General features: G+C 70.8%; 113 protein-coding genes, 1 tRNA gene, 2 pseudogenes and 1 riboswitch. Of the genes and pseudogenes, 57 read left to right on the forward strand and 59 right to left on the reverse strand.

Annotated elements, in window-relative coordinates:
* Positions 1–150: 150 nt before the first annotated feature.
* The 6 genes from ABZ848_RS21760 to ABZ848_RS21785 all read right to left on the reverse strand — a co-directional run bounded on the left by ABZ848_RS21760 (position 151) and on the right by ABZ848_RS21785 (position 6,923).
* On the reverse strand, positions 151–1,092 hold the full coding sequence (locus tag ABZ848_RS21760; RefSeq protein WP_360834159.1) for a hypothetical protein: 942 nt from the start codon (positions 1,090–1,092) through the stop codon (positions 151–153).
* A 299-nt stretch (positions 1,093–1,391) separates the two neighbouring features.
* Positions 1,392–1,904: an NUDIX domain-containing protein gene (locus tag ABZ848_RS21765; protein ID WP_335935298.1), complete on the reverse strand. Its 513-nt coding sequence runs from the start codon at positions 1,902–1,904 to the stop codon at positions 1,392–1,394.
* A gap of 268 nt (positions 1,905–2,172) precedes the next feature.
* Complete coding sequence (locus tag ABZ848_RS21770; RefSeq protein WP_360834162.1) at positions 2,173–3,045, reverse strand: TniQ family protein; 873 nt, start codon at positions 3,043–3,045, stop codon at positions 2,173–2,175.
* Entirely contained in the window at positions 3,042–4,097 is a 1,056-nt protein-coding gene (locus ABZ848_RS21775; RefSeq protein WP_360834164.1) for an ATP-binding protein, read from the reverse strand. Before ABZ848_RS21775 ends, ABZ848_RS21770 begins: the two co-directional genes overlap by 4 nt.
* The gene (locus ABZ848_RS21780) at positions 4,088–6,175 is read right to left on the reverse strand and encodes a transposase (RefSeq protein ID WP_360834166.1); all 2,088 of its coding nucleotides are present in this window, start codon (positions 6,173–6,175) and stop codon (positions 4,088–4,090) included. Before ABZ848_RS21780 ends, ABZ848_RS21775 begins: the two co-directional genes overlap by 10 nt.
* Positions 6,141–6,923 (reverse strand): TnsA-like heteromeric transposase endonuclease subunit, encoded by a 783-nt coding sequence (locus tag ABZ848_RS21785; RefSeq protein ID WP_360834168.1) that lies wholly within the window; start codon positions 6,921–6,923, stop codon positions 6,141–6,143. Before ABZ848_RS21785 ends, ABZ848_RS21780 begins: the two co-directional genes overlap by 35 nt.
* A gap of 258 nt (positions 6,924–7,181) precedes the next feature.
* Here ABZ848_RS21785 and ABZ848_RS21790 point away from each other — a divergent pair, with 258 nt between their 5' ends.
* The 3 genes from ABZ848_RS21790 to ABZ848_RS21800 all read left to right on the forward strand — a co-directional run bounded on the left by ABZ848_RS21790 (position 7,182) and on the right by ABZ848_RS21800 (position 9,003).
* A complete protein-coding gene (locus ABZ848_RS21790) occupies positions 7,182–7,817 on the forward strand; it encodes a helix-turn-helix transcriptional regulator (protein ID WP_360834170.1) in 636 nt (211 codons plus the stop codon).
* 68 nt (positions 7,818–7,885) lie between these two features.
* Positions 7,886–8,536, forward strand: a complete 651-nt coding sequence (locus ABZ848_RS21795) for a hypothetical protein (RefSeq protein WP_360834172.1) — start codon at positions 7,886–7,888, stop codon at positions 8,534–8,536.
* Between the two features lie 131 nt (positions 8,537–8,667).
* Positions 8,668–9,003, forward strand: a complete 336-nt coding sequence (locus ABZ848_RS21800; protein ID WP_360834174.1) for a DUF2516 family protein — start codon at positions 8,668–8,670, stop codon at positions 9,001–9,003.
* A 136-nt stretch (positions 9,004–9,139) separates the two neighbouring features.
* On the opposite strand, the gene ABZ848_RS21805 is transcribed toward ABZ848_RS21800, so the two are convergent.
* From ABZ848_RS21805 to ABZ848_RS21815, 3 genes are all read right to left on the reverse strand, one after another.
* Positions 9,140–10,447: a SpoIIE family protein phosphatase gene (locus ABZ848_RS21805; RefSeq protein ID WP_360834176.1), complete on the reverse strand. Its 1,308-nt coding sequence runs from the start codon at positions 10,445–10,447 to the stop codon at positions 9,140–9,142.
* Between the two features lie 311 nt (positions 10,448–10,758).
* On the reverse strand, positions 10,759–11,832 hold the full coding sequence (locus ABZ848_RS21810) for an NlpC/P60 family protein (protein ID WP_360834178.1): 1,074 nt from the start codon (positions 11,830–11,832) through the stop codon (positions 10,759–10,761).
* A 204-nt stretch (positions 11,833–12,036) separates the two neighbouring features.
* Positions 12,037–12,831, reverse strand: a complete 795-nt coding sequence (locus tag ABZ848_RS21815) for a class I SAM-dependent methyltransferase (RefSeq protein ID WP_360834180.1) — start codon at positions 12,829–12,831, stop codon at positions 12,037–12,039.
* A gap of 242 nt (positions 12,832–13,073) precedes the next feature.
* Between ABZ848_RS21815 and mshA the strand changes: the two genes are divergently transcribed.
* The 3 genes from mshA to ABZ848_RS21830 all read left to right on the forward strand — a co-directional run bounded on the left by mshA (position 13,074) and on the right by ABZ848_RS21830 (position 16,666).
* A complete protein-coding gene (gene mshA, locus ABZ848_RS21820) occupies positions 13,074–14,414 on the forward strand; it encodes a D-inositol-3-phosphate glycosyltransferase (RefSeq protein ID WP_360834182.1) in 1,341 nt (446 codons plus the stop codon).
* A complete protein-coding gene (locus ABZ848_RS21825) occupies positions 14,407–14,898 on the forward strand; it encodes a YbjN domain-containing protein (protein ID WP_360834183.1) in 492 nt (163 codons plus the stop codon). The genes mshA and ABZ848_RS21825 overlap by 8 nt, the downstream gene beginning before the upstream one ends.
* A gap of 118 nt (positions 14,899–15,016) precedes the next feature.
* Entirely contained in the window at positions 15,017–16,666 is a 1,650-nt protein-coding gene (locus ABZ848_RS21830; protein ID WP_360834185.1) for a glycosyl hydrolase family 28-related protein, read from the forward strand.
* Between the two features lies 1 nt (position 16,667).
* Here ABZ848_RS21830 and ABZ848_RS21835 read toward each other — a convergent pair whose 3' ends face one another.
* Both ABZ848_RS21835 and ABZ848_RS21840 read right to left on the reverse strand, forming a co-directional pair.
* Positions 16,668–17,312, reverse strand: coding sequence for a class I SAM-dependent methyltransferase (locus ABZ848_RS21835; RefSeq protein ID WP_360834187.1), 645 nt, complete (start codon positions 17,310–17,312; stop codon positions 16,668–16,670).
* A gap of 9 nt (positions 17,313–17,321) precedes the next feature.
* Entirely contained in the window at positions 17,322–18,152 is an 831-nt protein-coding gene (locus ABZ848_RS21840; RefSeq protein ID WP_360834189.1) for an AraC family transcriptional regulator, read from the reverse strand.
* A gap of 49 nt (positions 18,153–18,201) precedes the next feature.
* On the opposite strand from ABZ848_RS21840, the gene ABZ848_RS21845 reads away from it, so the two are divergent.
* Together ABZ848_RS21845 and ABZ848_RS21850 are read left to right on the forward strand one after the other, a co-directional pair.
* Positions 18,202–18,636 carry a DUF2000 domain-containing protein gene (locus ABZ848_RS21845; protein ID WP_360834191.1) on the forward strand — a complete coding sequence of 145 codons (435 nt, stop codon included), beginning with the start codon at positions 18,202–18,204 and terminating at the stop codon, positions 18,634–18,636.
* A gap of 351 nt (positions 18,637–18,987) precedes the next feature.
* Entirely contained in the window at positions 18,988–19,200 is a 213-nt protein-coding gene (locus tag ABZ848_RS21850; RefSeq protein ID WP_360834193.1) for a hypothetical protein, read from the forward strand.
* Between the two features lie 105 nt (positions 19,201–19,305).
* On the opposite strand, the gene ABZ848_RS21855 is transcribed toward ABZ848_RS21850, so the two are convergent.
* Positions 19,306–20,562 (reverse strand): MFS transporter, encoded by a 1,257-nt coding sequence (locus ABZ848_RS21855; RefSeq protein ID WP_360834195.1) that lies wholly within the window; start codon positions 20,560–20,562, stop codon positions 19,306–19,308.
* Between the two features lie 152 nt (positions 20,563–20,714).
* Here ABZ848_RS21855 and ABZ848_RS21860 point away from each other — a divergent pair, with 152 nt between their 5' ends.
* Positions 20,715–21,476: a phosphoglyceromutase gene (locus ABZ848_RS21860; RefSeq protein ID WP_360834197.1), complete on the forward strand. Its 762-nt coding sequence runs from the start codon at positions 20,715–20,717 to the stop codon at positions 21,474–21,476.
* A 110-nt stretch (positions 21,477–21,586) separates the two neighbouring features.
* Here the strand turns inward: ABZ848_RS21860 and ABZ848_RS21865 are convergent, their stop codons facing one another.
* Together ABZ848_RS21865 and ABZ848_RS21870 are read right to left on the reverse strand one after the other, a co-directional pair.
* The gene (locus ABZ848_RS21865; protein ID WP_360834199.1) at positions 21,587–22,147 is read right to left on the reverse strand and encodes a GNAT family N-acetyltransferase; all 561 of its coding nucleotides are present in this window, start codon (positions 22,145–22,147) and stop codon (positions 21,587–21,589) included.
* 56 nt (positions 22,148–22,203) lie between these two features.
* Positions 22,204–22,464: a hypothetical protein gene (locus tag ABZ848_RS21870; RefSeq protein ID WP_360834201.1), complete on the reverse strand. Its 261-nt coding sequence runs from the start codon at positions 22,462–22,464 to the stop codon at positions 22,204–22,206.
* Positions 22,465–22,680: 216 nt separating this feature from the next.
* Between ABZ848_RS21870 and ABZ848_RS21875 the strand changes: the two genes are divergently transcribed.
* A complete protein-coding gene (locus ABZ848_RS21875) occupies positions 22,681–23,727 on the forward strand; it encodes a M4 family metallopeptidase (RefSeq protein ID WP_360834203.1) in 1,047 nt (348 codons plus the stop codon).
* A 92-nt stretch (positions 23,728–23,819) separates the two neighbouring features.
* Here ABZ848_RS21875 and ABZ848_RS21880 read toward each other — a convergent pair whose 3' ends face one another.
* On the reverse strand, positions 23,820–24,068 hold the full coding sequence (locus ABZ848_RS21880) for an SCO4226 family nickel-binding protein (RefSeq protein ID WP_360834205.1): 249 nt from the start codon (positions 24,066–24,068) through the stop codon (positions 23,820–23,822).
* A 105-nt stretch (positions 24,069–24,173) separates the two neighbouring features.
* On the opposite strand from ABZ848_RS21880, the gene ABZ848_RS21885 reads away from it, so the two are divergent.
* The gene (locus tag ABZ848_RS21885) at positions 24,174–24,728 is read left to right on the forward strand and encodes a hypothetical protein (RefSeq protein WP_360834207.1); all 555 of its coding nucleotides are present in this window, start codon (positions 24,174–24,176) and stop codon (positions 24,726–24,728) included.
* A gap of 83 nt (positions 24,729–24,811) precedes the next feature.
* Here the strand turns inward: ABZ848_RS21885 and ABZ848_RS21890 are convergent, their stop codons facing one another.
* Together ABZ848_RS21890 and phoU are read right to left on the reverse strand one after the other, a co-directional pair.
* A complete protein-coding gene (locus ABZ848_RS21890; protein ID WP_360834209.1) occupies positions 24,812–24,964 on the reverse strand; it encodes a hypothetical protein in 153 nt (50 codons plus the stop codon).
* Between the two features lie 113 nt (positions 24,965–25,077).
* The gene (gene phoU, locus ABZ848_RS21895; RefSeq protein WP_360834719.1) at positions 25,078–25,791 is read right to left on the reverse strand and encodes a phosphate signaling complex protein PhoU; all 714 of its coding nucleotides are present in this window, start codon (positions 25,789–25,791) and stop codon (positions 25,078–25,080) included.
* A 225-nt stretch (positions 25,792–26,016) separates the two neighbouring features.
* Between phoU and ABZ848_RS21900 the strand changes: the two genes are divergently transcribed.
* Positions 26,017–27,282: an ATP-binding protein gene (locus tag ABZ848_RS21900; protein ID WP_360834211.1), complete on the forward strand. Its 1,266-nt coding sequence runs from the start codon at positions 26,017–26,019 to the stop codon at positions 27,280–27,282.
* Positions 27,279–27,959, forward strand: a complete 681-nt coding sequence (locus tag ABZ848_RS21905; protein WP_015659563.1) for a response regulator transcription factor — start codon at positions 27,279–27,281, stop codon at positions 27,957–27,959. Before ABZ848_RS21900 ends, ABZ848_RS21905 begins: the two co-directional genes overlap by 4 nt.
* 66 nt (positions 27,960–28,025) lie before the next feature.
* Here ABZ848_RS21905 and ABZ848_RS21910 read toward each other — a convergent pair whose 3' ends face one another.
* Positions 28,026–28,676, reverse strand: a complete 651-nt coding sequence (locus ABZ848_RS21910) for a DUF461 domain-containing protein (protein ID WP_360834213.1) — start codon at positions 28,674–28,676, stop codon at positions 28,026–28,028.
* Positions 28,677–29,255: 579 nt separating this feature from the next.
* Here ABZ848_RS21910 and ABZ848_RS21915 point away from each other — a divergent pair.
* The 7 genes and pseudogenes from ABZ848_RS21915 (at position 29,256) to ABZ848_RS21945 (ending at position 35,884) form a co-directional block, all read left to right on the forward strand.
* The gene (locus ABZ848_RS21915; RefSeq protein ID WP_003953493.1) at positions 29,256–29,738 is read left to right on the forward strand and encodes a CarD family transcriptional regulator; all 483 of its coding nucleotides are present in this window, start codon (positions 29,256–29,258) and stop codon (positions 29,736–29,738) included.
* Positions 29,739–30,024: 286 nt separating this feature from the next.
* A complete protein-coding gene (ispD, locus tag ABZ848_RS21920; RefSeq protein ID WP_360834215.1) occupies positions 30,025–30,777 on the forward strand; it encodes a 2-C-methyl-D-erythritol 4-phosphate cytidylyltransferase in 753 nt (250 codons plus the stop codon).
* On the forward strand, positions 30,767–31,261 hold the full coding sequence (gene ispF / locus ABZ848_RS21925) for a 2-C-methyl-D-erythritol 2,4-cyclodiphosphate synthase (RefSeq protein WP_360834217.1): 495 nt from the start codon (positions 30,767–30,769) through the stop codon (positions 31,259–31,261). The genes ispD and ispF overlap by 11 nt, the downstream gene beginning before the upstream one ends.
* A gap of 50 nt (positions 31,262–31,311) precedes the next feature.
* A pseudogene (locus ABZ848_RS21930) lies at positions 31,312–31,556 on the forward strand (pyridoxamine 5'-phosphate oxidase family protein); the annotation flags it as partial.
* Positions 31,557–31,681: 125 nt separating this feature from the next.
* The gene (gene cysS / locus ABZ848_RS21935) at positions 31,682–33,079 is read left to right on the forward strand and encodes a cysteine--tRNA ligase (protein WP_360834219.1); all 1,398 of its coding nucleotides are present in this window, start codon (positions 31,682–31,684) and stop codon (positions 33,077–33,079) included.
* Positions 33,080–33,178: 99 nt separating this feature from the next.
* Positions 33,179–34,120, forward strand: coding sequence for a 23S rRNA (guanosine(2251)-2'-O)-methyltransferase RlmB (rlmB, locus tag ABZ848_RS21940; protein WP_360834221.1), 942 nt, complete (start codon positions 33,179–33,181; stop codon positions 34,118–34,120).
* A gap of 117 nt (positions 34,121–34,237) precedes the next feature.
* Positions 34,238–35,884 (forward strand): DoxX family membrane protein, encoded by a 1,647-nt coding sequence (locus ABZ848_RS21945; protein ID WP_360834223.1) that lies wholly within the window; start codon positions 34,238–34,240, stop codon positions 35,882–35,884.
* 146 nt (positions 35,885–36,030) lie between these two features.
* Here the strand turns inward: ABZ848_RS21945 and ABZ848_RS21950 are convergent, their stop codons facing one another.
* The 3 genes from ABZ848_RS21950 to ugpC form a co-directional block, all read right to left on the reverse strand.
* Positions 36,031–36,762, reverse strand: a complete 732-nt coding sequence (locus ABZ848_RS21950) for a nucleotidyltransferase family protein (protein ID WP_360834225.1) — start codon at positions 36,760–36,762, stop codon at positions 36,031–36,033.
* A 145-nt stretch (positions 36,763–36,907) separates the two neighbouring features.
* The gene (locus ABZ848_RS21955) at positions 36,908–37,363 is read right to left on the reverse strand and encodes a hypothetical protein (protein ID WP_360834227.1); all 456 of its coding nucleotides are present in this window, start codon (positions 37,361–37,363) and stop codon (positions 36,908–36,910) included.
* A 223-nt stretch (positions 37,364–37,586) separates the two neighbouring features.
* A complete protein-coding gene (gene ugpC, locus ABZ848_RS21960) occupies positions 37,587–38,723 on the reverse strand; it encodes a sn-glycerol-3-phosphate ABC transporter ATP-binding protein UgpC (RefSeq protein WP_360834229.1) in 1,137 nt (378 codons plus the stop codon).
* A 215-nt stretch (positions 38,724–38,938) separates the two neighbouring features.
* Between ugpC and ABZ848_RS21965 the strand changes: the two genes are divergently transcribed.
* Positions 38,939–39,012 (forward strand) — tRNA-Thr (locus ABZ848_RS21965).
* Positions 39,013–39,084: 72 nt separating this feature from the next.
* Here ABZ848_RS21965 and ABZ848_RS21970 read toward each other — a convergent pair.
* The 4 genes from ABZ848_RS21970 to ABZ848_RS21985 all read right to left on the reverse strand — a co-directional run bounded on the left by ABZ848_RS21970 (position 39,085) and on the right by ABZ848_RS21985 (position 42,022).
* On the reverse strand, positions 39,085–39,387 hold the full coding sequence (locus ABZ848_RS21970; RefSeq protein WP_360834231.1) for a hypothetical protein: 303 nt from the start codon (positions 39,385–39,387) through the stop codon (positions 39,085–39,087).
* Between the two features lie 165 nt (positions 39,388–39,552).
* Positions 39,553–40,602 (reverse strand): DUF4037 domain-containing protein, encoded by a 1,050-nt coding sequence (locus tag ABZ848_RS21975; protein WP_360834233.1) that lies wholly within the window; start codon positions 40,600–40,602, stop codon positions 39,553–39,555.
* Positions 40,603–40,654: 52 nt separating this feature from the next.
* Complete coding sequence (locus ABZ848_RS21980; RefSeq protein ID WP_360834235.1) at positions 40,655–41,134, reverse strand: GNAT family N-acetyltransferase; 480 nt, start codon at positions 41,132–41,134, stop codon at positions 40,655–40,657.
* 9 nt (positions 41,135–41,143) lie between these two features.
* Positions 41,144–42,022: an aminoglycoside phosphotransferase family protein gene (locus ABZ848_RS21985; RefSeq protein WP_360834237.1), complete on the reverse strand. Its 879-nt coding sequence runs from the start codon at positions 42,020–42,022 to the stop codon at positions 41,144–41,146.
* A 34-nt stretch (positions 42,023–42,056) separates the two neighbouring features.
* On the opposite strand from ABZ848_RS21985, the gene ABZ848_RS21990 reads away from it, so the two are divergent.
* From ABZ848_RS21990 to ABZ848_RS22000, 3 genes are all read left to right on the forward strand, one after another.
* The gene (locus ABZ848_RS21990) at positions 42,057–42,713 is read left to right on the forward strand and encodes a rhomboid-like protein (RefSeq protein WP_360834239.1); all 657 of its coding nucleotides are present in this window, start codon (positions 42,057–42,059) and stop codon (positions 42,711–42,713) included.
* A 10-nt stretch (positions 42,714–42,723) separates the two neighbouring features.
* A complete protein-coding gene (locus tag ABZ848_RS21995) occupies positions 42,724–44,130 on the forward strand; it encodes an FAD-dependent oxidoreductase (protein WP_360834241.1) in 1,407 nt (468 codons plus the stop codon).
* A 103-nt stretch (positions 44,131–44,233) separates the two neighbouring features.
* Positions 44,234–46,867 (forward strand): glycosyl hydrolase, encoded by a 2,634-nt coding sequence (locus ABZ848_RS22000; RefSeq protein WP_360834243.1) that lies wholly within the window; start codon positions 44,234–44,236, stop codon positions 46,865–46,867.
* A 404-nt stretch (positions 46,868–47,271) separates the two neighbouring features.
* Here ABZ848_RS22000 and ABZ848_RS22005 read toward each other — a convergent pair whose 3' ends face one another.
* The 3 genes from ABZ848_RS22005 to ABZ848_RS22015 form a co-directional block, all read right to left on the reverse strand.
* Positions 47,272–48,702, reverse strand: a complete 1,431-nt coding sequence (locus ABZ848_RS22005) for an MFS transporter (protein WP_360834721.1) — start codon at positions 48,700–48,702, stop codon at positions 47,272–47,274.
* A gap of 113 nt (positions 48,703–48,815) precedes the next feature.
* Positions 48,816–49,796 carry a zinc-binding dehydrogenase gene (locus tag ABZ848_RS22010; RefSeq protein ID WP_360834245.1) on the reverse strand — a complete coding sequence of 327 codons (981 nt, stop codon included), beginning with the start codon at positions 49,794–49,796 and terminating at the stop codon, positions 48,816–48,818.
* 108 nt (positions 49,797–49,904) lie between these two features.
* Positions 49,905–51,065: an NAD(P)-binding protein gene (locus tag ABZ848_RS22015; RefSeq protein WP_360834247.1), complete on the reverse strand. Its 1,161-nt coding sequence runs from the start codon at positions 51,063–51,065 to the stop codon at positions 49,905–49,907.
* 331 nt (positions 51,066–51,396) lie between these two features.
* Between ABZ848_RS22015 and ABZ848_RS22020 the strand changes: the two genes are divergently transcribed.
* From ABZ848_RS22020 to ABZ848_RS22030, 3 genes are all read left to right on the forward strand, one after another.
* Entirely contained in the window at positions 51,397–52,047 is a 651-nt protein-coding gene (locus ABZ848_RS22020; protein ID WP_360834723.1) for a pentapeptide repeat-containing protein, read from the forward strand.
* Between the two features lie 30 nt (positions 52,048–52,077).
* Positions 52,078–52,848, forward strand: coding sequence for a hypothetical protein (locus ABZ848_RS22025; RefSeq protein WP_360834249.1), 771 nt, complete (start codon positions 52,078–52,080; stop codon positions 52,846–52,848).
* Between the two features lie 326 nt (positions 52,849–53,174).
* On the forward strand, positions 53,175–53,633 hold the full coding sequence (locus ABZ848_RS22030) for a DUF5707 domain-containing protein (protein WP_360834251.1): 459 nt from the start codon (positions 53,175–53,177) through the stop codon (positions 53,631–53,633).
* A gap of 48 nt (positions 53,634–53,681) precedes the next feature.
* Here ABZ848_RS22030 and ABZ848_RS22035 read toward each other — a convergent pair whose 3' ends face one another.
* The gene (locus ABZ848_RS22035; protein WP_360834253.1) at positions 53,682–54,182 is read right to left on the reverse strand and encodes a hypothetical protein; all 501 of its coding nucleotides are present in this window, start codon (positions 54,180–54,182) and stop codon (positions 53,682–53,684) included.
* 37 nt (positions 54,183–54,219) lie between these two features.
* On the opposite strand from ABZ848_RS22035, the gene ABZ848_RS22040 reads away from it, so the two are divergent.
* Positions 54,220–55,635 carry a M1 family metallopeptidase gene (locus ABZ848_RS22040; protein WP_360834255.1) on the forward strand — a complete coding sequence of 472 codons (1,416 nt, stop codon included), beginning with the start codon at positions 54,220–54,222 and terminating at the stop codon, positions 55,633–55,635.
* A gap of 28 nt (positions 55,636–55,663) precedes the next feature.
* On the opposite strand, the gene ABZ848_RS22045 is transcribed toward ABZ848_RS22040, so the two are convergent.
* A complete protein-coding gene (locus ABZ848_RS22045) occupies positions 55,664–56,125 on the reverse strand; it encodes a hypothetical protein (RefSeq protein WP_360834257.1) in 462 nt (153 codons plus the stop codon).
* A 29-nt stretch (positions 56,126–56,154) separates the two neighbouring features.
* Positions 56,155–56,679: a GNAT family N-acetyltransferase gene (locus tag ABZ848_RS22050; protein ID WP_360834259.1), complete on the reverse strand. Its 525-nt coding sequence runs from the start codon at positions 56,677–56,679 to the stop codon at positions 56,155–56,157.
* Between the two features lie 87 nt (positions 56,680–56,766).
* Here ABZ848_RS22050 and ABZ848_RS22055 point away from each other — a divergent pair, with 87 nt between their 5' ends.
* Positions 56,767–57,243, forward strand: coding sequence for a hypothetical protein (locus ABZ848_RS22055; protein ID WP_360834261.1), 477 nt, complete (start codon positions 56,767–56,769; stop codon positions 57,241–57,243).
* 73 nt (positions 57,244–57,316) lie between these two features.
* On the opposite strand, the pseudogene ABZ848_RS22060 reads toward ABZ848_RS22055, so the two are convergent.
* A pseudogene (locus ABZ848_RS22060) lies at positions 57,317–57,664 on the reverse strand (helix-turn-helix domain-containing protein); the annotation flags it as partial.
* 227 nt (positions 57,665–57,891) lie between these two features.
* Complete coding sequence (locus tag ABZ848_RS22065; RefSeq protein ID WP_360834725.1) at positions 57,892–58,380, reverse strand: ATP-binding protein; 489 nt, start codon at positions 58,378–58,380, stop codon at positions 57,892–57,894.
* Positions 58,381–58,525: 145 nt separating this feature from the next.
* Between ABZ848_RS22065 and ABZ848_RS22070 the strand changes: the two genes are divergently transcribed.
* Positions 58,526–59,401, forward strand: a complete 876-nt coding sequence (locus ABZ848_RS22070) for a helix-turn-helix transcriptional regulator (protein WP_360834263.1) — start codon at positions 58,526–58,528, stop codon at positions 59,399–59,401.
* The gene (locus tag ABZ848_RS22075; protein WP_360834265.1) at positions 59,398–59,610 is read left to right on the forward strand and encodes a DUF397 domain-containing protein; all 213 of its coding nucleotides are present in this window, start codon (positions 59,398–59,400) and stop codon (positions 59,608–59,610) included. Before ABZ848_RS22070 ends, ABZ848_RS22075 begins: the two co-directional genes overlap by 4 nt.
* Positions 59,611–59,673: 63 nt before the next feature.
* On the opposite strand, the gene ABZ848_RS22080 is transcribed toward ABZ848_RS22075, so the two are convergent.
* The gene (locus ABZ848_RS22080) at positions 59,674–60,249 is read right to left on the reverse strand and encodes a TerD family protein (protein ID WP_046730960.1); all 576 of its coding nucleotides are present in this window, start codon (positions 60,247–60,249) and stop codon (positions 59,674–59,676) included.
* A 172-nt stretch (positions 60,250–60,421) separates the two neighbouring features.
* Between ABZ848_RS22080 and arfB the strand changes: the two genes are divergently transcribed.
* Together arfB and ABZ848_RS22090 are read left to right on the forward strand one after the other, a co-directional pair.
* On the forward strand, positions 60,422–60,859 hold the full coding sequence (gene arfB / locus ABZ848_RS22085) for an alternative ribosome rescue aminoacyl-tRNA hydrolase ArfB (RefSeq protein WP_360834267.1): 438 nt from the start codon (positions 60,422–60,424) through the stop codon (positions 60,857–60,859).
* Positions 60,860–60,964: 105 nt separating this feature from the next.
* Positions 60,965–61,879: a sigma-70 family RNA polymerase sigma factor gene (locus ABZ848_RS22090; protein ID WP_360834269.1), complete on the forward strand. Its 915-nt coding sequence runs from the start codon at positions 60,965–60,967 to the stop codon at positions 61,877–61,879.
* A 49-nt stretch (positions 61,880–61,928) separates the two neighbouring features.
* Here the strand turns inward: ABZ848_RS22090 and ABZ848_RS22095 are convergent, their stop codons facing one another.
* Complete coding sequence (locus tag ABZ848_RS22095; protein WP_360834271.1) at positions 61,929–62,513, reverse strand: flavin reductase family protein; 585 nt, start codon at positions 62,511–62,513, stop codon at positions 61,929–61,931.
* Positions 62,514–62,860: 347 nt separating this feature from the next.
* Here ABZ848_RS22095 and cdgB point away from each other — a divergent pair, with 347 nt between their 5' ends.
* On the forward strand, positions 62,861–64,516 hold the full coding sequence (gene cdgB, locus ABZ848_RS22100) for a diguanylate cyclase CdgB (protein WP_360834273.1): 1,656 nt from the start codon (positions 62,861–62,863) through the stop codon (positions 64,514–64,516).
* Positions 64,517–64,647: 131 nt separating this feature from the next.
* Complete coding sequence (locus tag ABZ848_RS22105) at positions 64,648–65,586, forward strand: CBM35 domain-containing protein (protein WP_360834275.1); 939 nt, start codon at positions 64,648–64,650, stop codon at positions 65,584–65,586.
* Between the two features lie 107 nt (positions 65,587–65,693).
* Here ABZ848_RS22105 and ABZ848_RS22110 read toward each other — a convergent pair whose 3' ends face one another.
* From ABZ848_RS22110 to ABZ848_RS22125, 4 genes are all read right to left on the reverse strand, one after another.
* A complete protein-coding gene (locus ABZ848_RS22110; RefSeq protein WP_360834277.1) occupies positions 65,694–66,041 on the reverse strand; it encodes a peptidase inhibitor family I36 protein in 348 nt (115 codons plus the stop codon).
* A gap of 154 nt (positions 66,042–66,195) precedes the next feature.
* Positions 66,196–67,125 (reverse strand): 1-phosphofructokinase family hexose kinase, encoded by a 930-nt coding sequence (locus tag ABZ848_RS22115; RefSeq protein ID WP_360834279.1) that lies wholly within the window; start codon positions 67,123–67,125, stop codon positions 66,196–66,198.
* 99 nt (positions 67,126–67,224) lie between these two features.
* Positions 67,225–68,436: an N-acetylglucosamine-6-phosphate deacetylase gene (nagA, locus tag ABZ848_RS22120; RefSeq protein WP_360834281.1), complete on the reverse strand. Its 1,212-nt coding sequence runs from the start codon at positions 68,434–68,436 to the stop codon at positions 67,225–67,227.
* Positions 68,436–69,377, reverse strand: coding sequence for an ROK family protein (locus ABZ848_RS22125; protein ID WP_360834283.1), 942 nt, complete (start codon positions 69,375–69,377; stop codon positions 68,436–68,438). Before ABZ848_RS22125 ends, nagA begins: the two co-directional genes overlap by 1 nt.
* A gap of 138 nt (positions 69,378–69,515) precedes the next feature.
* On the opposite strand from ABZ848_RS22125, the gene ABZ848_RS22130 reads away from it, so the two are divergent.
* Genes ABZ848_RS22130 through otsB form a run of 3 tightly spaced genes read left to right on the forward strand, consistent with a single transcriptional unit; the run spans position 69,516 to position 71,903 of the window.
* Positions 69,516–70,748, forward strand: a complete 1,233-nt coding sequence (locus ABZ848_RS22130) for an extracellular solute-binding protein (protein WP_360834285.1) — start codon at positions 69,516–69,518, stop codon at positions 70,746–70,748.
* Positions 70,749–70,802: 54 nt separating this feature from the next.
* The gene (locus ABZ848_RS22135; protein WP_360834287.1) at positions 70,803–71,039 is read left to right on the forward strand and encodes a DUF3263 domain-containing protein; all 237 of its coding nucleotides are present in this window, start codon (positions 70,803–70,805) and stop codon (positions 71,037–71,039) included.
* Between the two features lie 9 nt (positions 71,040–71,048).
* Positions 71,049–71,903 (forward strand): trehalose-phosphatase, encoded by an 855-nt coding sequence (gene otsB, locus ABZ848_RS22140; protein WP_360834289.1) that lies wholly within the window; start codon positions 71,049–71,051, stop codon positions 71,901–71,903.
* Here the strand turns inward: otsB and ABZ848_RS22145 are convergent.
* Positions 71,891–73,354, reverse strand: coding sequence for a trehalose-6-phosphate synthase (locus ABZ848_RS22145; RefSeq protein ID WP_360834291.1), 1,464 nt, complete (start codon positions 73,352–73,354; stop codon positions 71,891–71,893). The two genes, otsB and ABZ848_RS22145, sit on opposite strands and share 13 nt — an antisense overlap.
* A gap of 80 nt (positions 73,355–73,434) precedes the next feature.
* The gene (locus ABZ848_RS22150) at positions 73,435–74,379 is read right to left on the reverse strand and encodes a glucosyl-3-phosphoglycerate synthase (RefSeq protein ID WP_360834293.1); all 945 of its coding nucleotides are present in this window, start codon (positions 74,377–74,379) and stop codon (positions 73,435–73,437) included.
* 128 nt (positions 74,380–74,507) lie between these two features.
* A riboswitch (SAM riboswitch) is annotated at positions 74,508–74,654 on the forward strand.
* 18 nt (positions 74,655–74,672) lie between these two features.
* Between ABZ848_RS22150 and thrC the strand changes: the two genes are divergently transcribed.
* The 8 genes from thrC to ABZ848_RS22190 all read left to right on the forward strand — a co-directional run bounded on the left by thrC (position 74,673) and on the right by ABZ848_RS22190 (position 83,396).
* Positions 74,673–75,959: a threonine synthase gene (gene thrC, locus ABZ848_RS22155; RefSeq protein ID WP_360834295.1), complete on the forward strand. Its 1,287-nt coding sequence runs from the start codon at positions 74,673–74,675 to the stop codon at positions 75,957–75,959.
* A complete protein-coding gene (locus ABZ848_RS22160) occupies positions 75,956–76,231 on the forward strand; it encodes a MoaD/ThiS family protein (RefSeq protein ID WP_360834297.1) in 276 nt (91 codons plus the stop codon). Before thrC ends, ABZ848_RS22160 begins: the two co-directional genes overlap by 4 nt.
* 430 nt (positions 76,232–76,661) lie before the next feature.
* The gene (locus tag ABZ848_RS22165; RefSeq protein ID WP_019057200.1) at positions 76,662–76,868 is read left to right on the forward strand and encodes a cold-shock protein; all 207 of its coding nucleotides are present in this window, start codon (positions 76,662–76,664) and stop codon (positions 76,866–76,868) included.
* A gap of 345 nt (positions 76,869–77,213) precedes the next feature.
* Positions 77,214–78,836, forward strand: a complete 1,623-nt coding sequence (gene groL, locus ABZ848_RS22170; RefSeq protein WP_360834299.1) for a chaperonin GroEL — start codon at positions 77,214–77,216, stop codon at positions 78,834–78,836.
* A 167-nt stretch (positions 78,837–79,003) separates the two neighbouring features.
* Positions 79,004–80,122: an NADH:flavin oxidoreductase gene (locus ABZ848_RS22175; protein ID WP_360834301.1), complete on the forward strand. Its 1,119-nt coding sequence runs from the start codon at positions 79,004–79,006 to the stop codon at positions 80,120–80,122.
* Positions 80,123–80,276: 154 nt separating this feature from the next.
* The gene (locus tag ABZ848_RS22180) at positions 80,277–80,873 is read left to right on the forward strand and encodes a GNAT family N-acetyltransferase (protein ID WP_360834303.1); all 597 of its coding nucleotides are present in this window, start codon (positions 80,277–80,279) and stop codon (positions 80,871–80,873) included.
* Between the two features lie 17 nt (positions 80,874–80,890).
* Entirely contained in the window at positions 80,891–81,793 is a 903-nt protein-coding gene (locus tag ABZ848_RS22185) for a metallophosphoesterase (protein WP_360834305.1), read from the forward strand.
* 70 nt (positions 81,794–81,863) lie between these two features.
* Entirely contained in the window at positions 81,864–83,396 is a 1,533-nt protein-coding gene (locus tag ABZ848_RS22190) for a carboxylesterase family protein (RefSeq protein WP_360834307.1), read from the forward strand.
* Between the two features lie 4 nt (positions 83,397–83,400).
* On the opposite strand, the gene ABZ848_RS22195 is transcribed toward ABZ848_RS22190, so the two are convergent.
* The 4 genes from ABZ848_RS22195 to ABZ848_RS22210 all read right to left on the reverse strand — a co-directional run bounded on the left by ABZ848_RS22195 (position 83,401) and on the right by ABZ848_RS22210 (position 86,410).
* Positions 83,401–83,970, reverse strand: a complete 570-nt coding sequence (locus tag ABZ848_RS22195; protein ID WP_360834309.1) for a hypothetical protein — start codon at positions 83,968–83,970, stop codon at positions 83,401–83,403.
* 41 nt (positions 83,971–84,011) lie between these two features.
* The gene (locus ABZ848_RS22200; RefSeq protein WP_360834311.1) at positions 84,012–85,034 is read right to left on the reverse strand and encodes an ankyrin repeat domain-containing protein; all 1,023 of its coding nucleotides are present in this window, start codon (positions 85,032–85,034) and stop codon (positions 84,012–84,014) included.
* A 329-nt stretch (positions 85,035–85,363) separates the two neighbouring features.
* Positions 85,364–85,933: a hypothetical protein gene (locus tag ABZ848_RS22205; protein WP_360834313.1), complete on the reverse strand. Its 570-nt coding sequence runs from the start codon at positions 85,931–85,933 to the stop codon at positions 85,364–85,366.
* A gap of 39 nt (positions 85,934–85,972) precedes the next feature.
* A complete protein-coding gene (locus ABZ848_RS22210; protein ID WP_360834315.1) occupies positions 85,973–86,410 on the reverse strand; it encodes a RidA family protein in 438 nt (145 codons plus the stop codon).
* A gap of 72 nt (positions 86,411–86,482) precedes the next feature.
* Here ABZ848_RS22210 and ABZ848_RS22215 point away from each other — a divergent pair, with 72 nt between their 5' ends.
* Positions 86,483–87,391: a LysR family transcriptional regulator gene (locus ABZ848_RS22215; protein WP_360834317.1), complete on the forward strand. Its 909-nt coding sequence runs from the start codon at positions 86,483–86,485 to the stop codon at positions 87,389–87,391.
* Positions 87,392–87,520: 129 nt separating this feature from the next.
* On the opposite strand, the gene murQ is transcribed toward ABZ848_RS22215, so the two are convergent.
* Both murQ and ABZ848_RS22225 read right to left on the reverse strand, forming a co-directional pair.
* Positions 87,521–88,453 (reverse strand): N-acetylmuramic acid 6-phosphate etherase, encoded by a 933-nt coding sequence (gene murQ / locus ABZ848_RS22220; RefSeq protein WP_360834319.1) that lies wholly within the window; start codon positions 88,451–88,453, stop codon positions 87,521–87,523.
* A 157-nt stretch (positions 88,454–88,610) separates the two neighbouring features.
* Positions 88,611–89,546: a MurR/RpiR family transcriptional regulator gene (locus ABZ848_RS22225; protein WP_242765377.1), complete on the reverse strand. Its 936-nt coding sequence runs from the start codon at positions 89,544–89,546 to the stop codon at positions 88,611–88,613.
* Between the two features lie 55 nt (positions 89,547–89,601).
* On the opposite strand from ABZ848_RS22225, the gene ABZ848_RS22230 reads away from it, so the two are divergent.
* Complete coding sequence (locus ABZ848_RS22230) at positions 89,602–89,985, forward strand: hypothetical protein (protein WP_360834321.1); 384 nt, start codon at positions 89,602–89,604, stop codon at positions 89,983–89,985.
* Positions 89,982–90,251, forward strand: coding sequence for a DUF4031 domain-containing protein (locus ABZ848_RS22235; RefSeq protein WP_360834323.1), 270 nt, complete (start codon positions 89,982–89,984; stop codon positions 90,249–90,251). The genes ABZ848_RS22230 and ABZ848_RS22235 overlap by 4 nt, the downstream gene beginning before the upstream one ends.
* 12 nt (positions 90,252–90,263) lie before the next feature.
* Here the strand turns inward: ABZ848_RS22235 and ABZ848_RS22240 are convergent, their stop codons facing one another.
* The 3 genes from ABZ848_RS22240 to ABZ848_RS22250 form a co-directional block, all read right to left on the reverse strand.
* Complete coding sequence (locus tag ABZ848_RS22240; RefSeq protein ID WP_360834325.1) at positions 90,264–91,007, reverse strand: hypothetical protein; 744 nt, start codon at positions 91,005–91,007, stop codon at positions 90,264–90,266.
* Between the two features lie 104 nt (positions 91,008–91,111).
* Complete coding sequence (locus ABZ848_RS22245) at positions 91,112–92,179, reverse strand: GNAT family N-acetyltransferase (RefSeq protein ID WP_360834327.1); 1,068 nt, start codon at positions 92,177–92,179, stop codon at positions 91,112–91,114.
* A 28-nt stretch (positions 92,180–92,207) separates the two neighbouring features.
* On the reverse strand, positions 92,208–92,852 hold the full coding sequence (locus ABZ848_RS22250) for a hypothetical protein (RefSeq protein ID WP_360834329.1): 645 nt from the start codon (positions 92,850–92,852) through the stop codon (positions 92,208–92,210).
* A 46-nt stretch (positions 92,853–92,898) separates the two neighbouring features.
* Between ABZ848_RS22250 and ABZ848_RS22255 the strand changes: the two genes are divergently transcribed.
* On the forward strand, positions 92,899–93,564 hold the full coding sequence (locus ABZ848_RS22255) for a maleylpyruvate isomerase family mycothiol-dependent enzyme (RefSeq protein WP_360834331.1): 666 nt from the start codon (positions 92,899–92,901) through the stop codon (positions 93,562–93,564).
* 116 nt (positions 93,565–93,680) lie between these two features.
* The gene (locus ABZ848_RS22260; protein ID WP_360834333.1) at positions 93,681–94,373 is read left to right on the forward strand and encodes a copper homeostasis protein CutC; all 693 of its coding nucleotides are present in this window, start codon (positions 93,681–93,683) and stop codon (positions 94,371–94,373) included.
* A gap of 83 nt (positions 94,374–94,456) precedes the next feature.
* Here the strand turns inward: ABZ848_RS22260 and ABZ848_RS22265 are convergent, their stop codons facing one another.
* Complete coding sequence (locus ABZ848_RS22265; RefSeq protein ID WP_360834335.1) at positions 94,457–96,517, reverse strand: UvrD-helicase domain-containing protein; 2,061 nt, start codon at positions 96,515–96,517, stop codon at positions 94,457–94,459.
* Between the two features lie 279 nt (positions 96,518–96,796).
* On the opposite strand from ABZ848_RS22265, the gene ABZ848_RS22270 reads away from it, so the two are divergent.
* Complete coding sequence (locus ABZ848_RS22270) at positions 96,797–96,979, forward strand: hypothetical protein (RefSeq protein WP_360834337.1); 183 nt, start codon at positions 96,797–96,799, stop codon at positions 96,977–96,979.
* Between the two features lie 50 nt (positions 96,980–97,029).
* Here ABZ848_RS22270 and ABZ848_RS22275 read toward each other — a convergent pair whose 3' ends face one another.
* The 3 genes from ABZ848_RS22275 to ABZ848_RS22285 form a co-directional block, all read right to left on the reverse strand.
* Positions 97,030–98,673 carry a DNA repair helicase XPB gene (locus ABZ848_RS22275; protein WP_360834339.1) on the reverse strand — a complete coding sequence of 548 codons (1,644 nt, stop codon included), beginning with the start codon at positions 98,671–98,673 and terminating at the stop codon, positions 97,030–97,032.
* A gap of 79 nt (positions 98,674–98,752) precedes the next feature.
* Positions 98,753–99,652, reverse strand: coding sequence for a UTP--glucose-1-phosphate uridylyltransferase (locus ABZ848_RS22280; protein ID WP_360834341.1), 900 nt, complete (start codon positions 99,650–99,652; stop codon positions 98,753–98,755).
* A 142-nt stretch (positions 99,653–99,794) separates the two neighbouring features.
* Complete coding sequence (locus ABZ848_RS22285; RefSeq protein ID WP_360834343.1) at positions 99,795–102,569, reverse strand: helicase C-terminal domain-containing protein; 2,775 nt, start codon at positions 102,567–102,569, stop codon at positions 99,795–99,797.
* Between the two features lie 182 nt (positions 102,570–102,751).
* Between ABZ848_RS22285 and ABZ848_RS22290 the strand changes: the two genes are divergently transcribed.
* The 3 genes from ABZ848_RS22290 (at position 102,752) to ABZ848_RS22300 (ending at position 106,143) form a co-directional block, all read left to right on the forward strand.
* Positions 102,752–104,377 (forward strand): substrate-binding domain-containing protein, encoded by a 1,626-nt coding sequence (locus tag ABZ848_RS22290; RefSeq protein WP_360834345.1) that lies wholly within the window; start codon positions 102,752–102,754, stop codon positions 104,375–104,377.
* 64 nt (positions 104,378–104,441) lie between these two features.
* Entirely contained in the window at positions 104,442–105,431 is a 990-nt protein-coding gene (locus ABZ848_RS22295) for a hypothetical protein (protein ID WP_360834347.1), read from the forward strand.
* Between the two features lie 67 nt (positions 105,432–105,498).
* Complete coding sequence (locus tag ABZ848_RS22300; RefSeq protein ID WP_360834349.1) at positions 105,499–106,143, forward strand: HAD family hydrolase; 645 nt, start codon at positions 105,499–105,501, stop codon at positions 106,141–106,143.
* Here ABZ848_RS22300 and ABZ848_RS22305 read toward each other — a convergent pair.
* On the reverse strand, positions 106,122–106,370 hold the full coding sequence (locus ABZ848_RS22305; RefSeq protein WP_360834351.1) for a hypothetical protein: 249 nt from the start codon (positions 106,368–106,370) through the stop codon (positions 106,122–106,124). The genes ABZ848_RS22300 and ABZ848_RS22305 overlap by 22 nt on opposite strands.
* 164 nt (positions 106,371–106,534) lie before the next feature.
* Between ABZ848_RS22305 and ABZ848_RS22310 the strand changes: the two genes are divergently transcribed.
* The gene (locus ABZ848_RS22310; protein ID WP_360834353.1) at positions 106,535–106,918 is read left to right on the forward strand and encodes a cold-shock protein; all 384 of its coding nucleotides are present in this window, start codon (positions 106,535–106,537) and stop codon (positions 106,916–106,918) included.
* Between the two features lie 18 nt (positions 106,919–106,936).
* Positions 106,937–107,434, forward strand: a complete 498-nt coding sequence (locus ABZ848_RS22315; protein ID WP_360834355.1) for a hypothetical protein — start codon at positions 106,937–106,939, stop codon at positions 107,432–107,434.
* Between the two features lie 10 nt (positions 107,435–107,444).
* Here the strand turns inward: ABZ848_RS22315 and ABZ848_RS22320 are convergent, their stop codons facing one another.
* From ABZ848_RS22320 to ABZ848_RS22335, 4 genes are all read right to left on the reverse strand, one after another.
* Complete coding sequence (locus ABZ848_RS22320; RefSeq protein WP_360834357.1) at positions 107,445–108,296, reverse strand: 1,4-dihydroxy-6-naphthoate synthase; 852 nt, start codon at positions 108,294–108,296, stop codon at positions 107,445–107,447.
* Positions 108,286–109,059: a futalosine hydrolase gene (locus ABZ848_RS22325; RefSeq protein ID WP_360834359.1), complete on the reverse strand. Its 774-nt coding sequence runs from the start codon at positions 109,057–109,059 to the stop codon at positions 108,286–108,288. The genes ABZ848_RS22320 and ABZ848_RS22325 overlap by 11 nt, the downstream gene beginning before the upstream one ends.
* Positions 109,029–109,541, reverse strand: coding sequence for a DUF2771 domain-containing protein (locus ABZ848_RS22330; RefSeq protein WP_360834361.1), 513 nt, complete (start codon positions 109,539–109,541; stop codon positions 109,029–109,031). Before ABZ848_RS22330 ends, ABZ848_RS22325 begins: the two co-directional genes overlap by 31 nt.
* A gap of 61 nt (positions 109,542–109,602) precedes the next feature.
* Complete coding sequence (locus tag ABZ848_RS22335; protein ID WP_360834363.1) at positions 109,603–111,027, reverse strand: MFS transporter; 1,425 nt, start codon at positions 111,025–111,027, stop codon at positions 109,603–109,605.
* Between the last annotated feature and the right edge of the window lie 118 nt (positions 111,028–111,145).

The following is a 111,145-nucleotide window of genomic DNA, read 5'->3' on the forward strand; positions in this document are numbered from 1 at the left end:
GACAAACAAGCCCTCGATCAAGTAGACATGAACAAGGTCAGGACCTGGGGAATTACGTGACGCCGGGCCCGGGGAATTACGTGATCGTTCACACAGGCCTTCCGCACCGTGCATCTCACCAGTTCAGGCGGTTGATGGAAGGCCTTAGCGTCAGGAGTTGCCGACCTCGGGCGCGCTCAGGGTCAGGATCTCGCCGAGGGCGATGTAGGTCTGCAGGAAGATGAAGCGGGCCTCGTCGATGGTGACCTCAGCGTGAGTGCCTGCAGAGCACCGGCCATAGAGATCGAACAGGGTCCGACGCAGTCGGTCCCTGCGGCTCTTGGATGCCCCGCAGGCGTGGGTGTGTGCTTGGAGCCGGTTCAGCACCTGCTGCGGTCCGACCTTCAGGTCGACTTCGTCCCCGATCTTGTACGGCTCGTCCCGGGCCGGGAACACATAGTCCGCAGAGGAATCGATCAACCGGCGGCAGGTGGTGAGGGCCTGGCTGACAGACTCAGGGTCACCGTCCCGGAGACGGTCAGAGATGCGCTCGATCTTTTCGAGCGCAGTCCCGCTCGCCACCGCCAACGACCCGTCGACCCTCTCTTGGGCGTCCGCGAACAGACTTGCCTGAAGCTCGCTGAACAGAAGCTCGTGGTAGATCTCGGTAACCATGTCATAGACAGTCGCGACGACTTGCCCGAAGATCCCAGTCCACGTGCTGAGGGAGGCTGAGGAATGAAGGATCCGCTCATCATGGGCTCGCGACGCAACTAGGGCCATGTCGCCCGAATAGTTGCCCCCGCCGCGCATGGCGTCGATGGCCTGCTGCGCGGACTCGACCTGGGCCTCCACCTTCGCGATCGACTGGGTGTAAAATGTCTCCTTCTCCCGGTCGGCCCAGCGGCCCGCCCGTTCGATCCACGCCAGCGCCGAACCGTCGGTTGGGTACCCGTTGCGCTCGAACCCGAGGAACTCCGTCAACTCGGTGTGCCCGACCAGTCGGGCGAGCCTGCTCGCCTTCAGGACGACCTCGGACGCCTTCAACCGCTTGAGCTCAATGTCGGCCAAGAGCTCGTCCGCAACACGGATCGCTTCTTCCTGTCGCCCCACTGCTGACCACCCGTCTGCTCGAACTCTGCTGGTAGCAGTCGTACCACGCGGGTCCGACACTTCTGTGCCGATTATTCAGTGGCCACGAGAGCTCCGATCGGTCCGTGCTCTCCCAGAACGAGGTCCTTCGTCACCGCCGGCCTGCTGACGCGGACGCTCCCCTCTGGCGAGGTCCAGAGTCATCGAGTTGCGCAACGAGCGGGAGTCGACCAAGCATCCGTACTCCCTGTCGCGAACAGCCGTCCTCACAAGGCTCGTTGGCCGCACTCAGGCATCCAAGCCCGCGAGGCGGGCAAGGGTCAGGACTGCGCGGTCCGGAACGCGAGATACCGACTGAAGGCTTCGTGGCTGTCGGGAGTGAAGCGCCACTCCAGCAGAGCCGACCGCACCTCTGGCTCCGTCAGCCAGCCATGCCAGGCGACCTCATCGGGATCGGCGGCCACGGTGTCCGGCACCACGGTTTCGTGAACGCCGAGCCAGTGAGGGCTCAAACCGCTGCGGTTGAGGAACGTGAACAGCAAGCGCGGCAGCACATGAAGGCCCAGCTCTTCCGCCAGCTCCCGCCCGGCAGCCCGTTCATAGGACTCGCCCACGTCCACGGCGCCACCGATCACGACCTCATAGAGTCCGGGGAAGCGCGAGAGCTGCTCCGACCGCCGGTGGACGAGGATCCGTCCATGCTCATCACGACACACCGTCACGGCGACCCGATGCAGCCAGCCCTCCCGGATGGCCTGCCGGCGGCTGACCACCACCCCCAGCACACGATCTTGATCGTCGACACGCTCCACCAGTTCATCCACGACGGACACCCTGGCAGAGCCCACCGACAACGCCGCTTCCCGGCGACTCGCAGAACCGGACCAAGAGCACCTGCGTAAGGAGGCCGGACCCGGATGACGACAGTTGTCATGCAAATGCGACACCTATCGTGCTGTCCGGTCCCAGATAACTGTGGGCAGGGCGAGGTTCTGACGTGCGGTGCCTACGGTTGGGTGGGACGAGCTTCCCTCCTCCGTCCCACCCAACCGTAGGCAGCCGCCCACCTGACCAGACTCGTCCCTGCGCTCAGCCCACGGCCTACGGATGGTCAATCTGCTCTGCCAAGGCCTTGAGTTGGCGATTCAGCCGGGATGCGTCGAGAGGGGTGCGACTGTCTTCTTGTGGAAGGCGGCGCTGGAACTCGCAACGAAACCGGTCGAGATCACGGCTGTCATTGGAGAGCGCGAGTCGCCGTAGATGGGGGCAGCAGAAGATCGAGATGATCTCGACGACTTCGGGGTAGTCGGCCGCCAGCAGCGCCAGAAGCCGCTCGTGATAGTCGTCGGCCCGCTGGAGGTGCTCCAAGCGCCGGTTCCGGTCGCTGATGTGGTAGTGGCGCCCTGCCAGATAGCGCCAGAGCTTTCCTCCGTAGGTGTAGCACCGTGCGACGGGGACCGGGCCATGCCGCTGCATGAGCCAGTAGTGGCGTCGCTGTGCTCGGGCGATCTCCGGCAGCCCGGAGACGTCGAATTGGTAGCGGGCAGACTCCGTCGCGATGGTGAGCCAGAGCTGGTGGCGAAGGCAGACGTGGTCATGGGCCGCGGACATCCATGCCATGACGGGTGTGTTCCGGTTCCCGGTTCTCGCGGCGGCGCAACGTCGGCAAGCCTGCCGGGGCTTGAAGCCCATGCCACGTGCAGGCGCGGGGCCGCCGACAGCGTCGTCGGCCCGACTCCGGGCTTCGGGCATGGCGGCGATCAGGCGGTCGCGGGGCTGGCCACTGATCAGACTGAGCCGGTCCAGCTCGTCCAAGCCGGATCCAAGCCAGAGGGACGGGTCGAGGAGCCGTGGGACGGGCACCTGGTTGATCTGGGAGAGCCGGTAGAGATAGGACTTTTCGGTCTCGCCTGGGAACGGGGCGATCGGCCGGGGCAGGGGCCTGACGATGCGGAAGACGGTGGCTGTGCTCATCCCGCTGCCCGTCGCGAGTGGGCCGATGGGCGGGCTGCGGACTCGCTGTTGTGGTCGATGCGGACGCTGTCGACGGTGGTGCGGGTGATGCGTTCGTTGCCGTCAAGGATCGCGGAGATGGCTGCGGCCCGGACGAGGTGGGAGAGGCTGCCGATCATGCCTCCGGTGCGCTGGTGGAGATACTTCGAGTGTCTGACCAGCGTGCCCGCCTCGTGCCGGTGCAGGCGGAGGGTGCCTTCCATGGTGGCGATCAGAGACCGCCACTCGGCGTTGAGCCGGAACGGGCCGGTGCGGATGAGGATGCAGCGGCCGGCGAGCTGGCTGCCGCGGATACCGGTGAACAGGCCGGACTGCTCCACGTTGATTCCGGCATAGACGAACGTGGCCGGCAGGTGCTCGGTGAAGTACTTCAGGTGGTCGGAGAGGTCCTCCCCGGCGCTGGTGGCGTGGTTCATCAGGTGGATCTCGTCGACCAGGACCAGGTCCGTGCGGGCCTCGATGAGCACCTGGCAGACCGCGCTGGTGATGTCGATCGTGTTGTGCCGGGGACCGATGACGGGCAGCCCGAGGAAACGGGCGAACTCCATGGCCAGCTTGCGCGGGGAGCCCTTGGGAGGAGCCGTGAGGTAGATGACCGGGATGCGGTCACTGCCGGGATAGCGCTGCCGGACGCGCAGTTCGTGGAGGCGGCCGAGCTGTTTGAGCGCGGTCGTCTTCCCGGTCGTCCACTCTCCCGAGACGATCATGCCGCGACGTGCGCCGTGCTCGCGCTGGTTGAGCAGGGTCAGGAGCCTGCCCTGGTGGGCGATCTCCTTGACCACGGAGGTGCGTACGACCTGAAGCTCGGAGTGGTAGGCGATGCGGGTCTCGTCATAGCTGTCCCGCATTGCCGGGGACAGGGCCCGCCATTGCTGCTCGGGTAGCAGGTTGAAGACGGCCGGGTCTGCCTCGACGAACCGGCGCCAGCCCTCCAGCCGGGTGGAGGGATCGGTCCGCTCCTCCGGAAGGTCCCCGGGATCGTCCTCGCCTGGCTCGGCGGCGTTCACCACCACTTCTCGGCCTCCTTGCGTGCGTCGAAGATCTCCAAGGGGACGACCTCGGCGAGCTCGTCCTCCTCGTCCGCCGGGACGGTGGCGGGCGGTTCCTGGGCGGGCTCGGGAGCTGGCCTCGGCCAGGCCGGAGCAGACGTCGCTCGTGTGCGGGCGGCGACCTTTCGGTCCCGGCGGTCCTGACGCGACGCATGGGGCGGCGTTGTGGGAGCTTCTCCCGGGCCGTCGGCGGCGCGGTCCAGCAGCGCGACGGCGGCCCGGGCGATCTCGTCCTCGGTCACCGGATCGGTGCCCCGCTGGGCCAGGACGCGACGGGCATGGTCCCAGGCCAGCTCACCCATCGGCATCGGGGCAGTGCGAAGGTGCCGCCAGATCGCAGTAATCCAGCCACCCTCGCGGTGGTTGCGCACCCAGACGCGGGAGATGTCGTAGGGGTCGTAGTGGACCTCCCAGCTCCGCCCGTCCGGGCCGGCGCCGGACGGCTGACGGCGCAACGGGTTCAACTCCACGCTGTCGTAGGTGCGATGGTTGATGCGAAGGCCGTAGGAGTTGATCGTCCGCCAGTGCCGCGGCAGCAGCTCGATGTACTCCTCCGGGCCCAGCGCGACCGGGACGTGCCCGGCCGCCGCGACCAGCGCCGCGTACTTCTCGTTCGGACTCAACGCCTTGCCGGGCATCAGCGGGTCTCGCAGCCCCTCGTGCGGCCGGTTCTGCCAGTGGACGATCCACTCCTGCAACAACTCCTGGAGCTGGTGGATCGTCCAGACCGCCTCCGCCGCTGGATCGGTGCCGCGGTGTTCGGTGCTGCGTCCCTTGTGACCAGGAACGTGTTGAACGAACATCGTGGCGACCGAGCCCAGCGTCTTCTCGATATGCGGCTTGTCCGTCGGGGTGTCGGGGTGAGCGGGCTGGAAGGAGATGCCCAGCGACTGGCAGGCCGAGCGGAACGTGTCGGAGATATAGGCCTTGCCCCGGTCACAGACGATCATCTCCGGCGTGATCACAGGGACGGCCGCCGCCTGAGCCAGCCGCTCGTCCAGCGCCATGAGCGAGGCGTGGGGCAGCACCGAACGGGACATCCGCAGCGCGTCCGCCCAGCCCGGACGCATCGGCTCCGGCGTCATCGCCCGCGCCAGCAAGAGCGCAGCATCCACCGCCTTCGTCGACGGCCGCAGCACCGCCGCGGCCAGCGTGCGCGTCGCGATGTCCACGATTCCGGTGAGCTCGACGGTGTCCACCGTGCCGTCGTCGTGAACGACCAGCACATCCACCGGAGTCGAATCGATCTCCATCACCTCGCCCGGCCGGGCCGCGGTCAGCTGCCCGAACATGCCCTCCGGCTGCTTGGCCAGCGAACGCCGAGTGCGGGCCGAACCCAGCGTGTGACGGCCGGAACTGACCGCCTTCAGCAGCCGATAGAACGCCGTGCGCGACGGCAGCGGCACCACTCCCGTCCCGTGCTCAGCGTCCAACAAGCGCTCCATCCGGCGCCGCAGCACCTGCGCGGAGACCGTGGAACGGCCCGTCTGCTCCTCCACGACCTTGCGCAGGGCCTCAACCACCCGCCGGTCGGCGCGGCCCGTCCCGTCCGAGACGGCGCGCAGCCGCGGGTCGACCAGCCCCAGCAGCCCCTCGTCCTCGAAACGGCGCCGCATCCGCTGGATCAGCGCCAGAGACGTGGCATGCCCGGTCGCGGCCAGTTCGGCAGCTTTGGCCAGCTCCCGCTGACGCAGCGACCTCACCGCCGGGTCGTACTCGGACCGCACCGGCCCCTGCGGATCATCCAGAGGACGGCCCGTGAGCATCTCCACCAGGTGCCGCTGCCACCACTCGGCCCGCTCCACCACCTTCGCCGGAAGCCCCTCCAGCACCCCGGCCGCCGGCACCACCGTCCGCACCGAGGCGGGCGTGACCACCTCGAAGCCGTTCGAGGACAGCAGATGGGCCAGCATCACCACGCTCGCCGACCGGCCCTCGTCGACCAGCCGGACCGCCGTTCCCTCCAGCGCAGCCACCGTGTGCAGACGCCCGTCGAAGCGGACCACATCACCCGCTCGCAACAACCGCGGACGCATCGGCATCCCCGCCTCCTTCCTGCACCGTCCCGAGCCGGACCCGCGAGTGAGCCGACAACAGACCGGCCTCCAGATCCACCGCCAGCACCCGGCGCCAGAGCAGGTGGAACAACACCGGCAGCACCGCGATCTGATCACCCACCCGCAGAGCCCCGGCCAGCAATCCGCAGCCGTCGGCGAACACCTCCGCCAGGCGCGCGGCGACCTCCGGGCGGTGCACCCGCGGATGCCGATAGCCGGACAGCCACCGCACGTTCGCCATCAGCACACCGTCCGGCGTCCCCACCCGCGCAAAGTCCCAGCCCACCGACCGGCAGGCCGCCGCCGTCACGGCGAACTTCACCGCGTCATCCGGCCCGATCCGCTTGTCCGGACGCACGTCCACCACCAGGGCCGTGCCGTCGGCGCGGCGGACGAAGAAGTCCGGTGTGTGCCGCATCCGCTTCCCATCGGATCCGGCCCAGGACAGCCGGAAGGGCTGCGAGGCCATGCCCGTCACCAGCGGGTCGAAGTCGAGCAGCATCAGGTGGTCACGCTCCAGCCACGACTCATAGCCCACGTGCCCGCCGCAGGTCGCTGACCAGTACCAGCCGCACCAGTTGTCCTGACCCCGGAAAGCCGGGAACCGACGCTCGGGTCGTACCAACTCGAACGGGACCGACCACAGGCGCCCCAAAGACCCCCGCTCACGAACCCCGGCCGCGCTGACGTACTCCAGCTCGACGTCTTCCGCCGACACCTCGCGCACATCCATCTGGGCCTCCGGTACGACGCCGACCAGCCACTTCGACCGTAGAAGTGCCGTGACCGCCGTGCCTACACAAGACCGGAACTCCCCAGAACTTGCCTACACATGACCGGGACCCAGCCGTACATGCCTACAGAAGGGCGGGACTGCCCACACATCGCAGAGACAGGACACGTGCTCAGGCTCAGCTCCCTCCGAGTGGTGTGGCGCACTATTGCAAGCGGGTGCTTGCAATAGTTAGCGCGGGTGGGGCACAGTGGAGGCATGGCATCGCTCAACGTCGGCAATCTCGGTGAGTATCTGCGTGAACAGCGGCGCACCGCGCAGCTGTCGCTCAGGCAGCTCGCCGATGCCGCCGGGGTGTCCAATCCGTATCTGAGCCAGATCGAGCGCGGGCTGCGCAAGCCGAGCGCGGAGGTGTTGCAGCAGGTCGCCAAGGCCCTGCGGATCTCCGCCGAGACGCTGTACGTCCGCGCCGGCATCCTCGACGCCGAGCGGGACCGGGACGAGGTCGAGACGCGCGCCGTCATCCTCGCCGATCCCACGCTGAACGAGCGGCAGAAGCAGGTGCTGCTCCAGATCTACGAGTCGTTCCGCAAGGAGAACGGCTTCGGGATCGACACGGCGACCGATACCGCGGGGGACCTGGCCGACGCCGTCCGCGTCCCCGGTGTGGTCGACGCGGTGGCCGTCGCCGACGCCGGCCCGTCCGGCGACGGTGCGACCGAGGCTCAGCCGCATGAAGCTCAGCCGCGCGGCACAGGCGACACGGTCGACACCCCTGAGCGCCGTACCCGCAAGACCCGCACGGCCGGCGGGCGCAAGTCCGCCGCGCGCCGTACCCGCACGTCCGACGGCAGCGACGCCGAACCGCACGACCCGCAGCAGCCCACCGGTTGAGCAGGCCGCACCGGCTGCCCGCGGGAACCAAAACCCTCAGCTGAAAGCTATCCGGGAGGACCATCACCATGGCCATCACCGACGACCTCCGCAAGACCCTCAGCGACCCGACGCCGCTCTACTTCGCCGCCGGCACCGCCGACCTGGCCTTCCAGCAGGCCAAGAAGGTGCCCGGCCTCGTGGAGCAGCTGCGCGCCGAGGCCCCGGCCCGTATCGAGGCCGTCCGCAACACCGACCCGAAGGCCTACCAGGAGAAGGCCCAGGCCCGTGCCAAGGAGGCCGGCGCCAAGGTCAAGGAGACGCAGGAGACCCTGCAGACCAAGGTCACCGAGTTCATCACGAACATCGACGGCGACCTCAAGAAGCTCGGCGCCACCATCGACGCCGACCTGAAGAAGTTCGGCGAGTCCGCCCAGGACTTCGCGCTGCGCGGCGTCGGCGTCGCCGCCGAGTACGCCGTCAAGGCCCGGGAGACCTACGAGAAGGTCGCCGAGCACGGCGAGCAGGCCGTGAAGACCTGGCGCGGCGAGGCCGCCGAAGAGATCGAGGAGCTGGCCGTCGCCGTCGAGCCGAAGGCCGAGCCGGTCGAGGTCAAGGACGAGCCCGCGAAGCCCGCCGAGGCCAAGGCCGCCCCCGCCCCGGCGAAGAAGCCGGCCCCCGCCAAGAAGGCGCCGGCCCGCAAGACCACCGCGAAGAAGACCACGCCGCCCGCCAAGTGACACGAACGGGTGATGGGGGACGGGCCGGGCACTCTCACGGTGCCCGGCCCGTTCTCGGTGTAGCGGGTCTGCTCGAACGGGTACGGTGACCGCGTAAGGACAAGCCGAGTCTGGTGGTGGACGTTGTGCTGATGCAGGGATTCGCAGGGTTCATGTGGCTGCTGAGCATCGCCCTGATCCTTTTCAGCAGCTTCGCACTGATCGACGCCGCGACGCGCCGTGAGGACGGCTACCGCGCGACCGGCAAGCAGACCAAGCCGTTCTGGCTGATCATCCTCGGCCTGGCCTTCATCGTGAACCTGATCTTCAACATCCTGTCGTTCCTGCCGATCATCGGCCTGGTCGCGACCATCGTGTACATGGTGGACGTCAGGCCGGCCCTCAGAGGCCTCCCGGGCGGCGGCCGCAACAACAGGCGGGGTTCAAGCAGCGACGGCCCGTACGGCCCGTACAACGGCGGACGGTGAGGCAAGAACCCCCTGGCGGGAGCGCCCCGATAGGGGCGCGGGGCTGTGTCTATATGCGGCTCAGCCGCGTGGGCGCGACCAGCCACAACCAGCCCGCAGCCGGCCTACGACCGAACAGCCCACGGCGAGTCCCCGCTCAGGGCTCCCGGTCCAACAGCAACACGGCCACGTCGTCCGTCAGCTCACCGCCATTCATCTCCCGCACCTCATTGACGGCCGCCCGCAACAACGCCTCCCCCCGCAGCCCCTCACCCAGCTGCCGCCGGACCATCTCCACCATCCCGTCCTGCCCCAGCCGCTCCATCCCCACCCCGACCCGCCCCTCGATCAGCCCGTCGGTATAGAGCATCAGGCTCCACTCCCGCCCCAGCTCCACCTGCATCCGAGGCCACCGAGCCCCGGGCAGCAGCCCAAGCGCGGGCCCGTTGTTGTCGTAAGGCAGCAGCTTCGCCGGCCGCCCCGGCCGGGCGATCAACGGCGAGGGATGCCCGGCGAGGCACAGCCCCGCCCGGCGCCCGTCCGGCGCGATATCCACCGTGCACAGCGTCGCGAAGATCTCGTCGTCGGCCCGCTCATGCTCCAGCACCTGCTGCAAGGTGCCCAGCAACTCATCGCCGCACAGCCCCGCAAGCGTCAGCGCCCGCCACGCGATCCGCAGCTCGACACCCAGCGCGGCCTCGTCCGGCCCGTGCCCGCACACGTCGCCGATCATGGCGTGCACGGTCCCGTCCGGCGTCCGTACGACGTCGTAGAAGTCCCCGCCGAGCAGCGCCCGCGAGCGCCCCGGCCGGTAGCGCGCGGCGAACCGCAGCGGCGACCCGTCCAGCAGCGGCGTGGGCAGCAGCCCGCGCTCCAGGCGCCGGTTCTCCTGCGCCCGCACCCGGCCCTCCGCGAGCCGCCGCTCCGCCGTGTCGGAACGTTTCCGCTCCACCGCGTAACGGATCGCCCGGCTCAGTAGCCGCCCGTCCAGTTCGTCCCGGAAGAGATAGTCCTGCGCGCCCACGCGCACCGCCTCCGCGCCGCGCTCGGCGTCGCCGGAGGGGGCGAGGGCGAGTACGGCGTGCCGGGGCGCGAGCTCCAGCACGTGCTTGAGCACGGCGAGCTCGTCCCCGTCGGCGCCCGCCCGCCCCGGCGCCGGCAGCGCGAGGTCGAGCAGGATGCAGTGGACGTCGTCGGTCAGCAGCCGCTCCGCCTCCGTGAGGTTGCGGGCGGTGCGCACGCGGATCGGCCGGCCGGCCGAGTCGTGCAGTTCGGGCACGACCGTGGAGCCGCCGGGATCGTCCTCGATCAGCAGCAGCGTCAGCTGGGTGGGGGCGGCGTTGGTTTCGACCGTGGCTTCCTTGCTCGGGGCCGCTTCCTTGGAGGTGCCGCCTCGGTGGGCGGCCGGCGCCTGACCGCTCTCCGCGGCCGGGACTGCTCTCTGCCGCGGTATGGGTGCGGGCATCGTCTTGAGTTCCTTCCCTCCCCCCGAGGGCGCGGCGGAGCGAGGGTCTCGATCCACCGACGGGGACCATAGCGGTTGTCGGCGGGCCAGCGGAATGGTGTGAGCCACGTCGCCCGCACACCGGCCACTGTCATATGCCGCGTTCCGTAACGCAGTTGGACAGGGTGCCCCACCAGCGGGGATGACGAAGGTCACGTCCACGGGGGGTTTGGGAGCCGTCGGACGTGCGCTGGGTCACGTGGCCGCGGTCACGAACCCGGCGTGTCCGAGAGGCAATGCCTACGAACCCCGGATACCCGGAGCCCGAACGCTCACGCGTCCGGTCGTACCACCCCGAGGATCGGCATCGAGCCCGCGCCCGCGATCGACACCGTGCGTCCCGGCCGCGGGGCGTTCACCATCGCGCCGTCGCCGATGTACATGCCGACATGGCTGGCGTCGTCGAAGTAGATGATGAGGTCGCCGGGGCGCATGTCCTTGATGTCGATGTGCTTGAGCTGCTTCCACTGCTCCTGCGAGGTGCGCGGAATGGGCCGGCCGGCGCTCGCCCAGGCCTGCGAGGTCAGCCCCGAGCAGTCGTACGAGTCGGGGCCCTCGGCGCCCCAGACGTACGGCTTTCCTATCTGCTTGGTCGCGAACTCGACCGCCTTCTTGCCCTGCTCGGAGGCCTTGCCCTTGATCTCGTCGAGGATCCCGGAGTCGAGCCAGGCCGTCTGCGCCTTGAGGGCCTCCTCCTGCTCCAGCTCGGCGAGGCGCTCCTTCTCCTTCGCCTCCAGCTGGGACTCCAGCTTCTCGGCCGCCGCGATCTGCTTCTTGATCTTCTTGCGGGCGGCGTCCTTGGCCTTGCGGCCCGCCTCCAGCTGCTTCCACTGCTCCGCGGCGTCCGCGGCGTACTGCTTCAAGTCCTGCTGGGTCTGCGTCATTTCGGCGATCAGGCCCTTGGTCGCCCGCTCGCCCTGCATGACCCGTCCCGCCCCGTCGAGGAACTCCTGCGGGTCGTCGCTGAGCAGCAGCTGCGCCTCGTCGGGCAGTCCGCCGGTGCGGTACTGGGCGGCGGCCGCGGCGCCCGCGCGCTTCTTCAGCTCGTCCAGCTTCTGCTGGCCCTTGACGATCTCCTTGGCCAGCCCGACGATCGCGGCGGACTGCTGCTTGGAGCGCTCCTCGGCCGCGTTGTACGAGTCGGTGGCGACGGCCGCGTCGTGGTACAGCTTGTCCAGTTTGTCGCGTACGGCCTCAAGGTCCTTGTTGGGCGCGGGAGTCGACGACGCCGAAGCCGAGGGCGTGGGGTCCGGGCTCGCGAACGCCGTGCCCGGTGCGGCCAGCACCGTGATCGCGCAGACCACCGTCACGGCCGTCGCGACCAGTCCGCGCTTGCCCGTGCCCATACGGCTCCCCCAACCTGATTTACCGTCAGTAACTTACGGACGCCTGGGGGATCGTGCCACGCCGACGCGCAAAACGACAGAGCCAGTCGGAATTCGGACTTCCCCTCTCGCCACCGCCGCAAGCCACCGAAAGACGATCTCCCCGCCTTTGTGACGAACGACTCACGGAGATCGTTCCCCGCAGGTCAGGGCGCGTGGGCGCGGTCAGCCGCGGGGCGCCAACGCCTCCCAGGCCACGGTGACTTCACCCTGTCGCCAGCGCACCGGGCCGTCCGTCACCGGCCAGTTCGCCGTCAGGTCGCGCACCGCCCGCTGCCAGCGCTGGCGGGCGCCGTACGAGGCGTAGGGCGCGGCGGCGGCCCACGCGCGGTCGAAGTCGCGGAGGAAGGCGTGCACAGGTTCGCCGGGGACGTTGCGGTGGATGAGGGCCTTCGGGAGGCGCTCGGCGAGGTCGGAGGGGCGGTCCAGGGAGCCGAGCCGGGTCGCGAAGGTGACCGTGCGCGGGCCCTCGGGGCCGAGCGCCACCCATACGTGCCGGCGCCCGATCTCGTCGCAGGTGCCCTCGACGAGCAGCCCGCCCGGCGCGAGCCGCGCGCACAGCCGCGCCCAGACCTCGGCGACCTCGCCCTCGTCGTACTGCCGCAGCACATTGGCGGCCCGGATCAGCAACGGCCGCCGCGGGACGGGGATCTCGAAGCCGCCGTGCCGGAACTCCAGCCCCTCCCGCTCGTACGGCTTCGCCGCCGCGACCCGCGCGGGCTCGATCTCCACGCCGACGACACGCGCGCGTGGAGCGACGGTACGCAGGCGTTGCAGCAGCTCCACCGCCGTCCAGGGGGCGGCGCCGTACCCGAGGTCGACGGCCACGGGGTCGGCGGCGCGGCGCAGTTCGGCGCCGTGCGCGGCCGCGATCCAGCGGTCCATGCGGCGCAGCCGGTTCGGGTTGGTGGTCCCGCGCGTGACCGTGCCCACGGGGCGTGGGGCGGCGCGCGATGTCATACGTACGAGGGTAAGCGGGCGGCCGTGGGGGACCCGCACCTCGTCCGGGGCGGCCGTGAGAGCCCCGCACCTCACCCGCAGGCCGCTACGCACACCACCCTCGAACGGTTGAGCGACCCTCGGTAATGTCTCGGCAAAAATCATCCCGCCCGGAATGGGAACCCGTCCCTCCGCTGTTGCACTCCCTTGGAGGGCGCCCCACACCCTCCCTCAGGCATGCCCGCAGCAAGGAGGACCGCCACGTGAGCCAGTACGTCAGCAGGCTCGGTCGGCGCTCCCAGGCCACGCCCCACCGGCTGCGCCTGCCGCACCGCCGCCCGCGCCGCGTCGCCATGCTCTCCGTGCACACCTCACCGCTCCACCAGCCGGGCACCGGCGACGCGGGCGGCATGAACGTCTACATCGTCGAGCTCGCCCAGCGCCTCGCCGCGATCAACATCGAGGTCGAGATCTTCACCCGCGCGACCACGGCCGCCCTCCCGCCGAAGGTCGAGATGGCCCCCGGCGTCCTGGTCCGCCACGTCGACGCCGGCCCCTACGAGGGCCTCGCCAAGGAGGACCTCCCCGCCCAGCTCTGCGCCTTCACGCACGGCGTGATGCAGGCCTGGGCCGGCCACCGCCCCGGCTACTACGACCTGGTCCACTCGCACTACTGGCTCTCCGGCCACGTCGGCTGGCTCGCCGCCCAGCGCTGGGGCGTCCCCCTCGTGCACGCCATGCACACCATGGCCAAGGTCAAGAACGCCAACCTCGCCGACGGAGACACCCCCGAGCCCGCCGCCCGCGTCATCGGCGAGACCCAGATCGTCGCCGCCGCCGACCGCCTCATCGCGAACACCTCCGAGGAGGCCGACGAGCTCGTACGGCACTACTGCGCCGATCCCGGCAAGGTCGCCGTCGTCCACCCGGGCGTCAACCTCGACCGTTTCCGCCCGGCAGACGGCCGCGCCGCCGCCCGCGCCCGCCTCGACCTCCCGCAGGACGCGCTGATCCCCCTCTTCGCGGGCCGCATCCAGCCCCTGAAGGCCCCGGACGTGCTCCTCCGAGCGGTCGCCGTCCTCCTCGACGAGCGCCCCGAGCTGCGCTCCCGCATGGTCGTCCCGATCGTCGGCGGCCCCAGCGGCAGCGGCCTCGCCAAGCCCGAGGGCCTGCAGAAGCTCGCCGCCCGCCTCGGCATCGCGGACGTCGTCCGCTTCCGCCCGCCGGTCGGCCAGGACCAGCTCGCCGACTGGTTCCGGGCCGCCTCCGTGCTGGTCATGCCGTCCTACAGCGAGTCCTTCGGCCTGGTCGCCATAGAGGCCCAGGCGGCCGGTACGCCGGTGCTCGCGGCCTCGGTGGGCGGGCTGCCGGTCGCCGTCCGCGACGGACGGACCGGTTATCTCGTACGAGGTCACGATCCCGCCGAGTACGCGCGCGTGCTGGGCGCCTTCGCCGACGAGCCACACCTCACGGACCGCCTCGGCGCGGCCGCCGCCCGGCACGCGCAGTGCTTCGGCTGGGACACCGCGGCCGCCGCGACGGCGGACGTCTACACGGCCGCGATGCAGTCGTACCGGCGTCGCGTACGCTCCCACCATGGCTGATGTGCAGAAGGTCATCGAGGGGGTTCTGAAGGACGCCGAGCTGGAGTGGGAGAGCCCCGCGCCCGGCAACTACGTCGTCCAGCTCCCCGGCACCCGCAAGCTGAAGACGACCCTCTCGCTCCTCGTCGGCCGCCACTCCCTCTCGCTCAACGCCTTCGTCATCCGCCACCCCGACGAGAACGAGCCGGGCGTCCACCGCTGGCTCCTGGAGCGCAACCTCAAGCTGTACGGCGTGAGTTACGCGGTCGACCGGCTCGGCGACGTCTACGTCACCGGCAAGCTCCCGCTGACCGCCGTCACCGCCGACGAGATCGACCGCCTCCTCGGCCAGGTCCTGGAGGCGGCGGACGGCGCCTTCAACACCCTTCTGGAGCTGGGCTTCGCCTCCGCGATCCGCAAGGAGTACGAGTGGCGGATCGCGCGCGGGGAGTCGACGCGGAACCTCGAAGCGTTCACGCACCTGACCCAGCGCTCCGCTGACTGATCCCTGCACGACCCCTTCCTGGTCCGGTCCTTCCATGGCATGCTCACGGCCGACGCAGATCTGAACGTCGTTCACATCCATGAAAAGCCTGCGAAGCCGCATGGAAGGACGCACGGACATGACCAACGGGCATCTCACCAGACGGGCCCTGCTCGGCGGCGCCACGGCCGTGGCCCTCGGCGCGACGACCGGCACGGCACGGGCGACCACGGTCGAAGTCCCCTCCCTCTGGCGGGAGTTCACCCGCACCCCGTACACCCACCCGCAGATCCCGTACGTCGGCCGGGCCGGCTACCGCGGCGGAGCCCGCCGCTTCCCGCGCCACCGCGTCGTGGCCGACATCCGTGACCACGGAGCCGTGGCCGACGGCGTCACGGACTGCGCCCCCGCGATCAACCGTGCCGTCGCCGCTGCCGGAAGGGCCGGCGGCGGCACGGTCTCCATCCCGCCCGGCACCTTCCGCATCGACGGCCTGATCCAGGTCGGGTACGACAACGTGGTGCTGCGCGGCGCGGGCAGCGGCCGTACGACCCTGTACGCGACGAAGAACCTCACCGAGCTCATCGGCGTGTACGGCTCCCGTTACGGCGGCACCAAGTCGGCGTGGTCCTGGGCGGGCGGCCTGATCTGGCTGGCGCCGAGGGCGCGTTGGGACTCCCTGGTCGCGGCGATCAAGGCGCAGGCGTGGCCGTTCGAGGGGTGGACGGGCAACAAGCGGGACGAGTGGGAGCCGCTGACCGCGGTCGAGCCGGCACGCCAGGGCGACTGGACGGTGAAGGTCGCCGACCCCTCGCGCCTCCGCCCCGGCTCCCTGGTCCTGCTCCGCGTCTCGGACGACCCGACGCACACCCTCCTCCAGCACATGTCGGGCGGCGGCCCGGGCCCGGCCGCCTACTACTGGACCGACAAGACCAAGCTGCTGTCGTACGTCCCCTACGAATGGCCGGTGCGCATAGCGCGGATGCACGGCCGCACGATCGTCCTCGAACGCCCGCTGCCACTGGACCTACGCCCCGAGTGGAACCCCCAACTGACCACGCACGTACGTGAATTGACAGGTGCCGGCGTCGAAGGCCTGACCCTGGACGTGATGGAGACCCCTCAGTCGCCCCACCTCCTCGACAAGGGCTACAACGGGGTCGCGCTCCAATGCACGTACGACTGCTGGGTGGACGACGTCACGGTCCGCAACGTCGACAACGGCTTCGGCCTGGTCGCGGCCTCGTCCTGCACCCTGCGCGGCACGCGCGTGGGCGGCCGGGGCGAGCACCACCCGTACTTCTGCCGCGAGGGCTCGCACGACAACCTGATCGAGGACTTCACGATCGAGGAACGCACGGTCCCGGCCCCGTCCGACACCCAGCTCCACGGCATCAACGTCGAGGGCCTGTCCTCCTACAACGTCTGGTCGCGCGGCTCGATGGCGATGGGCACCTTCGACTCCCACCGCGGCCTGCCCTTCGCCAACGTCCGTACCGACATCACGGTGAACAACAACGGCCGCCACGGCGGCGACGCGAACGCCGGGCCCCTCTTCGGCGCCCGCTTCACCCACTGGAACATCCGCGTCACCAACGCCCGCGCGGGCCTGATGAAGATCGACGGCCTGGCCCCGTACTCCGCGACGGTGGGGGTGAACGCGGTCACGGACTTCGACCAGATCGACGTCCCGGACTTCACGGGCGACCTGCACTCCCGCCTGGAGCTGTACCCGACTACGGGTGTAGTACGGCCGCGGAACCTGTACGAGGCTCAGCGGGAGTTGTGACTCAGGGCCGGCGGAGGACGTCGTAACCGACGAAGTCGAACATGCGCTGCCCGGGCGGCAGCGGCCGGGGCTCCCCGCCGAACCGGTGGGCCCCGACGGCCTGTTTGACGGCGGGCTCGGACAACCACAGCCGCACGAAACCGCGTTCCTCCAGCCAGGAGCACACCCGCGGCACCAGGTCGGGGTCCTTCCTATTGCGCGTCCAGACGACCGTGCCGCCCGCGCGGCACAGCCGGGTGCAGTGGTCGAGGAGGCGTTCGACGTCGGCATCCGTGATGTTGCCGAGCACACCGCAGATCAGGACCAGGTCGGCCGGGGCGAGACCGGTGTAGTGGTCGGTCTCCGCCGCGTCCCCGGCGACGACCTCGACGCCCGGCAGACCGGCGGCCCGCGCGGTGCGTCTCGCCTCCGCCACGTTCCGCTCGTCCAACTCGACCAGCCGGGCGCGCACATCGTGCCGTCGCGGGTGCTCGGTGAGCGCTCCGATCAGGTCGTGGCCCTGGCCCGCGCAGACGCTGATGGCCGTGAGCGGCCCTGGTGGCGCGGTGTCGAGGGCCGCGCGGATGCGGTTCTGGACGGTCGCGAGGCGGTGTAGGAGAGGGGAGTCCGCTCGGGTGTACGTGTCGTGCCAGGCGTGCCAGTCCATGGCCGGACCCTATGGGGTGGGGCCGTCGCGGCGCCGCCGGTTTTCGCCCGCGTACCGGCCCGGCGTCACCCCCACCAACTTCCGGAAATGGCGCGTGAGATGGGACTGGTCGAAGAAGCCCGTCGCCGAGGCGACCGTGGTCGGGGGGAGGCCGTCCAGGAGGAGACGGCGGGCGCGGTCGACGCGGCGGGAGTTGAGGTACTGGTGCGGGGCTATGCCGTACGCCGTGCTGAACGCCCGTACCAGATGGGCCGGATGGGCGTGGACGAGGGCCGCGGCCTGGTCGAGGGTGAGGCCGTCCGTGATGTGCTCGTCGAGGAGTTCGCGGAGGCTGCGGGCGAGGACGGGGTCCGGGCGGGTGGGGACCGGGGTCGGGCGGGGGCGGAGGAGGGTGGTCAGGCGGTCGGAGATCAACGTCAGCCTGCTCTCCGCCTCCAGCTCGTCGCCCGCGTGCGCGAGCGCCGTGTGCAGCTGGGCGACCCTGCGGCGGAGGACCGGGTCGCGCAGGTCGGGGCCGTCGACCGCGGGGCCGATCAGGTCCTCGGCGAGGCGGGTGTCGTCGAGGTAGACGACCCGCTTGCGGAAGCCGTGCGGGGTGGCCGGCGCGCCGTTGTGCGGGATGTGCGGCGGGAGGAGGGTGACCGTGTCGTGCGGGGTGCCGTGCTCGTGCCGGTCGAGGTCGTACCGTACGGCCCCGTCGTCCACGATCAGCAGCGTCCAAGCCTCGTGCACGTGCATCGGATACGCGTACTCCGTGAAGTGCGCGTGGAAGACCTCCACGACACCGGGGATCCGGGGGCGCCAGGCGGAGACCTCCTGCTGGGGACGCTGACCGGCCATGCAAAGAACGTACAAGACGAGGTCGTACGACGCCCGGCAGTCTCGCGGTATGAGTGACGCACCCGAAGCCCCCGTCCGTTTCGACACCAAGATCGCCGTCCTGCTGCGCGAGGACCTGGAGCCCTGGCAGCGCCTGAACGTCACCGCGTTCCTGGTCAGCGGCCTGGGCAGCCAGGTCCCCGAGGTGATCGGGGAGCCCTACGAGGACGCGGACGGCGTCCGGTACCTGCCGATGTTCCGGCAGCCGGTGCTGGTCTTCGAGGGTACGAAGGAGACGCTGACCGCGGCCCACGCGCGCGTGCTCTCCCGTTCCCTCCCGCGCGCGGTGTTCACCTCCGACCTGTTCGCGACGGGCAACGACCGCGACAACCGGGCGGCCGTGCGGGCCGTCGGGACGGACGAGCTGGACCTGGTGGGGATCGCCGTGTACGGGCCGAAGAACGCCGTGGACAAGGTGATCAAGGGGGCGCGGATGCATCCGTGACGGCGGCCGTGAGGTGTCGGTGACCATGACCGCGACCGAATCTGCACAGTGAATGCGCAACCGGCCGACGGGCGGGGTCCGTTGGTGCGGAGTTGTCCTGTTCGCGTCCGCCTTGGCAACAGCTGTAGGCCTGCTGTGCGGCGCCGCGTGTAGAGAAGCCGGCACCAACTCGTGTGCACACCACCACGGTTCGGTCGCCGCTCCGACCAACCGCCCCCTCCGGCACGGCTCCGGACTGGCTGCCCGGCACGCCGCGTGGTTTGATCCGTCGCACCGCGGCCCGCCGTCTGTCCCCCCACTCAGCGCGGCCGCTCCCCCCATCTGGAACACCGCGCGAAGGGCAGTTTCGTCATGAACTCCGCTCCCCAGCTCCACACCGTCGAGATCTCCGACGCCGAGCTCGACACCGTCGCCGGCGGCGTGAGCCCCTCGATCTCCGTCACCGCCGGCTCGACGACGCTCAGCAGCGACGCCCTCCTGGCCCAGGTCGACTCCGTCAAGGCCACGGCCCTGGGCACCCTCGGCGCCCTGCCGCACGAGGTCGGCGTGCACGTCAGCATCTGATTCCGGCGTCAGCATCTGATTCCGGCGCAGCCACGGCAGCGGGCCCTCCACCGAAGGAGAAGTTCGGTGGAGGGCCCGTCGCCGTAGTGCCGTAACCGGCTGTGATCAGGTGGCCATCTCGGTCCTGGCGGCCGGTACGGCCTGTTCCGCGACCGGCGCCGCGTCCGGCAGCCGCCGCATCAGGACCCCGTACCCCACCGCCGCCACCGTCCCGACCACCGCGCACGTCCCCCACAGCCACTCCGCGCCGAACCGGTCGATGACGAAGCCGGACATCAGCGGGGCGACCAGCGCGGCGACGGACCAGGAGAGCGTGTACATGCCCTGGTAGCGGCCGCGCCCGTGCACGGGGGAGAGGCGGACGACGAGCCCGGTCTGCGTCGGCGCGTTGATCATCTCGCCGAGGGTCCAGACGCAGACGGTCAGGGCGAAGACGCCGACCGACCCGGCGAAGGCGGTGAGCCCGAAGCCGTATCCCGCGAGGAGCGCCGAGACGACCAGCAGCCGCCGCGGGTCCCGGTGCTCGATGAAGCGCGTGACGGGGATCTGCAGCGCGACGATCAGTACGCCGTTGACGGCGATCGCCGTGCCGTAGTCGGCCGGCGTGAACCCGGCGTCGCCCATCGCGACCGGCAGCCCGACCGAGCCCTGCTGGAAGACGAGCGCGATGAGGAAGGACAGGCCGACGACGCTCATGTAGCGCCCGTCGCGCAGCACGGTCCCGAGCCCGACCCGCTGCTCCGCCGCCTTCTCGACGGCCGTGCGCTGCGGCCGCGACTCGGGCAGCTTCAGGAACACGACCAGGGCGCATACGGCGGTCATGCCGGCCTCGATCAGGAAGCCGGCGAGGTAGCTGTACTCGGCGATGAAGCCGGCGCCCGCCGAGGAGACGGCGAAGCCGAGGTTGATGGCCCAGTAGTTGAGCGAGAAGGCGCGTACGCGGTCCTCGGGCCGCACGATGTCGGCCATCATCGCCTGCACGGCGGGCCGGGAGGCGTTCGAGGCCATGCCGACCAGGAACGCGACGCCGGCGATGGCGACGGGGTCCTGCACGAAGCCGAGCAGCGCGACGCAGACGGCGGTGGAGGACTGGGCGATGACGAGGGTGGGCCGCCGCCCGAGCCGGTCGGTCATGACCCCGGCGCCGATGGACGAGACGACGCCCCCGAGCCCGTACAGCGAGGCGACGAGACCGGCGTAGGAGGCGGAGTACCCGCGATCCAGCGTCAGATACAGGGCCATGAAGGTGGCGACGAAGGCACCGAGGCGGTTGACGAGGGTGCTGGTCCACAGCCACCAGAAGGCCCGGGGCAGCCCGGAGACGGTCTCGCGGGCGGCGCGTCTGAGACTGGCTGTGGACATGGAGGACCCCCGGAGTGGTAAGCGGCAGACGCGGCAGGCACAACTTACGAACGGGCGGTCGTCCCTGACCACCGAATTAGCAGATGCCGTCAATCGTCCGGGTGCTGGGCGGGCCCGCCGCGGGGGTGAATGCGTGGATTACGCTCTGACCCATGGCCGACGCACCGTACAAGCTGATCCTCCTCCGCCACGGCGAGAGCGAGTGGAACGCGAAGAACCTGTTCACCGGTTGGGTGGACGTGAACCTGAACGAGAAGGGCGAGAAGGAGGCAGTCCGCGGTGGCGAGCTCCTGAAGGACGCCGACCTTCTCCCCGACGTGGTCCACACGTCCCTCCAGAAGCGCGCGATCCGCACGGCGCAGCTGTCGCTGGAGGCCGCGGACCGCCACTGGATCCCGGTCCACCGCTCGTGGCGCCTGAACGAGCGCCACTACGGCGCCCTGCAGGGCAAGGACAAGGCGCAGACCCTCGCGGAGTTCGGCGAGGAGCAGTTCATGCTGTGGCGCCGCTCGTACGACACCCCGCCCCCGCCGCTGCCGGACGACTCGGAGTTCTCCCAGGCGACCGACCCCCGCTACGCGTCGATCCCCCCGGAGCTGCGCCCCCGCACGGAGTGCCTGAAGGACGTCGTCGCCCGCATGCTCCCGTACTGGTACGACGGCATCGTCCCGGACCTCCTGTCCGGCCGCACGGTCCTGGTCGCGGCCCACGGCAACAGCCTCCGCGCCCTGGTCAAGCACCTGGACGGCATCTCGGACGCGGACATCGCGGGCCTGAACATCCCGACGGGCATCCCGCTGTACTACGAACTGGACGCCGACTTCAAGCCGGTGACGGCGGGGGGCCGGTATCTGGACCCGGAGGCGGCTGCGGCGGCTATTGAGGCGGTCAAGAACCAGGGCAAGAAGAAGTAGAGCTTGTGATCATGCCTCCCACCTGCGCATACGGCGCGGGCGGGAGGCATTTTCGCGCCTTGGAGCCTCTCTCGAACCTCAACCACCGTGATGTCGCGGAAGCATCCCTCTCACGGCCGGGTTCCGGCATACGAGGTGACCGGGGCCCGTACCCCGAACCACTGCTCGGCGGCGAACTCCTCGAAGCGTTCCAGCTCGATGAACCCCAGCTTCTCCGCGAGGCGGATTGAGCGGGTGTTGGCGGACTGGGTGCAGAGGACCACCGGCTCGGTGGGGGACGTGTCGGCGAACCAGTCGAGTACGGCCGCGCATGCCTCGGCGGCGTATCCGTGTCCCCACGCCTGAGGCAGCAGCATGTAGCCGAGCTCAGCCTCCCCGCCGTCCGGTCGGACATGCCCCGGACGCTCCGCGTCGCGCCGGTCGAGGCTCACCGTGCCGATCATCTCCCCGTCGAGGTCGATCACGAACACACCGGGGCGCCGCCCGGGCACCTCGGGCACGGCGCGCTCGAGATCGTCACGCGGCCGTGGCCCGCCGAGGTAGGCACCCACCTCCGGCGAGGCGAACAGCTCGATGTACGCCGCCCGGTCCCGTGCCTCGGACTCCCGGAGCACGAGCCTTTCCGTCTTGATCGGGGCGGGCGGCCAGGCGACCGGGCCGAGTTCACTCATGGCGGGCAACCTACCGGGCGGTGGTGAGGGTGATCAGAGATGATGGGGGATCTCGGCTACGGCAGGAAGACCCACGTGTAGACGGAGCCTGCTAGGGCCACCGCGACGCTCAGATACATCACCCACTTGGTGAAGTCCTGGCCGAGGTACACCGGTGAGGCCGCCCTGCTCTCGAGCTCCCGCTGGTGCAGCCGGAGTTTCTCCGTTCCCAGCGCATCGGCGAGACGGTCCTGGAGTTCGGCCACGGCATCGGCCGCGAGCGCTGCCGATCGGTGGCACAGGGCGATGGCCAGCGTCTCGCGCTCCCCCTCGGTCATCGGCACACGATCCCACCACCGGGAGCCCATCCACAACGCCGTCCATGAGTCCTCATTTCCGGGGCGGGGAATTCCGAGTTCCGGAAAGTCGGTCAATTTTGTGGTGGGGGGCGGCGTCGACAGGGGGTGGTGCGGGGTGTAAGCCAGGAGGCAGCCCATTTCCTTGGGGGAGGATTCTTCATGCGGTATGTGTGTTCGTTCGTTCCCGCTCATGTGTTGGATCACATCGCGCAGGTCCACGCGCGCGAAGGACTCGACCCGACCGATGCCCAGCGGTCCGCCGTCGTGTCCGAGCAATTCCGCAGGGCCCGGCTCCAGGCCCCCGTGCTCGCGCCCAACTCGCCCGCCCCGCCCGAGATTCACGAGCTGCGGGAAGGTCTGGTCGCGGGGATACAGATCCCCAAGCCCGGTACCGCAGGCGTCATCGTCTACGACGATCTCAACCAGTGGAAGTACAACGTCAAGGCCGTCCGCGGCGAGGGCGACCCCGCCGTCCCGGGGCAGAACGCGAACGACGCCTACGACCACATGCACAAGGTCCTGGCGTACTACCGGGAAAAGCTCGGACGTAATTCCCTCGACAATTCCGGGCTGAACGTCATCGCCAACGTCAATTACGGCGTCGGATTCGACAACGCCTTCTTCGACCCGGCCGCCCTCCTCATGGTTTTCGGCAACGGCAGCAATGTCGTCTTCCGCGACCTCACCGCCGACATCGACGTCGCCGCCCACGAACTCACCCACGGCGTCACCCAGTTCACCAGCGCCCTGAACTACACGAACGACCAGAGCGGCGCCCTCAACGAGTCCTTCAGCGACATGCTCGGCTCGGCGATCGACGCCTGGGTCAACGGCAAGGACGCCGACACCCACGACTGGCTCATCGGCGACGACATCATGGCCCCGAAGCTGACCGGCGAGGCCCTGCGCAACATGGCGGAACCGGGGACGGCGTACGACAACCCGGTCATGGGGCGCGACCCCCAACCGCGCGACATGAGCGGCTACTTCCAGCCCGCCGACCCGCACCTGATGTCGGGCATCACCAACCGCTGGTTCTATCTCGTCTGCCGCGAGATCGGCATCGACGAGGGCACCCTGATCATGTACCAGACGCTGCAGAACCTCTGGCCCACGGCCAAGTTCAAGGACGCGGCGTCGGTCGCGGCGGCCCAGGCCTCCATCCTCGCCACCAACAAGAAGGTCTCCCGCGAGGCCCCCCAGGTGGTACGCGCCGCGGCCCGCCAGCAGGGCATTTGGTGACAGCCAAGAGCCCAGAGCCGACAGCCCCCTGACCCGCCATGGGTGGGGGGCTGCTCGGCGTCAGAGCATCAGGCCGTCAGAGCATCAGGCCGTCAGACCGTCAGCGGTACCGGCACGACCTCGTCCGCCCGATGCCCCGCCCGCTCGTGAATCCGCTGCACGGCCTCGGCCGACGGCGCCTCGGAGAGGCAGTAGACCGTGCCGGACTCCGGGTCCGCCCAGGCCTGCTGGAAGTGCACGCCCTCGTCCTTCTCTATGGCCAGGTCGGCATTGTGGGCCTCCCGCAGCTGGTCGGCCGTGATGCCCTTCATCCCGTGGTGTACGTCCATGAACTGAGCCATGACCCGCACCTCCTTTCCACCTTGCCCTTTCCCCCTCCATGCTGCGCCCCTCCGCCGACGGCGGCGAGCGCTACCGTGACCGGACGATCACGGGAGGGGACGTACATGCGGCGGGCGCGATGGTCGGTCGGCGGCGCGGCCGTCGTCGGGGTGCTGCTCGTGGGCGGTTGGTGGATCGCGTACGGCGACCAGGGGCATCCCTTCGGCGACGAGCGGGCCTGCGCGGGGAGCGACGTACCGCTGGAGCAGGCGCTCGACGGCGTGCGGCTCGGGCTTCCCGCGGGTGCCGAGGACGTGCACTACGTCACGCACGCGACGGCGCCCGAGGGCGGTGTCCGGGTGGCTGTGGCCTTCCGCAGTACCCGGCGGGCGATGCGGACGTATCTGAGCGAGAACCGGATCGTGACGAAGGAACTCGACTCCCTCGATGACGGACGCTTCGAGAACGGCGACGTCGGCGCCGACCCGAAGACGCTCGGGCTGTGCGGGGGAGTGCCGGTGATCCTGGGACCCGCGGCCGGCATCGAGAAGAAGGTGGACCTGGGCGGCGCCGAGCAGTACGTCGACATCGCCCTGCAGCTGTCCGACGGCTTTCCCGGCAGCATCCGGACCCCGACCGACGTCCTGATCACCGTGCGCAACGCACCCCTCTGGGGCTGAGCCGGACGACAAAGGGTCCCGACGCAGTGCGGCGAAGGGCCCCGGTGCGCTGTGTCACCGGGGCCCTTCACTCACGTATGCGGTCAGCCGCACTGGCACGGATTGCCCGACTGGCAGCCGCAGCCGCAGCCCGAGCCGCAGCCGCACGCGCCGAAGAGCGGGAGGCTCTTGATCTCGGCGGGCTGTTCCGTCTCGCGCTCCTGCGTCGGGTCGGGCGTGGTGGGGGCTTCGGCCATGGGTCCTCCTGGAGGCTGGTGCCTTTCGAGGTGGTGCCTTCGCCCATTGCATGCCCGCCCGGCTGGGCGCATCAACGGCGCACAGAGGCGATTGAGCGCCCCCGCCGAAGGGCTTACGCCCCCTCGCCGCCCGCCGTCGCCGTCGGCGCCGGCGCGATCTCCGGCTGGATGTCCGGCTGCAGCTCGTCCGCGTGCTCACCCGTCACCAGGAACACCACGCGCTTGGCGACCGCCACCGCGTGGTCGGCGAACCGCTCGTAGTAACGGCCGAGCAGCGTCACGTCGACGGCCGTCTCGATGCCGTGCTTCCAGCGGTCGTCGATCAGGTGCTGGAACAGGGTGCGGTGCAGCAGGTCCATCTCGTCGTCGTCCTGCTCCAGCTGGAGCGCGAGGTCGACGTCCTTGGTGATGATGCACTCCGCGGCCTTCGCCATCAGGCGCTGCGCGAGCTGGCCCATCTCCAGGATGGTGGCGTGCAGGTCGCGGGGGACCGCCGTCCCCGGGAAGCGCAGCCGGGCCAGCTTCGCCACGTGCTGGGCGAGGTCGCCGGAGCGCTCCAGGTCGGCGGACATCCGCAGCGAGGTGACGACGATACGGAGATCGGTCGCCACCGGCTGCTGGCGGGCCAGCAGCGCTATGGCGCGGGCCTCCAGGTCGTGGTGGAGTTCGTCGATCTTCTGGTCGGCCTCGATCACGTTCTCGGCCAGCTTCAGGTCGGCGTCGAGGATGGCCGTCGTGGCGCGCCCGATCGCCGACCCGACCAGCCGGGCCATCTCCACCAGGCTGTCGCCGATCGAGTCAAGTTCCTCGTGGTACGCGTCCCGCATCTTCGGTTCCCTCTCGTACGTGTTCATCGGGGGCTGCCGGGGCCGGTGCCCGCCGTGAAAACAGGCGCTTCGCACCCCACGCTCCCACGATCCGGCCGGAACGCGTCGGTTTCCGTCACCCCAAATGAACCATCACTGGCTCCTAGGTGAACTCTGGGCGACGAGTGTTCGAGCTCGCACCTCGACGGCTGTGGGGATGTCGTACCCCCTGCTTAACCTGTTTGCATGGACGTGAACGCGGCGGTCGCCGCAGCGGCAGCGATCGCCGGGGTGCTCACCGGCGTCATCGCCATGCTGGCGTTCCGCTGGAGCGAGCGGGAGCAGAAGCGCCCCACCCGCACCTCTCTGCACACGGACCCGGTGCTTCCGCCGGGCGTGGACACCGTTCTGTCCGTGCTCCGGTCCTCGGCCGTCGTCCTCGACGAGGCCGACGCGGTCGTCAAGGCCAGCTCCGCGGCGTACGCCCTGGGCCTGGTCCGCGGCGGCCGGCTCTCGGTCGAGCCGATGCTGCAGATGGCCCGGGACACCCGGCGGGACGGAGAGATACGCCAGGTCGAGCTGGATCTGCCCAGGCGCGGGACCGGGCGGGGCGAGGCCCTCGCCGTGTCCGCGCGCGTGGCCCCGCTCGGCTCCCGGCTGGTGCTGCTCCTGGTGGAGGACCTGACGGAGGCCCGGCGGATCGAGGCGGTACGGCGCGACTTCGTCGCGAACGTCAGCCATGAGCTGAAGACCCCCGTCGGCGCGCTCTCCCTGCTCTCCGAGGCCGTCATGGACGCCTCGGACGACCCGGAGGCCGTCGAGCGCTTCGCCGGGCGCATGCAGATAGAGGCGACCCGGCTCACCAACCTGGTGCAGGAGCTCATCGACCTCTCGCGGGTGCAGAACGACGACCCGCTGGAGGACGCCGAGCCCGTCAGGGTGGACGAACTCGTCGCCGAGGCCATCGACCGCTGCCGGCACCAGGCCGGCACCAAGCAGATCACCATGGCCGCCGGCGGCACCGCCGACCTGCACGTCTGGGGGAACCGGGGCCAGCTGGCCGCCGCCCTCGGCAACCTGGTCGAGAACGCCGTCAACTACTCGCCGGCCCGCACCCGGGTGGGCATAGCCGCCCGCCGGGTGACCGCGCCCGGCGGAGACCTGATCGAGGTCGCCGTCACCGACCAGGGCATCGGCATCTCCGAGAAGGACAAGGAGCGCGTCTTCGAGCGCTTCTACCGCGTGGACCCCGCCCGCTCCCGTGCCACCGGTGGTACGGGCCTGGGGCTCGCGATCGTCAAGCACGTGGCCGCCTCGCACGGCGGGGAGGTCACGGTGTGGAGCGCGGAAGGCCAGGGCTCCACGTTCACCCTGAGGCTGCCGGAGGCGGGTGCGGCCCGCGACCGCGCACTGCAGCACCCCGACCTCGACGACCTCGACGACGAGGCCGGCGAACCCACCCCCGATTCATCCCCGTACGAACCGCTTCCCGCCCCGGAGGTCCTTCCGTGACCCGAGTGCTCGTCGTCGAGGACGAGGAGTCCTTCTCCGACGCCCTGTCCTACATGCTCCGCAAGGAGGGCTTCGAGGTCGCAGTGGCGACCACGGGCCCCGACGGACTCGACGAGTTCGAGCGCAACGGCGCCGACCTCGTCCTCCTCGACCTGATGCTGCCGGGCCTGCCCGGCACGGAGGTCTGCCGCCAGCTGCGCGGCCGTTCCAACGTTCCGGTCATCATGGTGACCGCCAAGGACAGCGAGATCGACAAGGTCGTCGGCCTGGAAATAGGAGCCGATGACTACGTCACCAAGCCCTTCTCGTCCCGCGAACTCGTCGCCCGTATCCGGGCCGTCCTGCGCCGCCGCGGCGAGCCCGAAGAGGTCACCCCGGCCGCCCTGGAGGCCGGCCCGGTCCGGATGGACGTGGACCGCCATGTGGTCACGGTCTCCGGCTCCAAGGTCGACCTGCCCCTCAAGGAGTTCGACCTGCTCGAGATGCTGCTGCGCAACGCGGGCCGCGTACTGACCCGCATGCAGCTCATCGACCGGGTCTGGGGCGCCGACTATGTGGGCGACACCAAGACCCTCGACGTCCACGTCAAGCGCCTGCGCGCGAAGATCGAGCCGGACCCGGGCGCGCCGCGGTACCTGGTGACGGTCCGCGGTCTCGGCTACAAGTTCGAGCCGTAAACCGAACACCCCTTAGTTACGCCGAAGGGCGGGACCTCGTCGTGAGGTCCCGCCCTTCGGCGTGCGTCACTGGGACGTCGTCGCGCTCTCGGAGGCCGAGCTGCTCGGCGTGGCCGAGGAGGATGGCGAGTTGCTCGGGGTCGCGGAGCCCGTGGCGCCGCTCTTGGTCGGCTTCGGGCTGGCGGTGGGGGTGGCCGTCGGGATCTCGCTCGGGCCCCACTTCTCGAAGTAGCTGCCCGACGGCACCACGAAGGCGCGCAGGCTCACATCACCCGTCTGGCTGAAGGTGAAGGTGACCTTCTGCGCGTTGCCGTCCTTGACGGCCTCGCGGCTGCTGGGCAGCGCGGCGGAGGCGTTGCCCTCGCCGCCGATCACCAGGGAGCCGTGCGCCGGAACGGTCAGCTGCCCCTTGCCCTTGGCGGGCTTCAGCTCGGCGGTCTTGCCGGTGCCGGGCACGGTGATGGAGTCCAGGGTCTGAGCGGTGTTCCCGTTGTTGAACAGGGTCGCGGCGATCGCGGCGGGGCCCGTCGACTCGAGGTCGGGCTGGGTGATGATCACCGCGTTCTGGACCTTGATGTCGCCGACCGTGGTGGCCGCGTTGTCCGGCTTGACCTCCAGCGTCTGGGCGTCACTGCCGGCGGCGCACGCGGAGAGCGAGGCGATCGAGACTGCGATGGCGGCGGCGGCGAGGGCGCCGCGTCGAAGGCTGCTGCTCACGGCGGCGGCAACTCCTTGACTTGAGCGTGGCGACTCATAAAGCCGCCCTAAGTGTCTGTCAGCGGCCTTAGGTTACCGAGCCGTTCCCGCAGCACCGCACCCGACCCTCCCCCAAGCCCCGGCTTCCCTCAGCAGGCGGGTGGCGCGGGCACTCGTCCGGCATTCACATAAGTCCTTCGCGCATACGCCGGGCAGCCCCGCGCAAAATTTCCGTGAAGGAATGCACGGCCCTTCCGGAAATGGATCACTCGGCCCCGCGGCCGGCCGCCGGTGATCAATTCCGGATTCGGCGCGGAAGTCACTCGGGGCACCGAACGGAGTAGCGGAAGTCGCACACCTGGAACCAGACATATGCGGACGTTCGTCCACTTGGAGGGGGCTCCGGATGTGTGTAACGTACGCGTTTCACCTCCCCCGGAGAGCCGCTCCGACCTGCGAATACCTTCCTCCACGGGGTGCGCGAAGCACGTTCGTGTTGCTGTTGTCAAGCCCCGAGATATGCCCTGACCTGCGAAAACGCCATTCAGGAACCGCCGTTTCCGTGTTACCCTGGATAGCCACGGAAGGGGTACCTGTCACATGACGTTCAAGGTTGGCGACACCGTGGTCTATCCCCATCACGGGGCCGCGCTGATCGAGGCCATCGAAACTCGCCAGATCAAAGGCGTGGACAAGACCTACTTGGTGCTGAAGGTCGCCCAGGGTGACCTGACGGTACGTGTGCCAGCGGACAATGCGGAGTTCGTCGGCGTGCGTGATGTGGTCGGTCAGGACGGGCTGGACCGGGTCTTCGAGGTGCTGCGCGCGCCGTACGCCGAGGAGCCCACGAACTGGTCGCGTCGATACAAGGCAAACCTGGAGAAGCTCGCCTCCGGCGATGTCATCAAGGTCGCGGAAGTCGTGCGTGACCTGTGGCGTCGTGAGCGCGAGCGCGGACTCTCCGCCGGTGAGAAGCGCATGCTCGCCAAGGCCCGCCAGATCCTGGTGAGCGAGCTCGCCCTCGCGGAGAACACGAACGAGGACAAGGCCGAGGCCCTGCTCGACGAGGTTCTCGCGTCCTGAACGACTGACGCAGGCAACCCGCCCGCTCAGCACTCAGCACATCGAAATGCCGCGGTGCCCGATGACATCTCCACTGTCGCCGGGCGCTGCGGCATGTTCGTACGCGGAACGCTCGTACTCGGACGCCGTACGTACGCAATCTCTCGGGGAAACCCCCGATACTTGGCGTGCCGGGCCCGGGCAGCTGGCGCGACCGGTGTCACGGAAGGGTCCGGTCGGGGCGTCGCGCCCGGCACTTCCCAGGCCATACCCAAGTAGGCCGAGCACACAAACCTGACAGGAACCGATGTCTGACGATTCGCGCCCTTCGCCTGCGGGAACCCGCACTGCGGCCGTGATCCCGGCCGCCGGACGGGGCGTACGGCTTGGTCCGGGCGCCCCCAAGGCGCTTCGCGCGCTGGGCGGTACCCCCATGCTCATCCACGCGGTGCGCGCGATGGCCGCGTCCCGCGCCGTCTCCCTGGTCGTCGTCGTGGCCCCGCCCGACGGCGCCCCCGAGGTCAAGTCGCTCCTCGACGCGCATGCCCTGCCCGACCGCACGGACTTCCTGGTCGTGCCCGGCGGCGAGACCCGCCAGGAGTCGGTGAAGCTCGGCCTCGACGCGCTGCCGCCCGGCTACGACATCGTGCTGGTCCACGACGCCGCCCGGCCGCTGGTGCCGGTGGACACCGTGGACGCGGTGATCGAGGCGGTACGGGAGGGCGCGCCGGCCGTGGTGCCCGCGCTGCCGCTCGCCGACACGGTGAAGGAGGTCGAGCCGGCCTCCGTCGCCGGGGAGCCCGAGCCGGTCGTCGCCACCCCGGTCCGCGCCCGCCTCCGCGCGGTCCAGACCCCGCAGGGCTTCGACCGGGCGACGCTGGTCCGGGCCCACGAGGAGGTCACCGAGGACGTCACGGACGACGCGAGCATGGTCGAGCAGCTCGGCAGGACGGTCCTCCTGGTCCCCGGCCACGAGGAGGCCTTCAAGGTCACCCGCCCGCTGGACCTGGTCCTGGCGGAGGCGGTCCTGGCCCGCAGGAGGCTGAACGATGGCTTCTGAGAGCCTCCCCCTGCCCCAGGTCGGCATCGGCACCGACATCCACGCCTTCGAGGAGGGCCGCGAGCTGTGGTGCGCGGGCCTGAAGTGGGAGGGCGAGGGCACGGGCCTGGCCGGCCACTCCGACGCGGACGTGGTCGCGCACGCCGCCTGCAACGCGCTCTTCTCCGCCGCCGGGCTCGGTGACCTGGGCCGGCACTTCGGCACGGGCCGCCCCGAATGGTCCGGCGCGTCCGGCGTCACCCTCCTCACCGAGGCCGCGCGCATCGTCCGCGACGCCGGCTTCCGGATCGGGAACATCGCCGTACAGGTCGTAGGACCGCGCCCGAAGATCGGCAAGCGCCGCGACGAAGCCCAGAAGCTCCTCTCCGAGGCGGCCGGAGCACCGGTCTCCGTCTCCGGCGCCACGACCGACGGCCTCGGCTTCCCGGGCCGCGAGGAGGGCCTGATGGCGGTCGCGACGGCACTGGTGGTGCGGGTGAGCTGACGGCGTACGGGGGTATCCGCCCGGTGACCACGACCGCGAAAGGTACCCCCATGCCAGCCGTGCTCTCCGACCAGCTCAGGGAACTCCTCGACAGCCCGCCCGCGGGCGGAGCCCGCTGATGGATGCTGCGTGACGGTCGCCACCGTCCAGCCCGACGGCAGCCCGCAGGTCTCCCCGGTCCGGGCGGCCCGCGACGGCGACCACGTCGGTCCGCGGCACCGCCCAGATGACCACCAAGGGTGGCCAGGAACTGATCGACACCCTGTCGGAGAAGCGCACGGGCAAGAAGTACGCGGCCCGCGGGCGGAGCCCGCTGTCGGACGGTGCAACCCGGAGTCCGAGCGCCTGTGTATGTCACGAAAGCGTGCTGCTTGAACCGTAGGTCGCAAGGCACTGCCGCACGCCCACTACCCTGGAGTCGTGACTATTCGCCTGTACGACACCAACGCCCGGCAGATCCGTGACTTCGCCCCGCTCACGCCGGGTTGCGTCTCGATCTACCTCTGTGGTGCCACCGTGCAGGCCGCACCGCACATCGGGCACATCCGGTCGGGGCTCAACTTCGACATCATGCGCCGGTGGTTCGAGTACCGCGGCTACGACGTGACCTTCATCAGGAACGTCACCGACATCGACGACAAGATCATCGCCAAGGCCCAGGAGCAGGGCCGCCCGTGGTGGTCGATCGGGTACGAGAACGAGCGGGCGTTCAACGACGGCTACACCGCCCTCGGCTGCCTGCCCCCGACCTACGAGCCGCGCGCCACCGGGCACGTGACCGAGATGGTCGAGATGATGCAGGGCCTCATCGAGCGCGGTCACGCCTACGAGGCGGACGGCAACGTCTACTTCGACGTGCGCTCCTTCCCGGGCTACCTGGAGCTGTCCCGGCAGGAGCTGGACAACCTGCTCCAGCCCTCCGGCGAGGGTGAGACCGGCAAGCGGGACCCCCGCGACTTCGCCATGTGGAAGACCGCCAAGCCGGGCGAGCCGACCTGGGCGACGCCCTGGGGCCGCGGCCGCCCCGGCTGGCACCTGGAGTGCTCGGCCATGGCGCACAAGTACCTCGGCACCGCCTTCGACATCCACGGCGGTGGCCTCGACCTGATCTTCCCGCACCACGAGAACGAGATCGCCCAGGCCAAGGCCTACGGCGACGACTTCGCGCAGTACTGGGTGCACAACGCCTGGGTCACCATGGCCGGCGACAAGATGTCCAAGTCGCTCGGAAACAGCGTGCTGGTGAGCGAGATGGTGAAGGCCTGGCGGCCGATCGTGCTCAGGTACTACCTGGGCACTCCCCACTACCGCTCCATGATCGAGTACAGCGAGGAGTCGCTGCGCGAGGCCGAGTCGGCGTTCGCCCGCATCGAGGGCTTCGTGCAGCGCGTCGTCGAGAAGGCCGGCGTCGTCGAGCCCTCCGCCGAGGTCCCGCCCGCGTTCGCCGAGGCGATGGACGACGACCTGGGCGTCCCGCAGGCGCTCGCGATCGTGCACACCACGGTCCGGCAGGGCAACAGCGCGCTGGCCGCCGACGACAAGGAAGCCGCCGTCGCCCGTCTCGCCGAGGTCCGCGCCATGCTCGGCGTCCTCGGGCTCGACCCCCTCGACCCGCACTGGGCCGGCGAGGCCGAGAAGGGCGAGGACCTGCACGGCGTCGTCGACAGCCTCGTACGACTCGTCCTCGACCAGCGCGAGGCGGCCCGCGGACGCAAGGACTGGGCCACCGCGGACGCCATCCGCGACCAGCTCAACCAGTCCGGGCTCGCCATCGAGGACAGCCCCCAGGGTCCGCGCTGGAGCCTCGGCCCGCGCTGAGCCCGGTAACTGAACGCAAGATCGATTGTGCCGTCCGGGCCTCCGGGCGGCACACTTCATAGACGTACGAACGCACGCTTCACGACAGACGGGTAGGTCATGGCCACCAACAACCGCCGCATGTCCGGCAAGAAGGGCGCGCAGGTCGGCAGTGGCGGCCAGCGGCGCAAGGGCCTGGAGGGCAAGGGTCCGACCCCGCCCGCCGAGATGCGCAAGGGCCACAAGAAGAACCGGATCGCGGGCGCCAAGGCGAAGCAGGCGGTACGGCGCCCCGCGCCCCGCGGCCGCGGCGGCAAGTCGTCGTCCGAACTGGTCGTCGGCCGCAACCCGGTGGTCGAGGCGCTGCGCGAGGGCGTGCCCGCCTCCACCCTCTACGTCCAGCAGTTCATCGACAACGACGAGCGCGTGCGCGAGGCCCTCCAGCTCGCCGCCGAGCGCGGCGGGATCAACCTCATGGAGGCCCCCCGCCCCGAGCTCGACCGCATGACCAACGGCCTCAACCACCAGGGGCTCGTGCTCCAGGTCCCGCCGTACGAGTACGCCCACCCCGAGGACCTCGCGAACGCCGCCTATGACGACGGCGAGGACCCGCTCATCGTCGCCCTCGACGGCGTGACCGACCCGCGCAACCTCGGCGCCGTCGTCCGCTCCGTCTCCGCCTTCGGCGGCCACGGTGTCGTCGTGCCCGAGCGGCGCGCGGCCGGCATGACCGCCGGCGCCTGGAAGACGTCCGCCGGTACGGCCGCCCGTACGCCCGTCGCCCGCGCCACGAACCTGACCCGCGCGCTGGAGTCGTACAAGAAGGCAGGCATCGTGGTCGTCGGTCTCGCCGCCGACGGAGAGCACGAGATCGGCGAACTGGAGGCCCTGGACGGCCCGGTCGTCATCGTGGTCGGCAGCGAGGGCAAGGGCCTGTCCCGACTGGTCGGCGAGACCTGCGACTTCCGCGTCCGCATCCCGATGCCGGGCGGCGCCGAGTCGCTCAACGCGGGTGTGGCGGCGGGGATCGTGCTGTACGAGGCGGCTCGCCGACGCGGCTGAACACGCGTGCCCGTCCTCACTCGTACGGGTCAATCTGGGCGTCCCGGACAAGCTTGACGGGGTCCGGACACATCCGGCAGGTCAAAGCAGTGTCTTAAACACACGTCACTCGGTTAGATGAGTGTGGACACCAGAACACCCCGCACACCCACGGGGGGCCGCTCGCCGGGATTCAACCCCGGATTCGGCTCCGGATTCGATTCCGGGCTCGACGACGCTCCCGCGCTGAGCATGGTGAAGGTGCCGAGCGATCCGGCGCAGGTCATCGTCAATCATGCGAGCTTCCGCGTGCAGCTCGGCGCGTCGACGCGTGCCCAGTCCCCGCGGATCGCCCGGCATCTGACCGCCACCGAGGACACCACCCGGATGCCCGCCGCGGGCGCGGCCCGGCGCCGGCCCGTCGTGTGGAGCGGCAAGTCCGCGCCCGACGACACCGGCGCCCACCGCCTGCTCCAGGCCGTGCGCGGCGGCAGCGTCCGGCACGGCGAGGACCCGTCCGCCGACGCCGGAGCCACCCAGGTCATCCCGCGCGTCGAGGTCGGCGGCAGCAGCTACGACGAGATCTACGACGAGCTGGAAGCGACCGTCGAGACCCCCGTCGTCGGCGCCCAGCGCCGCCACGACGACACGGCCGGCACCCGCCTCCTCCCCGACATGCGCACCGTCGAGAGCGCATACGACGAGGAACAGGCCTACGGCGACGGGCAGTTCGAGGACTTCGACCCGCACGGGACGGACCCGGACGGCCGCACCGCCAGGCGCCACGGCGACGACCCGGCCCGGCACGCGTACTACCCCGGCCGCCGGATGAACCTCGGCGTGGTCCTCCTCCCGCTCCGCATCTTCCTCGGCTTCATCTCCATCTACGCCGGCATGGGCAAGCTCTGCGACCCCGTGTACTTCGACGGCGGCAAGCGCGGCTCCATGGTGAAGTGGCTCAACACCCTGCACCCCTGGGAAGTCGCCGAGCCGCTGCGCCAGTTCGCGCTGCACCACCCCGTCGGCTCCGGCCTCGTCATCGCCTTCGCCCAGGTCGTCGTCGGCGTCCTCACGGTCCTCGGCTGCTGGCAGCGGGTGGCCGCCGTCTTCGGCGCGCTGCTCTCCGCCGCGCTCATCGTCACCGTCAGCTGGAAGACCGTCCCCGCCTACGACGCCCCCGACATCATCTACCTCGCCGCCTGGTCCCCGCTGATCATCGCCGGCGCCCCCGTCTACTCCGTCGACGGCCGGCTCGCGGGCAGCGCCTGGCGGCGCCTCGGTCCTCGCGCCGACATCTGGGAACTGCGCCGGTACGTACTGCGCCGCGGCGCCCTGATCACGGCCATCGTCACCGGCCTCACCCTCCTCATCGGCTCGCTCCTCGGCGGCGCCGTCCGGGACGCGGACCGCGTGGTCGTCCCCGGGCCCGGCGAGGCCCCGCGCAACGAACTCCCCGGCTCACCGCTCCCGCAGGAGCCCGGCAAGCGGCACAAGCAGTCGCCGTCCGCCGTGAACTCGCCCACCCAGGGCGCCACGGCCGGCTCCTCGCCGTCCGGCGCGGCGACCACGCCGGGCGCGGCCACGGCGACCGGCGGGGCGCCCAGCCAGACGCAGGGCAGCGCGGGCCGTACGCCGCCCCAGCAGTCCTCCCCGACCGGCGGCGCCCCCACGACCACGGCAGGCCCCACGTCGGGCGGCTCCACGTCCGGCGGCTCGACATCCGGCACCGGCTCCGGAGGCTCCTCCTCCGGCCAACCGGGCCTGGTAGGCGGCCTGTTGGGGTAGCCGAGCCGGTGGGCAGCATCCTGGGCAAGCCCACCGGCTGAGAGAGACCCGGCCCATACGAAGGGGTCCCGTACAGATGGATGTACGGGACCCCTTCGTCGTACGAGAAAAAGGTCTTCGGAGCCGCAGGGCCTTCGGAGAGGTTCTCAGCGCCCCAGGGCCGCCAGTTCCTTCGCGGCCTCAGTGAGGTCCTTCGCCGTGTCGATCGCCCGCCAGTACGCCCCCTGCGGCAGCGGGAAGCCCGCCAGGCGTCGCTCTCGGGCCAGGTGGGGGAAGGTCGTGCGCTCGTGGTCGCCGCGCTCGGGCAGCAGCTCCGCGAACTCGGGGGAGAAGACGTACACACCGGCGTTGATCTCGAACGTCGACGGCGGTGCCTCGATGAAGTCGGTGATGTGCCCGAAGCCGTCCGTCTTCACCGCGCCCCAGGGAATCCGCGGCCGGGCGAGGGCCAGCGTCGCCACCGCGTCCCGCTCCGCGTGGAAGTCGGCCATGTCCCGCAGGGAGAAGCGGGTCCAGATGTCGCCGTTCGTGGCGTACCAGGCCTTGTCGGGGTGGGGCAGATGCCCGGCCGCGTAACGGAGGCCGCCACCGCGGCCCAGCGGCTCGGTCTCCACGACCGTCGTCACCCGCACCGGCAGATCCGCCGATTTCAGCCAGTCCTGCAGCACCTCGGCGAGATGCCCGCAGCTGACCACGACGTCCGTCACACCCTCCTCGGCCAGCCAGACAAGCTGATGGCCGATGATCGGCGTCCCCGTACCGGGGATCTCGACCATCGGCTTGGGCCGGTCGTCGGTGTACGGGCGCAGCCGCGATCCCTGGCCTCCGGCCAGGACGACGGCTTGAACGGGGCGGGATGCGGCGTTCGGATCGGTCATGACCCGAACTGTACGGCGCGTCCTGAGCGCCACCGAACCCGGCAACCGATCCTTAATCAGCCGTTACCCTCCTCCGAACCTGGCCGGATCCCGACGTGCCGCATCGGGGATCCGAGCCCGGTCTGAGGAGGGCTGGCGGATGCCCTCAGCTGTGCGCCGCGGCGACGCCGGAGGCGAAGGCCGTGTCGCAGACGGGGCGGGCGTACGACTGCGCCTTGGACGGCCCGTACACGCGGACCGCGGCGCGGCCCAGGGCGCGGGCGATGGAGGCGCAGTGCCCGGCGAGCGACGGCCGCTCCGCGACGGCCTGCTGGAGGTGCGTGAGGACGACGCCCGGGTCGTCCTCCTGGAGCTCGGCCAGCAGCTGGTCGCGCAGCACGTCCTGCGGTGCGCGGTGGACCGCCGCGGCGCCCTTGGCGTCGTCGATCGCGTCGGAGGCGGTGAGCACCGAGCCGGACGGGTTCCCCGTCCAGTTGACCCGGGTGACCGCGAGGGTCCCGGAGAGCACCAGGACGACGGGCAGGACAAGGGCGAGCGTGCGGCCGATCCGGCGGGCGGGGCCCCGGCCGCGTCGCGTCTGTTGGTTAGTGGAGTGCTTCACGCGAGTGAGGGTAGCGCCCGGTAATGATTTGGCGACATTTAGTCACCGGTTCGGGGGATGAACTGGTGCCGCTTTTTGGGTACGGCGTTGACGTACGGTGCTCGAAATGACCGGTCTGCCGGGGTATTTGTCGACAACGAGAAGGGCCCCGCAGCACTCTGCGGGGCCCTCTTCGTCAACCTGGGTGAATTACCCGGGATTGTGGTGTCCGTCGGTGACGCCGTCAGTCGGTGAGGCGCTCGCCCGTGGAGGTCGAGAACACGTGGGTCTCGCCCGGCCGCGGCACGACGTGCAGCGTGGAGCCCTTCTCCGGGACGCGGCGGCCCTCGACACGGACGACCAGGTCCTTGGTGGTGCCGCCGACCTCGGCGGTGCCGTAGACGTAGCCGTCGGCGCCGAGCTCCTCGACGACGTTCACGGAGACCGCGAGGCCGGCCGGCTTGTCCTCGGTGTCCTTGGACAGGGCGTTCGCGGCGCCGCCGTTCTCCTCGACGATGTCGAAGTGCTCCGGGCGGACACCCACGGTCACCGTGGTGTCACCCTTGTCGGAGGCGGCCTTCAGGGCGTCGCGGTTGACCGGGACGACGCTGTTGCCGAACTTCACACCGCCGTCGGTGATCGGGACCTCGACCAGGTTCATGGCGGGGGAGCCGATGAAGCCGGCGACGAAGAGGTTGGCGGGCCGGTCGTACATGTTGCGGGGCGAGTCCACCTGCTGGAGCAGACCGTCCTTGAGCACGGCGACCCGGTCGCCCATCGTCATGGCCTCGACCTGGTCGTGGGTGACGTAGACGGTGGTGATGCCGAGACGGCGCTGCAGCGAGGCGATCTGCGTACGGGTGGAGACGCGGAGCTTGGCGTCGAGGTTCGACAGCGGCTCGTCCATGAGGAAGACCTGGGGCTCACGCACGATGGCGCGGCCCATGGCGACACGCTGGCGCTGACCACCGGAGAGTGCCTTCGGCTTCCGGTCCAGGTACTCGGTGAGGTCGAGGATCTTCGCGGCCTCTTCGACCTTCTTGCGGATCTCCGCCTTGTTGACGCCGGCGATCTTCAGGGCGAAGCCCATGTTGTCGGCGACGGTCATGTGCGGGTACAGCGCGTAGTTCTGGAACACCATGGCGATGTCCCGGTCCTTCGGGGGGAGGTGCGTGACGTCGCGCTCACCGATGCGGATGGCGCCGGCGTTGACGTCCTCGAGCCCCGCGAGCATCCGGAGCGAGGTGGACTTGCCGCAGCCGGACGGACCGACGAGGACGAGGAACTCGCCGTCCCCGACCTCGATCTCCAGACCATCGACGGCGGGCTTCTCGGTGCCCGGGTAGATCCGGGTCGCCTTGTCGAACGAAACAGTGGCCATGGTGAAGGGCCCCCTTCTACCGGCAGGAACGTGCCGGACGATCCGTTGTAGGAAGGTGGTTGGTGTAGTCCACATGAGCGAACTGGGTCAGGACGGTACCTGGCGTTTCCCGCTCTGTCAGTACCTGCGGGCATGTGAACTTCGCGGAAATTTTCGACAGGGCGCCGCCGGGACCTGGGTACACTGCACGGGCGCGAAGGTCACACCACGCGCAGGCCTCCTTAGCTCAGCCGGCCAGAGCAACGCACTTGTAATGCGTAGGTCGTCGGTTCGAATCCGACAGGGGGCTCGACGGGTGACCCGAGTCGACGCCCCTGCGATCACGGATTGCGGGGGCGTCGGCGGTGGAGCGGCTCGGCGATCAGGCCGTCGGACTGGGGGGCTCCGTGCCGGGTGGGGCCGTCGGCGCGCTGATGCCGGGATTCCTCTGGGCCGTGTTGGACATGGCCTTGATGCCGAAGTAGGCCGTCGTCGTCGTGCTCACCGCGGTGAACGCGGCGCTGAGGATGCCGACGATCTGGGCGGAGCCGTTCGTTGTCCCGGCCACGTGCAACACGCCGATCGACGCGGCGACGGCGACGGCCGCGTCACCGAAGAAGACGGCCGCGGCCCCGGACAGCGATCGGACCCGTTCCGTTCCCAGGCGTTCCTCGGCCGTCGTCATGGCCAGGGTCCTCTGTGGATTCTGGGCACTCATCTTGAAGTCCCCCGTCTCTGTCGTCCTGCGCTGGATGGAGAGACGTTAGCGCTGTGTGATTGTGGCGCACATACGTCGGGGAGCGTAGAAGTGGTCTGACCTGGGAATAAGTGAAATCCGGCATTCCGTTGACTACTCGCGGTGACCATGTGAGGGCTGTTGGTGGGTCACCCGGTACATCGCCCGCGTCGATCCCGGCCGGGTCAGGACATCTGTGCCGTCCACGAACTGGTCGATCGCGCCGGTCGGCGGTAGTTCCTTGATCGTCGGGTTGGAGATTCGGGCGGTCAGGGCTGTGGTGAATCGTTCCGGCGGGGCGTCCTGGGGGACTCGGTCGGTGAGCTCCAGCTGGTTGTGCAGGTCTGCTGTCGCCTCGTACGCCTGCGAGAGGTGTTTTTCGCGGGTGCGCCAGTCCGTGGCCGTGACGGCGGCGGTCAGGACCGGGGCGAGGTGGTGGCCGGTGGTGGTGCGGGCGAAGGCCGTGCCGAGCCATTTGCCGTACGGCGGGTAGCGGCGGTCCATGAGGAGGCCCAGCCGCATCAGGTCCCGGGCCACCCGGGCGCCAGCGACCGCGGAGCCGAGCTCGTCGCCGGTCTCGCCGCAGAACGTGACGTACGGCGCCTCGCGGGCGATGCGGCGCCACTGGCAGGCCAGGACGTGCAGCCAGATGTCGTGCGGGTACCAGCGCAGGGCCGAGCGGAGCGGCGCGAGTTCGCCCAGGCCGTCGTGGAAGACGGCGCCCGCGGTGACCTCGGCGAGGAGCTGGGTGGGCGTGGCCAGCCAGTCGGTGGGGCCGATGTCCCCCGGGGCGGACGGGTCGAAGCCGAGGGTCGCGACGAACCACGGGGTGATCTGGGTGACCTCTACGCCGTCGCGGGCGGGGTGGCCGTGGAAGGTCTTCGGGAGGTGCGAGGCCAGGACGTGTCTGATCCGGCCGGCGTGGCGGTGGACGTCGTGGCGGCGCAGGAAGAGCTGGAGGCGGGGGCTCCGGGAGGGGCCGGGTGAGCGCGGGGTGTCGTAACCGAGGACCTCGGAGCCGCTGCCGAGGCGGGCCGCTGAGTGCGGGACGCCCGGGGCGGCCTCGTCGAGTAACGGGCGTACGACGTCGGTGTACAAGCGGCGGGAGAGTTCGAGACCGGGGATGAACGGGGGCGGGGCGTCGCGCATATTCATTGTGCTCATGCCTGGGGCCGTGCCCATTCCGTGATGGGTCATGCCCGGTTCCTTCACGCTGTTACACAGGCCGTCCCAGTTCCGCCAGCGCCTCGTCCGTCAGCCGGTAGACCGTCCACTCGTCCTGCGGGCGGGCGCCGAGGGACTCGTAGAAGGCGATGGACGGGGCGTTCCAGTCGAGGACGGACCACTCCAGGCGCTGGTAGCCGCGCTCCACGCAGATGCGGGCGAGTTCGGTGAGCAGGGCCTTGCCGTGGCCGGCGCCGCGGGCGGTGGGGCGGACGTACAGGTCCTCCAGGTAGATGCCGTGGACTCCGCGCCAGGTGGAGAAGTTGAGGAACCAGAGGGCGAAGCCGACGGGTTCGCCGGTCGTGTCGTCGACGGCGATGTGCGCGTACGCGGCGGGCCGCTCGCCGAAGAGCGCGTCGTGCAGCTGCGCCTCGGTGGCCTTCGCCTCGTGCAGGGCCTTCTCGTAGTCGGCGAGTTCGCGGACCAGGGCGTGGATGACGGGGACGTCGGCGGGGGTCGCGGTGCGGATCATGCGGCCACGCTAGCCGGACAGTCGGCGGGCGATCTCCAGGACCTCGGGCAGCGGGCTGCCGTGCTCCTCCAGCCGCCACACCGAGTTCTGCAGGACCCGGCCCAGCGTCCAGGCGCGGGCCCGGTCGCGGTCGAGCGCGATGACGTCCGTCATGGCGTCGAACCGCCACCGCACCTCGTCCGCCTCGAAGCGGTTCCACAGCGCCGGGAAGAGGTCGAAGCCGGGGTCGCCCGCGAGCGGCTTGGGGTCGATGGCGAGCCAGGGGGCGCGGTCGGCGCCGAGGACGTTGTCGAAGTGCAGGTCCCAGTGCAGGAGACGGTCGCCGGGCTCACCGGCGACCTCCCGTACGGCCGCCGCGCAGTCCGCGAGCAGATGGTGTACGGCGGGGACGGCGACGCCGGGCAGGACGGCCGCCGTCCGTTCCAGCAGCCGTGCCGTGATGTCGCCGAGGCGGCGCAGTCCCGCCGGTGCCTCGGTGGCCGTCAGCCGGGCCAGCAGCCGGGCGATGACCAGCGTCGCCTCGCGGTGGTCCGGCAGGTCCGCCAACGCCCGTGCGCTGTCGAGCCGTTCGAGCAGCATCGTGCCGGTGGCGGAGTCGGCCCGCAGCAGCCAGACCGCCCCGTCGCCGTGCCAGGCGCGCAGCGCGAGGGGCTCACCGACCGTCTCCTCGTCGACGTCCTGGAGCTTGAGCACGGCCCGTGTCCCGTCGGCCCGCAGCACGGGCAGCACCAGCGCGCACCGCCCGTACATCGAAGGCCCGTCGAGGCGCAGCTCCCAGCGCGCGAGGAACCGCTCGCCACGCTCGGCGAGCGAGGCGACCAAGGCGCGCCCCGCCTCCCCGCCGTACCGCTCGTGCTGGGCGATCAGCTCGTCCGGGATGTCGATCACCTTCGGGACGATACTTGCGTGCGTGAATCGCCTCATGCGAATTTTCCGGGACCTCGGCGAGAAGGTGTGGGCATATGTCCGCAGCGCCCCCGGCACGTATGTCTGGCTGGCGATCCTGTTCGTGACCACGGTCGCCCTGCACCACATGTCGCCGGAGTTCGAGGAGCAGTTCCTGCGGCAGCGGTCGACCAATATCCGGGAACTGTCCGACAACCCGGTGCGGGTGCTCGTGCAGAGCGCGATGTGGATCGACGGCGGCCACTGGCTGCCGTACGCCGTCCTCTACACCGTCTTCCACGCGCAGACCGAGCGCTGGCTGGGGACGGCGCGGTGGCTGATGGTGTGCGTGGCCGCGCATGTGCTGGCGACGCTGATCAGCGAGGGTGCGCTGCTGAAGGCGATCAAGGACGGGATGGCGCCGGTGTCGGCGGTCAACACCCTGGACATCGGCGTGAGTTACGCGCTGGCCGGGGTGATCGCCGTACTCGCGTACCGGATCGCCTCCCCCTGGCGGTATCTCTATCTGGCGGTCGTGCTTTTCGTGTACGGCGTTCCGCTCACCTCCACTCCCACATTCACCGATCTCGGGCATTTCGTCTCGGTGCTGATCGGGCTCGCGTGTTATCCGCTGGTCAGAGGGCGCGGAAAAGCATGGAATCCGAAGGAGACAGTGGCCGCACTGAGAGGTTAGTTTTCCGGCCATGAGCAGCTTCGACAGCAGCGTCGTCAACGGCGGCATCTCCTACTGGTACGCGGACGACGGCTTCCCGGCGGTGCGGGAGCCGCTCGACGGGGACGCGGCGGCGGACGTCGTGATCGTCGGCGGCGGGTACACGGGCCTGTGGACCGCGTACTACCTGAAGAAGGCCGCGCCCTTCCTGCGGATCACCGTGCTGGAGCAGAAGTTCTGCGGGTACGGCGCCTCCGGGCGCAACGGCGGCTGGCTCTACAACGGGATCGCCGGCCGGGACCGGTACGCGAAGCTGCACGGCCAGGAGGCCGCCGTACGGCTGCAGCAGGCCATGAACGACACCGTGGACGAGGTCGTCCGGGCCGCCGCCGAGGAGGGCATCGAGGCCGACATCCACAAGGGCGGGGTCCTCGAAGTCGCCACCACGCCCGCGCAGTTGGCCCGTCTGAAGGAGTTCCACGCGCACGAGGTGTCGTACGGCGAGAAGGACCGCGTGCTGTACGGCGCCCGGGAGACCGCCGAGCGCATCCGGGTGGCCGGCGCGGTCGGCTCGACCTGGACCCCGCACGGGGCGCGGCTGCACCCGGTGAAGCTGGTCAAGGGGCTCGCGGCCGTGGTCGAGGCGCTCGGGGTGACCATCCACGAGTCGACGCCGGTCACGGAGATCCGCCCGAAGCACGCCGTCACGCCGTACGGGACCGTCCGCGCGCCCTACGTCCTGCGCTGCACGGAGGGCTTCACCGCCGCCCTCAAGGGACAGAAGCGCACCTGGCTGCCGATGAACTCCTCGATGGTCGTGACCGAGCCGCTCACCGGCGAGCAATGGGAGTCGGTCGGCTGGGACGGGCGGGAGGCCCTCGGCGACATGGCGCACGCGTACATGTACGCCCAGCGGACCGCCGACGGGCGGATCGCGCTGGGCGGGCGCGGGGTGCCGTACCGCTTCGGCTCGCGGACCGACAACGACGGGCGGACGCAGGCCGAGACGGTCGAGGCGCTGCGCGAGATCCTCGTCCGCTTCTTCCCGCCGCTGGCCGGCGTCGGCATCGAACACGCCTGGTCGGGGGTGCTCGGCGTGCCGCGCGACTGGTGCGCGACGGTGACCCTTGACCGCTCGACGGGCCTTGGCTGGGCGGGGGGTTACGTCGGCTCGGGCGTCGCCACGACCAACCTCGCGGCGCGGACCTTGCGCGACCTGGTGCAACTCGACTCCGGGCAGGGGCCGCAGACCGAGCTGACCGAACTTCCCTGGGTCGGGCACAAGGTGCGCAAGTGGGAGCCGGAGCCGTTCCGTTGGCTGGGCGTGCACGGCATGTACGCGACCTACCGGGCCGCCGACGAGCGGGAACGGCTCACGCACAGCACCGGGTCGTCGAGGCTGGCGCAGGTGGCGGACCGGGTGGCGGGGCGGCACTGACGAACCTTTACCCGGTGATTGCGCTCACAGGAAGCTCTCAGGACCGTGTTCCCCTCGAAGCTGTTGGCCAGTTCATGCCACTGCTCCAAGGGGAGGGCACTTCATGGCGGCCAACGGCTGGCGAAGACAACGGATATGGGCGGTACTGGCCACCACGGCCGCGCTGGGCCTGACAGTGACGCAGGCCCAGGCGTCGTCCGGTGGCACAAGCCCCTTCGGGGTGCGGGAACTTCGCGAACAGGCCCTTCTGCATCAGCAGCAGAAGGGCCTGTCGGCTTTCGCGGAGGCTGGGGACGACGACGATGACGGCGGTGAGGCACAGGAGGAGGCCGAGCAGGCCGATCAGTACGCCGAGGCGCGCACGTCGCCGGGGATCGTGGCGCCGGGCGCGTACGGGGCGGCGTACGACGAACTCACCAATCTGCCGCACACCAAGGGCAGTTGGAGCGACCTGACCCGGCTGCCGTACGACTCCGACGACCCCCGCTACCGGGACATCAACTCCAACTCCAGCGGCGGGGCCGGCAAGGTGACCGGCCGGGTCACCGGGCTCGCGGCCGACAACCACGGCTATGTGTACGCCGGTTCGGCCAACGGCGGTGTCTTCCGCTCGCGCACCGGCGGCGGCCACTGGACGAACATCTCCGACGGGCTGCCCGCGCTGTCCACCGGTGACCTCCAGCTGGACGGCCGCGGACGCCTCTGGTACGCCACCGGCGAGGCCAACACCAGCGCGACCTCCTTCCTCGGTACGGGCGTCTACGTCCTCGACGACCCGCGCCACGGCCACTTCGCCGAGCGCGACCGGGTCGGCGGCGACGAGCTCGAATCGACGTCGATCAACGCGCTGCGGTTCGCCGGCGACAAGGTGTGGGCGGCGACCACCGAGGGCGTGTGGAGCCACTCCACGAAGACGCTCAAGGGGCACTGGAAGCTGGAGTTCGCGCCCAACCCCGACTATCTGCCCGGCGGTTCGCTGGCGAGCGACCCGAACGCCCCGTACAAGAACATCACCAGCGACATCGCGGTCGACCCGAAGGACCCGGGCAAGGTCGTGCTCGCGGTCGGCTGGCGCGGCGGGGACACCTACAACGGCTTCTACGCCAAGTCCGGCGGGACCTGGCAGCGGCTGACCGGGCTCGGTGACCTGCCGAGCAACGCCGAGGACGTCGGCAACGTGACCTTCGCGCGCAGTGCGGACGGGTCGCGGTACTACGCGATCGACCAGTCCCCGGAGCAGATGGCGGAGAATCCCGACAGCGGCCTCGAGGGCATCTTCGTGTCGAAGTCCGGTTCGCCGACCGGCCCTTGGACGCGCATAGCGACGTACCAACAACTGCGGGACTCGGGCTCGGCGCTCACCGGCGACGGATACCAGCCGGGCATCCAGGCCTGGTACAACCAGTTCCTCACCGTCGACCCGAAGAACCCGGACCATGTGTACGCCGGTCTGGAGGAGGTCTTCGAGACCAAGGACGGCGGCAAGTCCTGGTCCGTGCCCGGGCCTTACTGGAACTTCGGCTTCCCGTGCTGGTCCATCGACCCGAGCAAGCAGACGGGTGACTGCCATCAGACGGTCCACGCCGACCAGCACTCGGTCGCCATCGGCAGCGACGGCGGTGCGCCGTACCTCGTGGTCGGCGACGACGGCGGTGCGTTCCGGCGTCCGCTCGACGGCAGCGCCGACGCCACCGGGCACGCGACCGACTGGACGTCCCTGAACGACGGCACGATGGACGCGCTGCAGTACTACTCCGTGGGTGTCGGACGTGACGGGCGCGGACTGGCCGTCACCGGCGGCCTCCAGGACAACGGGCAGTCCGAACTCCGGCCCGGTGACCGCGTGATGGGCTCCAACTTCGGCGGCGACGGCGGCGACACGATCACCGACCCGGCCAACGGGTGCGACATCGCCCAGGAGTACGTGTACCTGGCGGTGTCGGTCACCAACAACTGCGCGGTGAACGACGGCAGTTGGATCACCGACCCGTCGAAGGCGACCTCGTACTCGATCGCCCCGCCAGACAACGCGACCGGCGAGGCACGCTTCATCGCCCCGCTCAACGCCGACATCAAGGACCCGAACGTCTGGGTCGCGGGTGGCCGGCACGTGTGGATCAACACCAAGGGGTACGCGATCCGCAGCGGGAGCGAGTGGTTCGGGGCGTACGACCTCGGCGCGGGCCACACGGCGACGGCGGTCGCGTCCTCCGGCGGCAAGGTGTACGCCGCCTGGTGCGGGCCCTGCAACAACCAGGGCTTCTCGCGGGGCATCGCGGTGGGCAACGCGGACGGCACGGGCTGGCACCAGCTGAGCCTGCCGGCCGACGGGACGGTCCCCAACCGCTACCTCTCCGGGCTGGCGATCGACCCGGCCGACTCCGACCACGTCCTGCTGGCCGTCAACGGCTTCTCCCGGAAGTGGACGGAGGGCCCGGGAGCGGGAGTCGGGCACCTCTTCGAGACGCGGGACGGCGGGGCGACCTGGAAGGACATCTCCGGGAACCTGCCGGACGTCCCCGCCAACTCGGTGGTCCTGCTGAAGGGCGGCACGATCGCCCTGGGCACGGACCTCGGGGTGCTGGTGCGGACGCCGGGTTCGAAGGGGTGGAAGGTGGCGGGCTCCAACTTGCCGACCACGGCGGTTCTCCAGCTTCGTACCGGGCCTGATGGGCGGTTGTACGCGGCTACGCATGGGCGGGGGATCTGGGCGATCGATGTGCGGAGTCTGCGGTGATGGCCAACTGTGAGCGCACTGCTGCCAGTTGGGCCAACGCTGGCTAGCATGGAAAGTTCCACCGCCTGAAATTCAGCTCCAGGCGCGGAAACAGGGGAGCCTGTCCCCGGCCTCGGACGGGGGCCAGGGCCGGGGACGGGCGTTTCCCTCCGCCGACGGGGCCGGTGCTCCCCTGCGCCGCGCCTCGGGCGAGTCCCTGGCCGGACTCGTCGTCCGCGTTGGAGCTGAATCAGGAGGTCGGACGATGTCCGAGAAGAAGCGTGGTTGGCGTCAGGAACTGGCGTCTCGGTTAGCGGTCGCAGTCGCCGCGAAGGTGATCTGGGGCCTGATCGTCGAGCTGCTGTTCACGCCGCACGACTGAACCGGCGTCGAAGTGCCCCGGCCCCTCGGGACCGGGGCACCACTCACGCCACCGTCTCCGGCACCGGCGCCCCGGCCGCAGCATGCTTGGGCGGCTTCGCCGTCACCAGGAGTCCCGCGACCAAGCCCCCCAGCAGCATGATCCCCGCCGCGCACCAGATGGCCACCGTGTAGCCGTGGACGACCGCCTCCTTGGCGATCAGGGCCCGCTGGGCCGGGTTGTGGAGGTGGGCGGTGATGTAGGTCGCGCTGCTGGTCGTGGCGATCGTGTTGAGGAGGGCCGTGCCGATCGAACCGCCCACCTGCTGCGAGGTGTTGACCGTCGCCGAGGTCACTCCGGAGTCCTGCGGGGCCACCCCTGCCGTCGCCGTCGCGAAGACCGGCATGAAGGTGAGGCCCATGCCGAGGCCCATCAGGAGCAGGGCGGGCAGGATCTCGGTCGCGTAGGACGAGTCGACCGTCATCTGCGTGAGGATCAGCATGCCGCCCGCGGCGAGGACCATGCCCGGGACCATGAGGAAGCGCGGCGGGACGCGGTTCATGAGGCGCGCGGAGATCTGCGTCGAGCCGGTGATGATCGCCGCGGTGAGGGGCAGGAAGGCGAGCCCCGTCTTCACCGGCGAGTACGCCAGGACCACCTGCAGGTAGTAGGTCATGAACAGGAACAGGCCGAACATCCCGATCGTGGCGAGCGCCATCGTCAGGAAACACCCCGCGCGGTTGCGGTCCTTGACGATGTGGAGCGGGAGCAGCGGCATGCGCGCCCGCGTCTGCCACCACACGAAGACCGCGAGGAGTACGACACCCCCGCCGAGCAGCGCCAGCACCAGCGGGTCGCTCCACCCGCGCGGCTCGGCCTCGCTGAAGCCGTACACGATCGCGACCAGCCCGCCGCACCCCAGCAGCACACCCGGCACATCGAGGCGCGCGCCCTCGTGACCGGGCCGGTCGTGCAGCAGCGCGAACGCGCCGACGACCGCGACGACCGCGATCGGGATGTTGACGTACAGGCACCAGCGCCAGTCGAGGTACTCCGTGAGCAGACCGCCGACGATGAAGCCGATCGCCGAACCGCTGCCGGCCAGCGCGCCGTAGATGCCGAAGGCCTTCCCGCGCTCCTTGGGGTCGGTGAAGGTCGTGGTCAGCAGGGACAGCGCGGAGGGCGCGAGCACGGCGGCGAAGACACCCTGCAGCGCGCGGGCGCCGAAGAGCATCCCCGGGCCCGTGGCCGCACCGCCGAGTGCGGAGGCGGCGGCGAAGCCGATCAGCCCGAAGATGAACGTCCGCTTGCGGCCCACCAGGTCGGCGATACGACCGCCGAGCAGCAGCAGCCCGCCGAAGGCGAGCGTGTAGGCGGTGATCACCCACTGCCGGTTCCCGTCGGACATCCCCAGGTCGCTCTGCGCGGACGGCAGCGCGATGTTCACGATCGTCGCGTCCAGGACGACCATGAGCTGCGCGAGCGCGATGACCACCAGGCCCCACCAACGGCGGGGATCGGCGTCTGTCGGGGTGACGCTCACCCGGTCGGAAGACCATGCATCGGTACGTATCGCATCTGGGAGCGACTTGCGGCCACCTTGGCTCGTCATGGCTCCAGCACCACCTTTCCGGTCGTTCCGCGCGTCTCCAGCGCGCGGTGCGCGGCCGCCGCCTCGGCCAGCGGGAATCGCTGCACGGCCGGGGCCAGCCGGCCCGCGGCGGCCTCGGCGAGGGCGCGCAGTTCCAGGGTTCGTACGGGATCGGGGCCGCCGGCCTTCCGCATCATCACGGGGCCCAGGACCTGCTCCGACACGCCGTCGACGAGATGCGGCCGGCCGCCGCCGATCCCCTCGGCGGACCAGCCGAAGACGATGTGTTTGCCGCCGGGCCCGAGCAGGCCGACGGCCACGCGGGCGGCCTCCCCGCCCACACCGTCGAAGACGACGGTCGCGGGCCGCCCGCCGAGGAAGGCCCGGACCTTGCCCGGCCATTCGGGATCCTTGTAGTCGACGGCGAGATCGGCGCCGTTCGCCGCCACCCGGGCCGTCTTCTCCGGCCCGCCGGCGAGACCGACGACGACGGCCCCGGAGTTCTTCGCGTACTGCACGAGCAGCGTCCCGATGCCGCCCGCGGCCGCGGGGATCACGGCCACGGCACCGGGGCCGAGCTCGGCGAACTGCACGATCCCCATCGCCGTACGCCCCGTCCCGATCATCGCGACCGCGGCGGCGAAGTCGAGGTTCTCCGGGATCTCGTGCACCCGCTCGACATCGGTGACGGCCAGCTCGGCGTACCCGCCCGGCGCGAACCCGAGGTGCGCGACCACGCGCTTGCCGAGCCACAGCGCGGCGACCCCGTCCCCGAGCGACTCGACGACACCGGCGACCTCACGGCCGGGGATCGTCGGCAGCACGACCGGCGCGGGCAACGGCCCCTGCTCGCCCTCGCGGAGAGCGGTGTCCAGCAGGTGTACGCCGGCGGCTTCGACGGCGATACGGACCTGGCCGGGGCCCGGCGCCGGGTCGTCGACCTCCTCGTAACGCAGGTTCTCGGCCGGACCGAAGATGTGCAGGCGGATGGCGTGCATGGCGGATCCCCCATGTCAGGAAGTCAGGCGCTGTCAGGAAGTCGGTTGCCGTCAGGAAGGTGGGTGCCGTCAGGACGACAGGGCATTCAGGAGACCCACCCTTCAACCTCAAGCGCGCTTCAGGTCAAGCTGCCGTCGGCCGAGCGCCAGCGACACCGCGGCGAGGGCGCTGTTGAAGGAGACCTCGGAGAGCACGCCGGGAGCGGCGACCTGGTCGCCGGCCAGGTAGACACCGTCGCCGCGGTCGACGGCCGGCCGGTCACGCCAGCTGGTACCGGGGAGGTCGACGGCGCCGGTACGGCCGTTCGCGAGGGCCTCGCGCCGCCAGGTGACGCGCTCGCGCCAGCCGTCGAAGGCGAGGTCGAGGAGGTGCTCGGCGCGGGCGAGGCCGCCGGCCTTGGTCTCGCCCGGGGCGATGGGGATCTGCCCCTGGATCAGCTGCTCACCGGCGGGGGCGAGCGACCGGTCCTGGGCGGTGAACCGCTCGATCCAGCCGGGCGAGTCGAGGTCGGAGACGGCGAAGGCGTCACCGCGACGGGTGCGCACGGCGAGGTCGACGAGGACGGTACGCCCGCCGGTCCAGGTCAGCGAGTCGTCCCGCAGCAGCCGCCGGGCGGCGTCGAGCGAGGTGGCGACGACGACGGGGGTGTCGGTGGGGAGGACGTCGACGCGGGACAGGGTCTCCATCCGCACGCCCAGATTCCAGGCCCGCGCTGCCATGCGGTCGACGAGGCTCGCCCAGCCGCCGCGCGGGTAGTGGGCCTCGGGCGGGAGCTTGGTGGCACGGCGCAGGCGTTCCTGCACGAAGGCGGCGGAGAGGGCGCCGGGGTCGTGGTGGAAGAGGGCGACGGCGGAGTAGTTGGCGGCGGCACGCGCGCCCTCCTCGCCCGCGATGCCGGTCGCCCAGGACAGGAAGTCGAGGTCGACGGGGGCTTGCGGCAGTCCGGGCCGGAGCAGTTTCAGCATGGCGAAGGGCGGGGTACGGCGGAGCACGCCGTGGTGCCGCAGCCGCAGCCGGGCGGCCTCCAGGGGCGGGATCGGGGCGAGCGGCGGGATGAGATCCCGCTGCTTGAGCCAGGTCCAGTGCGCGCCGCCGCGGTAGAGGGCGTGCGGACCGTCGTTCGTCCGGTAGGGCCCCTCGGCGGTCCGCGCCCGCCCGCCGAGGGTGTGGTGGGCCTCGTACACGGTCACCTTGACGCCCGCCTCGGCGGCGGTGATCGCCGCGGTGAGCCCGGCGAATCCGCCGCCGATGACGGTGATGCGGTGCATGACTGACGTCTCCCTCGAAGGCTCGATGTCTGGTCGCCTGTGCATGCATAGGACGGATCGGGCGGCCGGAATGTGACATGAGGGGAGCGGGCCGGGCCGGGGCGGGGGTGTTTTCGCTGGTCAGGCGGATTGTCAGTGGTGGGGTGCAGGATGGGAGGCGTGGTGGGGCGAGCGGGAGATGTGATCGGTCGTGGTGCGGTGAGTGGGAGGTGCGGTGGGACGGGCTGTGGGTTCGAGTGGTGCCAGTGGTGTGAGTAGTGCAGGTGGCGCGCGTGGGGGCGCGGGCCGCGGCAGGGATTCCGGTGGTGGTCCGGGCGGTCCCGGTCGTACGGTGGTGAAGGCGGCCCAGCGGCCGGAGGTGCGGTTGCCTCCGCTGGAGCCCTTCCGGGGCGGGGAGTTGGAGCCGGACGGCGACTACGACGGGCTGGAGTTCCGGGAGTTCGACTTCGCCGGGCAGGACGGCGGGGGCGCCCGGTTCATGGACTGCGCGCTGACGGGGTGCGCGGTGGACGAGACACGGCTGCGGCACGTCCGCGTCCTGGACTCGGTCCTGACGGGACTGCGGGGCGTCGGCACGGATCTGGCGGACGCCACGCTGCGGGACGTCGAGGTGGTCGACGCCCGGCTGGGCGGGGTGCAGGCGCACGGTGCCGTGCTGGAGCGGGTGGTCGTGCGGGGCGGCAAGATCGACTACCTGAACCTGCGCACGGCCCGCCTCAGAGACGTCGTCTTCGAGGGCTGCGTGCTGGTGGAGCCGGACTTCGGGGGCGCGAAGCTGGAGCGGGTGCGGTTCATGGACTGCGTGCTGAAGGGCGCCGACCTCACGGCGGCGACCCTGAAGGACGTGGACCTGCGGGACGCGGCCGAGCTGGGCATCGCACGGGGCGTGGACCGGCTGGCGGGGGCGGTGATCAGTCCCGTGCAACTGATGGATCTGGCGCCGGTACTGGCGGCGGAGATGGGGATTCGGGTGGAGGGATGACGGGTGGGGACCTTTTACGGGAACGTCCTGGTGGCACGGCCACTGGACGAGGTGGTGACGCTGCTCGCGGCCGCGGGCGGGCCGGAGGGGGATGCGGGCGAGCAGGGCGGGCCTGAGCGGGGCGAGCTGAGCAGGCCGGGCGGGACGGGTAGGTCCGCCGGGGCAGACAGATCCTCTGCGGCGGACAGGTCCGCTGCGGCGGCCGACAGCGCGGTACGGGGGTACGCGCTGCCGGTCGGTCCCGGCCACACGGTGATCTATCCGGACCCGGAGACGGACGCGACGGCACTGGCGGGCCCGCTGAGCCGCCTGCTGGAGGCGCCCGCGCTGGGCACGTACGTCTACGACTCGGACGTACTGCTGATGACGGTGTACGCGGAGGGTGAGCCGACGCACCACTACGACTCGTGTCCCGGGTACTTCGACGAGGCGGAGACCGATACGGACGGCAACCCGGGCGGCAACTCCGGCGGACCCGAGGACTGGGCGCCCCCGGTCCCGGTCGGCGCCGACCCGGACGCCTTCGTGCCGCTCGCCTTCGGCCCGGTGGACCGGCCGGCGTTGCGGGCGGTCCTGCTGGGCATACCGCTGGACCCGGGGGACGGCGAGGACGGCCGCTACGTGTTCGCCAACACCCAGCACTACGACGCGATGACGTGCCTGGGCCTGAACGCGTGCCGGCTCAGCACGGGGTACCACTACCTGTCGCTCGGGGGCCTCCCGCACGAGACGTCGGCGGAGGAACTGGTGCTGCTGGGCGGGCGGATGTGGCCGGCGGAGGAGTCGGCGGGGCGGGGGTAGGTGCGGCGGGGTAGGCGGGGTCAGGGCAAGTGCAGCGGGGGCAAGCGCGGCGGGGAGCAAGTGCGGCGGGGAGCAAGTGCGGCGGGGTGCAAGCGCGGGGCCTTCGTCCGGTGACTCAGCGATGTCTCGGTCGTGACTCACACGCCGAAGGCCCCACCACTCAGGGCGAGTTGAGTAGTCGTACTCAGGCCCGGTGATCTGCGGGCCGCGAGGATCGGTGATGCCGGCGCGGACGAGAGCGTCGGCTCCACCAGGCCGCCCCGGCCGGGCCCGTCGGCCCGTCGCATGGCTGAGGCAGCCGCCCGATCCCATACGGAGAGTCCGCCATGTCGTCCCGTCGCCGCATCGCCGCCCTGTCTGTCGCCGCCGGTGTCGTCGTCCTCGGCGGGGCCGGAGCCTTCGCCTTCGCCCAGGCCGGTGAGCAGGACCCGACCCTCGCGCACAGCACCGCCCGCTACACCGCGCCCGCCGGTGACCACGACGGTTCGCTGGTCTTCACCACCGACGTCACGGCGTCCTCGGGAGTGAAGAGCCTGAAGGTGCTGGCGTGGCCGGCCGGCTCCGAGATCGGCAAGGACGTGACCGCCAAGGAGATGGCCGAGGTGGAGTCCGCCACCTGCAAGCCCGCCGCCGACGACACCGCGCGCTGCACCTACACCGCCCCGGTCACGGCCACGGACGCCGCCGCGTCCCCGCACGGCACCTGGCACATCGCGGTTCTCGCCACGGCGAAGAACGGGACGAAGACCCTGGACAACAAGGCGGCGGACTTCAAGATCGGCTAGGGCCTGTCATCGAGATCGGCTGGAGCCTGTCATCGAGGTCGGCCAGGGCTAGGAAACCCTCGGGAAGCGGGCCTGGAGGGTCCAGATCGCCGGGTTCTCGGCGAGGTCCTCGTGCATGTCGGTCAGGTCGGCGAGCAGGTCGTGCAGGAAGTCCCGTGCCTCGCGGCGGAGTTCGGCGTGGGCGAAGGTCAGCGGGGGTTCCTCGGCCGGCATCCAGTCCGCCTCGATGTCGACCCAGCCGAAGCGGCGCTCGAAGAGCATGCGGTCGGTGGACTCGGTGAAGTCGAGCTCGGCGTGCTGCGGCCGGGCGGCCCGGGACCCCGCCGGGTCGCGGTCGATCCGCTCCACGATGTCGCACAGCGCCCACGCGAAGTCGAGCACCGGCACCCATCCCCAGGCTGTGGACAGTTCCCGGTCCGCCTTGGTGTCGGCGAGGTAGACGTCCCCGCAGAACAGGTCGTGGCGCAGGGCGTGGACGTCCGCGCGGCGGTAGTCCGTCTGCGGCGGGTCCGGGAAGCGGTTGGAGAGGGCGTAGCCGATGTCGAGCACGTACGAGATGGTGTCACGCCGCCCTAGGATCACTGGCGTGTCCCGTTCTGCGCCGGTTGTCCCCACCGCCCTCCTCGCCCTCGTCCTCGCCGCATGCTCGGCCGGGGTGAACGGCACACCCGGAGGCTCCGGCGTCCACGACCCGTACTTCCCGAAGGCCGGCAACGGCGGTTACGACGTCACGCACTACGACCTCAAGCTCGCGTACATCCCCGGCGACGACTCCGCGGGTCACCTCACCGGCACTGCCACCCTCACCGCCCGCGCCACCAAGGACCTCACCGCCTTCGACCTCGACCTCAAGGGTCTGGACGTCGAGGACGTCACGGTCGAGGGCAAGCGCGCCCGCTGGAACCGCGCCGGCCAGGAACTGACGATCCGCCCCCACGACGACCTCACCGACACCGAGACCTTCCGCGTCACCGTCCGCTACTCCGGCACCCCGCAGACCCTCACCGACGCCGACGGCTCCCACGAGGGCTGGCTGTCGACGGCGGACGGCGCGCTGGCGCTGGGCGAACCGGTCGGCTCGATGACGTGGTTCCCGTCCAACAACCACCCCTCCGACAAGGCGACGTACGACATCGAGGTCACCGTGCCGAAGGGCCTCCAGGCGGTCTCCAACGGCGAGTTGACGAGCGAGACGGCGACGACCGGCGGCCGTACGACCTACTCCTGGCACACGGCGGAACCCATGGCGACCTATCTCGCCACCGTCGCCGTGGGCCATTACGACATCACCCGCTACACGATCGGCAAGAACCGCCTCCCCGCGTACGTCGCCGTCGACCCGACCGAGGCGAAGGCGAGCCGGAAGGTGCTCGCGAAGCTGCCCGAGATCATGGAGTGGGAGGAGTACAACTTCGGCCCGTACCCCTTCTCCTCCACGGGCGCAATCGTCGACCGGGGAGAGGACGCCGAGTACGCCCTCGAAACCCAGAACCGCCCGGTCTTCCCCGGCGCCCCCGACACCGAGACCCTCGTCCACGAGCTCGCGCACCAGTGGTACGGCGACTCGGTCACGCCGAAGACCTGGCGGGACATGTGGCTGAACGAGGGCTTCGCGACGTACGCGGAGTGGCTGTGGGACGAGGACCACGGCGGCGACACCGCGCAGCAGACCTTCGACGCGCTCTACAAGGGCGACTACTACGACGACCCCGCCGACAACAAGGCGATCTGGGCCTTCCCGCCGGCCCGCCCGAGCAGCGCGGCACACATCTCCGACAGCCCGGTCTACGACCGAGGTGCGATGGTCCTCCACAAGATCCGCGAGACGGTCGGCGACGACACGTTCTACGACATCATCCAGGGCTGGGCGGCAACTCACCGCCACGGCAACGCGGACACCGCCGACTTCACGGCGTACGTGGAGAAGAAGGCCCCGGACAAGGACTTCGAGGAGATCTGGAAGGACTGGCTGTACGGGGACGGCAGGCCGGAACACCCCTGACCGCCGATTTGACCGCCGATTTGACCGCCTATTGTCCGAGATCGGCACGCATGGCGGCGCGGGCGGCCCAGACGGCCTTCCCGTGCTTGAGCCGCTGCTCCTCGAACTCCCTTGACCCGAGGGGAGGTTCACCGGCGGCGAAGACCTCCTGCAACTCCCGCAGGGTGGCGTAGACGTCCTCCAGCACATCCGACAGCTCCTGCGGCGCACAGATCAGCGCGGACTCCCTGACCTCGTCACACCCCGACTCCCGGAACGCCTCCCGCACGGCGGCGTCCAACGTGTCCCGACCCCGGTGGGTGACGGCGGCGGCGTGCATGGCCTCGTAAGCCAGCCGATACCTGGTCAGGCAGCCGACATATATCTCCCGCCGTTCCTGCCGATTCCGCTCACTCAGGTCCCGCCGCCACCGCGCCCGGTCGGCGACCAGGGTCGAGCCGACACCGATCAGCGCGCCGAGCCCGGTGCCGGCCAAGGTCGTCCAGTCCACGGCTGCATATTGCCTGCTTGCCGGGCGGTTCAGCCGACCGGGGTACGCAGTTCCTTGCGCAGCACCGAGCACGGCCGACCGAGTCCGCGATCGCGCCGGTGGTCGATGACCTCGTAACCGAGGGCGGTCCAGAAGGCGAGCCCCTTGGGGTTGTTGTCGAGGACGGCCAACCGCACGGCGCCGCGCCCTGCCGCGTGGAAGCGTTCCTCGACCGCACCTGCGATCCGCCGCCCGAACCCCTTCCCCTGCGCCCCCGCGTCCACCATCAACAACCCGATCCACGGATCGGGGTCGGCCGGGTCGGGATGCCGGGCCAGCGTGATCGCGATCCCCACCACCCGCCCCTCGCTCCGCGCCAGCAGCACCTCCACGTCCGGATTCACGAACTCGTCCGCCAGCGCCGCCGCGACCTGCTCCGGGCGGATGTCGTACGGGTCCGGGAAGTCGCCGCTGATGGCGTGGAACTCGTGGTTGGAGGCGTAGAGGGCGGTGAGTTCGGTGAGCAACTCGCCCGGGAGGGCGCCGTCCGTCGGCCTGAGCTGTTCGAGAAGCATGGCGGGACCCTATCCGCCGGGGTGAGGGAGGCCAGGTCCGCTGGGTAGATTTCCCCGGGACGCAACCACATCTGGGGACGGAAACCGATGACCACGCAGCCACCGCCGTACGGCAGCCAGCCGCCGTACGGCAGTCAGCCGCCGTACGGCAGTCAGCCGCCGTACGGCCAACAGCCGCCACCGATGCCGATGGCACCGCCCCCACCGCCGCCCACGACGGCCCCGCAGGGCTTCGGCCCGCCGCCACCCCAGTACGCCTACGCCCCACCCCAACAACCGTCGGCAGGCCCGGAGTTCATGGCGGTGGACGCCCACAACTCGATCGTCGTGGACGTGGAAGGCGTGGCGTTCGAGGACCACGGCGCGTCGGTCGACTTCCCCTGGCCGGAGATCCGCAGCGTCCACTACAAGGCGAGCCCGAACGGCAAGTCCCTGATGATGGCGGTGGTCCTCCCGGACGGCCGCTTCTACGAGTGCGTGGTGGAGGCGAAGCCGAGGGCACAACTGGGGGAGTGGTTCGGGCAGTTGGCGGGGGTGCTGGGGTACTACCGGCCGATGGGCTGACCACCCCCGCCCCGTGGCGTCAACCGAACGTGAGCTTGTTCGTACCCCATTCCGAGGCCGCGGCGACGACGGCCGTCGCCGTTGACATCCGGGCCCCGCTGATGCGCTCGCGTTCGCGGCGCAGGTAGCCGTGGGTTTCGAGTTCGCGCAGGGCGGCGGCGATACGGGCCGTGCCCTCGGGGAAGCGGGCGGCGAGGGTCTTGATGTCGACGCGGGCTCGCGCGGGGAGGGACTGGATGTGGACGGCCAGTCCGATGGCGAGGCCCGAGAGCGACGGGTGTTGGGCGAGGTGGTTGCCGATCACCGTGAAGCGGGTGGTGTGGCGGGTGTTCTCGTGGATGAGACCGCCCGCGTGAGGGTGGTTTTCGCCCGGGATACGGGACTGGGCGGGCGCGGGCGCGCTAGGGTTTTGGGTGTCCATCGGGAAGCTGCTTCTTCCTTGGTGGTCAGGCCCTCGCATTGGGATTGCCGTCCCGGCGGGGGCCGTTGCATGTGTGCGGTTGTGTTGCGCCGACTGTAGGGCAGGCAACCAGCCCGAAATCCAGCTGAGTTGGTGATGTTCACTCGCGTGGGTGAGTGCCGTGCACCGGCCTGACCAGCGGATCGGCGGACCGGCGGAGGGAGGGGGTGGGCTTGGTTGGGGTCCTTTCAACCATTCGTTCCTTGGGAAAGACCGCCCGTCCCACCGCAGCACGGCTCCACCGGAGCACGCTCCGCCGTACTCCGGTCGAGTCGGACCTCGGCCCACACGGTCTTGCGCGGCGGTGCGCCAAATCCGACCCCCCACTTGTCGGCGAGCGCGTCCACGAGCAGCAGTCCGCGCCCCGACTCGGCGTCGGCGGAAGGGGGTTGGGTGCAGGGCACACGGTCACCCCGCGTATCCGTCACCTCGATACGCAGGGTGTCCCCGACGACGTACAGCAACAGCCGGAAATCCCGCCCCGGCACCCGGCCATGCGTGGCCGCATTCGCCGCCAGCTCGGCGACGATGTGCGCCGCCGGGTCCAACGGCACGTCCCACGCCCGTAGTTGCTCGGTCGCGAGCAGGCGGGCGAGGCGGGCACCGCGTGGCGTGGGGGCGAACTGCGCGCTGAAGTTGCGTACAGGGACGGCGATTTCTTGATTCACGTCACTCAGCGTGGCGACGTACGCCTACCGTGAACAGTGACGGCGCCGTTGCGTACGGTCACTGTCCGGACGTTGTCCGGTGGTGTCGAGCCGGTCCGGAGCAGCCGTACGGGTAGGGCCGTCGTGATGCGTTGGTACGGCGGAGGGGTGCGGGATGTCGGTGGAGGCGGACGCGGTACGGCTCAGGACCGAGGCGGACGAGCCGGGTTGGGAGGTGGACCCGGACGACGAGTGGGGCGTCGCGGTGATCGCGACGGTGGGACGGCAGTTGAAGCTGCGCCGGGAGGCGGCGGGGATGCGGGCGCCGGAGTTCGGGGCGGCGGTCGGGTACGGCGAGGACATGGTCTACAAAATCGAGGGCGGGAAGCGGATCCCTCGGCAGGAGTATCTGGACAAGGCCGACGAGGTGTTGGGGGCCGGTGGGCTCATCTCGGCGATGTGGGAGGACGTGAAGAAGGTCCGGTATCCGAAGAAGGTGCGGGACCTGGCGCAGTTGGAGGCGAAAGCCGTCGAGATCGGGCTGTACGTGTGCAGCAGCATCCCTGGCCTGTTGCAGACACCCGAGCACGCGCGGGCCCTTCTGGAGTCGTGGACGCCCGCCTATTCGCCCGAGGATCTGGAACGCCGGGTTGCCGCACGCATGGCCCGGCAGTCCATCTATGAACGTTCGCCTGCTCCTGCCCTCGGGTTCGTCCTGGAAGAGGCAACGCTGCACCGAAGGGTTGGAGGCACAATGGTGCGGCGACAGCAGTTCGAACGCCTGCTGGAGGTGGGGAGGTTGCCCAACGTCATGCTTCAGGTGATGCCGTTGGACAGCACAGCGCACCCTGGCATGAGCGGGCGGATCGAGTTGCTGAAGTTCGAGGACGGCACGGCTGTCGGACGCTCCGACGGCGCCTTCAACGGCCGACCGGTCTCGGACTTGAGGGAGCTCCGCATCCTTGAGCTGCGGTATGGAACCATCCGGGCCCAGGCTCTTCGGCCAGAGGAGTCACTGGCCCTCGTCGAACGACTGCTGGGAGAAACATGATCCGCAAGTCCATCGCCGGTGACGCCTCCGAGCTGGCGTGGTTCAAGAGCAGCTACAGCGACGGCCCCGACGGCGACTCCTGCGTCGAGATCGCGATAGCCCCCCGCACGATCCACATCCGCGACTCCAAGCACCCCGAGGCCGGCCCCCGCCTCGCCGTCACCCCCGCCGCCTGGACGGCTTTCCTTCCGTATACCTCCGCGCACTGACCGAACGCCGGAGCCCCCGGCCGGTAAGACCGAGGGCTCCCGCTCTGCTCAGCGCAGCGTCCGTCAGACGTTCACGCCGAAGTCCTGGGCGATGCCCACCAGGCCCGACGCGTAGCCCTGGCCGACCGCGCGGAACTTCCACTCCGCGCCGTTGCGGTAGAGCTCGCCGAAGACCATCGCCGTTTCCGTCGCCGCGTCCTCGGAGAGGTCGTAGCGGGCGATCTCCGCGCCGCCCGCCTGGTTGACGATGCGGATGTAGGCGTTGCGGACCTGGCCGAAGTTCTGCGAGCGGTTCTCCGCGTCGTAGATCGAGACCGGGAAGACGATCTTGTCGATGTCGGCCGGGAGGGCCGCCAGGTTGACGTTGATCGCCTCGTCGTCGCCCGCGCCCTCGCCCGTGCGGTTGTCGCCGGTGTGGACGATCGAGTTGTCCGGGGTGTTCTTGTTGTTGAAGAAGACGAAGTGGGCGTCCGAGTAGACCTTGCCCTGCGTGTTCACCGCGATCGCGGAGGCGTCGAGGTCGAAGTCCGTGCCGGTGGTGGTGCGGACGTCCCAGCCGAGGCCCACGGTGACGGCGGTCAGGCCCGGAGCCTCCTTGGTGAGCGAGACGTTGCCACCCTTGGACAGGCTTACAGCCATGGTTGGGAGTCCTTTCCCTCGTTGCGTGCGGCGGTGCCGCGTACGGGCTTGAAGCTACAGCTACCCGTATGAACGCCACGAGGGGTATCGAAGGTTCCAGCTCTCTTTACTTTCTTTACCGAACGGGAGGTGAACCTTATTCGCGTGACGTGTGCCGGTCAGGCACGTCACCATGGACGGCATGTCCGGTCCCTACCTCATCCGCGGCTCCGTCTCCCTGCCCGAGGCCGAGCTCATGTGGCGTTTCTCGCGGTCTTCGGGGCCTGGCGGGCAGCACGTCAACACCAGCGACTCCCAGGTGGAGCTCCGCTTCGACCTGGCCAAGACCGAGGCGCTGCCCGAGGTGTGGAAGGCCCGGGCACTGGAGCGGCTGGCGGGGCGACTCGTCGACGGCGTCGTCGTCGTACGGGCGTCCGAGCACCGGTCCCAGTGGCGCAACCGCGAGACCGCCGCCGTACGCCTCGCGGCGCTGCTCGCCGAGGCCACCGCGCCGCCGCCCAAGCCGCGCCGACCCACCCGGATCCCGCGCGGAATCAACGAGCGGCGCCTGCGGGAGAAGAAGCAGCGCTCCGACACCAAGCGGGGCCGGTCCGGACGGGACTGGTCCTAGGCGGCCTTTGTCACATTGCCGGTGCCTGTTCCGTCATGTCAGTGCGGAGTGAGAAGCGACAACTGACAACTGACATGACGGATCCGGGCGCGGGGAGCTGTGACGATGGATGAGAATGAGAATGCGTTTCCCGGTCGAGAACGATCGGGTCGAGAAGCGGCGGAAAAAGAATTCCTTGCTCGGCGATTTGAATCCCATCGGGGTCATCTGCGGGCCGTCGCCTACCGAATGCTCGGTTCCGCCGCCGAGGCCGACGACGCCGTGCAGGAGGCGTGGTTCCGGCTGAGCCGGAGTGACATGCAAGGGGTGGAGAACCTCGGCGGGTGGCTCACGACCGTCGTCGGGCGGGTCTGTCTGGACATGCTCCGGTCCCGGAAGTCGCGCGCGGAGCTGCCGCTGGAGCCGTTGGAGACGACGCACGCGCGCGTGGCGGGCGCGGACACTTCCGGCGCCGATCCCGAGCAGGACGCGCTGCTCGCCGACTCGGTGGGCGTCGCGCTGCTCGTCGTACTGGAGACTCTGTCGCCCCCGGAGCGGCTCGCGTTCGTGCTGCACGATCTGTTCGCGGTGCCGTACGAGGAGGTCGGGGACATCGTGGGGCGCAGTCCGGTGGCGGCGCGGCAGTTGGCCAGCCGGGCGCGGCGGCGGGTGCAGGGGGCCGAGGTGCACGATGCCGATCTGGTGCGGCAGCGGGAGGTCGTGGACGCCTTCTTGGCCGCCGCGCGGGAGGGCGACTTCGACGCCCTGGTCGAGCTGCTGGACCCGGATGTGGTCGCCCGTACCGAGGTCGGCGTGACCACGGGCGCGGCCGCGGTCGCCAAGGGAGCGTCGAGTTTCCGCCACTTCGCGGCGGTGGCACGCCCCGCCCTGATCGACGGCCACACCGGACTCGCCGTCTTCATCGACGGCCGGCTGGACCGCACGCTGACCTTCACGTTCGTACGGGATCGCATCGCCGTCATCGACATCGTCACGGACGCCGGGCGGGTCGCCGGGCTCGACGTCAGCATCGTCGGTTAGGGCCTGTCCTGCGACTTGATCCGCCGGACAGGGCCCAGCCCGCCAGCGCTCACCCCAACTGCCGGTACCGCCCCCGGAAATAGGCCAGCGGGCCGCCGTCCGCGCTCGGTACGTCCGCCGTGAGGACCCGGCCGATCACCAGGGTGTGGTCGCCGGCGATCACGCGCTGCTCCGTGCGGCATTCCAACGTGGCCAGGGCGCCGCCCACCAGGGGAGCGCCGGTCGCCTTGCCGCGGACGTACGGAATGTCCTCGAACAGCAGGCGGTCGCTGATGCGGCCCTTCATCGCGAAGCGGCCCGCGATGTGCCGTTGGCTTTCGGACAGGACCGAGACCGCCCACAGGGGCTGTTCGTCGAGGAGGTCGTCCATGCGGGAGCCGTTGCGCAGGCTTACCAGGACCAGGGGCGGGTCCAAGGAGACGGACATGAAGGCCGTCGCCGTCATGCCCACGTCCTCGCCGGCCGGCGCCGACGCGTCGTCGGGGTCCAGCGGCGGCTCCTGCGCGGTCACCAGGACCACGCCCGCGGCCAGCCGGGACATGGCGGCGCGGAACTCGTCGTTGCTCACACCGACAGCATGCCCGGAGGCGGGCGCGGGAATGATCGGGGCCGTGGTGGAGGGAGTGTTCAGCACGCCGGAAACGCTAATCTCCGGGACGGGACGGCCGCATCGGGCTCCCGGCCGAGGTCGGACCTAGGACCACCGACGGATCGGCGGTCCGGTTTCCGGATATCCACAAAGTCAGCGTCCAGGAATCGCACAGGAAGGGCGCAGGAACAGCGCAGGAACGGCGCCGGAAGAACGCAGAATCCCCACTCAATTGTTCATCTTTCGCTGTGACTTGAGTCACAAGAGGGACTAATTGTTGACCCTGTGTACCGGGTGGGCAGCGCGCTGTGATTCAGTGGCGGGGAAGCTGCCAGAACGATACGCCGATGAGAACCCTTGATTCGCTGCGAGGTCTCGGGGGGAGGGCGAGCATGGAGACCGAGTCGGAGCCGTACGTCCGTCTTGCGACCCTGCGGCAATTGCACCAGGTCATGGCCGACATGAACACGGCACGTAGCCTGGCGGACACCCTGCAGACCGTCGCCGACGGCGTGGTCAACGGGCTTGGTTACGAGCTGGCCTGCGTCAACCTCGTCCGCCCCGACGGCGACCTGGTCGTCGCCGCCTTCGCCGGCAACCCCGCCGCCGAGGCGCTGATCACCGGCCGGGTCGGCTCCCGCGACTCCTGGGAGCGCCGGCTGACCATGGGCGAGCACTGGGGCGACCTGGTCTTCATACCGCACACCGAGGGCTGGATCCTCGACGACGACGACGTACCGCAGTGGTACACCGACGGACCCGCGCCCCGCTTCGAGGACGAGTGGCACCCGTCCGACCGGCTGTTCGCGCCCATGTACACGCCCGCCTCGCCCGGCGGTTCCTGCGGCGAACTGATCGGCGTCCTGTCCGTGGACCGGCCGCGCAACGGCCGCCGGCCGGGCGCATGGGGGCGCGAAGCGCTCCAGATGTACGCCTTCCAGGCCGCGATCGCGATCAGCAACGCGCGTCTACGTGCCAACATGCAGCGCGCACTGGTCAGGCTCGAAAGGGAGCAGCAGGCGCTCAGGGCCAGCGAGGAGAGCTTCCGGCAGGCCTTCGAGTACGCCCCCTCCGGCATGGCCATCGCCGAGATGGGCGGCGACCAGCACGGCCGGATCCTGCGCACGAACGACGCGCTGTGCCGGCTGCTCGGCCGCCCCGCCTCCGCGATGCGCCGCTACTCCTTCTCCGACCTCGTCCACCCCGAGGACATCGGCACCCTGCTGCGGACCTCGGCGGAGGGCGGCCGCGCCGAGCTGAGACTCGGGCGCCGCGACGGTACGTACGTCTGGGTCTCCCTGCGCAACAGCGTGGTCGCGGACGCGGCCGACGGCCCCCGCTTCCTGCTCACCCACGTCGAGGACATAGAGGACCGCAAGCGCCGCGAGCAGCAGCTCGCCCACCGCGCCTCCCACGACTCCCTCACCGGCCTGCCGAACTCCGCCGAGCTGCGCACCCGCCTCTCCTCCCGGCTGTGCACACGGCCCGCCCACCCCGGCGCCCTGGAGTCCCTGGACGCGGCCTTCGGCCACCCCGCCTACGACGCCAACGGCCACGGCTTCGACTTCCGCCCGGGCGGCGTCGAGGTCTACGACGGCTTCGACCACCATGTGCACACCGCCGCGCCGGACAGCGAGCGCGACGACGGCACCAAGGGGCTCGCGGTGCTCTTCTGCGACCTCGACGGCTTCAAGTCGATCAACGACCGGTTCGGGCACAACGCGGGTGACGCGGTGCTCATCGAGGTCGCCCGCCGGCTCTCCCGCGCGGTGCGCGACGGCGACACGGTCGCCCGGCTCGGCGGCGACGAGTTCGTGATCCTCGCCGACGGGCTCGGCCGGGCCGACGCCCAGGACCTGGCCGTACGACTGCGCAACGAGATCATCCAGCCGATCCGCGCCGAGGGGCGGGCCGTGCGGGTCGGGGCCAGCTTCGGCATCGGGTGGGCGCACTGCGGCATGACTGCGGACGAAGTGTTGAAGTCGGCGGACGAGCGGATGTACGTAGAGAAACGATCTCGTCCCAAACAGCACAGACGGGCCGGCTGATCCCCAGGTCAGAGGGCGGGTCGGTGGGGCGATGCGATCCGAGTCACCCGTTTGGGGCACGGTGAGCGGGTAGGCTCGCCATTCTGACCCCAGGTATCGCACCGACCCGCACCCGCTAGGAGTACCAAGGGATGACGTCCGGCAACAACGGCGCCAGCACGCCCGAGGACGACGACCCGTTCGGCTACCTCTACGCCGATGGGCAGGCCAACGGCGCCCAGCCGCCCTCCGGCGGTTACGGCTACCCGAACTCCGTCAACCGCGTGCGTTCGGTCGGCCAGCGGCAGTACGGGCAGCCGGCCGCCCCGGCCCCCCAGGCCCAGCAGACCGCTGCCTACGGCCAGGTGCCTCAACAGCAGGGCGCGTACGGCCAGCCGAACGCCCACTACGCGGCCCCGGAGACCTTCCCGGGCGGCGGCGCCCCCACGGCCCCGCAGCAGCCCGCGTACGGCGGTGGCGGCGGGCGGCGCGGCCCCAACACCAAGGGGCTGCTCATCGGTGCGATCGCGGTGGTCGCCGCGGTGGTGATCGGCATCGGCGTCGCGATGATGGGCGGCGACGGCTCGGACGACAACGCGGGCGGGGGCAGCTCCCCGTCGGCGTCCACCTCCCAGAGCGCCTCGCCCAGCCAGTCGGCGAGCAGCAGCGCCGCCGCGGAGCTGCCGAAGACGGACGCGAAGGACCTCCAGCTGGGCGGCGGCGCGACGGTCGCCTCGGACGTCGAGGGCGCCCAGGCGGACGGCGGCAGCTATGTGACGGGGTTCAACAACGTCGGCGCCTCGGTCACCTGGACCGTCAATGACTTCCAGAAGGCCGGCTCGTACCGCCTGTATGTGCGTTACTCGATACCCGGTGTGGACGCCAATGCGACGCTGACGGTCAACGGCAAGCCCAACCAGCAGCCGCTGGGCATGAAGAACTTCACCGGCTCGGCGAAGGGCGACTACAAGAAGGGCTGGCAGTCCACCTGGGCTCCGGTGACGTTGACCAAGGGCACCAACACGTTGACGATCTCCTGCGGTCAGTCCAACCAGTGCGACGCCCTCATCGATCAACTGTGGGTGCAGTAGGGCTCGCACGGCGTAGACGGTCCGTCAAGCGCGACAGCCGCCGGAGGTGTTGACCTCCGGCGGCTGTCGCACATGGTGAACTTCGGGCTCAGCGCTTTCGGCGCATCTCAGCCATAGATCTCGACCGAGTTGGCGCTGCCGGGGTTGTCCGAGTAGGTGCCCGGCTTCAGCGTGACCAGCTTGTTGCCGGTGGCACAGCCGAGGGTGGCCTTCCAGAAGACCAGGGTGTAGTCGGTCTGGTTCGAGACGGACTTGGCGACGTGGTCGAGAGGGATACAGCCGGGCTTCTCGGAGTAGACCGTCCTGGTTCCGGTCCTGTTCTTCCCCGACCATCCGCAGAACTTGCCCTTCGGGCAGGTGTTGGGATCGGCCGCGGCGGCCGGTGTGGCAAAGGCGCCGCCCAACAACACTCCGGCCACGGCCGCCGTCGTCAGGCTCTTCCTGAGCAGGCTCATGAGAGGTTCCCCCTGTCTCTTTCGCCACTGGTCAGGCGGCGAAATGGGTCGATGCAGTGAACAAGTGATCATCAGATCATCTGATCGACATCGCAGGAAGGTCGTTTCTCGGCCAAGCTCCAGGCGGACATTTTCGGCGAGGGGTACGAGGCCTTCACGCGGCGGTGACTTCCCCGGTCACGGCCACTCGCGTCACCAGCTCCTCGTAGGCCGCCCGGTCGAACTCGCCCGCCACCGGGGCCAGTACGGTCGCTGCCGACAGGGCCACCGCCCGGGACAGGCGGTCGGGCCACGGGAGTTGTTCCACCAGGGCCGACAACAGGCCTGCAACCGCCGAGTCTCCGGCGCCTGTTGGGTTGCCGCGCAGGCGGGCCGGTGGGGTCGCGCGCCAGCGGCCCTCGGGGGTGGTGGCCAGCAGGCCCTCCGTGCCGAGCGAGGCGACGACCGAGCGGGCGCCGCGACGGCGGGCGTCCTGCGTGGCGCGCAACGGCTCGTGGGAGCCGGTGAGTTCGGCCAGCTCCTCGGTGTTCGGCTTGATCAGGTCCGGGCGGGCGGCCACGCCCCGCCGCAGAGGTTCCCCGCTCGTGTCGAGGAGTACGGGCACCCCGGCCGCCTTCGCCAGCCGCACCAGGCCCGCGTACGCGCCCACCGGCACCCCCGGCGGCAGACTGCCGCACAGGGCCACCGCCGCCATCGACGGCAGCAGATCCTCGTACGCCTCCTGGAAGGCGGACCACTCGGCGGGTGTGATCGTCGGACCCGGTTCGTTGAGCTGGGTGGTGTCGCCGGTCTGTTCGTCGACGACCGCGATCGTGCGCCGGGTCGCGGCCGATACGGGGACCAGCGCGTCCACCACCCCGGGGACGGCGGTGAGTTGGTCCTGGACGATACGGCCGGTCGCGCCGCCGGTGAAGCCGGTGACCGTGACCTCGTGGCCGAGCGCCGCCAGTACACGGGCGACGTTCAGGCCCTTGCCGCCGGGGCGTTCGGTCACCTGGGTGACGCGGTGCGAGGCGTGCGGCTTCAGGGCCGGGACGCGGTACGTGATGTCGAGAGCGGTGTTCAGCGTGACCGTGAGGATCAACTGGGCCGACCTCCCCCGACGACGAATGCGGTACGCGCGCCGGACAGGCGGCGGCCTCCCAGTCTCCCAGGACTACCGCCGCCCCAACAGCCGGACACATCACCCCAGTTGGGGATCGACCACCCATTCACCTCGGCGCATCACGCCCTTGAGGGCGAATTGATGGTCAAGAAGTACCAGGTCGGCGTCCTTGCCGGGCTCCAGCGAGCCGATCCGGTCGTACCGGCCGAGCAGCCGCGCGGGATTCGCGGAGATGGCCGCCACGACGTCCTCCACGGGCAGCCGGTCCACGGTCACCGCCCGCTGGAAGGCACGGTCCAGGGTGAGCGTCGACCCGGCGATCGACCCGCCCTCGACGAGCCGCGCGACGCCTTCGCTGACCTCTACCTCCAGGGGGCCGAGCATGTAACGCCCGTCGCCGAAGCCGGCCGCGTCCATCGCGTCCGTGATGAAGGCGACCCGGCCCGCGCGGGCGTGGTGGAACGCGAGCTGGAGGGAGGCCGGGTGGAGGTGCGTGCCGTCGTTGATGAGCTCGACCGTGATCCGCTCGTCCTCCAGGAGGGCGGCGATCGGGCCGGGGGCGCGGTGGCCGAGCGCGGGCATGGCGTTGAAGAGGTGCGTGGCCACGGTGGCGCCGGCGTCGATCGCCTCGACCGTCTGCTCGTACGTCGCGTCGGTGTGGCCGATCGCCGCGATGACGCCGTGCTCGGCGAGCAGCCGTACGGAGTCGATGCCGCCCGGCAGTTCGGTGGCGAGGGTGACCATCGCGGCCCGGCCGCGCGCCGCGTCGATCAGCTTGCGGACGTCCGCCGGGTCGGGGTCGCGCAGCAGTTCCTCGGAGTGCGCGCCCTTGCGGCACGGGGAGATGAAGGGGCCCTCGAAGTGAATACCGGCGATGTCGCCCTGCTCGGCGAGCTCGCTGAGCAGACCGGCGCGCTGGGCGAGGAAGTCCATGTCACCGGTGACGGTGGAGGCGACGAGGGTGGTGGTGCCGTGGAGGCGGTGGGTGTGGATGCCGCGGAGTACATCGTCGACGGTGCCTGAAGTGAACGAGGCCCCGCCGCCGCCGTGGTTGTGGATGTCGACGAAGCCGGGGACTGCCCAGAGGCCGTCGAGGTGGGTCACTGTGGCGTTGGCGGGGGCCGCGCCGGCGATTTTCGTGCCGTCGACGACGACTTGGCTGTCGTGGACGATTCCGGTGGGCAGCACGACGTTGACACCCGTGAGCACGAGGGGGGTTCCGGCCGTCGCGGGGTGCGGGCTCGTTGTGGCTGGTCGCGCAGTTCCCCGCGCCCCTAGGTCGGCTGCCATCAGGGGGTTACCTCCGTACGGTTGGTAATGGTCAGGAGATCCCAGGCCATGAGGCCCGCGCCCAGGCATCCGGCGCTGTCGCCGAGCGCCGCCGGGACGATCGTCGGCAGCTTCTGGAAGGTCACCCGGCGTTTCACGGCCTCCCGCAGCGGTGTGAACAAGGTTTCCCCGGCCTCCGCCAGGCCGCCACCGATGATGAGGGTGCGCGGGTCCAGCAGGGTGAGGGCGGTGACCAGGCCGTCGGCCAGGGCGTCCACCGCCTGCTGCCAGACCCGGACGGCGTTCGGATCGCCGGACGCGACGGCCTTCGCGCAGTCGGCCGCGTCCGCCTCGGGGTCCCCGGAGGCCGCCGCCCACGCCTCGCTGACGGCCGCCGCGGAGGCGTACCGCTCAAGGCAGCCCACCTGCCCGCAGGGACAGGGGCTGCCTCCCGGCCGTACGACGATGTGGCCGATCTCGCCCGCGAAGCCGTGCGCACCCGCCTCCACCCGGCCCGCGATCCCGATCGCGCCCGCGATGCCCGTGCCGAGCGGGACGAAGAGGAAGCGGTCGGCGCCCTTGCCCGCGCCGATCCGGCCCTCCGCGAGCCCGCCGGTGCGGACGTCGTGGCCGAGAGCGACGGGTACGCCGAGGCGGTCGGCGAGCAGGTCGCGCAGGGGTACGTCGCGCCAGCCCAGGTTGGCCGAGTACGCGGCGACGCCCCGCTCCTCGTCGACGATGCCGGGCACGGCGACGCCGGCCGCCGCCGCGGGCTCGCCGAGGCGGTCGATGCCGTACGCGCGCAGTTCGGACGCGAAGTCGAGGATCGACCCGACCACCGCCTCCGGCCCGCGCTCGCGGCCGGTCGCGCGGCGGGCCTGGTGCAGCAGCTCGCCGTCGGCGCCGACGAGGGCCGCCTTCATCCCGGTGCCGCCCACATCGAGGGCGATGACATGTCTCACGGGTGTAGTGTGGCCCGCCGACCCGCGAGAGGTCTAGTCCACTTACGTGGTGTAGACCTTATGGCGTCCACATATTGAACGGCGAGACAGTTGGGACGTGACGTGGTGCGGCGGCGCAGGACGGGAACGGTCGCGGTGATGTCCGCGCTGGGGATGACGGCGGCCCTCGGCGGCTGCGGCGTCACCGGCGGCTCGGGGGACGTCACGCTGAGACTGGTCGCGGCGGACTACGGCGACTCCGCTGCCAACGCCTCCCAGAAGTACTGGGACAAGCTCGTCAAGGAGTACGAGAGCGCGCACTCCGGCGTGAAGGTCGAGGTCACCGTCTACTCGTGGACCGACGTCGACCGCAAGGTCAAGGAGATGGTCGACGCCGGCAAGGCGCCGGACATGGCGCAGATCGGCGCGTACGCCGACTACGCGGCCAAGGACCTGCTCTACTCGGCCGACGATCTGCTCTCCATCAGCACCCAGGCCGACTTCGCCTCCCAGCTGGCCACGGCGGGGCAGGTGAAGGGCGTGCAGTACGGCATGCCGTTCGCGGCCTCCACCCGGCTGCTCTTCTACAACAAGACCCTCTTCACCAAGGCCGGGCTCACCCCGCCGACCACGTGGAAGCAGCTCGCCGCCGACGCCGAGGTGCTCAAGGCACAGGGCGTGAAGTACCCGTACGCACTGCCGCTCGGGCCCGAGGAGGCGCAGGCCGAGACGATGCAGTGGCTGCTGAGCGGCGGGGGCGGCTACACCGACACCGTCGGCACGTACGGCATCGACTCCGCGCAGAACGTCGACACCTTCACCTGGCTCAAGGACGACCTGGTCGACAAGGGGCTGACGGGGCCGGTGGCCCCCGGCAAGCTCAACCGCGCCGCCGCCTTCGCCGCCTTCGCGAGCGGTGACGTCGGCATGCTCAACGGGCACCCCTCGCTGATGAAGATCGCCGCGAAGAAGGGCGTCAAGTTCGGCATGGTCCCGATGCCCGGCGTGGACGGCGCGACCAAGAACTCCATGGGCGTCGCCGACTGGATGATGGCCTTCAAGAAGAACGGCCACGCCGAGCAGGTCGGGGACTTCCTCGACTTCGTCTACGACGAGAAGAACGTCCTCGACTTCTCCCGCGAGTACGACCTCCTGCCGGTCACCAACTCCGCGTCCGAGACGATGAGTTCGGCCAAGCAGGACGCCGACCTCAAGCCGTTCCTGGACGAGCTGCCGCAGTCCGAGCTGCCGCCGGTGGACAAGACCTCGTGGGCGGCCGTGAGCGCGGCGGTGAAGAAGCGGATAGGCCAGGCGGTGACCGCGAACGGCAGCCCGGCGGCGACGCTCGCGCAGCTGCAGTCCACGGCGTCCATGGCGGAGAGCGGGCAGTAGCCTCCCGCTCCTCCGGAGGGGTGACTGTCAGTGGTGGGCGCTACGGTTCGTGACATGGAAGAGGAGCAGCAGCTGGGGGAGCGGGAGCGGGCCGTACTCGCACTGGAGCGCAGGGGGTTTACGGGCCCGGGCGCGAAGGAGCGGGCGATACGGGAGGAGCTGGGGCTGGCTCCGGTCCGCTACTACCAGCTGCTGAACGCGCTGCTGGACGACGAGCGGGCGCTGGCCCACGACCCGGTGACGGTGAACAGGCTGAGAAGGGTGCGGGAGCGGCGCAGGGGTGACCGTTAGGGTCGCCGTATGGGCACCCATGACACGGACACGGACCCCCTGCCGACGCCCGCCACCCGGGCCGGCCGTGACGGACTCGACGCGATCCTGGCCAACCCCGGCAGGTCGGTGATCGCCCTCGACTTCGACGGCACCCTCGCCCCGATCGTGCCGGACCCCGAACAGGCCCGCGCCCATCCGGACGCGGTCCCCGCGCTGGCGCGGCTCACCCCGAAGGTGGCCTCGGTCGCCGTGGTGACCGGCCGCCCGGCGGGCGTCGCCGTCCGGCACGGGGGCTTCGCGGGCGTGCCCGGCCTGGAGCACCTCACCGTCCTCGGGCATTACGGCGCCGAGCGCTGGGACGCGGTCAGCGGCGAGGTCACGGCTCCCCCGCCGCACCCCGGGGTCGCCGCGGTCCGCGCCGAACTGCCCGGGTTCCTGGACCGGGTGGGGGCCTGGCAGGGCACGTGGATCGAGGAGAAGGGCCGCGCGGTCGCCGTCCACACCCGCCGGGCGACCGACCCGCAGGCCGCGTTCGACGCCCTCCGCGAGCCCCTCACCGACCTGGCCACCCGCCACGGCCTGATCGTCGAACCGGGCCGCCTGGTCCTGGAACTCCGCCCACCCGGCATGGACAAGGGCGTCGCCCTCCTGGACCACGCCCGCGAAACGGCCGCGACGGCGGTCCTCTACGCCGGCGACGACCTGGGCGACCTCCCGGCGTTCGCGGCGGTGGAGAAACTGCGGTCGGACGGCGTGCCGGGCTTGCTGGTGTGCAGCGGCAGCGACGAGGTGACGGAGCTGCGGGAGCGGGCCGACCTGGTGGTGGAGGGGCCGGAGGGGGTCGTACGCCTACTGACCGCTCTGGCGGCTCAACTCGGCTGATCCACCAGGGCGTTCAGCTGGTCCAGGAACCACTGCGCCGGTGGCAGCGCCGTCGCCGCCGCGGCGAGCCGTTTCGTGCGCTCGGCCCGTTCCTCCACCGGCATGGTCAGCGCCTCGTGCAGGGCGTTCGCCGTGCCGATCACGTCGTAGGGGTTCACCACGAGCGCGTCCTTGCCGAGTTCCTGGAACGCCCCGGCCTCCCGCGACAGCACCAGCGCGCAGCCCTCGTCGGAGACCACCGGCACCTCCTTCGCGACCAGGTTCATGCCGTCCCGGATGGGGTTCACCAGCGCCACGTCGGCCAGCCGGTACGCCGCCAGCGAGCGGGCGAAGTCGTCCTTGACGTGCAGGACGACCGGCGTCCAACCCGCCGTCCCGTACTGGGAGTTGATCTCCTCCGCCAGCCGTTGCACCTCGGCCGTGTAGTCCCGGTAGACGGCGAGGTCCTGCCGGGAGGGGTAGGCGAAGGCCACGTGCACGACCCGCTCGCGCCACTCGGGGCGGTCGTCGAGCAGCTGCCGGTACGCCAGCAGCCCGCGCACGATGTTCTTCGACAGCTCCGTCCGGTCCACCCGGACGATGGTCCTGCGCCCCGCGCCGATCTCCTCCCGCAGCGCCGCCATCCGCTCCTCGACGTCCGCCTCGTGCGAGCGCGCGTGCAGGAACTCGGCGTCGGCGCCGAGCCCGTGGACGCCGATCAGCGTCTCCCGGCCGGTGCGGCGGCCGTCGCGCAGGTGCTCGATGGTCCTGGGGGCGCCCGACGGCCACCTGGAGACCCAGCGCTCGACGTCGACCCCGTCCGCGCACTTCTGGAACGCCGTTGCCCACCGCCAGGTCAGGAACGCCACCCGGTCCGCCCCGAGCATGCCCTCCATCAACCGCACCTGAATGTCGTCGGGCAGCATCCGGAAGTAGTCCTCCGGCGCCCACGGCGTGTGCGAGAAGTGCCCGATCCGCAGATCCGGCCGCAGCTCCCGCAGCATCCCCGGCACCAGGCACAGGTGGTAGTCCTGTACGAGGACCGCCGCACCCTCGGCCGCCTCCTCCGCCAGAGCTTCGGCGAACGCCCGGTTGTAGGCCTCGTACGACTCCCACTGCCGCCGGAACTCCGCGTCGAACACCGGCTCCAGCGGCGTCTGGTACAGCATGTGGTGGACGAACCAGAGGACCGAGTTCGCGATGCCGTTGTACGCGTCCGCGTGCACGTCGGCCGGGATGTCCAGCATCCGTACGCCGGCCTCGCCCTCCCCGCGCCGTACCGCCTCGCGGTCGCCGTCGGACAGCGCCGAGCACACCCACAGCGCGCCCGCGTCCGGGCCGATCGCGGACAGACCGGAGACCAGCCCGCCACCGCCCCGCTTGGCGGTCAGCGAGCCGTCCTCCGACACCTCGTACGAGACCGGGCCGCGATTGGACGCGACCAGCACGGGGGCGCTCTGCGATGAAGCCATGCCTCGAACCCTAGCCCGGCACCCAACCGCCCAAACGTTCCCCGTCGGCCGCGGGCCGGTGGGGGCTGGTCGCGCCCGTCTTACGCGGCCTTTCTCTCCAGGTACTCCCGGATGTCCACCATCGGCGGCCGTTCCTCCGTGTCCACCGAATAGGTGCGCGGCTCGAAGCCGTCCTCGCCCCGCTCGAACTGGGTGAGCGAGGGGCGGATCAGGTGGCCGCGGGCCAGGCGGAGCTGGGCGGTGCGGTAGATCGCCGCCGCCATACGGCCGAGCGCCTGGCCGTCCTGGTGCCGGTGCTTGCGGACGCCGACGTCGACCTGGGCGAGCGCGTCGAGACCGACGAGGTGCAGGGCGTCGACCAGCATGCCGAGCTCCACGCCGTAGCCGACGGGGAACGGGAGCTGTTCGAGGAGGGAGCGGCGGGCCGCGTACTCGCCGCCCAGCGGCTGCACGAAACCGGCCAGCTGCGGCCAGTGCATGTTCAGCAGCGGGCGGGCCATCAGCTCGGTGACCCGGCCGCCCTGCCCGGCCGCGCCGGCGAGCGGACGGTCGTACATGCCCTTGACCAGGTCGATCCCGGGGTCGGTGAGCAGCGGGCCGACGATTCCGGACACGAAGTCCGACGAGAAGTCCTTCAGGTCGGCGTCGATGAAGCAGACGATGTCCCCGCTCGTGACCAGCAGCGAGCGCCACAGCACCTCGCCCTTGCCGGGGACCGTCGGGATGCGCGGCAGGATCTCGTCGCGGTGGACGACCCGTGCGCCGGCCGCCTCGGCGACCTCGGAGGTGCGGTCGGTGGACCCGGAGTCGACGACGACGATCTCGTCGACGAGCGGGACCTGTTGCATGAGGTCGTGACGGATGATCGCGACGATGTCGCCCACCGTCTCCTCCTCGTTGAGCGCGGGCAGCACGACGGAGACCGTCTGGCCCGAGCGGTGCTTGGCGGCGAGGATCTGGTGCAGCGGACGGTCTGTGACGGACCAGGAGCGGGTGCTCAGCCAGCGCTCGACTTCTTCCAGCACGTAGGCGGCTCCTCACATGTGTCTCGCGGTTCGGACGACTATCTCAACTGTCCTGGCCTTCGGTTACAGTCTTGAACAACGTCGATGACCATCGCATGTCCGAGATCGTTGAACGAACAATCGAATACCGCTCATCCAGAGGGGCAGAGGGATACGGCCCGATGAAGCCCCGGCAACCCTCCAGCCGGTCTTTCCACGTCGTCGTGGTGAGGCTCCCGGCTAGGGAAGGTGCCAAATCCGTCTCACGGCGAGATGCGTCGTGAGGAAGATGAGGAGAAAGGGCCTCGCCTCACATGGCTGCGCAGACTGTTGCAAGCACCACGAACCCCACCGTCGACCTCGGTCCCGCCGCGGCGCTTTCCTGCCGCGAGTGCGGTCACCGCGTACCGCTCGGTCCGGTTTTCGCCTGCGAGGAGTGTTTCGGCCCGCTGGAGATCGCGTACGACTTCTCGGCCTACGACACCGAGGAGCTCCGCAAGCAGATCGAGGCGGGACCCGCGAACATCTGGCGTTACGCGCCGCTGCTGCCCGTTCCGGCCGACGTGGCCGAGAAGCCGAACATCAACCCCGGCTGGACCAAGCTCGTCCAGGCCGACAACCTCGCGCGCGAGTTCGGCGTCGACGCCGGCAAGCTCTTCGTGAAGGACGACTCCGGCAACCCGACGCACTCCTTCAAGGACCGCGTCGTCGCCCAGGCCATCGAGGCCGCGCGCGCCTTCGACTTCACCACCCTCTCCTGCTCCTCCACCGGCAACCTCGCCGGTGCGGTCGGTGCCGCCGCCGCCCGGGCCGGCTTCCGCTCCTGCGTGTTCATCCCGCACGACCTGGAGCAGGGCAAGGTCGTCATGGCCGCGGTCTACGGCGGCGAGCTCGTCGGCATCGAGGGCAACTACGACGACGTGAACCGTTTCTGCTCCGAGCTGATCGGCGACCCGGCCGGCGAGGGCTGGGGCTTCGTCAACGTCAACCTGCGGCCGTACTACGCGGAGGGGTCCAAGACCCTGGCGTACGAGATCTGCGAGCAGCTGGGCTGGAAGCTGCCGGACCAGCTGGTGGTGCCGATCGCCTCCGGTTCGCAGCTGACGAAGATCGACAAGGGGCTGCAGGAGCTGATCAAGCTCGGGCTCGTCGAGGACAGGCCGTACAAGATCTTCGGCGCGCAGGCGGAAGGGTGCTCGCCGGTGTCGGTCGCCTACAAGGCGGGGCACGACGTGGTCCGGCCGCAGAAGCCGAACACCATCGCCAAGTCCCTCGCGATCGGCAACCCGGCGGACGGGCCGTACGTGCTGGACATCGCGCGCCGGACCGGCGGTGCGGTGGAGGACGTGAACGACGAGCAGATCGTCGACGCGATCAAGCTGCTGGCGCGCACCGAGGGCATCTTCGCGGAGACCGCCGGTGGCGTGACCGTGGGCGTCACGCGCAAGCTGATCGAGAACGGCGTACTCGACCCGACCCTCACCACGGTCGTCCTCAACACGGGCGACGGCCTGAAGACCCTCGACGCGGTGGCCGGGACCGGCCTCACCGCCACCATCCGCCCGAACCTGGACTCCTTCCGAGAGGCTGGCCTCGCATGAGCGTCAACGTCCGCATCCCCACCATCCTGCGTACCTACACCGGCGGCCAGGCCGAGGTCTCCGCCGAGGGTGCCACCCTTGCCGAGGTCATCAGCGACCTGGAGAAGAACCACACCGGTATCGCCGCCCGGGTTCTCGACGACCAGGGCAAGCTGCGGCGGTTCGTCAATGTGTACGTGAACGACGACGACGTGCGGTTCGAGCAGGGGCTGGAGACGGCGACCCCGGACGGTGCGGGCGTCTCGATCATCCCGGCCGTCGCCGGAGGCTGATTATTACCGTCGGTAACGGCGGTCACCAAGAGTTCACCGAATTGCCCCCTCCGTGAGAGAAGCGGAGGGGGCAATTCTGCATGGTTGAGCACGGTACAGTTGGGGAACCTGCTGCTTCCCGCATGCCGGACGCATATGAGTACCGGCTCCGGGTGCAACAAGAAGCAGCCAAAGTGTGCAGGTCTTTTGCGGCTTATGTTCCCTTTGTGGGGCCCGACTTGCCCTGAATTCAGGCGAATTCTCACTACATTCCGGACCGGTTCCGTCCAGAATTCTCGTCCGATTGACCTGTTGCAGACGGCAGTTGGACAGATACATTCAGCCGCGGTCGACGCGTTCCGGCGCACGCCCCCAAACCGTGGGGGGTGAGGTCTGACCCGGATCCGCGAAGTGCGGATCTGTGCAAGGGCCAGTAATAGGGGAGTTAGGCATGGCTCAGGGCACCGTCAAGTGGTTCAACGCGGAGAAGGGGTACGGCTTCATCGCGGTCGACGGTGGTGCGGATGTTTTCGTCCACTACAGCGCCATCCAGATGGACGGGTACCGCACCCTGGAAGAGGGCCAGCGGGTCGATTTCGAGATCTCGCAGGGTCAGAAGGGGCCGCAGGCGGACATGGTCCGACTGGCGACCAGCTGAAGCACGCGCCGGGCAGTAACAGCGTCGTTCTTCGTTCTTCTTCGGAGGGCTCGTATCCCATGGGGAGTCATGGGTTACGAGCCCTTCGGCATGCCCGGGGCGCGCGTCAGGGCCCGTCGGGGCCCGTGGGAGACCTGGCCGATCCCCGAGAGCCGCTTGCACTCGCATGGGTCGAGTGCTAATCATTGGCGTTAGCACTCTGAAGGTGAGAGTGACAAAGAAGGACCGGGTCGGTGAGGCCCGCAGGCCGGGTGGGGCAAGGAACCACGAGGTGTGCGAGCCGTCCGTCGCGGGCGCGGGCGCGGTCCGAAGGAATCACCCCCAGTCCTGGAGGGACCACTTCACATGGCCAAGATCATCGCGTTCGACGAGGAGGCGCGGCGCGGCCTCGAGCGCGGCATGAACCAGCTCGCGGACGCCGTGAAGGTGACGCTCGGCCCCAAGGGCCGCAACGTCGTCCTCGAGAAGAAGTGGGGCGCCCCCACGATCACCAACGATGGTGTCTCCATCGCCAAGGAGATCGAGCTCGAGGACCCGTACGAGAAGATCGGCGCCGAGCTGGTCAAGGAAGTCGCCAAGAAGACGGACGACGTCGCCGGTGACGGTACGACCACCGCGACCGTCCTCGCCCAGGCCCTCGTCAAGGAAGGCCTGCGCAACGTAGCCGCCGGCGCCAACCCGATGGCCCTCAAGCGCGGTATCGAGAAGGCCGTCGAGGCCGTCTCCGGTGCCCTGCTCGAGCAGGCGAAGGATGTCGAGACCAAGGAGCAGATCGCTTCGACGGCCTCCATCTCCGCCGCCGACACCCAGATCGGCGAGCTCATCGCCGAGGCGATGGACAAGGTCGGCAAGGAAGGCGTCATCACCGTCGAGGAGTCCCAGACCTTCGGTCTGGAGCTGGAGCTCACCGAGGGTATGCGCTTCGACAAGGGCTACATCTCGGCGTACTTCGCCACCGACATGGAGCGGATGGAGGCGTCGCTCGACGACCCGTACATCCTGATCGCCAACTCCAAGATCGGCTCCGTCAAGGACCTGCTCCCGCTCCTGGAGAAGGTCATGCAGTCGGGCAGGCCGCTGCTGATCATCGCCGAGGACGTCGAGGGCGAGGCCCTGTCGACCCTGGTCGTCAACAAGATCCGCGGCACCTTCAAGTCCGTCGCGGTCAAGGCCCCGGGCTTCGGCGACCGCCGCAAGGCGATGCTGAACGACATCGCCATCCTCACCGGTGGCGAGGTCATCTCCGAGGAGGTCGGTCTCAAGCTCGAGAACACCTCCCTGGACCTCCTGGGCAAGGCCCGCAAGGTCGTCATCACCAAGGACGAGACCACCATCGTCGACGGTGCCGGCTCCTCCGAGCAGGTCGCGGGCCGCGTCAACCAGATCCGCGCCGAGATCGAGAACAGCGACTCGGACTACGACCGCGAGAAGCTCCAGGAGCGCCTGGCGAAGCTCGCCGGTGGCGTCGCCGTCATCAAGGCCGGTGCCGCGACCGAGGTCGAGCTCAAGGAGCGCAAGCACCGCATCGAGGACGCCGTGCGCAACGCCAAGGCGGCCGTCGAGGAGGGCATCGTCGCCGGTGGTGGCGTGGCCCTGCTGCAGGCCTCCCAGGTCTTCGAGAAGCTGGAGCTGGAGGGTGACGAGGCGACCGGCGCGCAGGCCGTGAAGCTCGCCCTTGAGGCCCCGCTGAAGCAGATCGCCGTGAACGCCGGCCTCGAGGGCGGCGTCGTGGTGGAGAAGGTCCGCAACCTCACCCCGGGTCACGGCCTCAACGCCGCGACCGGTGAGTACGTCGACCTGGTCAAGGAAGGCATCATCGACCCGGCGAAGGTGACCCGCTCTGCCCTGCAGAACGCCGCCTCCATCGCCGCGCTCTTCCTCACCACCGAGGCCGTCATCGCCGACAAGCCGGAGAAGGCCGCCGCGCCCGCCGGTGGCGGCATGCCGGGCGGTGACATGGACTTCTGATCGGCCTCCGGCTGATCCGGGTTCCACCGAGGGCGGCACTCCCTGGAAACAGGGGGTGCCGCCCTCGGGCGTGTTCGAGGTCATAGGAGGGTTGCTTAAGCGGGTGCAACAATGCGTGTGCACATACCAGCCGGTCAATAATGCCCCCGAACGAGGAGTCCACCCACGTGACCACCGCGACCTCCCGCGCCGCCGAGATCCTCTCCCGGCCGACGACGATCAACGGCCTCACCGTCCCGAACCGGATCGTGATGGCGCCGATGACCCGGATGTTCTCCCCGGGCGGCGTCCCGGGCGCCGACGTGGCCTCGTACTACTCACGCCGTGCCGCCGCCGGCGTCGGGCTGATCGTCACCGAGGGGACGTACGTCGGCCACGACTCGGCCGGCAACAGCGACCGCGTACCGCGCTTCCACGGTGAGGAGCAGCTCGCGGGCTGGGCCAAGGTCGCCGAGGACGTGCACGCGGCGGGCGGCACGATCGTCCCGCAGCTGTGGCACATCGGCATGGTCCGCGAGCAGGGACAGGCGCCCTACGCCGACGCCCCCGCCGTCGGCCCCTCCGGCCTGGTGACCGCGGGTGCCGAGCCGACCGGCAAGGCGATGACGCAGAAGGACGTGGACGACGTCATCGGCGCGTTCGCCGAGGCCGCTGCGGCCGCGGAGCGCATCGGGTTCGACGGTGTGGAGCTGCACGGCGCCCACGGGTACCTCCTCGACCAGTTCCTGTGGGCGGGCACGAACCGTCGTAAGGACGCGTACGGCGGTGACGCCGTCGGGCGTGTCACCTTCGCGGCGGAGATCGTCGCGGCGGTCCGGGAAGCGGTGTCGGCCGAGTTCCCGGTCATCTTCCGGTACTCGCAGTGGAAGCAGCAGGAGTACAGCGCGCGGCTCGCCGAGACGCCGGAGGAGCTGGAGGCGATCCTCGCGCCGCTGGCCGCCGCGGGTGTCGACGCGTTCCATGCGTCCACGCGGCGGTACTGGCTGCCGGAGTTCGAGGGTTCGGATCTGAACCTGGCCGGGTGGACGAAGAAGCTCACGGGCAAGCCGGTCATCACCGTCGGGTCGGTCGGTCTCGACGGGGACTTCCTCAAGGGGTTCCAGGGTGAAGGGGCGCCGGTCAAGGGGATCGACAACCTTCTCGACCGGTTGGAGGCGGAGGAGTTCGACATGGTCGCGGTCGGGCGGGCGCTGCTGCAGGATCCGGAGTGGGCGGCGAAGGTGCTTGCGGGGCGGGTGGAGGAGCTGGCGCCGTATGACGCGGCGGCGCTGCGGTCGCTGAGCTGAGCTGAGCTGAGCCGAGCCGAGCTGCTGGATGCCGGTGCGGGGTGGTGGGGGTGCGCGTCCCTGGGGGCTGCGCCCCCAGACCCCCATCGGCCTTCGGCCTCGTCCTCAAACGCCGGACGGGCTGGATTTGCCGGCCGGAGGTGAGAATGGGTGTATGACCTCCGTCCGTGTCGCCGGTCCCGCCGATGTCGAGTCCATCGTCTCCACCTTCAACTCCGCCTTCTTCCATGACCCCGTCTGGGGGGCCGCCTTTCCCGACGAGGCGCGGCGGGCCGATCAGGCGGCTGTCATGTGGCGGGTCTACGTCACCTCCGCCCTCCGCTATCCCTGGACCCTCGTGACCCCGAACGTCGAAGCCGCCGCCATCTGGATCCCGCCGGGCGGGGTTGAGCTGACGGAGGAGGAAGTGGGGCGGCTGGAGCGGGAGTTGGCCGAGGTGACCGATGAGCGGACCGCTCGGGCGATCATGGAGATCGGGGAGCGGTTCGAGGAGGCGCATCCCGCCGAGCCGTTCTTCTACCTCACGATCCTCGGGACGCACGCCGACCATCGCGGCAAGGGGCTCGGCATGGGGCTCGTCGCCGAGAGTCTCGCCCGAATCGACGAACTCGGCGCCCCCGCCTACCTGGAGTCCACCAACCCGGCCAACCTCAAGCGCTACGAAAGCGTCGGCTTCCGGGTGCGCGGGGAGATCGCCATCCCGGGCGGGCAGGTCGTTACGACGATGTGGCGGCCCGGAGGAGCCAATTAGGGCTAGCGTTCGGTGACATGCGGATCCTGCATCTGTCGGACACCCACGTCGAACGCAGCGACGCCCCCAACCGACACGGCGTCAACGCCACCGAATCCCTTCGTCTGATCCTCGCCGAACTCCGCCACCAGCGTGGCGTGGACGCGGTCGTCGTCACCGGGGACATCGCCAACGACGGGGCGGTGGAGGCGTATTCGGCCGTGAAGGAGCTGGTGGGCGAGTTCGCGCGGCGGCTGGGCGCGCCCGTCTTCTACACCACCGGCAACCATGACGAGCGCGAGGCCTTCGGCAAGGTGCTGGGAAGTGGGCACCTGAGCGCCGATGGTGGTGAGCGGGCCGACGTTCTCGCCTTCGAGTCCTCGCACGGGGAGCGGGCCGCCGTGAGTGTCGTGGACGGGTGGCGGGTCGTCACGCTGGACTCGCTCGTGCCGGGGCGGATTCACGGGTGGATCGGGGAGCGGCAACTGGATTGGCTGCGGGGGGTGTTGGACGTGCCTGCCGAGCGCGGCACGCTTCTCGCCTTTCACCATCCGCCCGTCAGCCTCGACATCTCCGCCACCCAGCAGGTCTTCGGGCTGCGCAATCCCGAGGCACTGGCGGCGGTCGTCCGTGGCAGTGACGTACGGGCGATCCTCACCGGGCACTACCACCTCCAGCTCTTCGGGATGCTGGAGTCCGTGCCGGTGTGGGTCACCCCCGGCATCGTCAACCGCATCGATCTGACCACCGCCCCCGGCACCGAGCGGGCCGTGCGCGGGGCCTCGGCCTCGCTCGTGGAGCTCGGCGGGGCGTCGGGGCCGATGTTCCACACCTTCCATGCCCGTGACCCGCGCGCCCACGAGACGGTCTACGAGCTGGACGCGGAACGGACGCGCACCTTGCTGGAGCAGTACGACGCTTCTTCGTCGCCGATTGGTTGACTTACGCAAGCTCTTTGCGTTTGAGTGAAGGCGAGCAGCGTTGCCCGCCCCCACCAGTGAGGAGTCGACGATGACGACAGCCGAGGGTCCGGTCGTACGTACCGAGGCCGGTGCCGTGCGGGGACGGGAGGAGGGCGGGCTGGCGGTCTTCCGGGGCATCCCGTTCGCCGAGCCGCCGGTGGGGGAGGCCCGGTTCCAGGCGCCGCGGCACGCGCGGGCGTGGGACGGGGTCCGGGAGGCCTACGAGTTCGGGCCGCCGCCCCCGCAGGAGGCCGCGTTCCAGGGACGTACGGGCGAGATCCCCGGGCCCATGGGCGACGACTGGCTGACCGTCAACGTCTGGACCCCGGCGGCGGACTCGTCGGCCCGGCTGCCGGTGATGGTGTGGATCTACGGCGGCGCCTACAAGATGGGGCACGCGGGCAGTCCCGGATACGACGCCCAGCACATCGCCCGCGACGGCGATGTGGTGGTCGTGACCTTCAACCACCGGGTCGGCATAGAGGGGTTCGCGCGGATCGACGGGGCGCCCGCCAACCGGGGGCTGCTGGACCAGGTCGCCGCGCTGGAGTGGGTACGGGACAACATCGCGGCGTTCGGCGGCGACCCCGCGCAGGTCACGGTCTTCGGGGAGTCGGCGGGCGCGGGCGGTGTCGCTTCGCTGCTGGCGATGCCGAGTGCGCGCGGGCTGTTCCGGCGGGCGGTCGTGCAGAGCCTGCCCGGCACCTTCTTCTCCGACGAGCTGGCGCGGGACGTGGCCGCCGAGATCGCCCGGGAAGCGGGCCTGCCGCCGACAGCCGCCGCGCTGTCCACCGTCGATCCGCGCCAACTCACCTCTGCCGGTGAGCAGTTGAGCGAGAAGATGCGGCAGTACGAGGACCGGTGGGGGCGGTTGGCGCCCACGGTCACGCCCTTCTCTCCCGTCGTCGACGGCGAGGTGCTGCCGACCACGCCCTGGCAGGCGCTGGCGGCGGGCGCGGGGCGGGACGTGGAGCTGCTGGTCGGGCACAACCGTGACGAGTGGCGGCTGTTCGTCGTCATGGGCGGGCAGCTCGGCAAGATCACCGAGGAACAGGCGGCCTGGGCGCTGCGGGTCTTCGGGCCCGGTCCTGAGGGGGAGCAGGCCTACCGTGCCGCCTTCCCGGAGGCCGGGCCGGGTGAGCTGTACGAACGCGTCCAGACGGACTGGCTGTTCGGCATGCCGAGCCTGCGGCTGGCCGAGGCGCAGGTGGCGGGCGGCGGGCGGGCCCACGTCTACGAGCTGACCTGGCCCGCGCCGGGTGCCGGGGGCGCCCTCGGCGCGTGCCACGGGCTGGACATCCCGCTGCTCTTCGGCACGTACGAGGCGGACCTGGGGAACCTGCTGTTCATGGGCAGCGGGGTGCCGGACCAGGCGCGGGAGCTGTCGGCCCGTTTCCGCTCGGCGTGGACGGGGTTCGCGCGCACGGGCGAGCCGGGCTGGGCGGCGTACGCCCTCGACGAGCGGCTGGTGCAGGTCCTTGACGTGAAGCCGGAGGTGCGGCCGTACCCGGAGGAGGCGACGCGGCGGCTGTGGCAGGCCTACGACTTCGAGCCGCTGCCACTGCTGAGGCCCGCGGGATAGCCCGCTAGAGGTTGCCCAGCGGTTCGATGTCGACCTTCACCGGGGTGCCCCACACCCGGAGCACCTCGTAGTCGGTGAACTCGTGCACGAGCCGGTACGCCATCGCGGCGCGCGGCCCGCGCCGCTGGGCCGCGAGGTAGAGCTCGGCCTCGCGGCGGTCCCTCCTCGGTGTCCCGCACAACTGCCACTCCTGACCGTTCCACAGCTCCGGCAGCCAGCGCTGCTGGGGCTGGGGGCGGTCGCCGCGGACGCCGTAGCGGGAGGGGGCGGACTCGGTGGGGGCGTGGGGGAGCGGGCCGCCGTTGAACTCGTTGCGCCGGGCGGCGCGGCGGCGGGTCTCGCAGAGCAGGCAGAGGTCGGGCGCGCTCTCGTCCACCGGGCCGCTCGGGTGCTCGGCGCAACGGGTGGCGGGGGCGGCGCCGGCGACGCTCTCGTCCAGCAGGTCCAGAGCACGCCGGATATCGGCCTTGACCTCGTGCAGCCTGGCGTCGGGGGTGTCGGCGGTGAGCGACTCACCGTGCTCCCCGAGCAGACGGAGGGCACGGCCCAGGGCGGTCAGCTGTGCGTGGTTCATGGTGCCAGTCTGCGTGTTCGTCGCACTTTTCGGGGCGCTCCTCACGTGGTCCAGTAGTCGCGGTCGGGCAGTTCGACCCAGTGGTCCGGGGGGCCGAGGACCGCGCGGGGGTCGGTCGGGCGCAGGCCGGCGTGGGCGAGGCAGTAGGCAACGGCGTGGTGGCAGTAGACGTAGGAGAAGAGGACCTCCGCAGGGCTGTCGTCCACATCCGGGCCGCCGCCGGGGTGCAGGTCCCAGCCCTCGCAGACGCCGTCGCGGTGGATGCTGCCCTGGTTGCCGCTCTTGGGGTTGGCGTACAGGCCGTAGGAGACGGTGCCGGGGGAGAGGCGGGTGTGGATGCCGGGCATCGAGGGGCCGTATCCCCAGGGCTGGGTGAGGACGCAGCCGCCGGGCACGGTCGTCACGCCGACGAACCGCAGGGTCTCGTCCATGTCGTGGTCGAGCGGGTCCGCGACCATGGAGGCCATCAGCTCCTCGTCGGCCGGGGTCGCCTCCAGGCGCCGTATCGCCTCCTCGGCGTCGATCCCGGCGACGCAGGCGAGCCCCAGGCCGTCGTAGTAGAAGTCCCCGAGTGCCGTGATGAGCCGCCGCCCCTCCACCACTACGGCGAGCTCGGCGTCGGTCAGCGCGGGCGGGCCCTCGGGTGTGGGTCCCCCCGACTGGGCGAACAGAGCGGGCTCCGGCCCGGCGAGGCTCAGGCGGGCCGGGGTCCAGCCGCCATGGCCGGTCCACTCGGGGTCGGCTCCGGCGGCGGCCAGTGCTCGCGCGTTCTCCGTGCGGCCCGCGATCAGCGCGTCCCACAGTGCCGTCGTGCCGTTCTCCAACGCGTCCACGTCCGGGACGCGCCGGGCCAGTTCCGCGACGACCTCGGGCGAGCCGAAGGCTGCGGCGCGATGCAACGGCCGTGAACCACCGACCCCGAACCTCTCCGGATCGGCCCCGGCATCAAGCCGCCGCCGCACCTCCTCGTAGTCCTGCCACGCTCGATAGTCCATGCCGTCCCACGCCCCGGCATCCCGCCCCACCATCCGTGCCCCCTCCACGCCGCGGATCTCCGTACCCACACCATCGCAGACCCCACTGACAATGGGTGGCGGGCGGTGCGGGGCGGGGGACGGCGGCCCTGTCACTGTGCGGCACCGGTGACCTGGCGCGGCTCCGGGATCGATACGGATCCGGAGATCGTCGCTCGCGCGAAGGAGTTGAGCGGGGGCAGCGCTCGCCCGACCTTCAGCGTTGCGGACGCGCCCGACGGAATTCCGGACGGGCCCTTCGACGTCATCGTCTGCGCTTCCGGGACGGACTTGACCTCGGCGGCACGCTCGTCGTCGGCGAACCGGGACGGAAGGGGAGCCGGCCCGCCTGGGGCAGCCGTCGGTGCCGCCTGTCCATGTCACAGCGGGGCGATTTCCACCCTGCCCTCGAAGCGGCCCCCCACCTGGTCGGCGAGCCAGTGGACGCGGGGGAGTTGGTCGCCGTTCCGGTCCCGTGCGTGTACGTAGACCGTGTGGTCCTGTGACGGCTCTTCCTGGTAGATGTCCCGGCAATTCACCGCCAGGGTGAGGTACGCCCACTTCTGGGAGATCGCCTCCAGGCCCGCTTCCGGCACCGCGGGCCACCCGTCCAGATCCCACCGCACGGCCGCGCGATCCGGACCCAGCGCGTCGATGAAGGGCTCGGCACGGTCCAGTGGACGGCACCAGTCGAAGACGCGGATCGGCAGACAGGCCGCCGGGTCGTCCCCGGCCTCCGACGAACCGTGCTCCTCGCCGGCCGACGCCCACCACACGAGGTCGGGCAGTACGTCACGTACCCGCGTCAGGACGGCCGGTGAGCTGATCACGGCCTCGAAGTCGACCTCCGACCCAGCGATGTCCGCGAGACCCAGCAACGTCCGCACCGCGCGCACGGCCTCGGACAGGTCGGCGGTGGTGAGGACGGCGGCCGCGGCGGAGTTGCTCATCCCGGAACCATAAGTCCGCCAGGAGCCTTGCCGCGGACATTATTGGGGGGCCTCACCGGCTCCATCGGCTCCATCGGCCTCGTGAGGCACCGTGCTTCTCCGTGCGTCCACCTCTATCTCGATCCTCATCCTCTCGTCGGCGAGACCGCACATCAGCATCGTGGCGGCCGGGCGTACATCGCCGAAGGTACGGCGCAGGACCGGCCAGCAGGGTTCGAAGTCCGCGCGGTCGGGGAGCAGATAGCGCACGCGCACCACGTCGGCGAAGGTGCAGTCCGCCTCGGCCAGTGCGGCCCCGATGTTGCGCAGGCACTGCTCGGCCTGTTCCACCACGTCCTCGGAGATCGTCATCGTGGCGTAGTCGAAACCGGTCGTGCCGGACACATGCACCCGGTCGCCGTCGACCACGGCACGGGCGTAACCGATCTGCTCCTCGAAGGCCGAGCCGCCGAGGATCGCACGTCGTCGCTCTGTCATGCGCCGACGCTAAAGGGGCCGTTGCCGATACGTCTAATACTCCTGTACGCATGATCTGATATCTCTGGGCGTATGGAGCGCCCCGAACTTCCCCTGCCGCAGCTGCACGCCTTCGTCGTGCTCGCCGAGGAACTCCACTTCGGCAACGCGGCCGCCCGCCTCGGTATCGCCCAGCCGCCGCTGAGCCAGCAGATCCGTCGGCTTGAGGACAAGGTCGGTTACGCGCTGTTCACCCGCGCCCCGGGGCACGTCGCCCTGACCCCGGCCGGCAGCGAACTGCTGCCCGCCGCCCGGCGCGTACTCACCGGCCTCGCGGACGGCCTGGCCGCGGCCCGTGCCGTCGGCAGCGGCAGCGTGGGCCGCCTGCGGATCGGCTTCGCCGCGTCGGTCGCGCTGACGGTCCTACCCGGCCTGCTGCGTGCGTTCCGCGACCGGTACCCCGGCGTGCACCTGGACATCCGCGAAATGACCACCGTCCCGCAGCTCGCCGCCCTGCACGACAGGACCATCGACATCGGCCTCCTGCGCGAACCTCCCGCCGACGAGCCGGAGCTCGGCTTCAGGACGGTACTGACCGAGCCGTTCGTGGCGGTGCTGCCGTCCACCCATCCGCTGGCCGGTGAACGGACCGTCCAGCTGGCCCAGTTGGCGGACTCGCCCTTCGTGCTGCTGCCCCGGACGGTCGGCCCGGCGCTGCACGACCAGATCATCGGCCTGTGCACGGCGGCGGGCTTCACCCCGCAGGTGGTTCAGCACGCGGTCGAGTGGCAGACCGTCTGCGCCCTCGTGGAGACCGGCCTGGGCGTCTCCCTGGCCCCGGCAAGCATCCGCCGCATCCGCCTCAAGGGCGTCGCCTTCCGCAACATCGAACCCGGCACCGCCCGCACGCGAGTCGCCGTAGCCTGGCGCGAGAACGACCAGAACCCCCTGGTCACCCACCTGCTGACAACCATCAGCCAAGGCCTGCCGGCCGTGCCATAGGCCCACGAGCGGGCCGTGCCGCCGCGCCGGCCCCAGGACTATGAGCAGGCCACGCCGACGCGCCCGCCCGCGGAAAACCGGCCCGCCTGACGGTCAACGCGCCCCCGCAAGCGCGCCCGCCCACCCCCCTCAGCGTGCCGCCGCCAACGCCGCCCGCAGGTGCCCCCCGGACTCCTCCAGCAGCCGTGCCGCCGTTGGGCCGTCGATGTCTGCCAGGATTGTGAGGATCGCGTTCTTGACCTCGCCGTCCGTGGCCGCCAGGGCCCGTTCGATGTCCTCGTCCGACGCTCCCGTGGCGAGCGCGACGATACGGCGTGAGCGGGCCCGGAGTTTCTCGTTCGAGGCGCGTACGTCGACCATCAGGTTCCCGTACGTCTTGCCCAGCCGGATCATCGTGATCGTCGAGAGCATGTTGAGGACGAGCTTCTGGGCCGTGCCCGCCTTGAGGCGTGTGGAGCCGGTGAGCAGCTCCGGGCCGACCACGATCTCGATGCCGTGATCGGCCGCCGCCGCCAGCGCGCTGTCCGCGTTGCAGGCGAGCCCGATCGTCAACGCGCCCATCCGGCGGGCGTGTTCGACGGCGGCGATGGCGTACGGGGTCCGACCGGAAGCGGAGATGCCGACTACCGTGTCGGCGGCCGTGAGGCCGAGCGCGTCCAGGTCCGCCCGCGCGAACTCCGCCGAGTCCTCGGCCCCTTCGACGGACGTCACCATGGCCGGCGGACCGCCCGCGATGAGCCCGACGACCTGGGTGGGGTCGGTGTTGAACGTCGGCGGGCACTCGGACGCGTCGAGGACGCCGAGCCGTCCCGCCGTACCCGCCCCGGCGTAGACCAGCCGCCCGCCCCGGGCCATCCGCTCGGCCACGGCGTCGATCGCGGCGGCGATCTCGGGGAGGCGCTCGGCGACGGCGGCCGGCACGGTGACGTCCTCACCGTTCATGAGACGCGCGATCTCCAGGGTGGACAGCCGGTCGATGTCGGCGAGTTCCGGCCGGAAGGCCTCGGTGGTCAGCGATTCCAACTCGGCGCGCAGATCACGGGGGTTGGAGGTGGAGGTCATGACGGGCGGCTCTTTCGGTCGTGCGGTCCGGTGTCTTACCGACGTGCGGTCCGGTGTTCGTCCTTACCAACGTGCGGTCCGGTGTTCGTCCTTACCCACGTTCGGTCCGGTGTTCGTTCTTGACGTCGGGTGGTCCGGTGCTCGTTTCCTGCCTGTCCTACCTGCGGTGCCGGTGCGCCAGCGCCTCGTACGACGCGGCGAGCGCGGGTGCCGCCGTCTCGTACGTCTTCTGCGCCACCCCGACGAACAGACAGTCCACGACGAGGAGTTGACTGGTACGGGAGGACATCGCCGCCGGCCTCAGCTCGCTCTCCCGCGCGGTCGACGTCGTCAGCACATGGTCGGCGTACTGGGCCACCGCCCCGTCCGGCCGCCCGGTGATCGCGACGGTCGTCGCCCCGTGCTCGAAGGCCACCCGCAACGGCTCGATGACGTCCCCGGTCGACCCGGAGTGCGTGATCGCGATGGCGACGTCACCCGCCCGCAACTGCACCGCGTTGGTGACGGCCAGGTGCGGATCGCTGTGCGCCTGGGCTATCAGCCCTATCCGCAGCAGCTTCTGCGTGAGGTCCTGGGCCACCAGCCCCGAAGCCCCCACCCCGTACACGTCGATCCGCCGGGCCACGGCCGCGGCGGCCACCGCGGCCCCCAACTGCACGGTGTCGAGCCCGGCCGCCGTGTCCGCGAGGGTCTGCTGCTCGTCGTAGGCGAGCTTGGCGACCACGTCGGCGATCGGATCGTCGACCGCGATGTCGGTGGTGATGGCGGGCGCCCGCCCCGACTGCTGCTGCGCCGCGAGGCCCGCGAGGGCGAGGCGCAGGTCGCGGTAGCCCGGATATCCGAGCAGCCGTGCCGTCCGTACGACCGTCGCTTCGCTGGTGCCAGTGAGTTCGGCGAGTCCGGTGACCGTCAGGGCCGCGCAGCCCGCCGGGTCGCCCGCGACGGCCTCGGCGACGCGCTGCATGGAGCGGGTCATGGAGGGCGCGAGCGTACGCACCTTGGCGGCGAGCGCGGCGGGAGCAGGCGGGGCGCCGGCCCGGCCGGCCTGCGGACCGCCCGGGAGGGCGAAAATTTCCTTCACGTCCTGGGTCACGTATGAAAGATATTTTCGGCTCGGTGTCGCGGTCAAGAGTGCGCACAATGGGGACATGGATCCCATCAGCCCCCTGGAGCAGGCGTTGCACGCGGCACGCGCCCTGGTGCTCGCCGACCTGGCCGCGGGCGAGGTCGCCGCGGCGGACGTGGTCTCCATGGTCGAGGAGTCCGTCGTACAGCGCCGCTGGTGGGTTGAGCAGTGGCCGGAGGGCGCGCCGTACGTGGCGGGGCTGGTCGCCCAGGACGTGCAGGACGCCCTGCTGGAGGCGTACGGCCGCTGGCCGCTGTGCCCGGTCTGCGGCTCCGGCGACCCGCACGCCCTGGAGGTCGAGCCGGAGCTCGGCCCGGACCCGCACTGGGTCTGCCACAAGGCGGGCGTGAAGGTCGCGGCGGTCGGCGCGCTCGGCCCGGCGACGGGCGGGATGCCCGCCTCGTGACCGTGTACATAGACCCGCCGAACTGGCCGGGCCACGGGCGCATGTGGTCGCATCTGATCAGCGATGTCTCGTACGACGAACTCCGCCTGTTCGCCGACGGGTTGGGCGTCCCGCGCCGGGCCTTCGAGCGCGACCATTACGACATCCCCTCGCACCGGTACGCGGACGCGGTGGCCGCCGGCGCGGTGGAGGTCAGCAGCCGGGAGGTCGTGCGGCTGCTGACGGGGGCGGGGTTGCGGCGGCCGAAGGGGCGGCCGGTCGCGTGAGCCGCCCGCCGGTCAGCTCGTGGAGCTCGTGGAGCTCGTGAAGACGGGGTCGACCGTGTGCCACCAGTCGGTCAGCGCCGCCGGGTCGTTGCCGTCCACCTCGAAGAGCGCGGGCCGGTCGTAGTACGTGCAGAAGATGATGTACTGCCCGGCACCGGCCCAGTAACAGGCCATGTCGCCGGCCGGGGTCGAGGTGTCGTTCTCGTGCCAGGTGCCGCGCGCGTTCTGGGTGGTGTCGCAGTTCCCCTCCGCGAGCCGCGCCGTGTAACGCAGGTACACCTCCTGCACCTTGCTCTTCGAGGGGTACGTCGCGATCTTCGCCTTGGTCGTACCGCCCAGGGTGGTGACCGTGCAGCGCAGCGCGGCGGTCGCGTCCGGCGCCGTCCAGTGCTCGCAGCTCTCGCGCTTCCACTGGTCGCTGTTGAGCGAGTCCCGCAGGGAGCGCTCGGCGGCGGTCAATCCGTCGTCGTCGGCGGAGTCGACGCTCTCGGACGGGGTGACGGTCGTCGACGTACCGCCCGAACCGACCGTCGTGCCACCGGAGTTGCCGCCAACAGCTCCGCCAGACGTCCCGCCGGAGCCGCCCCCTGAAGTCCCGCCGCTCGAATGCACGGTCTGGACGAAGATCCCGATCAGCGCCAGCGCGGTGCTCAGCACCACCCCGATGATGGTCCAGCGCACGCTCCGGCGGGCCAGCAGGTGGTCCGGGTCCGGTCGCGGCGGTCCGGGCATGCCGGGCGGGTCGTACTGACTCATGGTGCTCCCCCGATTCCCCCGATTTCGTACCGGAATTATCCGGACACCGGGCGGCCCGGGGGAGGAAAAGGGACGGGTATGCGCCCCGGGTACGTCAGGCGCGGTCAGCGGCGCAGCTCGTAGGCGTATCCCTCCTCGTCAACGCCCGCCCTCCGGAAGCCGGCGCGGGTGACGACCGCCTGGGAGGGGAGGTTGTCCGGGTCGATGGTCGCGAAGAGGGCGTTGACGTCGTCCCGGGCGAACGCCCAGTCGGCCAGGGCCCGCAGCGCCTCCGTCGCGTAGCCCTTACCGCGGGCGCCCTCGACGAGGTCGTAACCGATCTCGACCCGTCCCTCCTCGTCCGGCACGCCGTGGAACCCCATGCCGCCGATCGCCTGTCCGTCCTCCCGCCGTACGAGGGTGAAGACGCCGAACTCCGGCCGGTGGACGCCCCCTTCGTACGCCTTGGCCATGAAGCCGGCGGCCTCCCGCGTGCCCTCGAACGGGCCGCCCTCGATCCAGGCGAAGCCCCCGTCGCCGCCCATGGCCAGGTCGCGGGCCGCGGCGGGCGTGAGGCCCTGAAGGGTGAGGCGCTCGGCCTCGACGACGAGGTTGTTCTTCCAGCGCCACCCGGTGACCGGCGCGCGCCCCGGCAGCTCGCCGCGGCCGGTGGCCCACAGCAGGGTGCGCCAGTGGTCGGGCCCCGGCTGGACCTCCGGGAAGATCCGGGTGAGGACGAACTCCGCGAGCATGGACGGGGGTTCGTACGGCAGCCCGAGTCCGGCCGTGATGTCGTACGTGTGCAGCAGCACCTCGGCGACGCCCATCGCGGCGAAGCCCTCGCGGTTCGCGCTGCGGAAGGGGTACGGGTGGAAGGCCCGCACCTCGCGGGGCGCGGTGCGCACGGCGGCCGCGAGGAGGGCGCCGGTCGCCTCGATGACCTGCAGCAGCCCGGAGTTGCCGGTGCCGTCGTCGAGCCTCAGCTCGAAGGGGACGTAGTCGTCCTGCGCCCGTCCGGCCAGATTGGCGGCGTACCCGAGGAGGTCGTCGGCGATGTGCGTCGCCGTGGCGTGCACGGACCACTCCAGCCCCGCCGCCCCGACCTGCGTCCAGTCCCGCTCGACCGCCGGCCGAAGCGCCGCCACACACCCGGCGACCGCGTCCGTCACATACTCCCCGCCCATGTTTCGCATGAGCCGCAGGCTAGGCCGAGCGCGCATGTCAGGGCGACAGCATTTCCAGCTCGGCACCGAGGTTGTACCGGGCCGTCGCCTCCCACTTCTCCGTCCCGTACGGCGTCCGGAACAGCCGTGGCAGGTCCAGCAGTTGGCGCAGGATCGCCGAACGGCCCTCGCGGAAGGCGTCGTTCGGGACGAAGTGGTATTCCTCGCGGACGGCGGCGGTGTAGGCGGCGTACGCGGAAGGGGCGGCGGCGAGGATCGCGAGGTCGGCGTCGCAGAGGACGGCGCCGTTCGCGTCGCCGGGCTCGGGGGCGTGCGTGACCGTGAGCCGGACGAGCCGGGCCACCTCGGCGGTCTTCTCCTCCGGCACCCCGGCCTCGGGGAGGGCGCGCTCGGCGAGGCGGGCGGAGCGTTCCTCGTTCTCGGACCGGTCCGGGAGGTAGACCGCGTCATGGAACCAGGCCGCCAGCCGCACGAGGTCCGCGTCATCGGCGTACTCCTCCAGTACGTCGATGTGCTCCAGGACCGCCGTGAGGTGCGTGAGCGTGTGGTAGTGCCGCTGCGGCTCCTGCCAGCGGGCGAGCAGGTTCTCGGCGTACGGGGCGGGGTCGGGGCCGGCGGCAGGGGACCGGGCGCACTCCAGGGCACGGGTCCAGCGGTAGCGCAGGGCGTCGAGATCGGCCATGCCCGCATTCTCCCGCCGATCACCCGGGGCGTCCTAGCGTGGGTCCATGACAACTGCCGAGGTACGCGACCCCGAACTGCCCGGACGGATCCTCACCAATGAGCGCGACGCGCTGATCCCTCTGCTCCGCTCCCGTCCGGACGCCGATTTCGCCCTGCCGACGGCCGCGTGTCCGGGCTGGACGGTCCGGGACGTGCTGGCCCACTGCTCGTCCGCGCTGATGCGGGTCGTGGAGAGCCGTTACGAGAAGGGCGTGTTCTCGCCCGAGTGCAACGACCGGGACATCGCCGAGCGGGCCGAGTGGACGAACCAGCAGGTCGTCGACGAGCTCGAACGCGGTATGACCGAGGCCGGCCCGGTGATCGCCAAGGCGGGCGGGGTACTGGACATGGTCGCGCTGGGGGAGTGGGTGCACGCGGGCGACGTACGGGATGTATGGGGCGAACCGGGTGCGTACGCCGGCGCCGGCCTCCCCGACGCGCTCACCCTCCTCGCCCGCGTCACCCGCGAGAAGGCACACGTGCCGCTGCACGCCGACCTGGACGACGTGGACGAGCCCCTGCGCCTGGGCGACCCGGTGGCCGGGCGGACACCGGCGCGTTTCATCGGCGAGGCGGCGACGCTCGTACGGCTGTACTCGGGGCGTCCGGTGCAGGGGGTGGACTTCGAGCTGGCCGGGGTGGAGGCGGGGGAGCTGAACCTCTTCGGCTGATCTTCTCCCGATGTTCCGCCCAGGGGCGTCGTCGTGTCGGCGGGCGTACCGGCGTAGTCTTTGAATTGGACTAGACCTGTACGTGTCTGTCGAGCCGATGAGATGAATGGGGTCCCATGAGCAAGCGTGCAGTCCTGGAGGTGATCGCCCTCGACGCCGAGGACGCGATCGCCGCCCAGGCCGGAGGAGCGGACCGCCTCGAACTGGTCACCGACATGGCGGCCGACGGCCTCACCCCGCCGACCGGGACCTTCACAGCGATCCGCGCCGCCGTCGACATCTCCCTGAGGGTGATGCTGCGCCTGCAGGACGGCTTCGCGGCCGGGGACACGGGCCGCGTGGTACGGGCGGCGAGGGAACTGCGGGAGGCGGGGGCGGAGGAGTTCGTCCTAGGCTTCCTGGACGCGGACGGGGGCGTCGACCTGGCGGCGGTGGAACGGGTGGTGGCGGAACTGGACGGCTGCCGCTGGACGTTCCACCGCGCGATCGACCACACGGCCGACAGGGACGCCCTGCGCAAGCAACTGGACGGCCTGCCCGGCCTGGACGCGTACCTGACGGCGGGCTCGGCGGCGGGAGTGGACGAGGGCCTGCCGACGCTGCTCGCGGAGGCGGCGAGGCGGGGGGAGCCGGGTTACGAGCCGCGGATCATGGTGGGCGGGGGTCTGCGGCTGGAACATGTGCCGCAGCTGAGGGAGGCGGGGGTTGAGGCGTTCCACATCGGCGGCGCGGCGAGGCCGAACGGCTGGGATCACCCGGTGTCAGCCGAGGCGGTACGCAATTGGCGCCGTTCACTGGACCGCCCCTAAGGGGCGCGGGGCTGTGTCAATTTGCGGCTCCGCCGCGCGGGCGCGACAAGCCCCCACGCACCCCGCACCCTGCGTGGACTCGCTCAGGACAGCTGAGCCGGCAGCGGTGCCGAGTGGGTCACGATCAGGCCCGAGACCGCTCGGGTCAGCGCCACGTACAGCCGTCGCAGCCCGGTCCGCTCGTCCGGCTCCCCGTCCACCACGGCCTGCGGCTCGTCCAGCACCACGTAGTCGTACTCAAGACCCTTGGCGAGCGAGGCCGGCACCAGCGTCAGCCGGGTCTCCGCCGTCGTCTCCTCACCCGGCGCCAGATACCCGATCCCCGCCGCGGTCAACGCCTCCGCCAGCACCGGCACGCGCGCGTCCGCGGCGATCAGACCCGTGGACCCCTCCCGCCGCAGCAACTCCTCGCACGCGGCCACGACTTCGCCCGCACCTCCGACCTCCCGCAGCTCGAAGAAGCCCGGGTTCTCCCGGACCGACGCGACCGGCGTGAGGCCGGGCGCGATGTGCGGCAGCAGGCGGGAGGCGTACGTGATGACGTCCGTCGGCACGCGGAAACCGGCCGTCAGTTCCTCGATCACCCCGTCCGCCTTGCCGAGGTGGGCCAGCGCCTCGTCCCAACTCCGTGTCGCCCAGGGCGTGGTGCCCTGCGCGAGGTCGCCGAGGACGGTCGCCGAGCCGGTCGAGCAGCGGCGGCCGACCGCCCGGTACTGCATGGGCGAGAGGTCCTGCGCCTCGTCCAGCACCACATGCCCGAGGGAGTGCGTGCGCTGCACGATGTCCGTCGCCTCGTCGATCAACACCGCATCCGCGGCAGACCACTTGGCCGACTTCACCGACCGCACCGGCTTCTCCCACAGGATCGTCTTCTGCTCGTCCTCGTCGAGCAGTCCTTCCGCGTGTACGGCGAGGAAGTCCGCGTCCGTCAGCAGCCGCAGGACGAGTTTCGCCGGGTCGACCGGCGGCCAGACCTCCTTCACGGTCGCCTTCACCGCCGCGTTGCGGGCCACCGCGTCCTGCACCCGGTCGTCCGGCGCCTCCCCGGCCCGCTCCATCTGCACCAGCACGGCATGCGCGATCCGCTGCGGCAGGGCCTCGCGGGCGGCGCCGTAACGGATGTCGCGGGCGAGCAACTCCCGCACGATGTCCTCGAGTTCGTACGCCGGCACCCGCCAGCGCCGTGACCCGCGCACGACGACCACCGGCTCGGTCGGCATCGTCACGTGCGAGTAGACGGCCCGGCGCAGTACCTCCGCCATCCTCGCGTCGCCCTTGATGACCGCGGCCGCCGCGTCGTCGCTCCCGCGCACCTCCGCGCCCGCCGCGACCAGGTCGTCCACGGTGGCCTGCTGGACGGCCAACTCGCCCAGCGCGGGCAGCACTTGCTCGATGTAGTGGAGGAAGGACCGGTTCGGCCCGATGACGAGGGTGCCGGTGCGGGCGAGCCGCTCCCGGTGGGCGTAGAGGAGGTACGCGACCCGGTGCAGGCCGACGGCCGTCTTTCCGGTCCCCGGCCCTCCCTGCACGCACACCGTCCCGCCCAGGCCGGACCGTACGATCTCGTCCTGCTCGGGCTGGATGGTCGCCACGATGTCGCGCATCGGGCCCACACGCGGGCGCTCGATCTCCTGCTGGAGCAGCTTGCTGGTGCGGGCCGCCTCGGCGGGGTCGGAGAGGTGCTCGTCCTCGTACGCCGTGATCTCGCCGCGGGTGTACCCGAAGCGGCGGCGCAGCGCGATGTCCATCGGGTCCTTCTTGGACGCCCGGTAGAACGGCTGCGAGACCGGCGCGCGCCAGTCGATGACCATCGGGTCGCCGTCGTGGTCGTGCACGTGCCGGCGCCCGATGTAGAAGCGTTCGCCGCCCGCGCCCTCGGCCTGGTCGGCGCCGGGCGCGTGCAGGTAGTCGAGGCGGCCGAAGAACAGCGGGGTGTCGCTCAGGTCGGCCAGCGCCTTGATGCGCTCGTCGATCTGGCGGGCCAGGACCTCGGCGTTGACCCAGTTCGCGGTGACGTCCTTGATGTCCAGCGACTCCACGTCCTCGCGCATCGCGCGCAGCGCGGAACGGGACTCGGCGAGGTGGGCGCGCTCGCGGGAGAGGGGGTCGTCGAGTGGCGTCGGGTCGTCGACGGGCGTGGACAAGGGGGTGCCTCCGAAGGTGCTGCGGGCCTGGGCTGCGATGTGCCGGCCGGTTTCCGTCCGGTCGGCGGCACTCCGGGAAGGGAGGCGGGCAAGAGCGGAGATTCTAGGTCAGGCGCCTGGCGGGAGGCCAATGAATTAACGCCGCCCGCGTCCTCCCCCTAGGGGACGACCCGTGCATCTGGTGTAGGAGGCTCCACCCACAGGGTGTACCCAAGGACCACAGGAAGAGTGGACCTGGGGCCGATGCCCTCCTTATGCCTCGAAAGCCACCATGGATACATGAGTGCAGCGACCATCACCCCAGCCCCCGGTCGCCCGTCCGGCGCGACCCCACTCTCCGGTGCCCACGCGACCCACCGCTTCGGCAACGCCCTACGAGCGGTCCGAGTCTTCGCGGGCGCCGCGTTCGACGTCGTCATACTCGGCGAGTACGGCGAGGAAGCGGGCGTACGCAGGCGGTGACGACAGGTACGCGATCACGCGCCGGATGAGCACGTGCACCGGTACCCGAGTCAGTCCTCCGCCAGCAGCTCGTCCGCGTCCACGATCCGGTACGCGTAGCCCTGTTCCGCCAGGAAGCGCTGGCGGTGGGCCGCGAAGTCCTGGTCGATCGTGTCGCGGGCGACGACCGAGTAGAAGTGGGCCTGGTGGCCGTCCGCCTTGGGGCGCAGGACGCGGCCGAGGCGCTGGGCCTCCTCCTGGCGGGAGCCGAAGGTGCCCGAGACCTGGATCGCGACCGTCGCCTCGGGCAGGTCGATGGAGAAGTTCGCGACCTTGGAGACGACCAGGACACTGATCTCGCCCTCGCGGAAGGCGTCGAAGAGCTTCTCGCGCTGCGCGTTGGACGTCTCGCCCTTGATCACCGGCGCGTTCAAGTGCTCGCCCAGCTCGTCGAGTTGGTCGATGTACTGGCCGATGACGAGGATCTGCTGCCCGGCGAAGCGGCGGACGATCGCCTCCGTCACCTTGCGCTTGGTGTCGGTCGTCGCACAGAAGCGGTACTTCTCCTCCTGCTCGGCCGTTGCGTACGCGAGCCGCTCGGAGTCGGTGAGATTGACCCGTACCTCCACGCAGTCCGCGGGCGCGATGTACCCCTGCGCCTCGATCTCCTTCCACGGAGCGTCGAACCGCTTCGGACCGATGAGCGAGAACACGTCCGACTCGCGCCCGTCCTCCCGCACGAGGGTCGCCGTCAGCCCCAGCCGCCGCCGTGCCTGAAGGTCCGCCGTGAACTTGAACACCGGCGCCGGCAGCAGATGCACCTCGTCGTAGAGGATCAGCCCCCAGTCGCGGGAGTCGAAGAGCTCCAGGTGCGGGTAGACACCCTTCCGCTTCGTCGTCAGCACCTGGTACGTCGCGATGGTGACCGGCCGGATCTCCTTGCGCGTACCGCTGTACTCACCGATCTCGTCCTCGGTCAGCGAGGTCCGCTTCACCAGCTCGTGCTTCCACTGCCGGGCCGAGACGGTGTTGGTGACGAGGATGAGGGTGGTGGACTTCGCCTGGGCCATCGACCCGGCGCCGACCAGCGTCTTGCCCGCCCCGCAAGGCAGCACGACCACACCGCTCCCGCCGTGCCAGAAGTTCTCCACGGCCTGCTTCTGGTACGGCCTGAGGGCCCAGCCGTCCTCGTTCAGCTCGATGGGGTGCGCCTCGCCGTCCACGTATCCCGCGAGGTCCTCGGCCGGCCAGCCCAGCTTGAGCAGCGTCTGCTTGATCTGCCCGCGCTCGGAGGGGTGCACGGCGACGGTGTCCGGGTCGATCCGCGCCCCGACCAGCGGCGCGATCCGCTTCGAGCGCAGCACCTCCTCCAGCACCGGCCGGTCCGTGGTCGTCAGCACCAGCCCGTGCGTGGGGTGCTTGCTCAGCGTCAGCCGCCCGTACCGGTCCATCGTCTCGGCGACGTCGACGAGCAGCGCGTGCGGCACCGGATACCGGCTGTACTGCACCAGCGCGTCCACGACCTGCTCGGCGTCGTGCCCGGCCGCCCGCGCGTTCCACAGGCCGAGCGGCGTCACCCGGTAGGTGTGGATGTGCTCGGGCGCCCGCTCCAGCTCCGCGAACGCGGCGATGGCCCGACGGCACTCGTCGGCCTGCTCGTGGTCGACCTCGAGGAGCAGCGTCTTGTCGGACTGGACGATCAGCGGACCATTCACCCGGGGCACCCTTTCCGTACGGCCGTTCTCACCGGCCAAACGTCAAGTGTGCCCCACCCCCGGAAAAACAGGGGCGCGATCAAGGACGCTGCTCGGCCGGCTCCGCGAGCCGTCGCAGGTGCGGCCCGTACTCCGGGTCGGCGAGGGCGGCGGCGAACTGGGCCGTGAGGTAGGCGAGCGGGTTGCCGGTGTCGTACCAGCGGCCCTGGATGACCTGGCCGTAGACCGCCTTGGTGGCGGCGTAGGCGTTGATGGCGTCGGTGAGGTAGATCTCGCCGGTGCGGTGCTCGTACCAGGCCTTGGTCTGCTTGCGGAGCTCCTCGACGATGCCCGGGGTGATCACGTACCCGCCGATGGCCGCGTAGGCGGACGGCGCGTCCTGGGGCTTGGGCTTCTCGACGAGGCCGGTGATGCGGAGGAGACCGTCGCCGAGGTCCTCCTTCACCCGCGGGACGCCGTAGCGCTGGGAGTCGGCCGGGTCCATCGGCAGCAGGGCCAGCACCGGGCAGCTGGTCGCCTCGTAGGCGCGGATCAGCTGCTGGGCGCGGGGGACCTCGGCGACGAACACGTCGTCGGGCCACAGGACGAGGATCGGCTCGTCGCCGACGTTGCGGGCGGCGTTGAGGACAGGCGTGCCGTTTCCGTACGGGCCGTGCTGGTCGAGGTAGGTGATGTGGCCGAGGCGGGAGAGCTCGCCGACCTCCTCCACGGCGTCCGCGTACGCGGTCTTGCCGTCGGCCCGCAGCTGGGCGACCAGCCCCGGATTCGGCCGGAAATGCTCCTGGATGAGCCCCTTCCCGCCCGACACCACGATCGTGATGTCGGTGATGCCGGACGCCACCAGCTCGCGCACGGTGTGCTCGACGACGGGCTTGTCGCCGACCGGCAGCATCTCCTTCGGGATGGCCTTGGTCAGCGGCAGCAGGCGGGAGCCCAGCCCCGCGGCGGGGATGACAGCGCGGCGGATCGTCGTGGCCATGGGGCCCCTTTCGTCGAAAAGCCGGTCTCGGTTCCGGTCCCGTTCAGGAAACGCTGCCCGCGAGCCCGGGCCGGAAGCCCCGGGTGAACAGTTCCGGACGCGGGGGTGGAGCTGTGGCGAAGGGGTCGCCGGGGAGGGCGGTTCACGCCTCGTCCGCCAGCTCCGCCACCCCCGTCACGCGATGCAGGGGGTACGTCCGTACCTCGTCCGCCGTGTGGTCGTACGCCGTCACGAAGCCGCCCTCGACGCGGATCGGGGCGATGACGCGCTGGCTGGCGGCGCCCTCGGCGTTGACGTAGCCGATCCACAGGGCCTCGCCGGTGAGGACGGCGGCCTGCATGGTGGCGAGGGTCTCGGCGGAGCTGGTGCGGGGGAGGGCGCCGGTGGGGGCGGTGGCCGACGGGGGCTGTTTGCGCGGGGCCGTGGAGGCGAGGTCGCCGGCCCGGATGGCGCGGATCGCAGCCGTCAGGAGCGTGCCGTCGGGGGTGGGCGGGCCCTCCGGGACGGGCTCGGGGGCGGTGCGCGGCGGGGTGCGGTGGGCGTCGGGACGGGTGATCACGACATCGCCCTCGGCGGACTCGGCGGCCGGCGCGAAGCCCATCGCGCGCAGGCCGTCGAGGAGGGTCGCGGGGTCGGCCTGGGTGGCCAGCACGGTGGGCGCGAGGCGGCGCAGGCGCAGGGAGGCGGCCCGCTTGTCGGCCATGATCTCGTTCAGCAGGGCGTCGTCGTCGCACCGCACGTACGCCGAGGCGGCGCCGACCCGGAGGTGGCCGTGCTTACGGGCCACGTCGTCGATCAGGTACGCGAGCGGCTGCGGGACCGGCGTACGGGAGTGCGCGGCGAGGAAGGCGTGCAGGTCGGAGGCGGTACGTCCCGCGTCGAGCGCGCGCCGGACCGACCCGGGCGTGAACCGGTACACGGTCGCCCCGCCCTTCGACTCCACGTCCGCCAGCACGTCCAGCATGTCGGCGAGCGGCCGCTGGAGGGGCCCGGGGGCCACCGCGGTCAGGTCGGCCTGGAGGAGGACGTGGTCGAGCGGCTCGGGGAGGAGGGGCGCGAGCAGCCGGGCGGCGGCCGCGGAGGCGACGGCCTGCTCGGGGGGAGACAGGGGCTCCACGACGACGGGGATGTGGTGGACGGGGAGCTTGTCGCCGGGGCCCTTGTCATCGGCGCCGACGCCGACTCGGCTCGACCCATGGGCTCCGGCCCCGGCGCGGCTCGCGCTGTCGGCTCCGGCCCCGGCGCCGCTCGCCCCATGGGCTCCGGTCCCAGCTCGGCCCGCCGCATGGGTTCCGTTCCCGCCCCGGCCCGCGCTGTCGGCTCCGGCCCCGGCTCGGCTCGACCCGTCGGCTCCGGCTCCGGCCCCCGCCGCCTCTCCGGCCCTGGTCTTCTTCGCGCCCCCCGTCGGCGCCGGCGCCCCCAGCAGCGCCCGGCCATGAGCGGACAGCGCGCCGCGGCCCGTCACGCCCAGGAGTTCCGCCTCCGTCAGGGTCCAGCGGGCCAGGCGGGCGCGCAGGTCGTCGTCCTTCCCCCAGGCTCGGCTTCGCTCGCCCGGGGGGACCCCCACGGGGCCCCGCAGGGGGCGTTCCCAGCGCAGGCGGTCCAGGACCGAGTCCGGCGACGGTGCGGCGCCCTCCGGCAGGCCGGCGAGCAGCGTCAGCACCCGGTGTCGTACCTCTGGAGCGGCTGACCGGTCGAGGCCCGGGCCGAGCGCCGACAGGGCGCGGTCCTTCGCGTCCCGGCCGCCGACCAGCCCGGACGTCCGGGTCGCCGTCAGCCAGGTCTGGGCGAGCCGGGACCAGCGCTCGGCGGCGGGCCGCTCCAGCCACTCGTCGTAGGCCGGGGTCGCCGCGTAACGTTCGTCGGCTTCGCCGTCGGAGGCCAACAGGCCCGCCGCATAAGCGAGTTCGACCCAGAACGCGGCGATCGGCTCGGACACGTCCAGGGCGACGGCGGTGCGCTTGAGGTCGCGCACGCTCAGCCCGCCCGCGCGCAGCACCGCCGGCCCGCCCTCGTCCCAGTCCTTCAGCAGCTCCTCCACGGTCGCCAGCGCGGTGTACGCCTGCCCGGCCGCCGTCGCGTCCACAACCTGTGGACGGTGCACGGCCGTCGGCTCCAACGCGGGCGGCAGCGGCTCCGTGGCGCGGTGGGCGCGGCCGCCGCGCAGGTGCAGGGCCACTTCGCGGGGGAGTACGACCGTGCCGGGCGCCGTCGGCAGGAGGAGGCCGCGGTCGAGGAGGTGGCGCAGATGGGCGGCCGGTTCGGCGGTGACCTGGCCGTACGGCGGCCCCCACACCAGCCGCTCCAGCACCTCGCGGGACTGCGGCGGGGCCTCGGCGAGCAGCGCGGCCATCCTCTTCCGGTCGTTGAAGAGGCCGGTCAGCGCGGCCACGGCCGAGACGGAGTCGTGGGTCGAGGCGAGCCCGGCGGTGGCGACGATCTCCTGGATCCGGCCCGGAGACATCCCGGCGGTGGCCTCCTGCACGGTGGGCCCGAGACCGGTGGGCGAGGGGTGCTGCGGGGAGGGGACGAGCAGCTCCCGGGCCGTCCGTACCAAGCGCAGCCGGTCCTCGCCGCCCCACACCAGGGCCTGTTCGCGCAGGGTGGCGACGGCGCGGGGGAGCGCCGCGGCGACCGTCGGGTCGCCCTCGTCGCCGGTCATCAGCCCGAGCAGTTCGTCGTACGACGCCGGGTCCGCGGCCACGGCCAGTGCTTCCGCCGTCTGCAGCGCGAAACGGTCCAGCCGCTCCAGTGCCCGGACGACCGACGCGCGCGTGCCGGCGCGGGTGGCCAGCTGGGTGAGGTCGGTCGGGACGGGGGTGATGAGATCGGGGCGGGCACGGAGCAGCGCGGCGAGGGAGGCGTCGTCCCTGAGCCGAAGCGCCTCCGCGAGGGAACGTGGGCCGGGGGTGCTCATCTGACCCACGTTAGCGGGTGCGGAGCCTGTGGATCGGTCGGCCGCCGGGAGAACGGGACGTTGCCCAGATGGCCGATACATGAACTTCCTCGGGAGGATTGCGGCAGCCCTGTCCCCACCCGGCACTCACTCGTCACCCTGGGCCCCCTGGCAACTACGCGCAGGGAACGGGGGATTGAGCGGTGAGCCTCTTCGGTGTGGAGCTCAATTTCAACAACGTCGTTGCGATCGTCGCCGTCGTGATCCCCGTGCTGGCGTTCCTGTGGGAGTTCGTCGTCATCCGGCGCAAGCGGCTCGGCTACCGGTTCCAGATGGACGTCCTGGCCTCGGACTCCGCTCACGCTCCGAGCGCCGCCGTGCTGTCCCGCCTGCACGACAACGGCGTGACGCTGAACGAGCCGTCGTTCGTGCTGGTGCGGGTCGAGAACGCGGGCTGGCGGCCGATCGAGGCCGGTGACTACCTGGCTCCGCACAACAGCGAGACCGGCATCCACGTCCTGTTCGGGCACCGCAGGGTCGTCGGCATGGCGGTCACCGAGCTCAGCCACCCCGCACTGCTCCCCTTCTTCGTCAACGTGACCGGGGACGTCGCCCAGGAGACCCCCGGCTTCGGGATGGGGACGCAGAACGGCGCCGGTCTCATCCGGCTGCCCAGGGTGACGCTGAACCCGGGCGCCCACTACAAGGTGCTGGCGGTGCTGGAACGCAGCTCCGGGATCGCGAACAGCCCCTTCCCCGAACCGAAGTTCCAGGCCGACCTGATAGGAGGGGAGGGGCCGCCCCTCGCCTGGGGCCGCTGGTTCGCCCGGCTCAAACCCGCCCGCACCGAGGCCCACACCTTCGCCTCCCGCCCCGCGCTCGTCTTCATCGGCCTCCTCGCCGTCGCCGTACTCCTCCAGGCGAGCCTCACCCTCTTCTGGCCCACCAGACCCGCCCCCCTCGACTGCGTCGGCGGCACCCTGCACCTCCAGGGCTCCACCGCCTTCGCGCCCGCGGTCACCGACGCCGCGAAGGAGTACGCGCGGCTGTGCGAGGCCAAGGGCGCGCGGTTCGCCGCCGGCAACGGCTCCTTCCAGGGCAGCGGCGAGGGCATAGCCGCCCTGGAGAAGGCGGGCGCGGACGCCGGGATCTCCGGCACGGAGGGACTCGGCGACCGCATCACCTTCACCGACGGGCCCGCGGCCGGCAGCCACCCCCAGGTGCTGCCCCGGCCGGTCGCCTACTCCCTGTTCACCCTCGTCGTGAACAAGGACGCGGGGGTGCGCACCCTCACCACCGCACAGATCCGCGGCATCTACGCCAAGAAGATCACCAACTGGTCGGAGGTGGGCGGCAACAGCGTCCCCATCCACCTCATCGACCGCCACCGCGGCTCCGGCACCCGGAGCGCCCTGGAGGAGCGGGTCCTCAAGGGCGCCTCCGTCCCCGAGGCCGACGTCGACGACTGCGCCCAGTTGAACCACGCCGAGCCGGGGGTCTGCGAGGTCGACAGCACCGACACCCTCCTGGACCGCGCGGCCGCGATCCCCGGCGCCCTCGGCTACAGCGAGGTCAGCAGCGTGACCTCCACCGAACTGGTCAAGCTCCGCATCGACGACATGCCCCCCACCCTGGAAGGCGTCGAGGACGGCACCTACCCGTACTGGCAGACCGAGTACGCCTACACCTACGGCGAACCGCCCGCCGACTCCATCGCCGCCGCCTTCCTGCGCTATCTCACCGACCAGGGCGGCAAGGACATCCTGCGCGAGTACGGCAACCGCCCCTGCTCCGAGACCGAATACCCGCTGGTGTGCACGCCGACCTGAGCCGCACCCTGCGCTACCGTCGTCCCGACGGGGTATCCAACGCAGCCGCCCCGGAGGGGACTTCGTGGGGATCGAGAGCGACAAGGTCGTCTACGAGTATCTGAGCGCCGTCGGCGACGTCGCGCAGCAACGCCAGCTGCCGTCGGCCGCCCGCATGCGCCTCGTCTCCGAGCTGCGCGGCGAGATCGAGCGGCGCCGCGCCAAGGCCGCCGTCGACAGCCCCGCCGCCGTCCGCCGGATCATCTCCCGGCTCGGCAGCCCCGACGAGGTCGTCAAGGCCGCCGGGGGCAGCGGGCAGCCGTCGGCCCCCGCCACCCCGACCCACGTCCCCGTCCAGCGCGACGACGAGCCCGACGACGGCAAGCGCCTGCCCAAGAGCCTGCGCAAAGTCGTACCGCGTCCGCGCCCGGCCAAGCCCGAACCGCCCGCACCACCCTCCGACGTCCCCTCCCCGCCGCACCTCGCCAGCGCCGCCGAACTCGGCGGCAGCGCCACCCACCCCGACTGGTGGCGGGTGGACAACACCCGGTTCGAGGACAGCCTGCCCACCGGGTTCGTCGGGGGAGTGGAGATCCCGGACCTGCTCAAGCCGCCGAGGCCGAAGGAGGAGGTGGAACAGGAGCCCGCGCCCGCCGTCGAGAAGGCCGAAGCGGAAGCGGAAGCGGACGTCGTCGAGGACGCGCCCGCGCCCCGCCGCCGTCTCTCCCTCCCGGCCGGCGGCTGGAGCAACCCCCTCCTCCTGCTCGCCGCCGGACTGCTGGTCGTCGGCGCGATCCTCGGGAACTGGTTCGCCCTGCTGCTCGGCTGGCTCATCGCCTACGCCTCCCGCCGCCTGACGCAGAACGAGTCCAAGTGGGCCGTCATCGGGATGCCGGGCATCGCCGTCACGGCCGGACTGGTCTGGCTCTGGGGCCGCAGCAACGGCCGCTGGGGCGACCCCATCGCCCAGGGCCACATGAACGACGCCATCGCGCAGACCTGGCCATGGGTGGTGCGGGGCGCGGCCGTGCTGTCGGCCCTGTTCGTGGTGTGGCGGTCACAGCGCAGGATGTAGCCGCAGCGCAGGACGTAGGTGTACGTCACACCCGGCGGACGCCTGCCCGTCGTACGGACTGGGCACAATGGCCGATATGGCCTCCACCACCGCACCCGCCCCCCTCACCGTCGGCTTCGACCTCGACATGACCCTCATCGACTCCCGGCCCGGCATCCGCGCCTGCTACCTGGCGCTGTCCGAGCGGACGGGGACGTACATCGACGCCGACCTCGCGGTCACCCGGCTCGGGCCGCCGCTCGCCGAGGAGCTGGTCAACTGGTTCCCGGAGAGCGAGATCGAGGCCATGAGCGACCTCTACCGGTCGATGTACCCGAGCATCGCGATCGCCGCGACGCCCGCCATGGCCGGGGCCCGGGAGGCGATCGACGCGGTGCGGGCGGCCGGGGGACGGGCCGTCGTCGTGACCGCGAAGTACGAGCCGAACGCCAAGCTGCACCTGGAGCACCTCGGCATCCGGCCCGACGAGGTCGTCGGCGACCTGTGGGCCGAGCAGAAGGCGGAGGCGCTGCGCGAGCACGGGGCCGCGGTGTACGTCGGCGACCACGTCGGGGACGTGCGCGGGGCGCGCAAGGCCGACGCGCTGTCGGTGGCCGTGGCGACCGGGCCGTGCAGCACGGAGGAGCTGGCGTCGGCCGGGGCGGACGTCGTCCTCGGGGACCTCACCCAGTTCCCGGGCTGGCTCGACGGCTACCGGCCCGCCCGCGCCTGACGGCGGCCGGCGGCAATGGACTGCAGCACTCCGGCACCGGCGATCAGGAAGCCGACTCCCATGAGCATGCTCAGTCCGAACATGTAGGTCGGAAATGGTTTCGCGTGGAGGAACAGCGGAGCCACTGTGACGAGTGTGGCCAGCGCACCGAGGAAGAACACGATGGCACCGGCACGGATCAGTCGGTCACCGGGCGCGGCGGAATTCGTTTGGGTTTTGTCACGCACCGGACCAGGGTAGTTCCCAGCGCGAAGGAACAACCCGGCGACGTCTTGTCACCGGCCTGAAGACCATTAGCCTTGGTACCGGCGGGTCCGCGACGACCCGCCCAAGTGCTATCAAGAGCCGTTTCCGAAGCAGTTTTCCGACGAGTACGAGGACGAGGACAGACGTGCCCACCGGCAAGGTCAAGTGGTTCAACAGCGAGAAGGGCTTCGGCTTTCTCTCCCGCGACGACGGCGGTGACGTCTTCGTCCATTCCTCGGTCCTCCCCGCCGGAGTAGACACACTCAAGCCGGGACAGCGAGTGGAGTTCGGGGTCGTCGCCGGTCAGCGAGGTGACCAGGCGCTTTCGGTGAGCATTCTCGACCCGACGCCCTCGGTCGCGGCCGCGACCCGTAAGAAGCCCGACGAACTCGCCTCCATCGTCCAGGATTTGACGACCCTGCTCGAGAACATCACGCCGATGCTGGAGCGGGGCCGTTACCCCGAGAAGACCGCCGGCAAGAAGATCGCCGGCCTGCTGCGCGCGGTCGCCGACCAGCTCGACGTGTAGCCGTCCGAAGCGGCCGACGTGAGCGACATACGCACCGAACCCGAAGGCGGGGCCACGGTTTCCGGGGCCCCGTCCGCCGAACTCCTGGAACGGATCCGCAGACAGCGCCGGCACACCCTGGAACTGCTCACGGTGTCCGCGGTCGGTCTCGTCCCCTGGACGGTCCTGCTCTGGTTCACGCTGCCGAGCGGCTACACGGTCCGTCAGTGGCGCACGGCCTGGGTCGGCTTCGACGTCCTGCTGGTCCTCGCGATGGCCTGCACGGCCGTACTCGGCTGGCGCCGCCACCGAGCCGTCGCGGTGGCGGCGGCGGCCACGGCGGCCCTCCTGATCTGCGACGCGTGGTTCGACGTGTCCCTGGCCCTGGGCACCGACGGAGTCTGGACGTCGGCGGCCATGGCGGTGTGCGTCGAGGTACCGCTGGCCGTCTTCCTCATCCGCAAGGTCCTGGGAATGCTGTCACTGGCGCACTGGCCCCCGCGCACGCCGCTGGCCGACGGTGACGAGAAGGCGTGAGGTTCAGGGTTCAGGGGAAGTCGAGGGCGTTCGGCCCGAGAGCGGGTACGAGACCTTCGGCTGCCGCTCGCGTGAGGAGTCCCCTTACCGCCGCATAACCGTCCTCACCGAGGTCGGCCGTGAACTCGTTGACGTACAGCCCGATGTGCTGGTCGGCGACGGCCGGATCCATCTCCTGGGCGTGCTCCATGACGTACGGCCGGGAGACCTCGGGGTCGTCCCACGCGGCGCGTACGGACGCCCGGATCGCGGCGGCCAGCCCCGTCAGCGCCTCCACTCCCAGCGCCCGCTTCGCGATGATCGCGCCCAGCGGGATCGGCAGCCCCGTCGTCCCCTCCCAGTGCTCGCCCATGTCCGCGAGCTTGTGCAGCCCGTAGTTCTGGTACGTGAACCGCGCCTCGTGGATCACCAGCCCCGCGTCGACCTTCCCGTCCCGCACGGCCGGCATGATCTCGTGGAAGGGAAGGACGACGATCTCCCCGACCCCACCCGGAACCACGTCCGCCGCCCACAGCCGGAACAGCAGGTACGCCGTCGACTTCTCGCTCGGCACGGCGACGGTACGGCCGGTCAGGTCGGCCCCCGCCTCCCGCGTCAGCACCAGCGGCCCGCACCCCCGCCCCAGCGCCCCGCCGCACGGCAGCAGCGCGTACTCGTCGAGGACGTACGGCAGCACGGCGTACGACACCTTCAGCACGTCGAACTCGCCGCGCTCGGCCATGCCGTTGGTGATGTCGATGTCCGCGAAGGTCACGTCGAGCGCGGGCGCGCCGGGGACGCGGCCGTGGGCGAGGGCGTCGAAGACGAAGGTGTCGTTCGGGCAGGGGGAGTACGCGATCTGCAAGGGGCGCTCAGAGGTCATGCTCTTTCCAACTCTCCAGGACGGGCGCGAGCTTCCCGAACCCCTCGGTCAGGGCCGCGAGCGCGTCGCCGATGCGCCAGGCGGCGCGGTCGCGCGGGCCGACGGGGTTGGAGACGGCGCGGATCTCCAGCACGGGGACGCCGTGGGCCGCGGCGGCCTCGGCGACGCCGAAGCCCTCCATGGCCTCGGCGAGGGCACGCGGGTGGCGGGCGCGCAGCTCGGCGGCGCGCTCGGCGGTGCCGGTCACCGTGGAGACGGTGAGTACGGCTCCGGCGCGGGCGCCCGTGGCGCGCACGAGGTCTCGTACGAGTGATTCCGGGGGACGGTGGGTGACGGTTCCGAAGCCGAGTTCGGTGACCGGGAGGAACCCGTCGGCCGTGTCGGCCCCCAGGTCGGCCACGGTGATCTCGTCGGCGACGACGAGGGAGCCGACGGGCGCCTCGGGCTGGAAGCCACCGGCGATCCCGGCCGAGACGACCAGGTCGTACGGGGTGCCTTCGAGGGCGGCGGCCGTGAGGGCGGCGGAGGTGGCGGCGGCCGCGAGGGCCGGGCCCACGCCTACGGCGGCGAGGTCGATCACCGCCGGCGATTCGGCGTGCCCGAGCGGCAGTTGCCGTAGCACCGTGCCCGGAATTCGCAGCTCACGGGGTGTGCCCGCGAACGCCTTTGCCACCGCGTCCCTCTCCACGGGGACCGCGGTGGCCACAAGCAGGCGAAGCCCAGCGGCTGCGATCAGTCGTCCTTCAGCAGCTTGAACGACCACAGGCCCGTCACACCCGTGCCGCTCTTCTTGCCGTCGCCCGCCTTGATGGAGACCAGGGTCGAGTTGCCGGTGGCGCCGTACTGCTGGTTGAAGAAGACGCTGCCCGGGATGGTGCGGTACGTCTTGTCGCTGTCCTCGGTGAGCGGCTGACCGTTCATCAGGATCGTCCACCGCTTGTCGGCGATGTCCGGGTCGACGCCGAAGCGGACCGTGTCGTCGGGGTCGACCTTGATGGACTGGATGCCCTTGTCCTTCAGGCACGTCGTGAGTTCCGCGGTCTGCAGGTTCTTGCCCTCGCCACCGCACGTGGCCTCCTCGCTGACGGAGGAGCGGCCGACCGTGATCGTCGAGCGGGGCGTCGGCTTGTCGCAGGCCGAGAGGACGAGCAGTCCGGCGGAAACGGCGCCGGCGACGGCGACGGCGCGGCGGCGTCGCACAACGGCGTAGACACTTGCGGCTCCGCCGCGTGGCATCGAGGTCATGGCCGAAGGCTATAGGGCGCGCCTGACGCGCTCCTTACGTGGGGTGCGGCGTGGCTGTGTGTTACGCCACGCGGGGCTTCGCCGGGCCCCCGCGCCGGGCGGAGCTGAGCAGGCCCCGGGTCGTCAGGACCAGGCCGAGGGCGAGGACGGCGGCGGCCAGGCACAGCCCCGCCGTGCCGTTCAGCGGCATCACGATGCCGATCGCGCCGCCCAGCACCCAGGCCATCTGCAGCATGGTCTCGGAGCGGGCGAAGGCCGAGGTGCGGACCAGTTCCGGCACGTCCCGCTGGATCAGCGCGTCCAGGGACAGCTTGGCCAGCGCCAGGCAGAAGCCGGTCGTCGCGGTGAGACACGCCACCAGGAACGCGCCGAAGAAGATCGCGGCGACGATCGCCGCGCCCAGCACCACCGCGAGGACGGTCACGATGATGATCTCCGGCGCCCGCTGCCGCAGCCACGCCCCGACCGCCGTGCCGAGCGCGTTGCCCGCGCCCGCCGAGACGGCCACCAGGCCCAGCGAGACGGCCGCGCTCTCGCCGGTCAGCGGGTGCTCGCGCAGCAGGAAGGCGAGGAAGAAGGTGAGGAAGCCGGACAGCCAGCGCAGGGCGGCGTTCGCGCCGAGGGCGTGCGTGACGCCGATGCCGACGGTCCTGAGGCCCGGGCGTTTGACCGGCTTGAGGTGCGGGCCGTGCAGGTGCTCCTCGTCGGCCGCGAGGAGCGCCACGTCCTCGTCCTTGGCCGAGTCGACCTTCGGCGGCAGCGTGAAGGACAGGAACGTACCGGCGATGTAGATCACGAAGGCGCCGTACAGCGGCCAGCGCGGGCCGATCGCCTGCAGGCCCGCCCCGATCGGCGCGGCGACTCCGGTGGCGAGGAGACCGCCGAGGGTGACCCGCGAGTTGGCCTTCACGAGGGAGAAGCGGGGCGGCAGCAGGCGTGGCACGACGGCGCTTCTGACCACGCCGTACGCCTTCGAGGCGACCAGTACGCCGAGCGCGGCCGGATACAGCTCCAGGCTGCCGCCGGCGACCGCGCCGGAGAGGATCAGCGCGAGCATGGCGCGGGCCAGCATGGAACCGGCCATCGCGGCGCGGCGGCCGTGCGGCAGGCGGTCCAGGAGCGGGCCGATCACCGGGGCGAGGACGGTGAACGGGGCCATGGTGATGGCGAGGTAGAGGGCGACGCGGCCGCGCGCCTCGTCCGTCGGCACCGCGAAGAAGACGGTGGAGGCGAGCGCGACGGTGATCATCACGTCGCCCGCGCCGTTCACCCCGTGCAGCTCGATCAGCTTGCCGAGACCGGACTCGCCGGCTCCGTGCGCGTGCGTGGCCTTGCGGATCCCGCGGGCCGTGCCCGTCACCGGGAAGTGCAGGGCACGCCCGACGGCGCGGACGGACCCGCCGAACCGGCCCGAACCGCCACCACGACTGCTGCCCTTGATCCCACCGACCCCGGTGGCTCCTTGGGGCGTCCTTGCGGCTGCCACTCCGTCATAGTGCCCCGAGAAAGCTGTGTGTAGTGCGGTTACCGCGCGTATGAACGCGTATGAAGCGCCCATGGGGCTATGAACCATCACGTCGGTGTAGGCCGGAGGGTCGCGAGAA

The organism is Streptomyces sp. NPDC047081 (assembly GCF_040643775.1).
GTDB lineage: Bacteria > Actinomycetota > Actinomycetes > Streptomycetales > Streptomycetaceae > Streptomyces.

Coding starts and splice junctions, on each gene's coding strand:
- ABZ848_RS21845 (WP_360834191.1), top strand. CDS start 18,202: ATGAGTGACGCACCCGAAGCCCCCGTCCGTTTCGACACCAAGATCGCC.
- ABZ848_RS22185 (WP_360834305.1), top strand. CDS start 80,891: ATGCGGATCCTGCATCTGTCGGACACCCACGTCGAACGCAGCGACGCC.
- ABZ848_RS21900 (WP_360834211.1), top strand. CDS start 26,017: ATGGACGTGAACGCGGCGGTCGCCGCAGCGGCAGCGATCGCCGGGGTG.
- ABZ848_RS22030 (WP_360834251.1), top strand. CDS start 53,175: ATGTCGTCCCGTCGCCGCATCGCCGCCCTGTCTGTCGCCGCCGGTGTC.
- ABZ848_RS21825 (WP_360834183.1), top strand. CDS start 14,407: ATGGCTGATGTGCAGAAGGTCATCGAGGGGGTTCTGAAGGACGCCGAG.
- ABZ848_RS21805 (WP_360834176.1), bottom strand. CDS start 10,447: ATGCCCGCACCCATACCGCGGCAGAGAGCAGTCCCGGCCGCGGAGAGC.
- ABZ848_RS21950 (WP_360834225.1), bottom strand. CDS start 36,762: ATGACCGATCCGAACGCCGCATCCCGCCCCGTTCAAGCCGTCGTCCTG.
- ABZ848_RS21995 (WP_360834241.1), top strand. CDS start 42,724: ATGAGCAGCTTCGACAGCAGCGTCGTCAACGGCGGCATCTCCTACTGG.
- ABZ848_RS21915 (WP_003953493.1), top strand. CDS start 29,256: ATGACGTTCAAGGTTGGCGACACCGTGGTCTATCCCCATCACGGGGCC.
- ABZ848_RS22075 (WP_360834265.1), top strand. CDS start 59,398: ATGATCCGCAAGTCCATCGCCGGTGACGCCTCCGAGCTGGCGTGGTTC.
- phoU (WP_360834719.1), bottom strand. CDS start 25,791: ATGCGGGACGCGTACCACGAGGAACTTGACTCGATCGGCGACAGCCTG.
- ABZ848_RS21780 (WP_360834166.1), bottom strand. CDS start 6,175: ATGCCGATGCGTCCGCGGTTGTTGCGAGCGGGTGATGTGGTCCGCTTC.
- groL (WP_360834299.1), top strand. CDS start 77,214: ATGGCCAAGATCATCGCGTTCGACGAGGAGGCGCGGCGCGGCCTCGAG.
- ABZ848_RS22190 (WP_360834307.1), top strand. CDS start 81,864: ATGACGACAGCCGAGGGTCCGGTCGTACGTACCGAGGCCGGTGCCGTG.
- ispD (WP_360834215.1), top strand. CDS start 30,025: ATGTCTGACGATTCGCGCCCTTCGCCTGCGGGAACCCGCACTGCGGCC.
- ABZ848_RS21855 (WP_360834195.1), bottom strand. CDS start 20,562: ATGTCCACAGCCAGTCTCAGACGCGCCGCCCGCGAGACCGTCTCCGGG.
- ABZ848_RS22195 (WP_360834309.1), bottom strand. CDS start 83,970: ATGAACCACGCACAGCTGACCGCCCTGGGCCGTGCCCTCCGTCTGCTC.
- ABZ848_RS22230 (WP_360834321.1), top strand. CDS start 89,602: ATGGATCCCATCAGCCCCCTGGAGCAGGCGTTGCACGCGGCACGCGCC.
- ABZ848_RS22110 (WP_360834277.1), bottom strand. CDS start 66,041: ATGAGCCTGCTCAGGAAGAGCCTGACGACGGCGGCCGTGGCCGGAGTG.
- ABZ848_RS22050 (WP_360834259.1), bottom strand. CDS start 56,679: ATGCTTCTCGAACAGCTCAGGCCGACGGACGGCGCCCTCCCGGGCGAG.
- ABZ848_RS22055 (WP_360834261.1), top strand. CDS start 56,767: ATGACCACGCAGCCACCGCCGTACGGCAGCCAGCCGCCGTACGGCAGT.
- ABZ848_RS22205 (WP_360834313.1), bottom strand. CDS start 85,933: ATGAGCAACTCCGCCGCGGCCGCCGTCCTCACCACCGCCGACCTGTCC.
- ABZ848_RS21770 (WP_360834162.1), bottom strand. CDS start 3,045: ATGAGCACAGCCACCGTCTTCCGCATCGTCAGGCCCCTGCCCCGGCCG.
- ABZ848_RS22105 (WP_360834275.1), top strand. CDS start 64,648: ATGACGTCCGGCAACAACGGCGCCAGCACGCCCGAGGACGACGACCCG.
- otsB (WP_360834289.1), top strand. CDS start 71,049: ATGGGCACCCATGACACGGACACGGACCCCCTGCCGACGCCCGCCACC.
- rlmB (WP_360834221.1), top strand. CDS start 33,179: ATGGCCACCAACAACCGCCGCATGTCCGGCAAGAAGGGCGCGCAGGTC.
- arfB (WP_360834267.1), top strand. CDS start 60,422: ATGGACGGCATGTCCGGTCCCTACCTCATCCGCGGCTCCGTCTCCCTG.
- ABZ848_RS22300 (WP_360834349.1), top strand. CDS start 105,499: ATGGCCGATATGGCCTCCACCACCGCACCCGCCCCCCTCACCGTCGGC.
- ABZ848_RS22130 (WP_360834285.1), top strand. CDS start 69,516: ATGTCCGCGCTGGGGATGACGGCGGCCCTCGGCGGCTGCGGCGTCACC.
- ABZ848_RS22285 (WP_360834343.1), bottom strand. CDS start 102,569: ATGAGCACCCCCGGCCCACGTTCCCTCGCGGAGGCGCTTCGGCTCAGG.
- ABZ848_RS21810 (WP_360834178.1), bottom strand. CDS start 11,832: ATGGGCACGGGCAAGCGCGGACTGGTCGCGACGGCCGTGACGGTGGTC.
- ABZ848_RS22015 (WP_360834247.1), bottom strand. CDS start 51,065: ATGCACCGCATCACCGTCATCGGCGGCGGATTCGCCGGGCTCACCGCG.
- ABZ848_RS21980 (WP_360834235.1), bottom strand. CDS start 41,134: ATGATCCGCACCGCGACCCCCGCCGACGTCCCCGTCATCCACGCCCTG.
- ABZ848_RS22250 (WP_360834329.1), bottom strand. CDS start 92,852: ATGGCCGATCTCGACGCCCTGCGCTACCGCTGGACCCGTGCCCTGGAG.
- ABZ848_RS21945 (WP_360834223.1), top strand. CDS start 34,238: ATGAGTGTGGACACCAGAACACCCCGCACACCCACGGGGGGCCGCTCG.
- ABZ848_RS22165 (WP_019057200.1), top strand. CDS start 76,662: ATGGCTCAGGGCACCGTCAAGTGGTTCAACGCGGAGAAGGGGTACGGC.
- ABZ848_RS21970 (WP_360834231.1), bottom strand. CDS start 39,387: ATGACGACGGCCGAGGAACGCCTGGGAACGGAACGGGTCCGATCGCTG.
- ABZ848_RS22160 (WP_360834297.1), top strand. CDS start 75,956: ATGAGCGTCAACGTCCGCATCCCCACCATCCTGCGTACCTACACCGGC.
- ABZ848_RS21880 (WP_360834205.1), bottom strand. CDS start 24,068: ATGGCTCAGTTCATGGACGTACACCACGGGATGAAGGGCATCACGGCC.
- ABZ848_RS21990 (WP_360834239.1), top strand. CDS start 42,057: ATGCGAATTTTCCGGGACCTCGGCGAGAAGGTGTGGGCATATGTCCGC.
- ABZ848_RS22255 (WP_360834331.1), top strand. CDS start 92,899: ATGACAACTGCCGAGGTACGCGACCCCGAACTGCCCGGACGGATCCTC.
- ABZ848_RS21790 (WP_360834170.1), top strand. CDS start 7,182: ATGGCATCGCTCAACGTCGGCAATCTCGGTGAGTATCTGCGTGAACAG.
- murQ (WP_360834319.1), bottom strand. CDS start 88,453: ATGACCTCCACCTCCAACCCCCGTGATCTGCGCGCCGAGTTGGAATCG.
- ABZ848_RS22245 (WP_360834327.1), bottom strand. CDS start 92,179: ATGCGAAACATGGGCGGGGAGTATGTGACGGACGCGGTCGCCGGGTGT.
- ABZ848_RS22240 (WP_360834325.1), bottom strand. CDS start 91,007: ATGAGTCAGTACGACCCGCCCGGCATGCCCGGACCGCCGCGACCGGAC.
- ABZ848_RS22080 (WP_046730960.1), bottom strand. CDS start 60,249: ATGGCTGTAAGCCTGTCCAAGGGTGGCAACGTCTCGCTCACCAAGGAG.
- ABZ848_RS22215 (WP_360834317.1), top strand. CDS start 86,483: ATGGAGCGCCCCGAACTTCCCCTGCCGCAGCTGCACGCCTTCGTCGTG.
- ABZ848_RS22280 (WP_360834341.1), bottom strand. CDS start 99,652: ATGGCCACGACGATCCGCCGCGCTGTCATCCCCGCCGCGGGGCTGGGC.
- ABZ848_RS22010 (WP_360834245.1), bottom strand. CDS start 49,796: ATGCACGCCATCCGCCTGCACATCTTCGGTCCGGCCGAGAACCTGCGT.
- ABZ848_RS21815 (WP_360834180.1), bottom strand. CDS start 12,831: ATGACATCGCGCGCCGCCCCACGCCCCGTGGGCACGGTCACGCGCGGG.
- ABZ848_RS21870 (WP_360834201.1), bottom strand. CDS start 22,464: ATGACCGAGGGGGAGCGCGAGACGCTGGCCATCGCCCTGTGCCACCGA.
- ABZ848_RS22260 (WP_360834333.1), top strand. CDS start 93,681: ATGAGCAAGCGTGCAGTCCTGGAGGTGATCGCCCTCGACGCCGAGGAC.
- ABZ848_RS21795 (WP_360834172.1), top strand. CDS start 7,886: ATGGCCATCACCGACGACCTCCGCAAGACCCTCAGCGACCCGACGCCG.
- ABZ848_RS21975 (WP_360834233.1), bottom strand. CDS start 40,602: ATGAGCACAATGAATATGCGCGACGCCCCGCCCCCGTTCATCCCCGGT.
- ABZ848_RS21800 (WP_360834174.1), top strand. CDS start 8,668: ATGCAGGGATTCGCAGGGTTCATGTGGCTGCTGAGCATCGCCCTGATC.
- ABZ848_RS21835 (WP_360834187.1), bottom strand. CDS start 17,312: ATGGACTGGCACGCCTGGCACGACACGTACACCCGAGCGGACTCCCCT.
- ABZ848_RS21850 (WP_360834193.1), top strand. CDS start 18,988: ATGAACTCCGCTCCCCAGCTCCACACCGTCGAGATCTCCGACGCCGAG.
- ABZ848_RS21865 (WP_360834199.1), bottom strand. CDS start 22,147: ATGAGTGAACTCGGCCCGGTCGCCTGGCCGCCCGCCCCGATCAAGACG.
- ABZ848_RS22320 (WP_360834357.1), bottom strand. CDS start 108,296: ATGACCTCTGAGCGCCCCTTGCAGATCGCGTACTCCCCCTGCCCGAAC.
- ABZ848_RS21785 (WP_360834168.1), bottom strand. CDS start 6,923: ATGGATGTGCGCGAGGTGTCGGCGGAAGACGTCGAGCTGGAGTACGTC.
- ABZ848_RS22135 (WP_360834287.1), top strand. CDS start 70,803: ATGGAAGAGGAGCAGCAGCTGGGGGAGCGGGAGCGGGCCGTACTCGCA.
- ABZ848_RS21830 (WP_360834185.1), top strand. CDS start 15,017: ATGACCAACGGGCATCTCACCAGACGGGCCCTGCTCGGCGGCGCCACG.
- ABZ848_RS21860 (WP_360834197.1), top strand. CDS start 20,715: ATGGCCGACGCACCGTACAAGCTGATCCTCCTCCGCCACGGCGAGAGC.
- ABZ848_RS21885 (WP_360834207.1), top strand. CDS start 24,174: ATGCGGCGGGCGCGATGGTCGGTCGGCGGCGCGGCCGTCGTCGGGGTG.
- ABZ848_RS22180 (WP_360834303.1), top strand. CDS start 80,277: ATGACCTCCGTCCGTGTCGCCGGTCCCGCCGATGTCGAGTCCATCGTC.
- ABZ848_RS22210 (WP_360834315.1), bottom strand. CDS start 86,410: ATGACAGAGCGACGACGTGCGATCCTCGGCGGCTCGGCCTTCGAGGAG.
- ABZ848_RS22270 (WP_360834337.1), top strand. CDS start 96,797: ATGAGTGCAGCGACCATCACCCCAGCCCCCGGTCGCCCGTCCGGCGCG.
- nagA (WP_360834281.1), bottom strand. CDS start 68,436: ATGGCAGCCGACCTAGGGGCGCGGGGAACTGCGCGACCAGCCACAACG.
- cdgB (WP_360834273.1), top strand. CDS start 62,861: ATGGAGACCGAGTCGGAGCCGTACGTCCGTCTTGCGACCCTGCGGCAA.
- ugpC (WP_360834229.1), bottom strand. CDS start 38,723: ATGGCCACTGTTTCGTTCGACAAGGCGACCCGGATCTACCCGGGCACC.
- ABZ848_RS22000 (WP_360834243.1), top strand. CDS start 44,234: ATGGCGGCCAACGGCTGGCGAAGACAACGGATATGGGCGGTACTGGCC.
- ABZ848_RS22330 (WP_360834361.1), bottom strand. CDS start 109,541: ATGACCTCGATGCCACGCGGCGGAGCCGCAAGTGTCTACGCCGTTGTG.
- ABZ848_RS21890 (WP_360834209.1), bottom strand. CDS start 24,964: ATGGCCGAAGCCCCCACCACGCCCGACCCGACGCAGGAGCGCGAGACG.
- thrC (WP_360834295.1), top strand. CDS start 74,673: ATGGCTGCGCAGACTGTTGCAAGCACCACGAACCCCACCGTCGACCTC.
- ABZ848_RS22145 (WP_360834291.1), bottom strand. CDS start 73,354: ATGGCTTCATCGCAGAGCGCCCCCGTGCTGGTCGCGTCCAATCGCGGC.
- ABZ848_RS22090 (WP_360834269.1), top strand. CDS start 60,965: ATGGATGAGAATGAGAATGCGTTTCCCGGTCGAGAACGATCGGGTCGA.
- ABZ848_RS21840 (WP_360834189.1), bottom strand. CDS start 18,152: ATGGCCGGTCAGCGTCCCCAGCAGGAGGTCTCCGCCTGGCGCCCCCGG.
- ispF (WP_360834217.1), top strand. CDS start 30,767: ATGGCTTCTGAGAGCCTCCCCCTGCCCCAGGTCGGCATCGGCACCGAC.
- ABZ848_RS22070 (WP_360834263.1), top strand. CDS start 58,526: ATGTCGGTGGAGGCGGACGCGGTACGGCTCAGGACCGAGGCGGACGAG.